At 72.6% G+C, this 113,158-nt stretch carries 107 protein-coding genes (2 of these 107 only partly in view); 72 read left to right on the top strand and 35 right to left on the bottom strand.

Annotation, left to right across the window (positions count from 1 at the left end):
- Positions 1-157: the 3' portion of a thiolase family protein gene (locus tag RB608_RS10080; RefSeq protein ID WP_308087718.1), read on the top strand. The gene continues 986 nt to the left of window position 1, outside the view; the window shows 157 of its 1,143 coding nt (coding positions 987-1,143); the start codon falls outside the window, past its left edge; the stop codon is at positions 155-157.
- Positions 158-212: 55 nt separating this feature from the next.
- Here RB608_RS10080 and RB608_RS10075 read toward each other — a convergent pair whose 3' ends face one another.
- The 4 genes from RB608_RS10075 to RB608_RS10060 are packed head-to-tail and all read right to left on the bottom strand — an operon-like array spanning position 213 to position 3,927.
- Positions 213-899 carry a hypothetical protein gene (locus tag RB608_RS10075; RefSeq protein WP_308087717.1) on the bottom strand — a complete coding sequence of 229 codons (687 nt, stop codon included), beginning with the start codon at positions 897-899 and terminating at the stop codon, positions 213-215.
- A 19-nt stretch (positions 900-918) separates the two neighbouring features.
- A complete protein-coding gene (locus RB608_RS10070; RefSeq protein ID WP_308087716.1) occupies positions 919-1,623 on the bottom strand; it encodes an SDR family oxidoreductase in 705 nt (234 codons plus the stop codon).
- The gene (locus tag RB608_RS10065; RefSeq protein WP_308087715.1) at positions 1,620-3,170 is read right to left on the bottom strand and encodes an AMP-binding protein; all 1,551 of its coding nucleotides are present in this window, start codon (positions 3,168-3,170) and stop codon (positions 1,620-1,622) included. Before RB608_RS10065 ends, RB608_RS10070 begins: the two co-directional genes overlap by 4 nt.
- On the bottom strand, positions 3,163-3,927 hold the full coding sequence (locus RB608_RS10060; RefSeq protein ID WP_308087714.1) for an enoyl-CoA hydratase-related protein: 765 nt from the start codon (positions 3,925-3,927) through the stop codon (positions 3,163-3,165). The genes RB608_RS10065 and RB608_RS10060 overlap by 8 nt, the downstream gene beginning before the upstream one ends.
- Before the next feature lie 239 nt (positions 3,928-4,166).
- Here RB608_RS10060 and RB608_RS10055 point away from each other — a divergent pair, with 239 nt between their 5' ends.
- Positions 4,167-4,778: a TetR/AcrR family transcriptional regulator gene (locus RB608_RS10055; protein WP_308087713.1), complete on the top strand. Its 612-nt coding sequence runs from the start codon at positions 4,167-4,169 to the stop codon at positions 4,776-4,778.
- A 38-nt stretch (positions 4,779-4,816) separates the two neighbouring features.
- Here RB608_RS10055 and RB608_RS10050 read toward each other — a convergent pair whose 3' ends face one another.
- Positions 4,817-5,656 carry an SDR family NAD(P)-dependent oxidoreductase gene (locus tag RB608_RS10050; RefSeq protein ID WP_308087712.1) on the bottom strand — a complete coding sequence of 280 codons (840 nt, stop codon included), beginning with the start codon at positions 5,654-5,656 and terminating at the stop codon, positions 4,817-4,819.
- Between the two features lie 133 nt (positions 5,657-5,789).
- On the opposite strand from RB608_RS10050, the gene RB608_RS10045 reads away from it, so the two are divergent.
- From RB608_RS10045 to lipA, 19 genes are all read left to right on the top strand, one after another.
- Positions 5,790-6,926, top strand: a complete 1,137-nt coding sequence (locus RB608_RS10045) for an ABC transporter substrate-binding protein (RefSeq protein ID WP_308087711.1) — start codon at positions 5,790-5,792, stop codon at positions 6,924-6,926.
- A gap of 83 nt (positions 6,927-7,009) precedes the next feature.
- Positions 7,010-7,966, top strand: coding sequence for a branched-chain amino acid ABC transporter permease (locus RB608_RS10040; protein ID WP_308087710.1), 957 nt, complete (start codon positions 7,010-7,012; stop codon positions 7,964-7,966).
- Positions 7,963-8,733 carry an ABC transporter ATP-binding protein gene (locus RB608_RS10035; RefSeq protein ID WP_308087709.1) on the top strand — a complete coding sequence of 257 codons (771 nt, stop codon included), beginning with the start codon at positions 7,963-7,965 and terminating at the stop codon, positions 8,731-8,733. The genes RB608_RS10040 and RB608_RS10035 overlap by 4 nt, the downstream gene beginning before the upstream one ends.
- Complete coding sequence (locus RB608_RS10030; RefSeq protein ID WP_308087708.1) at positions 8,726-9,442, top strand: ABC transporter ATP-binding protein; 717 nt, start codon at positions 8,726-8,728, stop codon at positions 9,440-9,442. The genes RB608_RS10035 and RB608_RS10030 overlap by 8 nt, the downstream gene beginning before the upstream one ends.
- 3 nt (positions 9,443-9,445) lie before the next feature.
- On the top strand, positions 9,446-10,312 hold the full coding sequence (locus RB608_RS10025) for a branched-chain amino acid ABC transporter permease (RefSeq protein WP_308087707.1): 867 nt from the start codon (positions 9,446-9,448) through the stop codon (positions 10,310-10,312).
- A 1-nt stretch (position 10,313) separates the two neighbouring features.
- Positions 10,314-11,648 (top strand): MmgE/PrpD family protein, encoded by a 1,335-nt coding sequence (locus tag RB608_RS10020; protein ID WP_308087705.1) that lies wholly within the window; start codon positions 10,314-10,316, stop codon positions 11,646-11,648.
- Between the two features lie 75 nt (positions 11,649-11,723).
- On the top strand, positions 11,724-12,884 hold the full coding sequence (locus RB608_RS10015; RefSeq protein WP_308087704.1) for an acyl-CoA dehydrogenase family protein: 1,161 nt from the start codon (positions 11,724-11,726) through the stop codon (positions 12,882-12,884).
- Positions 12,885-14,486 carry an AMP-binding protein gene (locus tag RB608_RS10010; RefSeq protein WP_308087703.1) on the top strand — a complete coding sequence of 534 codons (1,602 nt, stop codon included), beginning with the start codon at positions 12,885-12,887 and terminating at the stop codon, positions 14,484-14,486.
- Positions 14,479-15,501 carry a zinc-binding dehydrogenase gene (locus RB608_RS10005; RefSeq protein WP_308087702.1) on the top strand — a complete coding sequence of 341 codons (1,023 nt, stop codon included), beginning with the start codon at positions 14,479-14,481 and terminating at the stop codon, positions 15,499-15,501. The genes RB608_RS10010 and RB608_RS10005 overlap by 8 nt, the downstream gene beginning before the upstream one ends.
- An 81-nt stretch (positions 15,502-15,582) precedes the next feature.
- Positions 15,583-16,374, top strand: a complete 792-nt coding sequence (locus RB608_RS10000) for an enoyl-CoA hydratase/isomerase family protein (RefSeq protein ID WP_308087700.1) — start codon at positions 15,583-15,585, stop codon at positions 16,372-16,374.
- Positions 16,371-17,495, top strand: coding sequence for an alcohol dehydrogenase catalytic domain-containing protein (locus RB608_RS09995; protein ID WP_308087699.1), 1,125 nt, complete (start codon positions 16,371-16,373; stop codon positions 17,493-17,495). Before RB608_RS10000 ends, RB608_RS09995 begins: the two co-directional genes overlap by 4 nt.
- Complete coding sequence (locus tag RB608_RS09990; RefSeq protein WP_308087698.1) at positions 17,492-17,977, top strand: MaoC family dehydratase N-terminal domain-containing protein; 486 nt, start codon at positions 17,492-17,494, stop codon at positions 17,975-17,977. Before RB608_RS09995 ends, RB608_RS09990 begins: the two co-directional genes overlap by 4 nt.
- A complete protein-coding gene (locus RB608_RS09985; protein ID WP_308087697.1) occupies positions 17,974-18,384 on the top strand; it encodes an acyl dehydratase in 411 nt (136 codons plus the stop codon). The genes RB608_RS09990 and RB608_RS09985 overlap by 4 nt, the downstream gene beginning before the upstream one ends.
- On the top strand, positions 18,381-19,376 hold the full coding sequence (locus RB608_RS09980; protein WP_308087696.1) for a thiamine pyrophosphate-dependent dehydrogenase E1 component subunit alpha: 996 nt from the start codon (positions 18,381-18,383) through the stop codon (positions 19,374-19,376). The genes RB608_RS09985 and RB608_RS09980 overlap by 4 nt, the downstream gene beginning before the upstream one ends.
- A complete protein-coding gene (locus RB608_RS09975; RefSeq protein ID WP_308087695.1) occupies positions 19,373-20,359 on the top strand; it encodes a pyruvate dehydrogenase complex E1 component subunit beta in 987 nt (328 codons plus the stop codon). The genes RB608_RS09980 and RB608_RS09975 overlap by 4 nt, the downstream gene beginning before the upstream one ends.
- Positions 20,356-20,592, top strand: coding sequence for a lipoyl domain-containing protein (locus tag RB608_RS09970; RefSeq protein ID WP_308087694.1), 237 nt, complete (start codon positions 20,356-20,358; stop codon positions 20,590-20,592). Before RB608_RS09975 ends, RB608_RS09970 begins: the two co-directional genes overlap by 4 nt.
- Positions 20,585-21,301: a 2-oxo acid dehydrogenase subunit E2 gene (locus tag RB608_RS09965; RefSeq protein WP_308087693.1), complete on the top strand. Its 717-nt coding sequence runs from the start codon at positions 20,585-20,587 to the stop codon at positions 21,299-21,301. The genes RB608_RS09970 and RB608_RS09965 overlap by 8 nt, the downstream gene beginning before the upstream one ends.
- Before the next feature lie 64 nt (positions 21,302-21,365).
- Complete coding sequence (locus RB608_RS09960; protein ID WP_308087692.1) at positions 21,366-22,922, top strand: AMP-binding protein; 1,557 nt, start codon at positions 21,366-21,368, stop codon at positions 22,920-22,922.
- 22 nt (positions 22,923-22,944) lie between these two features.
- Positions 22,945-23,880, top strand: coding sequence for a lipoyl synthase (lipA, locus tag RB608_RS09955; RefSeq protein ID WP_308087691.1), 936 nt, complete (start codon positions 22,945-22,947; stop codon positions 23,878-23,880).
- Here the strand turns inward: lipA and RB608_RS09950 are convergent.
- Positions 23,874-26,045, bottom strand: a complete 2,172-nt coding sequence (locus RB608_RS09950; protein WP_308087689.1) for an MMPL family transporter — start codon at positions 26,043-26,045, stop codon at positions 23,874-23,876. The genes lipA and RB608_RS09950 overlap by 7 nt on opposite strands.
- Positions 26,046-26,182: 137 nt before the next feature.
- Here RB608_RS09950 and RB608_RS09945 point away from each other — a divergent pair, with 137 nt between their 5' ends.
- Together RB608_RS09945 and RB608_RS09940 are read left to right on the top strand one after the other, a co-directional pair.
- On the top strand, positions 26,183-27,394 hold the full coding sequence (locus RB608_RS09945; protein WP_308087687.1) for a sensor domain-containing protein: 1,212 nt from the start codon (positions 26,183-26,185) through the stop codon (positions 27,392-27,394).
- A complete protein-coding gene (locus RB608_RS09940; protein ID WP_308087686.1) occupies positions 27,349-27,999 on the top strand; it encodes a response regulator transcription factor in 651 nt (216 codons plus the stop codon). Before RB608_RS09945 ends, RB608_RS09940 begins: the two co-directional genes overlap by 46 nt.
- Here RB608_RS09940 and RB608_RS09935 read toward each other — a convergent pair.
- From RB608_RS09935 to RB608_RS09910, 6 genes are read right to left on the bottom strand one after another with little or no spacing between them, the layout of a single operon-like run.
- A complete protein-coding gene (locus RB608_RS09935) occupies positions 27,996-28,946 on the bottom strand; it encodes a 3-hydroxyacyl-CoA dehydrogenase (RefSeq protein WP_308087685.1) in 951 nt (316 codons plus the stop codon). The genes RB608_RS09940 and RB608_RS09935 overlap by 4 nt on opposite strands.
- Positions 28,943-30,193, bottom strand: coding sequence for an iron-containing alcohol dehydrogenase (locus tag RB608_RS09930; RefSeq protein ID WP_308087684.1), 1,251 nt, complete (start codon positions 30,191-30,193; stop codon positions 28,943-28,945). The genes RB608_RS09935 and RB608_RS09930 overlap by 4 nt, the downstream gene beginning before the upstream one ends.
- Positions 30,190-31,686, bottom strand: a complete 1,497-nt coding sequence (locus RB608_RS09925) for an NAD-dependent succinate-semialdehyde dehydrogenase (RefSeq protein WP_308087682.1) — start codon at positions 31,684-31,686, stop codon at positions 30,190-30,192. Before RB608_RS09925 ends, RB608_RS09930 begins: the two co-directional genes overlap by 4 nt.
- A gap of 57 nt (positions 31,687-31,743) precedes the next feature.
- Entirely contained in the window at positions 31,744-32,511 is a 768-nt protein-coding gene (locus RB608_RS09920; protein ID WP_308087681.1) for an SDR family oxidoreductase, read from the bottom strand.
- On the bottom strand, positions 32,508-34,160 hold the full coding sequence (locus tag RB608_RS09915) for an NAD(P)/FAD-dependent oxidoreductase (RefSeq protein ID WP_308087680.1): 1,653 nt from the start codon (positions 34,158-34,160) through the stop codon (positions 32,508-32,510). Before RB608_RS09915 ends, RB608_RS09920 begins: the two co-directional genes overlap by 4 nt.
- A 31-nt stretch (positions 34,161-34,191) precedes the next feature.
- The gene (locus RB608_RS09910; protein WP_308087679.1) at positions 34,192-35,103 is read right to left on the bottom strand and encodes an alpha/beta hydrolase; all 912 of its coding nucleotides are present in this window, start codon (positions 35,101-35,103) and stop codon (positions 34,192-34,194) included.
- Between the two features lie 247 nt (positions 35,104-35,350).
- On the opposite strand from RB608_RS09910, the gene RB608_RS09905 reads away from it, so the two are divergent.
- From RB608_RS09905 to RB608_RS09890, 4 genes are all read left to right on the top strand, one after another.
- Positions 35,351-36,484: a substrate-binding domain-containing protein gene (locus RB608_RS09905; protein WP_308087678.1), complete on the top strand. Its 1,134-nt coding sequence runs from the start codon at positions 35,351-35,353 to the stop codon at positions 36,482-36,484.
- Positions 36,485-36,573: 89 nt separating this feature from the next.
- Positions 36,574-37,302: a glucose 1-dehydrogenase gene (locus RB608_RS09900; RefSeq protein ID WP_308087677.1), complete on the top strand. Its 729-nt coding sequence runs from the start codon at positions 36,574-36,576 to the stop codon at positions 37,300-37,302.
- The gene (locus tag RB608_RS09895) at positions 37,299-39,854 is read left to right on the top strand and encodes an ATP-binding cassette domain-containing protein (RefSeq protein ID WP_308087676.1); all 2,556 of its coding nucleotides are present in this window, start codon (positions 37,299-37,301) and stop codon (positions 39,852-39,854) included. The genes RB608_RS09900 and RB608_RS09895 overlap by 4 nt, the downstream gene beginning before the upstream one ends.
- Before the next feature lie 2 nt (positions 39,855-39,856).
- On the top strand, positions 39,857-40,870 hold the full coding sequence (locus RB608_RS09890) for an ABC transporter permease (RefSeq protein WP_308087675.1): 1,014 nt from the start codon (positions 39,857-39,859) through the stop codon (positions 40,868-40,870).
- 2 nt (positions 40,871-40,872) lie between these two features.
- On the opposite strand, the gene RB608_RS09885 is transcribed toward RB608_RS09890, so the two are convergent.
- Positions 40,873-42,630 carry a helix-turn-helix domain-containing protein gene (locus tag RB608_RS09885; RefSeq protein ID WP_308087674.1) on the bottom strand — a complete coding sequence of 586 codons (1,758 nt, stop codon included), beginning with the start codon at positions 42,628-42,630 and terminating at the stop codon, positions 40,873-40,875.
- Positions 42,631-42,789: 159 nt separating this feature from the next.
- On the opposite strand from RB608_RS09885, the gene RB608_RS09880 reads away from it, so the two are divergent.
- The 4 genes from RB608_RS09880 to RB608_RS09865 all read left to right on the top strand — a co-directional run bounded on the left by RB608_RS09880 (position 42,790) and on the right by RB608_RS09865 (position 45,114).
- On the top strand, positions 42,790-43,473 hold the full coding sequence (locus RB608_RS09880) for a GntR family transcriptional regulator (RefSeq protein WP_308087673.1): 684 nt from the start codon (positions 42,790-42,792) through the stop codon (positions 43,471-43,473).
- A 33-nt stretch (positions 43,474-43,506) separates the two neighbouring features.
- Positions 43,507-44,136: a nitroreductase family protein gene (locus tag RB608_RS09875; protein ID WP_308087672.1), complete on the top strand. Its 630-nt coding sequence runs from the start codon at positions 43,507-43,509 to the stop codon at positions 44,134-44,136.
- Positions 44,137-44,224: 88 nt separating this feature from the next.
- Complete coding sequence (locus RB608_RS09870) at positions 44,225-44,638, top strand: hypothetical protein (protein ID WP_308087670.1); 414 nt, start codon at positions 44,225-44,227, stop codon at positions 44,636-44,638.
- Positions 44,635-45,114 (top strand): glutathione peroxidase, encoded by a 480-nt coding sequence (locus tag RB608_RS09865; protein ID WP_308087669.1) that lies wholly within the window; start codon positions 44,635-44,637, stop codon positions 45,112-45,114. The genes RB608_RS09870 and RB608_RS09865 overlap by 4 nt, the downstream gene beginning before the upstream one ends.
- A gap of 427 nt (positions 45,115-45,541) precedes the next feature.
- On the opposite strand, the gene RB608_RS09860 is transcribed toward RB608_RS09865, so the two are convergent.
- From RB608_RS09860 to RB608_RS09850, 3 genes are all read right to left on the bottom strand, one after another.
- Entirely contained in the window at positions 45,542-47,836 is a 2,295-nt protein-coding gene (locus RB608_RS09860; RefSeq protein ID WP_308087668.1) for an MMPL family transporter, read from the bottom strand.
- 95 nt (positions 47,837-47,931) lie between these two features.
- On the bottom strand, positions 47,932-48,531 hold the full coding sequence (locus tag RB608_RS09855) for a TetR family transcriptional regulator (RefSeq protein ID WP_308087667.1): 600 nt from the start codon (positions 48,529-48,531) through the stop codon (positions 47,932-47,934).
- 42 nt (positions 48,532-48,573) lie between these two features.
- Positions 48,574-49,260: an NAD(P)H-binding protein gene (locus tag RB608_RS09850; protein ID WP_308087666.1), complete on the bottom strand. Its 687-nt coding sequence runs from the start codon at positions 49,258-49,260 to the stop codon at positions 48,574-48,576.
- A gap of 44 nt (positions 49,261-49,304) precedes the next feature.
- Between RB608_RS09850 and RB608_RS09845 the strand changes: the two genes are divergently transcribed.
- From RB608_RS09845 to RB608_RS09830, 4 genes are read left to right on the top strand one after another with little or no spacing between them, the layout of a single operon-like run.
- A complete protein-coding gene (locus RB608_RS09845; protein WP_308087665.1) occupies positions 49,305-49,970 on the top strand; it encodes a TetR/AcrR family transcriptional regulator in 666 nt (221 codons plus the stop codon).
- A gap of 54 nt (positions 49,971-50,024) precedes the next feature.
- On the top strand, positions 50,025-50,522 hold the full coding sequence (locus RB608_RS09840) for a hypothetical protein (RefSeq protein ID WP_308087664.1): 498 nt from the start codon (positions 50,025-50,027) through the stop codon (positions 50,520-50,522).
- A gap of 58 nt (positions 50,523-50,580) precedes the next feature.
- The gene (locus RB608_RS09835) at positions 50,581-52,107 is read left to right on the top strand and encodes an SPFH domain-containing protein (protein ID WP_308087663.1); all 1,527 of its coding nucleotides are present in this window, start codon (positions 50,581-50,583) and stop codon (positions 52,105-52,107) included.
- Between the two features lie 2 nt (positions 52,108-52,109).
- Positions 52,110-52,625, top strand: a complete 516-nt coding sequence (locus RB608_RS09830; RefSeq protein ID WP_308087662.1) for a hypothetical protein — start codon at positions 52,110-52,112, stop codon at positions 52,623-52,625.
- Here RB608_RS09830 and RB608_RS09825 read toward each other — a convergent pair.
- Together RB608_RS09825 and RB608_RS09820 are read right to left on the bottom strand one after the other, a co-directional pair.
- Positions 52,622-53,314 (bottom strand): response regulator transcription factor, encoded by a 693-nt coding sequence (locus tag RB608_RS09825; protein WP_308087660.1) that lies wholly within the window; start codon positions 53,312-53,314, stop codon positions 52,622-52,624. The two genes, RB608_RS09830 and RB608_RS09825, sit on opposite strands and share 4 nt — an antisense overlap.
- Positions 53,311-54,555, bottom strand: a complete 1,245-nt coding sequence (locus tag RB608_RS09820) for a histidine kinase (RefSeq protein WP_308087659.1) — start codon at positions 54,553-54,555, stop codon at positions 53,311-53,313. Before RB608_RS09820 ends, RB608_RS09825 begins: the two co-directional genes overlap by 4 nt.
- 168 nt (positions 54,556-54,723) lie before the next feature.
- Between RB608_RS09820 and RB608_RS09815 the strand changes: the two genes are divergently transcribed.
- The 9 genes from RB608_RS09815 to RB608_RS09775 all read left to right on the top strand — a co-directional run bounded on the left by RB608_RS09815 (position 54,724) and on the right by RB608_RS09775 (position 64,392).
- Positions 54,724-55,056, top strand: a complete 333-nt coding sequence (locus RB608_RS09815) for a hypothetical protein (RefSeq protein WP_308087657.1) — start codon at positions 54,724-54,726, stop codon at positions 55,054-55,056.
- Entirely contained in the window at positions 55,043-56,380 is a 1,338-nt protein-coding gene (locus RB608_RS09810; protein WP_308087656.1) for a cytochrome P450, read from the top strand. The genes RB608_RS09815 and RB608_RS09810 overlap by 14 nt, the downstream gene beginning before the upstream one ends.
- 159 nt (positions 56,381-56,539) lie before the next feature.
- Complete coding sequence (locus RB608_RS09805; RefSeq protein ID WP_308087655.1) at positions 56,540-58,039, top strand: fatty acid desaturase; 1,500 nt, start codon at positions 56,540-56,542, stop codon at positions 58,037-58,039.
- Between the two features lie 4 nt (positions 58,040-58,043).
- Positions 58,044-58,238, top strand: coding sequence for a ferredoxin (locus RB608_RS09800; RefSeq protein ID WP_308087654.1), 195 nt, complete (start codon positions 58,044-58,046; stop codon positions 58,236-58,238).
- A gap of 71 nt (positions 58,239-58,309) precedes the next feature.
- Complete coding sequence (locus RB608_RS09795) at positions 58,310-58,927, top strand: TetR family transcriptional regulator (protein ID WP_308087653.1); 618 nt, start codon at positions 58,310-58,312, stop codon at positions 58,925-58,927.
- Positions 58,928-58,989: 62 nt separating this feature from the next.
- Positions 58,990-60,231: a M15 family metallopeptidase gene (locus RB608_RS09790; protein WP_308087652.1), complete on the top strand. Its 1,242-nt coding sequence runs from the start codon at positions 58,990-58,992 to the stop codon at positions 60,229-60,231.
- Between the two features lie 185 nt (positions 60,232-60,416).
- On the top strand, positions 60,417-61,580 hold the full coding sequence (locus RB608_RS09785; RefSeq protein ID WP_308087651.1) for a CaiB/BaiF CoA-transferase family protein: 1,164 nt from the start codon (positions 60,417-60,419) through the stop codon (positions 61,578-61,580).
- A gap of 261 nt (positions 61,581-61,841) precedes the next feature.
- Positions 61,842-63,320 (top strand): DEAD/DEAH box helicase, encoded by a 1,479-nt coding sequence (locus RB608_RS09780; protein WP_308087650.1) that lies wholly within the window; start codon positions 61,842-61,844, stop codon positions 63,318-63,320.
- 61 nt (positions 63,321-63,381) lie between these two features.
- Positions 63,382-64,392, top strand: coding sequence for an alpha/beta hydrolase fold domain-containing protein (locus tag RB608_RS09775; protein WP_308087649.1), 1,011 nt, complete (start codon positions 63,382-63,384; stop codon positions 64,390-64,392).
- Between the two features lie 135 nt (positions 64,393-64,527).
- Here the strand turns inward: RB608_RS09775 and RB608_RS09770 are convergent, their stop codons facing one another.
- Positions 64,528-65,280 (bottom strand): MerR family transcriptional regulator, encoded by a 753-nt coding sequence (locus tag RB608_RS09770; protein ID WP_308087647.1) that lies wholly within the window; start codon positions 65,278-65,280, stop codon positions 64,528-64,530.
- 114 nt (positions 65,281-65,394) lie between these two features.
- On the opposite strand from RB608_RS09770, the gene RB608_RS09765 reads away from it, so the two are divergent.
- The 11 genes from RB608_RS09765 (at position 65,395) to RB608_RS09715 (ending at position 76,689) form a co-directional block, all read left to right on the top strand.
- On the top strand, positions 65,395-66,606 hold the full coding sequence (locus tag RB608_RS09765) for an acetyl-CoA C-acetyltransferase (protein ID WP_308087646.1): 1,212 nt from the start codon (positions 65,395-65,397) through the stop codon (positions 66,604-66,606).
- Between the two features lie 185 nt (positions 66,607-66,791).
- Positions 66,792-68,981 carry a 3-hydroxyacyl-CoA dehydrogenase NAD-binding domain-containing protein gene (locus RB608_RS09760; RefSeq protein ID WP_308087645.1) on the top strand — a complete coding sequence of 730 codons (2,190 nt, stop codon included), beginning with the start codon at positions 66,792-66,794 and terminating at the stop codon, positions 68,979-68,981.
- A gap of 107 nt (positions 68,982-69,088) precedes the next feature.
- Positions 69,089-70,282: an LCP family protein gene (locus RB608_RS09755; RefSeq protein ID WP_308087643.1), complete on the top strand. Its 1,194-nt coding sequence runs from the start codon at positions 69,089-69,091 to the stop codon at positions 70,280-70,282.
- Between the two features lie 52 nt (positions 70,283-70,334).
- Complete coding sequence (gene rocD, locus RB608_RS09750; protein WP_308087642.1) at positions 70,335-71,594, top strand: ornithine--oxo-acid transaminase; 1,260 nt, start codon at positions 70,335-70,337, stop codon at positions 71,592-71,594.
- Positions 71,591-72,370 carry an SDR family NAD(P)-dependent oxidoreductase gene (locus RB608_RS09745; RefSeq protein WP_308087641.1) on the top strand — a complete coding sequence of 260 codons (780 nt, stop codon included), beginning with the start codon at positions 71,591-71,593 and terminating at the stop codon, positions 72,368-72,370. Before rocD ends, RB608_RS09745 begins: the two co-directional genes overlap by 4 nt.
- Complete coding sequence (locus tag RB608_RS09740; protein ID WP_308087640.1) at positions 72,367-73,440, top strand: phosphotransferase family protein; 1,074 nt, start codon at positions 72,367-72,369, stop codon at positions 73,438-73,440. Before RB608_RS09745 ends, RB608_RS09740 begins: the two co-directional genes overlap by 4 nt.
- Positions 73,440-74,129 carry a phosphoglycerate mutase family protein gene (locus RB608_RS09735; RefSeq protein ID WP_308087639.1) on the top strand — a complete coding sequence of 230 codons (690 nt, stop codon included), beginning with the start codon at positions 73,440-73,442 and terminating at the stop codon, positions 74,127-74,129. The genes RB608_RS09740 and RB608_RS09735 overlap by 1 nt, the downstream gene beginning before the upstream one ends.
- 11 nt (positions 74,130-74,140) lie before the next feature.
- Positions 74,141-75,235 (top strand): VanZ family protein, encoded by a 1,095-nt coding sequence (locus RB608_RS09730; protein WP_308087638.1) that lies wholly within the window; start codon positions 74,141-74,143, stop codon positions 75,233-75,235.
- Between the two features lie 15 nt (positions 75,236-75,250).
- Complete coding sequence (locus RB608_RS09725; RefSeq protein WP_308087637.1) at positions 75,251-75,529, top strand: AbrB/MazE/SpoVT family DNA-binding domain-containing protein; 279 nt, start codon at positions 75,251-75,253, stop codon at positions 75,527-75,529.
- Positions 75,530-75,581: 52 nt separating this feature from the next.
- Positions 75,582-75,914, top strand: a complete 333-nt coding sequence (locus RB608_RS09720; protein WP_308087636.1) for a PIN domain-containing protein — start codon at positions 75,582-75,584, stop codon at positions 75,912-75,914.
- Positions 75,915-75,954: 40 nt separating this feature from the next.
- Complete coding sequence (locus RB608_RS09715; protein ID WP_308087635.1) at positions 75,955-76,689, top strand: calcium-binding protein; 735 nt, start codon at positions 75,955-75,957, stop codon at positions 76,687-76,689.
- 20 nt (positions 76,690-76,709) lie between these two features.
- Here the strand turns inward: RB608_RS09715 and RB608_RS09710 are convergent, their stop codons facing one another.
- Positions 76,710-77,333 carry a hypothetical protein gene (locus RB608_RS09710; RefSeq protein ID WP_308087634.1) on the bottom strand — a complete coding sequence of 208 codons (624 nt, stop codon included), beginning with the start codon at positions 77,331-77,333 and terminating at the stop codon, positions 76,710-76,712.
- Positions 77,334-77,478: 145 nt separating this feature from the next.
- Between RB608_RS09710 and RB608_RS09705 the strand changes: the two genes are divergently transcribed.
- Genes RB608_RS09705 through RB608_RS09690 form a run of 4 tightly spaced genes read left to right on the top strand, consistent with a single transcriptional unit; the run spans position 77,479 to position 81,549 of the window.
- Positions 77,479-78,093, top strand: a complete 615-nt coding sequence (locus RB608_RS09705; protein WP_308087633.1) for a PadR family transcriptional regulator — start codon at positions 77,479-77,481, stop codon at positions 78,091-78,093.
- Complete coding sequence (locus tag RB608_RS09700; protein WP_308087631.1) at positions 78,090-78,215, top strand: hypothetical protein; 126 nt, start codon at positions 78,090-78,092, stop codon at positions 78,213-78,215. Before RB608_RS09705 ends, RB608_RS09700 begins: the two co-directional genes overlap by 4 nt.
- Entirely contained in the window at positions 78,212-78,931 is a 720-nt protein-coding gene (locus RB608_RS09695) for an ABC transporter ATP-binding protein (protein ID WP_308087630.1), read from the top strand. The genes RB608_RS09700 and RB608_RS09695 overlap by 4 nt, the downstream gene beginning before the upstream one ends.
- Positions 78,928-81,549: an FtsX-like permease family protein gene (locus RB608_RS09690; protein WP_308087629.1), complete on the top strand. Its 2,622-nt coding sequence runs from the start codon at positions 78,928-78,930 to the stop codon at positions 81,547-81,549. Before RB608_RS09695 ends, RB608_RS09690 begins: the two co-directional genes overlap by 4 nt.
- Before the next feature lie 9 nt (positions 81,550-81,558).
- Here RB608_RS09690 and yidC read toward each other — a convergent pair whose 3' ends face one another.
- Both yidC and RB608_RS09680 read right to left on the bottom strand, forming a co-directional pair.
- The gene (gene yidC / locus RB608_RS09685; RefSeq protein WP_308087628.1) at positions 81,559-82,371 is read right to left on the bottom strand and encodes a membrane protein insertase YidC; all 813 of its coding nucleotides are present in this window, start codon (positions 82,369-82,371) and stop codon (positions 81,559-81,561) included.
- 53 nt (positions 82,372-82,424) lie between these two features.
- Positions 82,425-82,727 (bottom strand): hypothetical protein, encoded by a 303-nt coding sequence (locus RB608_RS09680; protein WP_308087627.1) that lies wholly within the window; start codon positions 82,725-82,727, stop codon positions 82,425-82,427.
- Between the two features lie 92 nt (positions 82,728-82,819).
- Between RB608_RS09680 and RB608_RS09675 the strand changes: the two genes are divergently transcribed.
- The 13 genes from RB608_RS09675 (at position 82,820) to RB608_RS09615 (ending at position 97,263) form a co-directional block, all read left to right on the top strand.
- Positions 82,820-83,446, top strand: a complete 627-nt coding sequence (locus RB608_RS09675) for a TetR/AcrR family transcriptional regulator (protein WP_308087626.1) — start codon at positions 82,820-82,822, stop codon at positions 83,444-83,446.
- Positions 83,443-84,261, top strand: coding sequence for a TIGR03084 family metal-binding protein (locus RB608_RS09670; protein WP_308087625.1), 819 nt, complete (start codon positions 83,443-83,445; stop codon positions 84,259-84,261). Before RB608_RS09675 ends, RB608_RS09670 begins: the two co-directional genes overlap by 4 nt.
- Entirely contained in the window at positions 84,258-85,976 is a 1,719-nt protein-coding gene (locus RB608_RS09665) for an acyclic terpene utilization AtuA family protein (RefSeq protein WP_308087624.1), read from the top strand. Before RB608_RS09670 ends, RB608_RS09665 begins: the two co-directional genes overlap by 4 nt.
- 61 nt (positions 85,977-86,037) lie before the next feature.
- On the top strand, positions 86,038-87,192 hold the full coding sequence (locus RB608_RS09660) for an acyl-CoA dehydrogenase family protein (RefSeq protein ID WP_308087623.1): 1,155 nt from the start codon (positions 86,038-86,040) through the stop codon (positions 87,190-87,192).
- Entirely contained in the window at positions 87,189-87,659 is a 471-nt protein-coding gene (locus RB608_RS09655; RefSeq protein WP_308087622.1) for an SRPBCC family protein, read from the top strand. The genes RB608_RS09660 and RB608_RS09655 overlap by 4 nt, the downstream gene beginning before the upstream one ends.
- On the top strand, positions 87,656-89,266 hold the full coding sequence (locus tag RB608_RS09650; RefSeq protein ID WP_308087621.1) for an acyl-CoA carboxylase subunit beta: 1,611 nt from the start codon (positions 87,656-87,658) through the stop codon (positions 89,264-89,266). Before RB608_RS09655 ends, RB608_RS09650 begins: the two co-directional genes overlap by 4 nt.
- A gap of 7 nt (positions 89,267-89,273) precedes the next feature.
- Complete coding sequence (locus RB608_RS09645) at positions 89,274-91,316, top strand: biotin carboxylase N-terminal domain-containing protein (protein WP_308087620.1); 2,043 nt, start codon at positions 89,274-89,276, stop codon at positions 91,314-91,316.
- Positions 91,313-92,491 carry an acyl-CoA dehydrogenase family protein gene (locus RB608_RS09640; RefSeq protein WP_308087619.1) on the top strand — a complete coding sequence of 393 codons (1,179 nt, stop codon included), beginning with the start codon at positions 91,313-91,315 and terminating at the stop codon, positions 92,489-92,491. The genes RB608_RS09645 and RB608_RS09640 overlap by 4 nt, the downstream gene beginning before the upstream one ends.
- Positions 92,492-92,636: 145 nt before the next feature.
- Complete coding sequence (locus tag RB608_RS09635) at positions 92,637-93,119, top strand: hypothetical protein (RefSeq protein WP_308087618.1); 483 nt, start codon at positions 92,637-92,639, stop codon at positions 93,117-93,119.
- 165 nt (positions 93,120-93,284) lie between these two features.
- Entirely contained in the window at positions 93,285-94,205 is a 921-nt protein-coding gene (locus RB608_RS09630) for an AEC family transporter (RefSeq protein ID WP_308087617.1), read from the top strand.
- Between the two features lie 43 nt (positions 94,206-94,248).
- Positions 94,249-95,376: a YihY/virulence factor BrkB family protein gene (locus tag RB608_RS09625; RefSeq protein WP_308087616.1), complete on the top strand. Its 1,128-nt coding sequence runs from the start codon at positions 94,249-94,251 to the stop codon at positions 95,374-95,376.
- A 133-nt stretch (positions 95,377-95,509) separates the two neighbouring features.
- Positions 95,510-96,625 carry an S-(hydroxymethyl)mycothiol dehydrogenase gene (locus RB608_RS09620; protein WP_308087615.1) on the top strand — a complete coding sequence of 372 codons (1,116 nt, stop codon included), beginning with the start codon at positions 95,510-95,512 and terminating at the stop codon, positions 96,623-96,625.
- Complete coding sequence (locus RB608_RS09615) at positions 96,622-97,263, top strand: MBL fold metallo-hydrolase (protein ID WP_308087614.1); 642 nt, start codon at positions 96,622-96,624, stop codon at positions 97,261-97,263. Before RB608_RS09620 ends, RB608_RS09615 begins: the two co-directional genes overlap by 4 nt.
- Before the next feature lie 122 nt (positions 97,264-97,385).
- On the opposite strand, the gene RB608_RS09610 is transcribed toward RB608_RS09615, so the two are convergent.
- The 13 genes from RB608_RS09610 to RB608_RS09550 all read right to left on the bottom strand — a co-directional run.
- Complete coding sequence (locus RB608_RS09610; protein ID WP_308087613.1) at positions 97,386-98,189, bottom strand: tyrosine-protein phosphatase; 804 nt, start codon at positions 98,187-98,189, stop codon at positions 97,386-97,388.
- Between the two features lie 9 nt (positions 98,190-98,198).
- The gene (locus RB608_RS09605; RefSeq protein ID WP_308087612.1) at positions 98,199-99,023 is read right to left on the bottom strand and encodes a DUF1295 domain-containing protein; all 825 of its coding nucleotides are present in this window, start codon (positions 99,021-99,023) and stop codon (positions 98,199-98,201) included.
- Positions 99,020-100,276 (bottom strand): cyclopropane-fatty-acyl-phospholipid synthase family protein, encoded by a 1,257-nt coding sequence (locus tag RB608_RS09600; RefSeq protein WP_308087611.1) that lies wholly within the window; start codon positions 100,274-100,276, stop codon positions 99,020-99,022. Before RB608_RS09600 ends, RB608_RS09605 begins: the two co-directional genes overlap by 4 nt.
- Complete coding sequence (locus RB608_RS09595; RefSeq protein WP_308087610.1) at positions 100,273-101,553, bottom strand: class I SAM-dependent methyltransferase; 1,281 nt, start codon at positions 101,551-101,553, stop codon at positions 100,273-100,275. Before RB608_RS09595 ends, RB608_RS09600 begins: the two co-directional genes overlap by 4 nt.
- Complete coding sequence (locus RB608_RS09590; protein WP_308087609.1) at positions 101,550-103,568, bottom strand: FAD-dependent oxidoreductase; 2,019 nt, start codon at positions 103,566-103,568, stop codon at positions 101,550-101,552. The genes RB608_RS09595 and RB608_RS09590 overlap by 4 nt, the downstream gene beginning before the upstream one ends.
- Positions 103,568-104,305, bottom strand: a complete 738-nt coding sequence (locus RB608_RS09585; RefSeq protein ID WP_308087608.1) for an anti-sigma factor — start codon at positions 104,303-104,305, stop codon at positions 103,568-103,570. The genes RB608_RS09590 and RB608_RS09585 overlap by 1 nt, the downstream gene beginning before the upstream one ends.
- Positions 104,302-104,910: an ECF RNA polymerase sigma factor SigK gene (sigK, locus tag RB608_RS09580; protein WP_308087607.1), complete on the bottom strand. Its 609-nt coding sequence runs from the start codon at positions 104,908-104,910 to the stop codon at positions 104,302-104,304. Before sigK ends, RB608_RS09585 begins: the two co-directional genes overlap by 4 nt.
- Positions 104,911-105,049: 139 nt before the next feature.
- Positions 105,050-105,742, bottom strand: coding sequence for a fasciclin domain-containing protein (locus tag RB608_RS09575; protein ID WP_308087606.1), 693 nt, complete (start codon positions 105,740-105,742; stop codon positions 105,050-105,052).
- Positions 105,743-105,804: 62 nt separating this feature from the next.
- On the bottom strand, positions 105,805-107,319 hold the full coding sequence (locus RB608_RS09570) for a molybdopterin-dependent oxidoreductase (RefSeq protein ID WP_308087605.1): 1,515 nt from the start codon (positions 107,317-107,319) through the stop codon (positions 105,805-105,807).
- A gap of 39 nt (positions 107,320-107,358) precedes the next feature.
- Positions 107,359-107,769, bottom strand: coding sequence for a hypothetical protein (locus RB608_RS09565; RefSeq protein WP_308087604.1), 411 nt, complete (start codon positions 107,767-107,769; stop codon positions 107,359-107,361).
- Entirely contained in the window at positions 107,766-109,739 is a 1,974-nt protein-coding gene (locus RB608_RS09560) for a hypothetical protein (RefSeq protein WP_308087603.1), read from the bottom strand. Before RB608_RS09560 ends, RB608_RS09565 begins: the two co-directional genes overlap by 4 nt.
- Entirely contained in the window at positions 109,736-111,436 is a 1,701-nt protein-coding gene (locus RB608_RS09555) for a hypothetical protein (RefSeq protein WP_308087601.1), read from the bottom strand. Before RB608_RS09555 ends, RB608_RS09560 begins: the two co-directional genes overlap by 4 nt.
- Positions 111,433-113,158 carry the 3' portion of an ELWxxDGT repeat protein gene (locus RB608_RS09550; RefSeq protein WP_308087599.1) on the bottom strand. 8 nt of this gene lie beyond the right edge of the window, so the window shows 1,726 of its 1,734 coding nt (coding positions 9-1,734); its start codon lies beyond the right edge, outside the window — the gene reads right to left on this strand; the stop codon is at positions 111,433-111,435. Before RB608_RS09550 ends, RB608_RS09555 begins: the two co-directional genes overlap by 4 nt.

The raw sequence follows: 113,158 nt of genomic DNA, 5'->3' as shown, positions 1-113,158 counted from the left end.
TGGCGCGATCGCCCTCGGTCACCCGTTGGGCGGCTCGGGAGCGCGTCTCGCGACCACGCTGGTCCACCACATGAGGGACCACGGCATCCGCTACGGGCTCCAGACCATGTGCGAGGGCGGCGGCCAGGCCAACGCCACGATCTTCGAGCGGATGTGAGTCCGTCCCCCGGGGCCCGGAACCTCAGGCGGGCGTCATGGGAGCGCCCGGCCGCTCAGGGCAGCAGCGTGCGCCCCTGCCACGTCCCGTGCTCGGCCAGCGGCCGGAACCTCATGAACGCCGACTCGTGGTGGAAGTCCCGCCGGCGCTGCTCGGCCATCGCGACGGTGTGCGACGGCGCCTCGGCGACGTCGTCCCGGCGGCCGTGGACCATCGAGGTCATCTCCCGGACGCTGGTCCAGATCGAGAAGGTCGAGAACGTGCGCGGCGGGCGCATCGCGGCGGTGGAGAACACCGCGGCGGGGTGCCCGGCGACGAGACGCTCGACCGGCCGGCCCCAGTGCAGGAAGCGGGGCAGCTCGGGCAGGCGGAGCCGGGCGAGGGTCACGGCGACGACCGGCTCGTCCTGGTCCCAGTCGCCGGCCCGCTGGGGCAGTGGGGCGAGGGCGGCCACCTCGCCGTACCGCCGGAGGTACTGGAGCCGGACGTGCCAGCCGGCGGCGAGCCGGCGGCCGAGCGGGTCGGTCCCGAGGTAGCGGTCGAGGGCGGACGCGTCGTCCCAGGCCGCGAACACGGCGAGTCGCCGGAGCTGGAGCCGCTCCGGCGACACGATCGGAGACCCGAGCCGCATCATCGCCAGGCACTCGGCGTGCCGCAGCCCCGAGACGTCGTCCGGGGGCCGCAGCAGCGCACGCGCCGTCACCGACGCAGGGAGCTCCGCGAGGTGGAAGGAGTGCAGCACCGGATCATTGAACCAGTGCTCACCGGACGTAGAGACCGCCGTTGACGTCCAGGATCGTCCCGGTGACGTAGCTGGCGCGCGGCGAGAGCAGGTAGAGCACGGCGTCGGCGACCTCGCCGGGGTCGGCGTACCGGCCGATGGGGAACATGGCGGTGTCGTAGCCACGGCCCTCGATCATCGGGGTCGCCACCGGGCCCGGCGCCACACCGTTGATCCGTACGCCGTGACCGATCTCGGTCTTGGCGAGGGTGTGCACGAGCGCATGGATCGCGCCCTTGCTGGCGGCGTAGTGCGCGCCGGCGAGGACGGACCCCATCCGGCCGGCGACGGACCCGACGCAGACGGCGGAGCCGGATGTCCTGCGGAGGTGGGGCATCGCGGCCTGCGCCACCCAGAGGGTGCCGAGGACGTTGACGCCGAGGACGTGCTCGACGTCGTCCGGCCGCAGGTCGTCGAGTCGTACGTCGCGGCCGTACACCGCGGCCGACGTCACCAGCCCGGTGAGGCCTCCCTGCTCCGCGAACTCGTCGACGACGCGCGTCACCAGGTCACGATCGCGCACGTCGCAGATCTGGCTCGCCAAGCCGACCCGGCCGGTGGCCGGGACCGGCACCACGTCCACCGCGAGCACGGTCGCGCCGAGATCGAGCAGCCCGTCGACGATCGCGGCGCCGACCCCGCTCGCCGCACCCGTCACCAGCACCCTCGCCGCCGCGCCGGTCACTGCTGCCGCCGCGGTCGCCCGCCGTCCCAGTGCTCGGCAGTGACGCCCAGAGCCTCGAGGTCGGCCTTGACCACCTTCGCCGTCGCGGTCTTCGGCAGCTCGTCGGTGAGGAGGACGAACCTGGGAACCGCGAAGTAGGGAAGGTCGCGCTCGGCGAGGGCGCGGAGGTCCGCGGGGTGCACGTCGGCGCCGGCTCGCGGCACGACGGCCACGGCGACGGACTCCTCGCCCAGGTCGCTGGGGACGGCATAGGCCGCCACCTCGAGGACGTCCGGGTGGCGGAGGAGAGCGGCCTCGACCTGGAGCGGTGCCACGTTCTCGCCGGAGACGCGGATCATCTCCTTCCGCCGTCCGCGGTAGGTGAACCAGCCGTCTGCGTCCCTGGTGACGACGTCCCCCGTGTGCAGCCAGAGGTTGCGGGTCGCGGCGACCGTCGCCTCCGGGTGCCGCCAGTACCCGGCGAAGCCGATGTGAGGGCGCCGTGGGCGGACGACGAGCTCGCCCTCGACACCGTCGCCGACCGGGTGGTCGTCCTCGTCGACCACGTCGCACTCCCACCCCGGGGTCGGTCGACCGCAGGACCCGGGCCGCGACGAGCCGAACGGGATCCCGAGGGGCAGACCCGTGTCGGTCGAGCCGTAGACCTCGGTGGTCGGGAAGCCGAACCGCTCCTCGAACGCGGCGCGGTCGGCGGGCAGCGGCAGGACCATGCCCAGTCGCAGGCGGTGCTTCCGCTCGTGCGCGCCGGGCTCGCCACGCCAGAGGATCGCCGGGATGGATCCCATCATGTTGGTGACCGTCGCGCCGGTGGCCGCGATGTCCCGCCAGTACGTCGCCGCGCTGAACCGGCGAGCGATGACGACCTCGGCGCCCGTCAGCAGGCCGGCGTAGAGAGCGCAGAACAGGCCGTTGATGTGGAACAGCGGGAGACAGGTGTAGATCACGTCGTCCTCGCGGTAGCCCATCACCCACGTGGTGTGCTCCGCGAACGCCAAGGCCATGGCATGCGGCCACACCACCCCTTTCGGCAGCCCGGTCGTGCCCGACGTCAGCATGATCGCGGCGACGTCGCTCTCGGCCCTGCCGTCGATGGGCCGGTCCCGCGGGCCGGAGCGGACCCGGGGCGCCGCGGCACCGACGGGCCAGAGCCCGGCTCCCTCGACAGCGTCCGCCGCGGCCAGACCCACCTCGACCAGAGCCGGCCCGCAGCGCAGCAGGCATGGTCCGACATCGTGCAGGACGGCTTCCAGCGAGGCGCCACGCAACGCGGTGTTGAGGGGGACCACGACGATGCCGAGGCGGAACGACGCCAGCAGGTCCAGCACGAGGTCCGGTGTGTTCTCCTGGAGGAGGCACAGCACGTCGCCGCGGTGCAGCCGCGCCGCGGCGAACTCGTCCTCGCGGTCGGCGACGGCCGACCACAGTTGCGCGTGGGTGAGGCTCGGGCCGTCGACGAACCGCAGTGCGACGCGCGCGGGGTCGGCGGCCGATCCCCACAGCCGGCCGTGCCGTACGACGACGCCCGGCCCGGTCCAGGAGTCAGTCATCCGCGACGAACCTGGCCTCCCGGCGTTCCGCGAACGCGGTGAGGCCCTCCTGGGCGTTGGTGCCTCGACGGACCTCGAGCCAGCGGCGGTGCTCGTCGGCCAGCCCGGCCGCGAGGTCGTCCGTCGACGCCGCGATCGCCAGCGACTTGGTCGCCGCCATGGCGTCGGGCGAGAGCTCGGCGATGCGGGCGGCCAGCCGCAGCGCCTCGGCCACCGGGTCCTCGCTGAGCCGGCTCACCAGGCCCCAGCCGTGCGCGGTGGCACCGGATATCGGCTCGCCGGCGAGCAGCAGGTCCCGGGCCACGCCCTGCCCGGTCGCCCGGACGAGTCGATGGATCGCGCCCCCTCCCGCCAGGATCCCCAGGGACGCCTCGGGGAGTCCGAGCCGGCTCGTCGGCGAGGCGACCCGGATGTCGGCGGCCAGCGCGATCTCGAGGCCGCCGCCGAGGCAGGCGCCGTCGATCGCCGCGATGCTCACCTGGTCGGACCGTTCGAGCAGCCCGTAGACCTCCTGGCACAGCAGGACGTAGCGACTCGAGGTCGGCTCGTCGGCCTGCGCCATGAACCTCAGGTCGCCGCCGGCGGCGAAGATCCCACCCACCTCGCTGCTGAGCACGATGACCCGCGGCCGGGGCCCGCTGGTCAGGAACGCGTCGCGGAGCTCCTCGAGCAGTGCGACGGTGAAGGCGTTGACGGGCGGATGGGCCATCCGGACGTGCAGTACGCCGTCGCGGTGGGTGACTCCCAGGTGGTCCATCGTTGTTCCCTCCGTGCCCGTCCGACCAGTCGGTCGAGTAGCAGGGACGGTAGGCCGACGTCGCGGCCGCGTCAACCGTCCGGGCTCGCTTCCGGCGCCCCACAGGGCGTTTCGTCGCCGTCCATCGATGTCCGCGGACCGCGGTCGAAGGAGTACTGTGACCGACTAGCCGGTCGGGTGGATGGTCTCGGTTGCCGGGGAGGCAGCATGCACACCCGCGGCGCGAGAGAGGTGGAGACGTGACGACTCAAGCTCCTGTCGGGGGTCGCAAGACGCAGATCACGAGCACGGCGGCCGCGCTGTTCAACGAGCGCGGGTTCCACGAGACCTCCATGGAGGACATCGCGGAGGCCGTCGGCATCAAGAAGCCGACCCTCTACCACCACGTCAAGAGCAAGGCCCAGATCGTCGCGTGGATCCACGACGAGTGCGTCCAGGCCGTGGCTCCGCCGCTGGAGGAGTACCTGACGTCGAACCTGGCTGCGTCAGAGATCCTGCGCCGCGTGGCCATCGACATCTTCAGCCTGATGGACGAGCGGCCGGGCTACCTGCGCGTCTACTTCGAGCACCACCGCGACCTCGATCCGCGGTTGCGCTCGAGGCTGCGCAAGAAGCGCGACGAGTACTGGGCCAACGTGCGCCGGGTCATCGAGCGGGGCAACGAGTCCGGCGAGCTCAACGTCACCAACCCGACGCTGGCCTCGATGGCCTTCTTCGGCATGTGCAACTGGGCCTACCAGTGGTACCGGCCGGGTGGGTCGCGCTCCGCGGCCGAGATCGGCGAGTACGTGTGGTCGATCTTCATGGCCGGCGCCCTGCAGCCGGGCACCGAGCGGCTGCCCGTCTCCTGACCACGCGCCACGCGGCGGCCGGCGTCCCGGCCCGGGCCTCAGGTCGGTTCGCCGTATCCGGTGCCGAGACTGGTCTCGCGCCAGGCCTCGAGCTCCGCGCCGAGGCTGCGCAGCTTGGCCTCGGCGCGCGCCACCGCGTCGGCGCCCAGGACCAGGTGGGTCGGCGGGTCCGGGCTCTCGGCCAGCCGGAGCACGGCCTGTGCCGCCCGGGCCGGGTCGCCTGCCTGGGTGTGGTTGGTCGCGAGATGACGTGAGGTCATGTCGTCGACGCTGGGCCCGTACTCGGGGAACCGCGGTCCGCTCGCCACGCTCATGCTGGCCGGGTCCATGAAGTCGGTGCGGAACGAGCCGGGCTCGACCACCGACACGCGCAGCGCGGTGTGCGCCAGCTCGTCCCGCATGGCCTCGGTCAAGCCGGCCACGGCGAACTTGGTGGAGGCGTACACACCCGTGCCCGCGAACGCGGCGATGCCGCCCATCGACCCGATGTTGATGATGTGCCCCCGTCCGGTCGCCCGCATCACCGGGAGCACCGCACGGCTCACGGTCAGCAGGCCGAACACGTTGACCTCGTAGAGGGCTCGGACCTCCTCGGCCGTCGTCGACTCGATGGCGCCGAGCAGCCCGCGGCCGGCATTGTTGACCAGGACGTCGATACCGCCGAACCGCTCGGTCGCCCCGGCCACCGCCTGCCGGACCTGGTCGGCATCGCGTACGTCGAGCGCGATCACCTCCGCGCCCGACGAGGCGAGGAGCTCCGGCGCAGCCGCGGCCGGGTCGCGCATGGTGGCCGCGACCTCGTGTCCCGCCTGCAACGCGGCCAGGGCGATCGCGCGCCCCAGGCCGCGCGACGCCCCCGTGATGAACCAACGAGCCATGGTGGATCCTCCTCGACCGCCTGGTCGGTAGATGGCATCTCGCGCACGTGGAAACGCTTGACGCACGTCACATTCTGCGCTTCAGTGTACCGACTCGACCGTCTGGTCGGTCGGGATAGGAGAATGGGTCAAGATGAAGCGTTCTGTGGGGATTCGGATGGCGGTGACCGCTGTCGCGGCGACGCTCGCCCTTGCGCTGGCCGGCTGTTCCGGCGACGACGGCGGCACGGACGGCGACACCTTCAAGTTCGCCGTCGTCGCCGAGAAGACGGGCGCATACGCCGACTACGGCCTGCAGCTCGAGGCGGGCGTCAAGGCGGCGGTGGAGGACATCAACGCGTCGGGCGACTACGACCTGGAGTTCGAGCCGGTCGTCTACGACTGCCAGAGCGACAAGTCGATCTGCGTCCAGTCGGCGCGCGACGCGGTCAACGCCGACGGCCTGCCGGCCGTGATCGGTCCGATCGTCAGCGTCGACATCCTGCCGACCGCCGAGGTCACCGAGCGGGCGAAGGTCCCGCACCTGGTGATGGCCGTGCTGAACCAGATCACCGACGACTACGACAACACCTTCCGGTTCAGCACCCAGAGCGACCGGAGCAACCAGACCGTCGTCGACTACGTCAAGGCGAAGCTCCAGCCCGGTGAGACCGTGGCCATCGTCAACGCGACGACGGACTTCGGCAAGGGCGGCGCGGCGCAGCAGAAGGAGCAGCTCGCGGAGGTCGACATCGAGCCGGTCGCCGAGATCGCCCACGACCCCGACCAGGCGGACTACACCCCGCTCGTCACCCAGCTCAAGCAGGCCGACCCGACCTACGTGCTGCTGAGCGACTCGAACCCGGCCGACATCGCGAAGCTGCTGCGGCAGTCGAAGGAGCTCGGCCTGCAGTCGCAGTGGATCGGCGCCGACGCCTCGGGCACCATCGACCTGGCCGGCGACGCGGCCGAGGGCTACATGACCGTCTCGCCCTGGTTCCCGAACGCCGACAACCAGGAGCTCACCGACAAGCTGATGGCCCAGGGCATCGACAACCCGGGCTGGATCTCCGCCATGGCGTACGACGCCACCCTGGCCCTCGCCCAGGCCGTCCAGGACGGCGGGACCTCCAGCGAGGAGATCACCAAGGCCCTGGAGTCGCTCTCGGGCTTCGACGGCCTGGCCCGCCAGGGCTGGACGTTCAGCTCCGACGACCGTCGTGGCCAGGAGTCCTCGCAGATCGCCAACTGGAACGGCCAGCAGTACGAGATCGTCTGGCCGGAGAGCTGAGCGGACGCATGACCGACACCCTCACCCGACCGCGGCAGCCGTCGACCACGGATCCGGCTGGGCATCGTCGAGCGGGTCTTCCGGTGATCGTCGCGGTGGTCCTCGTGGCCGCGGCCGCGATCTTCCCCGCGTTGAGCGACTACTCGACGACGTACCTGTTCGCCTACATCCTCATCATCGCGCTGCTGGGCCTCTCGCTCCACCTGCTGATGGGGCTGATGGGTGTCTTCTCCCTCGGACAGGCGGCGCTGTTCGGCACCGGCGCCTATGCGGCGGTCGTGGTGACCGAGGACCTCGGCCTCGACGGCGCGATCGGGTTCGTCCTGGTCGCAGCCGTCGGGGCGGTCCTCGGGCTCCTCATGGGTGCGGTCACCCTGCGGGTCACCGACCTGTACCTCGCGCTCACCACCCTGGCCGTCGGCTACATCTTCGAGAACGTGGTCCGCAACTCCGACTGGCTGGGTGGTCCCCAGGGGCGCTCGGGCTTCTCGATCATGTTCTTCGGCCGGTCCCTCGACGATCCGCGCCTGCTGTGCTGGATCGGGCTGGGCGCCCTCACCCTGTTCCTCGCCGTCATCGCCAGCATGCGGCGAAGCAAGATCGGCCGCGCGTTCATGGCCACTCGGGAGAGCCCGATGGCGGCGCGCAGCATCGGCGTCGACGCCCGGCGCTACAAGCTGCTGGGCTTCACGATCGCCGGTGCCTTCTCGGCCGTCGCGGGCGGCCTCTACAGCGCCTGGTCGCTCGTCGTCGACCCGTCGGTCTACAGCATCGACCTGACCCTGTCGGTGCTCGCGATCGCCATCGTCGGCGGCCTCCGGTCGGCGCCGGGGATCCTCGTGGTCGCGGCCGCCCTGACGTACTTCCGCAACTCGGCCGGCGACTTCGGCGTCTCCGACTACGTGCTCCTGGTCTACGGCTCGCTGATCGTGCTCAGCCTGCGGTTCCTGCCGCTGGGTCTCGGCGGCCTGGCGAGCTCGCCCGCGGTGGTGCGACTCGTGGGCCGCTCCGGTCGCCGCGGCAGGGGAGGTGCGGCATGACCGCGCTGCTCGAGGCCCGAGGACTCACCCGGCGCTGGGGCGGGCTCACGGCCGTGGACGAGGTCGACCTCACCGTCCACCGGGGCTCGCTGCACGGCCTGATCGGGCCCAACGGCGCCGGGAAGACGACGCTGGTCAACATGATCACCGGCGTGGACCGGATCGACGGCGGGCGCGTGGTCTTCCAGGGCGCCGACGTCACCGGGCTGGCCGCGCACCGGCTGGCGTCGCGCGGGATGGCGCGCTCCTTCCAGACCTCGCAGCTGTTCGAGGACGAGAGCGTGCTCGACAACGTGATGGCCGGTCGGCACCGGCACATCGGGTACCGCTTCCCCCACACCTTCTTCTACACGCCGAAGGTCAGCCGCGAGGAGCGACGGCATCGCACCGACGTGCATGCGATCCTCCGCGAGCTGGACCTCGCGGTGGACGCGCACCGGCAGGTCTCGGAGCTGCCCTACGGCCGGCGGCGCCTGGTCGAGCTCGCGCGTGCCATGGCGAGCGAGCCGACGTTGCTCGTGCTGGACGAGCCCGCGGCGGGCCTCCCGGGGTCGGACGTGGACGTCCTCGGCGAGGTGCTGAGGCGGCTGCGCCGCAACGGCTACACGATCCTCGTGATCGAGCACAACATCGGCCTGCTGATGACGATCTGCGACCGGATGACCGTCCTCAGCGAGGGCCGCGTCATCGCCGACGACGAGCCGGCGGTGGTGCGCGAGTCGCCGCGGGTCATCGAGGCCTATCTCGGAAGGACCGACGATGCTTGAGCTGCGGAACGCACGGATCGGCTACGGCCCGGTGACGGTGGTGGAGGACCTCAGCCTCCAGGTCGGCGACGGCGAGGCGGTGTTCCTCATCGGCCCCAACGGTGCCGGCAAGTCGACGACGCTGCGCGGCATCAGCGGCCTGAACCGGCTGGAGTCCGGCTCGCTGATCTGGGACGGCGACGACGTCACCCGGCTGCCGGCGAACCGCCGTGCCGCGCGGGGCATCGCGGTCGTGCCGGAGGGACGCCACGTGTTCCCCCAGCTGAGCGTGCAGGAGAACCTCGAGGTCGCGGCGCGTGCGGTCGACCGCACGGATGTGGCGTCGCGGACCGACGAGGTCTACGACCTGTTCCCGCGGCTGCGCGAGCGGCGACAGTCCTTCGCCGGGCTGCTCTCCGGCGGAGAGCAGCAGATGCTGGCGATCGGCCGCGCGCTGGCCCAACGTCCCCGGCTGCTCATCATCGACGAGCTGTCGCTGGGCCTCGCGCCGGTGATCTACCAGCAGGTGGGGGAGACCGTGCGACAGCTCGCGGCCACCGGGCTGAGCGTGCTGCTGGTCGAGCAGAACGCTCGCCTGGCCATGCGGATCTGCAGCCGTGGCTACCTGCTCGCGCACGGGGAGGTCGTGCTGTCGGGGACCGTCGAGGAGCTCGAGCAGACCGACCAGATGCGCGACCTGTACCTCGGCGGACTCGGAAAGGTGGGTTGAGCCGTGGAGACCTTCGTCCTCCTCCTCGCCGGCGGCCTGGTCACCGGCGCGATCTACGCGCTGGTGGCGGCAGGGTACGCCGTGCTCTACACAGCGACCGGGTTCGTGAACTTCGCCCTCGGCGCGCAGGCCATGGTCGCCGGCTACCTGACCTACGCGGCATTCGTCGACCTTCCCGTCGTCGTCCGGATCCTGATCGCCGTGGCCGGCAGCGTGCTGCTCTCGGTGCTGTCCTGGGTGCTGATCTATCGCCGGGTCGCCGAGAAGGACATGCTGGCCGGGGTCATCATGTCCTTCGGCTTCTCCATCGTGCTGGCCGAGGTGGTGCAGCTGGTGGCTGGCGGCATCCCGCGACCCGCGCGCAGCCCGGTGGGCTCGACCGCGCACTCGCTGGGGCCCCTCTCGATCTCGAACCACAGCATCGCGGTCCTGGCGGTGAGCGCGGTGCTCTTCGCGCTGTTGGGGTTGGTGCTCTCGAGCCGCGGCGGTACGGCGATCCGGGCGATGTTCCAGGACAAGGAGATGGCCGAGACCCTCGGCATCCCGACCCACCGCGTCACGCTGTGGCTCTTCGCGCTGTCCGGCGTGTTCGCCGGCGCTGCGGGGGTCCTCGCCGCGCCGATCCTGTCCCTCAGTCCGCACATGGGCACCCGGCTGGCGCTGATCGCCTTCGTCGGCGCCGTCCTCGGCGGGCTCGGGACGATCCGCAGCGCCATCGCCGGCGCGGTGCTGCTCGGCCTGCTGGAGGCGTTCTTCGCCGGCTACATCTCCTCGGACTGGCGCGCCACGCTCGTGTTCGGCGTCTTCATCGCCGTCCTGGTCGTCCGTCCGGCCGGCGTGCTCGGCCGGATCGCGACGGTGAAGGTCTGACATGACGACCACCAGGACGGAGGATCTCGGCGCGTTCGTTGCCGGCCTGGACCTCGCCACAGTGCCCGACGACGTCGTGGAGACGACCCGCCTGGCCGTCGCGCACAACCTCGCGGTCGCGGCGGCCGGGGGACGGTTGGCGGCGGTCGCCCTGCGCTGGTCGGAGAGCCGCTGGGGCGGCCACGGAGCCCGGACCTTCCTCACCGGGGCCGAGCTCGCACCCCCGGACGCGGCCTTCGTCAACGCCTGCCTCGTGCACGCCCGTGCCCAGGACGACACCTACTTCCCGGGGTTCACCCACGTCGGCGCGGCGACCATCCCGGCCGTCCTCGCCCTCGCCGAGGCAACGGACCGGAGCCTGCGCGACGTCCTCACTGCCGTCGTGGCCGGGTACGAGGTGGCCGCGGCGGTCGGCCGGGTGGCGGCGTTGCGCACGACCGCCCACGGCTTCCGGGGCAGCGGCATCTACGGCGTCTTCGGCGCCGCCGCGGGAGCGGCCCGTCTCCTGGGGCTCGATGCCGAGCAGTGCGCGCACGCCCTCGGCATCGCCGCGTCGATGGCCGCGGGCACCAACCAGACGTGGGTCGACGGGTCGAGCGAATGGCAGCTCCAGCTCGGGGCGGCGTCGCGGTCGGGCCTGGAGGCCGCGCGCCTCGCCGCGTGCGGCGCGACCGGCTCCGCCGCGGCGCTCGAGGGTGACAGCGGGTTCTTCGCCGCGTTCGTGCGCGACCTCGCTCCTGCGGACGGGGTCGGCCGGGAGCTCGGGACCGTGTGGGCGACGCGTGAGGTGACCTTCAAGGCCCATCCGGTCTGCGCGATCCTCCAGGAGCCGGTCACCGCCGCCGCCTCGCTGGTCCGGACCGCCCGGACCGCCCGGGCGCCGTTCGCCGGCGCCACGCTCACGCTCTCGCCGGCCGAGGCGCACTACCCGGGCACCGACGGCATGCCGGTCTTCGAGGACGCCGGCGCGGCCCTGATGAGCGCCCGCTACTGCCTCGCCACGGCCCTGACCCGAGGATCGGTCACGGTCGACGACCTGTTCGCCTCCGGCGAGCCGGAGCGCGTCGCCGGTGCCCAGCGGGTCGAGGTCGTCGCCGACCCGCGGCTGGGCCCGCGCGAGTTCGTCCTCGAGGTGACCTGGACCGACGGACGCACCGACCGGGCGACCGGCGCCGGCGTCCTCCGTGCCTGGGCACGGCCTGACCTCGAGGCCAACCTCCACCGTCTCCAGGGCGAGGTCCCCGAGGGCATCGACCTGGCCGTGCTGGCCGGCCGGGCGCTGGGCGGCCTCGACCTCCCCGCCGCCGAGCTCGTGGACGCCGTCGTGGCGCACTGACCCGGGCGGCGCCCGCGCCGCCCGCGAAGCACCTGTCCCCGAACGACCCTTCCGAACCACCAAAGGACCTATCTGATGGACTTCTCCCTGTCGCCCGAGCTCGCCGACTTCCAGCGTCACCTGCACTCCTGGGTCGACAACAAGCTGCCGAAGCAGGCAGCCCGCGAGTGGGAGGCGCGTGAGCACGAGTACCCCCACGACCTCTGGGACCTGATGACCGAGCAGGGGCTGCACGCCGTCGGTCTGCCCGAGGAGTACGGCGGGTCCGGGTCGGACGTGCTCTCCCAGGTGGTCATCGGGCGCGAGCTCTCCCGCACCCTGGGCGGCCTGGTCTGGATCTGGGGCCTCTCCTCGTTCTGTGCCCGGTCGATCGCGGAGTCGGGGTCGGAGGCCCTCAAGGCCGACCTGCTGCCGCGTCTGGCGGCGGGCGAGATCAAGATCGCCATCGCGGTCACCGAGCCGTCGGGCGGCACCGACCTGCTGGGCAGCATGCGCACGACGGCGCGCAAGGTCGAGGGCGGCTGGCAGGTCCGCGGCCAGAAGATCTGGTCCACGGCGGCGCACGCGTCGGACTACCTGCTGCTGCTCGCCAAGTCCGACCCGGATGCCGAGCGCCCCAGTCGCGGGACGACCCTGTTCCTCATCCCCAACCCGTCGCAGGGGCTGGAGATCCGGCAGATCCCGAAGCTCGGGATGCGCGCGGTCGGCTCGTGCGAGGTCTTCCTCGACGACGTCTTCGTGTCGGACGACCACGTGGTCGGCGAGGTGAACCAGGGCTGGCCGAGCCTGCTGACCAGTCTCAACAACGAGCGGATCATCGTGTCCTCGCTGTGTCTCGGTGTCCTCGACGGGGTGCTCGAGGACGCGGTGACCTACATGAAGGAGCGCCGCGCGTTCGGCCGGCCGATCGGACAGTTCCAGGCCCTCCAGCACTACGTCGCGGACATGGCGATGTGGCAGACGCAGAGCGAGCTGGCCATCTACCGCGCGGCCTGGCTGCAGCAGACCGGTCAGGACGTCGGCACGGCCGCGACGATGGCGAAGGTGATCTCCTCGGAGTACGCCACCAAGGCGGCGGACCTCGGCATCCAGATCCTCGGCGGCATGGGATACGCGCAGGAGACCGACATGCAGCGGTACTGGCGCGACGTCCGCCTGTACCGCATCGGTCCGATCACCAACGAGATGGGCAGGAACGTCATCGCCGAGTCCTTCGGCCTCGGCCGGTCCTTCTGAATGAGCTGCAACGCCGCGGTGCCGGGAGCCCGGGAGCCGGGTTCGCTGCTCGCGGCCCTCGCCCGGGTCGCGGCTCCGGATCCCGCGCGGACGGCGCTGAGCCTGGGTGGGCGACGCCAGTCGTACGGCGACCTGGTGGCCCGCTCGGCGAGCATGGCGGCAGGGCTCGCGGCGACCGCGGGGATCGCGCCGGGGGAGCGGGTGGCCCTGCTGACGCGCAACCGCCCGGAGTACTTCGAGGTCGAGATCGCGACCAGCCAGCTGGCCGCGGTCCTCGTGGCGCTGAGCTGGCGCTACGCCCCGGCCGAGGCCGTCCGCCTCCTGGCGGACAGCCGGGCGGCGGTCCTGATCGCGGACGCCGAGCTCGTCGAGGCCGTCGCGGCCGCCCGCCGGGACGGCGGGCTCCCGCACCTGCGCAGCGTGGTCACCTTCGGGCCGTCGCCCGTCGCGGAGCTGGAGTACGAGGAGCTCGTCGCGGCCGGACGGGCCGCGCCGGAGGCCGGCGCGGGCGCCGTGGTCGAGCGCGACACTGCTCACGAGATCATCTACACCTCGGGCACCACGGGACGGCCCAAGGGGGCGGTCTGGACGGCCGGAGGTGTGGTGGCCAATGCCGTCCAGCAGATCGCCGACTTCGGGATCGGCCGCGACAGCGCCACCTTCGTCGCCTTCGACCTCAACTACATCGGCGGTCGGCACCAGTTCGTCTGGGCCGTGCTGCTGCAGGGCGGGCAGGTGCATCTCAAGGCGTCGGGGGGCTTCGACGCCGACGAGGTGGTGCGCGAGGTGGGCCGCTGCGGCGTGACCCATCTGCTCCTGGTGCCGACGATGCTCGCCGACGTGCTCGACGCACTCGAGCGCTCCGGCGCGGCCTGGCCGGCACTGCGGATGATCATGTGCGGGGGCGCTCCGGTCCGCGAGCGGCTCCTGGCCCGGACCTCCGCGCTGCTGCCGCACGTGTGGGTGTCCCACGTCTACGGGCTCACCGAAGGTGGCGGGACGGTGACCCATTGTCCGCCCCATGCGCCGCCCGCCGCGCGGGTCAGCGCCGGCCTGCCGTCCTTCGGCGTCCGGGTGCGGGTCCGGACCGATGCCGGCGTCGCGGAGCCGTGGGAGGTCGGCGAGGTCCAGGTGGCCGGGCCCACGCTGTGCGCCGGCTACTGGGACGATCCGCAGGCCACGGCGGCGCTCTTCGACGACGGCTGGCTGCGCACCGGTGACCTGGGCCTGATCGACGATGCGGGCTATCTGCACCTGACCGGTCGCAGCAAGGAGCTGATCATCTCGGGGGGCATGAACATCTTCCCGGCCGAGGTCGAGGACGTGCTCGAGCTCCATCCCGCGGTGCGCGCCGCGGCCGTGTTCGGGGTGCCGGACGAGCGCTGGGGCGAGGCGGTCGCCGCCGCGGTCGAGACCGTCGCGGGCGTGGCCGTGACCGCCGACGACCTCGTACGGCACTGCCGGGCGCACCTCGCCGGCCACAAGCGACCGCGGCAGGTCCTGTTCGTGTCCGACCTGCCGAGGACGGCCTCGGGCAAGGTCCGCAGGGCCGGGTTGGCCGGGTTGGCCGGCCTGACGGAGAGGAGACCGAGCGATGGCTGACGCGCTTCCCGACCGGATGCGGGCGTGGACCTTCGACCGCCGCGGCGAGCCGGACGAGGTGCTCGCCCTGGCGGACGTCGCGGTGCCCCGGCCCGGGCCGGGGCAGCTGCTCGTGCGGGTGCGGGCGGCGTCGGTCAACTTCTCCGACGCGCTGATCGTTCGCGGGACCTATCAGTCCACCCCGCCGCTCCCCGCGATCGCCGGGATGGAGGTGTCCGGTGAGCTCGTCGGCGGCGATCTCGACGACCTCCTGCCCGCGGGCGGCACCGTCGCCGGCCTGACCGCCGGCCTGGTCGGTGCGTTCGCGCCGTACGCCGTCCTGGACCGCGGCAGCGCCTTCGTCCCGCCGGCGCACTACTCGCCCGTGGAGGCGGCGTGCTTCCCGGTCGCGTTCCAGACGGCGTGGTTCGCCGTCCACGTGCGCGGGCGGGTCGAGGCGGGCGACGCCGTCCTCGTGCACGCGGCGGCGGGCGGCGTCGGGCTGGCCGCGGTCCAGCTCGCCCGGGCGCTCGGCGCGCGCACCGTGATCGGCGTCGTGGGCGACCCGGTCAAGCGGGAGGCGGCTCTCGCCGCGGGCTGTTCGGCGGTCCTGCTGAGAGGCTCGGCGGACCTGGTCGGGCAGGTGCGGGAGGCCGCGGGAGGCGCGGTCGACGTCGTCATCGACCCGGTCGGCGGAACGGCGCACGCGCTGTCCGAGCGAGTGGTCGGGTTCGACGGACGCATCGTGCTGGTCGGCTTCGCCAGCGGTCAGGTGCCGCCGGTGCGCGCCGACCTGGCGATGGTCAAGAACTACGCGGTCGTGGGCCTGCACTGGGGCCTGTACCGCGACCGGGCCCCGGCCGTCGTCCGGGAGCAGTACGAGCGCCTGGTCGCCGTCGTGGACGCGGCGGCGATCCACCCGGTGGTCTCGCGACTCCTCCCTTTCGACCGGGCTCCCGCGGCGCTGGCCGCGGTGGAGTCCGGCTCCTCCGTCGGCCGGGTCGCGGTCGACGTCGACGGCTCCGCGGGTGCTTGACGCCGATCCTGCGCGCGACTAGCCTGCCACTCGACCGACTGGTCGGTCGAGTGGCGAGAAGCACGAAGAAGGAGACAGACGATGGGCGAGCGCAGGATCGAGCTGGACCTCCGGCCGGGGGCCGCGCTGCTGACCCTCGACCGGCCCGAACGCCTCAACGCCCTCGACCCGCAGATGCTCGAGGAGCTCCTCGACGCCGTCCGGGTCGTGGCGCGGAGCGATGCGCGGGCCCTGGTGATCACGGGGCGTGGGCGGCTGTTCTCCGCGGGCGTCGACCTCGACACGCCGTTCTTCATGGAGCACGTCGACGACCCGTCGATCTACTCGGGCAAGCGGCTGCTCGACGGGCAGCACGAGATCATTGAGGCGATCCACGGCCTGCCGATCCCGACCCTGGCCGCGCTCAACGGGCACGCCTGCGGGGGCGGGGGCCTGGGCATCGCGATGGCCTGCGACCTGCGCTTCGCGGTGTCCGGCGCGCGACTGTGGATGGTCCCCGGCGCGCTCGACGTCGTGCAGGACTTCGGCCTGTCCTGGCTCGTCCAGCGACAGGTCGGCGCGTCGCGAGCGCTGCACATGGCGCTGACCGGCTACCGCGTGAGCGCGGAGGAGGCGCTGACCTGGGGCCTGGTCAACGAGGTCCTCCCCGATGCCGAGGCGCTCGGCGCCGCCGTCGAGGGGTTCCTCGCCCGGGTCGCCGGCCAGGGCGCCGACGCCGTCCGGATGCTCAAGACCGTCGTCCGCCTCGGTGAGTCCTCGAGCCTGCGCGAGCAGCTCCAGGTCGAGGCGATCGCGAACGGCCTGGCCTTCCAGTCCGAGGAGTTCGCCGCCAAGAAGAAGGCCTACCTCGACGAGCTGGGAGCCGCGAAGTGACGACGAGCGCGCCCGCGGCGACCGAGACCGTCCCCACGACCATGCGCGCCGCTCGGCTGCACGACGACGGCGGGCGGATCGTCGTGCGGGTCGACACCGACGTCGCCGTACCCGACTGCGGTCGGGACGAGGTCCTGATCAAGGTGCGCCGGTGCGGCCTCAACCAGGTGGACCTGCTCACCCGCAGTGGCCAGACGCCGCAGGCCGTGCCCCTGCCCCACATCTCCGGCACCGAGGTCGCGGGCGACGTCGTCGCGGTCGGCACGGAGGTGGACCCCGGCCTGCTCGGCGCACGTGTGGTCGTGGACCCTGTCGTCGCCTGCGGCCGGTGTCGCCCCTGCTTCCGCGGCCAGACCAACATGTGCCGCGACAGCCTGATCTACGGCGTCCAGACCCAGGGCGGCTATGCGGAGTACGCCGTGGCGCCGGCCCGCCAGGTCCTGCCCATCCCGACCGGTCTGTCGTACGACGTCGCGACGGCGATCGCCGTGACCGGGCCCACCACGTGGCACATGCTCCACACGCGGGCACGGCTGCGCGCCGGCGAGACGGTGCTCGTGATCGCCGCGGGCTCGGGCATCGGCACCCTCGCCGCCCAGGTCGCGCGCTTCAGTGGCGCGCGGGTCGTCGTCACGGTCGGCGGCGAGGAGAAGGTTCGCAAGGCTCGCGAGCTGCTGCCGGCCGATCTCGTCGTGGACCACCACGACCCGACCTGGCCCCGGCAGGTCCGGGCCTTCAACGGCGGCCACGGCGCGGACCTGGTCTTCGAGCACGTCGGCGCCAGCACCTGGCAGGGCAGCCTGGCCGCGATGGCGCGGGGTGGCCGCCTGGTGACGTCCGGCGGCCACTCGGGCTTCGAGGTCGACATCAACCTGTGGCACCTGTTCATCAAGGAGCACACCGTGATCGGCTCCTACGCCGGGTCGCGCGACGACTTCTGCACGATCCTGGACCTGGTCGAGCGCGGCATCGTGCGGCCGATCGTCCAGCAGGTCTTCGCGCTGGAGGAGATCGCCCACGCCCAGCGGCTGCTCGAGAAGCGCCGGGTCTTCGGCAAGCTCCTCCTCGACCCCTCGGCGACACCGGCCGCGCCGGCCGGCGGGGTGGGGTCCCAGGGGTGAGCGACCAGGCACGCATCCACGAGGTCTGGACCGCGGCTCGGTCCCGGCTCGGCGCGACCCGGCGGGTCGAGCTCGGCCGGATCGGGCAGCAGCAGCTCGACCGGTTCGCGGTGGCGGTCGACGGCAGCGTCGCCGACGACGTCGTCGGGCTCGCCGCGCCGCTGTTCCTGTCGTCGGTGCTGGTGTGGGACAACGGCCCCCTCGAGCGGGACCTGCTGCCCGACGGCAACGCCGCCGACCCGTTCTCCGGGTTCGACGTCGCGGGGCTGCGCCTGATGGCCGGAGGCCAGGAGCTCACCTTCCACCGCGACCTCGAGGCCGGCGCGCTGGTGAGCCTCGACATCGCTCTCGCCGGCGCCGAGCTGAAGACGACCGCGAACGGCCCGCTGCTGGTGTTGACCGTGCAGCGCACCTACTCCGACGAGGACGGCCCGCTCAGCGAGTGCCGGGAGACGTTCCTCGGCAGGGAGGCGCTGTCATGACCTTCGCCCCCGTGGGGACCGAGCTCCCGGTCCTCGAGGTCCGCCCGAGCGAGATCTCCCTGTTCCGCTTCAGTGCCGTCACCTGGAACCCGCACCGGATCCACTATGACCTGCCGTACGCCGCGACCGAGGGCTATCCCGGCGTGCTCGTCCACGGTCACCTCCATGGCTGCTGGCTGCTGGCCACCGTGCGTCGCTGGCTCGGCGGAGCCGGACGGGTGGAGCGCTTCTCGTGGCAGAACCGCCACTTCGCGGTTCCGGGCGACGTCCTGACGGTGACCGGCCGGGTCGTCGAGGCCGACCGGTGGACCCGGACCGTCGAGCTGCAGGAGACCAACCAGGACGGCGTCGTGTGCGCCCCGGGCCGGGCTGTCGTCCGGCTCACCGAGGAGGAGGGACGACCATGACGGCTGTCCGCAGTCAGGACGTCGGTGTCGACCGCGAGCTCGCGATCGACCTGTACCGGACGATGCGCAGGATCCGCCAGTTCGAGACCACGGCCGGCGAGCTCTTCGCCGCCGGCGAGCTGCCCGGGTTCATCCACCTGTCCATCGGGCAGGAGGCCGTCGCCGCCGGGGTGTGCGCCGCGTTGGACGACGCCGACTACATCACCACCACCCACCGTGGGCACGGACACTGCATCGCCAAGGGCGGTCGCCTGCGCGAGATGATGGCCGAGCTGTACGGACGCGAGGGCGGCTATGCGCTGGGACGCTCGGGGTCCATGCACATCGCCGACAACACGGTCGGCATCCTGGGCGCCAACGCGATCGTCGGTGGCGGCATCCCGATGGCGGTGGGCGGAGGCTACGCGGCCCAGCTCGCCGGTCGCGGCCAGGTCTCGGTGGCCTTCTTCGGCGACGGCGCGGTGGCCGAGGGTGTCCTGCACGAGTGCCTGAACCTCGCCGAGCTCTGGCAGCTGCCGGTCGTCTTCGTCTGCGAGCACAACGGCTACGCGGAGATGACACCGGTGAGCAAGCACCTGGCGAACGCCGAGGTCACCGACCTCGCCGCGGCGTACGGCATGCCCGCGGAGAAGGTCGACGGCAACGACGTGGCGGCGGTTCTCACGGCCGCACGGGCGGCGACCGCGCGCGCCCGGTCCGGTGCGGGACCCACCCTGATCGAGGCGCGAACCACGCGTTGGCGCGGGCACTTCGAGGGGGACCCGCAGAAGTACCGGGCCCGCGAGGAGATCACCGCGATGACCGAGCGCGACCCGCTCACCCACTGGCGGGACGTGCTGCACGCGGCGCACGGCGTACCGCCCGCCGAGCTCGACCAGGTCGACGCGGACATCGCGGACCTGGTCGGCGCGGCGGTGGAGGCGGCGCGCGCGATGCCGCTGAGCGACCCCGGCGGCCTGAGCCGTCACGTCTACCCGGAGGGCGCCCGATGACGACAGTGAAGTACTGGCAGGCGATCAACCGCGCACTCCACGAGGAGATGGCGCGCGACGACCGGGTCCTGGTCATCGGCGAGGACGTCGCCGACCCCGGTGGGCCGTTCGGGGCGACGAAGGGACTGCTCGAGGCGTTCGGCCCGGACCGGGTGCGCGACACCCCGATCAGCGAGGCGGCGATCGTCGGCGCGGCGCTCGGCGCCGCCATGGCCGGGTATCGGCCGGTCGTCGAGGTGATGTTCCTCGACTTCGTGACCGTCGCGATGGACCAGGTCGTCAACCAGGCCGCCAAGGTCTCCTACATGTCGGCGGGCAACTTCGCCGCACCGATGGTGATCCGGTCGATCTGCGCGAGCGGGCGGCGTACCGGACCTCAGCACTCGCAGAACCTCGAGGCGTGGCTCGCGCACGTCCCCGGGCTCAAGGTCGTGTGGGGCTCGACCCCCGCCGACGCCCGCGGGCTGCTCAAGGCCGCGATCCGCGACGACGGCCCGGTCTACGTCATCGAGAGCCTCGTCGAGTGGTCGACCCGCGGCGAGGTCGCCGACGAGGACGAGATCGTGCCGATCGGGGTGGCCGCCGTGCGTCGCGAGGGCACGGACCTGACGCTGGTCACCTGGGGTGGCGCGGCGCCGCGGGCCGCCCGGGCCGTGGCGCAGCTCGAGGACGTCAGCGTCGAGCTCATCGACCTGCGCACCATCTCGCCCTGGGACCGGGAGACGGTGCTGGCCTCGGTCCGCCGGACCGGTCGGCTGCTCGTGGTCCACGACGCCGTCGTCGACTTCGGTGTGGGCGCGGAGATCGCGGCGACGGTCGCGACGGAGTGCTTCGACGAGCTCGTCGCACCCGTGCGCCGGCTCGGCGCGCCGTACGCCCCCGCTCCCTTCGCCCCCCATCTGGAGGCGGCGTACCTCCCCCAGCCGGAGGACATCGTGTCCGCCGTGCTGGAGACCATCAGGACCGTCAGGAAGGCATCATGAGCGACATCGTTGTCCCGCAGTGGGGACTGACCATGGAGGACGCCACCCTCGTCACGTGGCTGAAGGCCGTCGGCGACCACGTCGACGAGGGCGAGCCGATCGCCGAGCTCGAGACCGACAAGACGGCGGCGGAGCTGGAGTCGCCCTTCGCGGGGACCGTCACCGAGCTCCTGGTCGAGGAGGGGGCGGACGTCGTACCCGGTCAGGTCGTCGCGAGACTCGGCGATGGCTGAGACCGCCATCACGCAGGTCCGGTACGACCGGTTCCGGCGGACCACGGCGAAGCGGCTGACCGAGTCCGTCATCACGAAGCCGCAGGTCACGTTGCACCGTCGTGCCGAGCTGACGGCCCTGGAGAGTGCCCTCGGCCCAGCGAGGTCGGCCGACCCCGACAGCGGCGTCGGACTGACGGCCGCGCTCCTCGCCGCCGTCGCGCGGGCGGTGCGGGCCAGTCGGATCAACGGCACGGTGACGGACCGGACCATCGACCTCCACACCGGCGTGCACCTGGGCGTCGCCGTCGACGTGGCCGGAGCGCTGGTCGTCCCGGTGATCCGGGACGCGGACCGCCTCTCGGTCGCGGGGATCGGATCCGAGCTGCGACGGCTCTCCGAGCTCGCCCGGGCCGGGCGGCTGCGGATGGAGGACATCGCCGACGCCACGTTCACGGTGTCGAGCCTGGGCGCTCTGGGCGTGGAGTTCTTCTCCCCGATCGTGAACCCGCCGCAACTGGCGATCCTCGGCGTCGGCGCCGTGCGCAGCGAGCTCGCCCTGGTCGACGACCAGGTCGTCGCGGTACGCCGGATCGGGCTGAGCCTCAGCTTCGACCACGCCGCCACCGACGGTGCCGACGCGGCTCGGGTGCTCGACCGGATCTGCCGGGGCGTCGAGGCGGCGGACGACCTGCTCCGGGCGGGCAATACCGGGAATTCGACGGACTGAGCGACCTGCTCGCGCCTTCGAGGGCAGGCTGGGCTCGACGGACTGGGAAACTGGAGGACTTGGGATGGACATCGTCGGCAACCGGACCATGCGCGACCTGCTCGACGAACGGGCCGAGCGCTACGGCGACAAGCCGTTCATCGTGTTCGAGGACAAGGACGGGGCCGTCCGCGAGACCTCGTACGCCGGGTTCCGGGTGCGGGTCGACCAGGTCGCGGCGGGCCTGACCGACCTCGGCGTCGAGCAGGGCGACCGGGTCGCGGTCCACCTCGCCAACTGCCCCGAGATCCTCGAGGTGTGGTTCGCTCTCGGCACGCTCGGCGCGGTGATGGTCCCGTCGAACACGGCGAACACGCCGGCGGAGCTGGAGTACGTGCTCGACTTCTCCGGTGCGGTCGCCGTGGTGACCCAGCCGTCCTTCCTGGACACCGTCGCCGAGGCGGCGGACCGGGTGCCGTCCGTCCGGTGGCGGATCCTCGCCCGGACCGACGAGCCGGCGGCCGGCACCGTCATGCTGGAGGAGCTGGTGACGACGTCCACCGTCGCGCCGCGACCCGCGGTGGACAGCGAGGACGTCGTGCAGATGCTGTTCACGTCGGGGACCACCGCGCGGCCCAAGGGTGTCCTGCTGACCCATGCCAACGCCCTGCACGGCGGTGAGCGCGAGTCGCGCGGCCTGCTGCTCGACGACACCGACCGCTGCCTGACGTCGCTGCCGGTCTTCCACGTCAATGCGCAGGTCATCACGGTGCTCTCGAGCCTGACGGTGGGCGGGACCTGCATCCTGCTGGAGGAGTTCCGGGCGACGAAGTACTGGGACCAGGTTCGTCGGCACCGGGCCACCCAGACCAGCCTGGTCTCGATGCAGGTGCGCACGCTGCTCGCCCAGCCGGAGCGGCACACCGACCGGGACCACACCCTCCGCCGTACCTTCTACGCGCTCAACATCTCCGCGGAGGAGAAGGACGCCTTCCAGGACCGCTACGGCGTCGAGCTGATCAACGCCTACGGGCTGTCGGAGGCGATGACGCTGGCCACGCTCGCTCCCGTGTTCGGTCCGAAGAAGTGGCCGTCCATCGGCAAGCCGTTGGTGGGGCGCACGGTCCGCCTCGTCGACCCCGACGGCAGGGACGTCCCGGTGGGCTCCGTGGGCGAGATCGTGATCCAGGGGGTGCCCGGGCGCACCCTGATGAAGGGCTACTACAACAACCCCGAGGCCACCGCGCGGGCATTGCGCGACGGTGAGCTCTGGACCGGCGACAACGCCTACGCCGACGCCGACGGGTACCTCTACTGGTTCGACCGACGCGCGGACATGATCAAGCGCGGTGGCGAGAACATCTCGACCGCCGAGGTCGAGGCGGTCCTCGTCGAGCACCCGTCGATCGCCGAGGTCGCCGTGATCGGCGTACCCGACCCACTGCGCGACGAGGCCGTGAAGGCAGTGGTGGTGCCCGTGGCCGGTGCCGCGCTCAGCGCGGAGGACGTGCGTGAGCACTGCGTCGGCCGGCTCGCCTCCTTCAAGGTCCCGACGATCGTCGAGATCCGCGACGCCCTGCCCAAGACCTCCATCGGGAAGGTCGCCAAGGGAGAGCTGCGAAAGGAGGTGTCGGGTCGGTGAGCGCAGGGCGGCGGCGGGGTTGATGGAGCCGGCCGGACGCCGGCTCCTGCGTCTGGAGATCCGCAACGCGCAGACTCCGGTCGAGGAGAAGCCGGAGTGGATCAGGGCGCGGGTGCGGATCGGGCCCGAGTCCCGGCAGCTCCTCGACCTGGTCGAGGAGGAGGGTCTGCACACGGTCTGCCAGGCGGCCGGGTGCCCCAACCTCTTCGAGTGCTGGGAGGACCGGGAGGCGACCTTCCTCATCGGCGGCGACCAGTGCACCCGCCGGTGCGACTTCTGCCAGATCGACACCGGCCGGCCGTCGGCGCTGGACCGCGACGAGCCGCGCCGGGTCGCCGAGAGCGTGCGGACCATGCGGTTGCGGTACTCCACGATCACGGGCGTCGCCCGAGACGACCTGGCCGACGGCGGCGCCTGGTTGTACGCCGAGACCGTCCGCCGGATCCACGCCCTGAACCCCGACACCCGCGTCGAGAACCTGATCCCCGACTTCGGCGGCCGCCTCGACCTGCTGACCGAGGTCTTCGACTCCCGCCCCGAGGTGCTGGCGCACAACCTCGAGACGGTGCCGCGCGTCTTCCGCAGGATTCGTCCGGGGTTCCGTTACGACCGCTCGCTCGAGGTGCTGGCGCGGGCGCACTCCGCCGGGCTGGTGACCAAGAGCAACCTGATCCTCGGCCTGGGGGAGACACCCGACGAGATCACCTCGGCACTGCGGGACCTCCGCTCCGTGCACTGCGACCTCCTGACCATCACCCAGTACCTGCGCCCGTCGAGCCGACACCACCCCGTCGAGCGGTGGGTCCGGCCGGAGGAGTTCGTCGAGCTGGCCGACGAGGCCCGTCGTCTCGGCTTCGCGGGGGTGCTGGCCGGTCCGCTCGTGCGCTCGTCGTACCGGGCCGGCCGTCTCTACGAGCAGGCCCTCCGGAAGCGGAGGCCGACCCCGGCCGATCAGTGACCGGTGGTCACCAGCCCCTCCTCGGGCAGCGCCGCCGAGACCATCGGCTCCGACGGACCCCTGCGCCGCGGCCAGGCGCGTTCGCCGAGCAGGATCAGCACGGCGGGCAGCACGACCAGCCGGATCACCGTGGCGTCGATGAGGATCGCGGCGGCGAGGCCGACGCCCATCATCTTCATCTCCATCATCGACAGGGTCGCGAAGATGGCGAACACGGAGACCATGACCGCGGCGGCGCTGGTGATGACGCCGGCCGTGTCGGCGATGCCTCGGTGGACGGCCTCGCGGGCGGGCAGCCCGCGGTCGATCAGCTCGCGGATCCGGCTGAGCACGAACACGTGATAGTCCATCGACAGGCCGACCAGGACGACGAGGACGAAGATCGGGATCCACTCGATCACGAAGCCGGGGCTGGTGAAGTCGAGCAGGCTCTCGCCGACGCCGTGCTGGAAGACGACCGACAGCAGGCCGAAGGCGACGCCCACCGAGGCCAGGTTGAGCACCGTCGAGACGATGCCCAGCAGGACGCTGCGGAACGCGAGCATCATCATCACCATGGTCAGCAGCAGCACGAACCCCAGCAGCAGCGGCATCCGCTCGGTGCGCAGGTCCAGGCGGTCGAGCGACTCGGCGGCGCCGCCGCCGACGGCCCACGAGCTGCCGGCGCCGAGGCCGTCGAGGGCGGCGGGCGCGAGGTCGGCGCGGAGCCGTTTGATCGCCTTGGTGGCGCGGTCGTCGGCTTCCTCGTAGGGCAGCGGGAGGTCCACGACCGACGTACCGCCGTCCTCGGAGGTGCGCACCTCGGCCCCCTCGGTCGCGAAGTCGTCGCCGGCACCTGCTGCGGCGGCGAGCTCCTCGAGAGCGGATCGGGCCGCGGCGGGCTCGGCGCCGGCGACGACGACCTGCGCGGCGGTGCCCTCGGCTGGGAACGCCTTCGTGATCGAGCGGAGCGTCTGCACGGCCGGGATGTCGGCGGGCAGCGTCTCGATGCTGGCCTGGTGCGTCTTCATCCCGAACGCGGGTACGGCGAGCGCGATGATGCCGATCGACGAGACGACCAGGGCGACGACGGGGTGCCGGACCACGGGCCCGAGGATGCGACCGCTGACGGTGCCCGTCGGCACCCGTCGCGTGAGCCGCCACAGCAGCGGCAGCCGGGGACGGTCGACCCAGCGGCCCAGCTTGACCAGGAGCGCCGGCAGCACGGTGATCGAGCCCAGCACGGCGACCGCGACGACGAGGATCGCGCCGGTGGCCAGCGAGTTGAAGGTGACGTCGGAGAGCACGAACAGGCCCGCGAGCGCGGCGATCACGGCACCGCCGGACACCAGGATCGCGTGCCCCGAGGTCTCCGCGGCGATCGCGACGGCGTCGAGCGTCGAGCGCCCGGCGGCCCGCTCCTGGCGCTCCCGCTTGAGGTAGAACAGCGAGTAGTCGACGCCGACGGCCATGCCGATCAGCACGATCATGCTGAGCACGGTCGACTCGGCCGGCACCAGCCACGAGATCGGTGCGCTGATGCCGATCGTCGCCGCCACGCTCGTGGCGGCGAGCAGCACCGGCAGGCCGGCCGCGATCAGCGCGCCGAACGCCAGCAGCATCAGGACGAGCGTGATGGGGAGGCTGATGAACTCGGCGGCCCGCAGGTCCTCACCGACCCGCTCGTTGATCGCCTCGTCGATGGTGACGTCGCCGGCCTGGGCGATCACCAGGTCGGGGTGGGCGTCCTGGACGGCGGCGGTGACGTCGAGCAGCGGAGCCGCGTCGACATCGTCCGCGGTCAGCTCGACGGGGACGAGCAGCGCCGTACCGTCGGCGCTCGGCACGGCGTCGCCGACCCCGGCGACGCCTGGGGCCGTCCGCATCCGCTCGGCGACCTCGGCCGCGGCGGCGCTGCCCATCGCGCCGTCGAGCTCGCCGGACCGGGCACGCACCAGCACGCTCTCCGACGGGGGGTCGTCGAGGCCGGCCTCCTCGATGAGTGCGCCGGCCCGGCCGGACTCGCCGATGCGGTAGTCGGCGTCCTCGACCTCGTTGGTGGGGATGGTCGCGGCGAGGCCGACGGCGATCACCACGAACGCCAGCCAGGCGCCGATCGCGCGCCACGGATGGGTGGCGCTCCAACGGGCGGCCCGCGTGGGCAGCGCGCTCAGGGACAGGGACATGAGGGCTCCTGGGAGATGAGAAGGGGAGATGGGTCCAGCGTCCCGGCGCGCGCGACCCCGGTCAGGGGTGGAACGTCCCGTCCGGTCGTGGTGCCTGCACCACTGTCCGGACGGGAGGCGTCGGGGAGACTGGTCCGGTGAGCAGCAGTCCCGACGTCCGGCCCGACGACGTCCGTCCCGACGTCCGTCCCGACGACGTCCGGCCCGGTGCGGCGCGCTCCGGTCGCTGGGCGGTGACCGGGTACGCCCTTGTCCAGGTGCTGCTCTTCGTCCCCATCGTGGTGACCTTCGTGCTGGTCGCGGTCAGCTCGGTGCTGGTCGTGGTGTGGGTCGGGATCCTGCTGCTGGCGGGTCTGCTGCCGGCGATGCGTGGGCTGGCCGGGCTGCACCGGTCGATGGCCGGCCGGATCCTCGGCACCTCCCTGCCGGCGCCCTACCTGCCCCTCACCGGTGGCCCCCTCGCCGACCTCCGCACCCGGGCGGCCGACCCGATGACGTGGCGCGACCTGCTCTGGATGCTGTGGGCGATGACCTTCGGCTTCGTGGTCTCGCTGCTCGCGGTCGTGCTCTTCCTGGGCGTGGTGACCCTGCCGATCTGGTGGTACGGCGTCCTGCCGCTGCTCCGCGGACGCGCGACCGTCGACCGCGCGATCCTGACGACCGGCCGCACCGAGCGGCTCGAGCAGCGGGTCGAGGCGCTGACCGCGTCGCGGGCCGTCGTCGTCGACCACTCCGCCGCCGAGCTGCGGCGGATCGAGCGCGACCTCCACGACGGACCCCAGGCCCGGCTGGCCGCGGTCTCCCTCAGCCTGGGTCTGGCCGACGACCTCTTCGAGACCGACCCGGAGGCCGCGCGGCGGCTGATCAACGAGGCCCGCGGCACGTCGTCCACGGCGCTCGGCGAGCTGCGCGACGTGGTGCGGGGCATCCATCCCCCGGTGCTCGCCGACCGCGGCCTGGCCGGCGCGGTGTCGGCGCTGGCCCTCGACATGGTGGTGCCGGTCGAGCTCGCCCTCGACGTACCCGGGCGGCTGCCGGCGCCCGTCGAGTCCGCGGTCTACTTCACCGTCGCCGAGTGCCTCGCCAACACCGCCAAGCACTCCGGCGCGGCCAACTCGTGGGTGAGCCTCCAGCACGACGGGGCGGTCCTGCGCGGCCGGATCGGGGACGACGGCCGCGGCGGCGCCGACCTGCGGAAGGGGACCGGGCTCCCCGGCATCGCCGCCCGTCTGGCAGCCTTCGACGGAACCCTGTCGGTGTCGAGCCCGCCCGGCGGGCCCACCGTCGTCACCTGGGAGGTCCCGTGCAGCCCCTCCGCGTCGTCCTCGCCGAGGACCATGCGCTCCTGAGAGCGGGGCTCACCCAGCTCCTCGAGGCGAAGGGCTTCACGGTCGTCGCCGCGGTCGACAACCTGACCGAGCTCGAGCGGGCACTCGACGACCCGACGGCCGAGGCGGCCGTGGTCGACGTACGGATGCCGCCGACCTTCACCGACGAGGGGCTGCGGGCCGCGATCTCGGTCCGGGCGCGCCGGCCGGGGTTCCCGGTCCTGGTCCTGTCGCAGTACGTCGAGCAGCTCTACGCACGCGAGCTGCTGGCCAGCGGCGAGGGCGCGGTCGGCTACCTCCTCAAGGACCGGGTGTCCGACGTCGCCGAGTTCGTCGACGCGCTGCGCCGGGTGGCCGACGGCGGCACGGTGCTCGACCCGTCGGTGGTGGCGGCGGTGCTCGACCGCCGGCGCGACACCCCGGTCGACCGGCTGACCGAGCGGGAGCGCGAGGTGCTCGCGCTGATGGCGGAGGGGCGGGCGAACGCCGGCATCGCCCAGGCGCTCGTCGTGACCGAGAAGGCCGTCGCCAAGCACATCAACAGCATCTTCGCGAAGCTCGACCTGCCCACCGACACCGACGACCATCGCCGGGTCCGGGCGGTGCTGGAGTGGCTCCGGATCTAGGGCGCGGTCCTAGAGTGGACCGCCGCCGTGACCGCGTCGGCCCGGGCCCGTTCGATGAGCCGCTCGTCACGCCAGGCCACCCGCCGGTCCCAGTCCTCGAGCGGCAGCTCGGCGCGGCGCTGCGCGGCGACCGTGGCGACGAGGTCGGGCGTCCACGGGTCGTGCTGGCCGCGCTCGCGTCCCATCCGCTCGTAGGCGGGCCCCATCTTCTCCGCATGCGCCTCGATGCCGCCCCGCGTGTTCAGGTCGACGGTCTCGAACGGCCCGATCACGCTCCAGCGCCGGCCCAGCCCGAGGGTGACCACCGCATCGAGGTCGGCGACGTCGACCACGCCGTCGCGGACCAGGCAGTAGGCCTCGCGCAGAACCGCGCCCTGCAGCCGGTTGAAGACGAAGCCCTCGACCTCGCGGTGCAGCGCGATCGGGTGCAGCCCGGCAGCGGCGTACAGCTCGGCCGCCGTCCGGGTGACCGACGGATCGGTCACCGTGCTCGGAACCAGCTCGATGACCGGCAGCAGGTACGGCGGGTTGGCCGGGTGGGCCACCAGGATCCGCTCCGCGGCCGGGCTGCCGTCGGCGAGCAGGCCGGCCCGCAGCGCCGAGCTGGAGCTCGCCAGCGGGACGCCCGGGCCGGTGAGCTCGGCCAGCCGGGCGTACAGCGACTGCTTGACGTCGAGGCGCTCGGGAGCGCACTCCTGGACCAGCCGGGCGTCCACGACGGCGGACTCGAGCTCACCCACGAACGAGACCCGGCCGGAGACGGCGCCGGGCTCCTCGTCGAGCAGCCCGCCGTCGTGCAGCCGGGCCAGCCGGTCGTCGAGGTCGGTGGCCGCCCGGCGGCGGGCGTCCGGGTACGGGTCCCAGCACCGGACGGCGTGACCGGCGCGGGCGAACACCACGGCCATGGCGACCCCGATGGAGCCCGCGCCGGCGATGCCGATGGTCATGCCCACCAGCTCCGGTCGCCCGCGATCCCGCGCTCCAGGATCCGTACGACGTCCGCCCGGTCGAGCTCGCGCGGGTTGTTCGCGGTCAGCCTGGTCGCGAGCATCGCCTGGTCGGCGACCTGGGCCACGTGCTCGGGGCGCAGGCCGAGGGCCGCCAGGTCGAGGGGACAGCCGATCGTCGCCAGCAGCGACTCGATGCCCTCGACAGCGGCGTGGGCCGCGGCCTCGGTCGAGCCGCCGGCCGGGGTCACGCCGAGCAGGTCCGCGACCTCCGCGAGCTCCTCGGTCCGGGTCGGCAGGTTGAAGCGCAGCACGTAGGGCAGCAGCGCACCGACTCCCAGGCCGTGGGCGCTGTGGGTGAGGGCGCCGATCGGGGACTGGATCGCGTGCGCGGCCGCAGTCCCTGCGGTGTTGATGGCCAGCCCGGCCGAGAACGCGGCGAGCATGGTGTCCGACCGGGCGCCGAGGTCGGCTGGGTCCGCCGCCAGCCGCGGGAAGGCGTCGCGCACGAGGCGCAGGCCCTGCCGGGCCCAGGTGTCGGCCAGCAGGTTCTTGCCGGCATACAGGTGTGCCTCGAGGTCCGCACTGGTCGGGTTCTTCGCCCGTGCGGTGAAGGCCTCGACCAGGTGGGTGAGCGCGTCGGCCGCCGTCGCGGTGGTGAGCGACGGGGGACAGGTCAGCGTGAACTCGGGGTCGATGACCGTGGCCGACGCCTCGAGCCACGCGCTCGCGATGCCGACCTTCATCCCCCGCCCGTCGTCGTAGACCACCGAGATGCAGGTCGCCTCGGCGCCGGTCCCACCCGTCGTGGGCAGGGTGACGAGGGGCAGGCCCGCGGCAGGCACGACGTTCTCGCCGTAGAGTGCGGCGACATCGCCGCCCTGCGCCAGCAGGATCGCCGCGACCTTCGCGAAGTCGAGGACGCTGCCCCCACCGACGGCCACGACGACGTCGAACTGGTCGCCGTCGTGGGCCCGGGCCACCGCCTCGAGGTTCTGCCGGGGCAGGTCCGGCTCGACCTTCGCGTAGGTCGTCACCTTGGTGCCGGCGTCCTCGACGCCTGCCACCAGCTCCCGGTAGACCGGGTCCGCGGCCATCCGCTCGTCGGTGCAGAACAGGGCGCGGCCGCCGTACGCCGGCAGCAGGCGGGCCAGGTGGTGCCGCTGGCCGGGCCCGAACAGCACGGTGCCCGGCTGCCGGAGCAGGCCCAGCCGCAGGTCGTTGGTGGTCCGGACCGGTGCGCTCATCGCAGACCGTCCCGGGACTCGTCGACCGTGATGGCGAGGTACTTGGGCTCCAGGAACTCGTGGATCCCGTCGGGCCCGCCCTCGCGGCCGAGACCGGAGGCCTTGACGCCGCCGAACGAGGCGACCGGGTCGGCCATGATGCCGCGGTTGATGCCGACCATCCCGAACTCCAGCCGCTCGGCGAGGGAGACCGCACGGTCCAGGTCGCGGGTGAAGAGGTACGCCGCGAGCCCGTAGGTGGTGTCGTTCGCGAAGTCCAGCGCCTCCCGGACGCTGCCCACACGGTAGAGGGCGGCCAGGGGGGCGAAGAGCTCCTCGGTGCACAGCTCGTGGTCGCGGCTGGCGAGCGCCATCACTGTCGGCTCGTAGAAGTAGCCGTCGCCGGGAGCGGGCCGGCCGCCGGTCAGCACGTCGGCGCCGATCCCACGGAACCTGTCGACGAGGTCGACCACCCGGTCCCGCTGGCGGCCGCTGATGATCGGCCCGACCTCGGTGTCCTCGGCGAACCCGTTGCCGACCCGCAGGTCGCGGGCTCCGGTGACGAACTTGTCGGTGAACTCGTCGGCGATCGCCTCGTGCAGGATGATCCGGTTCGCCGCGACACAGGCCTGGCCCGCGTTGCGGAACTTGCAGATCAACGCGTGCTCGACGGCGAGGTCGACGTCGGCGTCGTCCAGCACTAGGAACGGCCCGTCGCCGCCGAGCTCCATCGAGGCGTTCACGATGTGGGGAGCGGCCTGCTGGAGCAGCAGGCTGCCTACCCCGGTGGACCCGGTGAAGCTGATCTTGCGCAGTCGCCGGTCGGCGAGCGCCGTCTCCGACACCGTCGCCGAGCTCGTCGTGTGCAGCAGGTTGACCACACCGGCCGGGAAGCCGGCGTCGACCAGGGTCTGGGTGAACAGCGCGCCGGTGAGCGGGGTCTCCTGCGCCGTCTTCATCACCACGGTGCAGCCGGCGGCGAGGGCGGCGCCGGCCTTGCGGGCCGACATGAGCAACGGGAAGTTCCACGGGGTGATGAGGAGGCAGGGCCCGACCGGCTGGTGGGTGGTGACCACGCGGTAGCCGCCGTGCGAGCCGTGCGCCCAGGTGCCATGGAGGTGGGTGATCTGCTCGGCGTACCAGAGGAAGAAGCTGGCCGACAGGTCGAACTCGGCACGCGACTCGCTCAGCGGCTTTCCGCTCTCGGCCGTCATCACCCGGGCGAACTGCTCCCGGCGCTCCCGCAGCAGGCCGTGGGCGTGGTGGAAGAGGTCCGCCCGGGCGCGGGGGGCCCAGTGCGCCCAGGCCTCCTGGGCGCGCACGGCCGCGTCCATCGCGGCGCACGTCTCGTCGGCGCCGGCGTCGGCCATCCGGGCGATGGTGAGTCCGGTGGCGGGGTCGGTCACCTCGAACGAGGGGCCCGGGTCACTCCAGGCACCGTCGATGTGGAGGCCGGTCGGCACGCCGGCGGCCGCCGTCAGTCCGTGGGGTGCCACGGTCTCGGCAGTGGTCATGAGGATCTGTCCTTCCTGGTGCGGGTCGGCCCGCGGGGTGCGATGGGGTGGAGCGGTTCAGCGGGCGGTGTAGCCGCCGTCGATGGGGAGCGCGACGCCGGTGACCCAGGACGCCTCGTCGGAGGCGAGGTAGAGGACGCCGTACGCCACCTCCTCGGGGCGACCCAGCCGGCGCAGCGACTGGTGGGTCGTGTTGACCTCCTCGTAGGCCGCGATGCCGCCGGGGAAGTCGGCCGCGATGCCCTCGACGAGCGGCGTCAGCACGGTGCTGGGGTGCACGCTGTTCACGCGGATGCCGTAGCGGCCGTACGTCGCCGCGTCCTGCCGGGTCTGCATGGTGACCGCGCCCTTGGCGACGTGGTAGGCGGTGAACTCGTCGTTGCCGCGCAGCCCGTAGATCGAGGAGAAGTTGACGATGCTGCCGCCGCCCTGCTCGATCATGTAGGGCACGGCGTGCTTGGTGCCCCACAGCACGCCCTTGACGTCGATCGCGAACAGCGCGTCCCACTCGGCCTCGGTGAGCTCGTGCGTGGGCTTGTCGGGGCCGATGACGCCGGCGCAGTTGACCAGGATGTCGATCCGGCCGTGCTCGCCGACCACGTCGGCCCAGGTCCGGGCGACCGCCGCCTCGTCACTCACGTCGAGCGGCCGGAACCTCGCCCGGCTTCCCTCGGCGCGGATCGCCGCGGCCACGGCCTCGCCCTCCCGGGCGTCGATGTCGGTCAGCGTCACCGCCGCGCCCTCCCGGGCGAACAGCTCCGCGGTCGCCCGGCCCATGCCCATGGCGGCGCCGGTGACGACGGCGACCTTGTCGGCGACCCTCACGCCGGGACCACCTCAGCGTCCTCGGCGACCACCCTGTCGTTGAGGAAGGACGCGTAGCCCTCCGCCTCCGCCTGGCCGCAGTAGTCCTGGTAGACCTGACCGCCGCCCATGTAGACCTGGAACGCCCGGCCCTTGCCCGGCACGTTGTGGCCGAGGAACCAGGCACCGGCCTTCTCGCCCTCCGAGCACATCACGGTCGCCTCGCCGGCCCGGTTGGTCTCGTCGAGCCACCACTGCTCGGAGGCGGCGGTCGCCTCGATCCGCGGGATGTCGTTCTCCCGGGCCCAGGTCAGCAGCCGCTGCAGCCACTGCGCGCCGAGCTGGATCGGGACCGGCAGGTTGGAGTACGGCGTCTGCGGGCCGAGCGACATGAAGAAGTTCGGGAAGCCGTGGACCGAGATGCCCAGGTTGCTGCGCAGGCCCTCGCGGTCCCACTTGTCTCGCAGGACCAGGCCGTCGCGGCCCACGATGTCGATCGTGGTCAGGGTTCCCGTCATCGCGTCGAAGCCGGTCGCGAACACCAGGACGTCGAGCTCGTACTCGGTGTCGCCGACGACCAGCCCACGCTCGGTGATCGCCGAGATGGGCGTGGACTTCACGTCGACGAGGTGGACATTCTCGCGGTTGAAGGTGTCGTAGTAGTGGTGGCCGGTCGGGACCCGCTTGCCGTTGAAGGAGTAGTCCTTCGGGCACAACAGCTCGGCGTCGGCGGGGTCCTTGACGATCTCGCGGATCTTGGAGCGGATGAACTCCGAGGCGAGCTCGCTCGCCTCGTGGCTGGTGGCCAGGTCGTTGAAGCACTCGTTGGCGAAGTGGAAGCCGCCCTCCTGCCACTTGCTCTCGAACACGGCGAGGCGCTCCTCGGGCGTGGCCTCGAGGGCGCTCTTCTCGGCGTAGTCCATCGCGACGCCGAAGGGGTGGGCGGCAGCCTGCGCGAAGATCTCGTCGTAGTGGTCGCGCACGTGCTGCATCCACTCCGCGCCGACCCTCTCGTTGTTGGTCTCGACCACGTAGTTCGGCGTGCGCTGGAAGACGTAGAACTCCTCGGCCTGCTCCGCGATCACCGGGACCGCCTGGATGCCGGAGGCGCCGAGGCCGATGATGCCGACCCGCTTGCCGCGCAGGTCGACGCCCTCCCGGGGCCAGGCAGCGGTGTGGTGCTTCTCGCCGGCGAAGCTGTCGATGCCCGGGATCGCGGGGTGGATCGGCTGGGAGAGCACGCCCATCCCGCTCACCAGATAGCGCGCGGTCTGCTGGGTCCCGTCCTCGAAGTCGACGACCCAGCGGTTGCCGGCCTCGTCGTAGGCCGCCCGGGAGACGCGCTTGCCGAGTTCGATGTCCTTGCGCAGGTCGAGGCGGTCGGCGATGAAGTTGAGGTAGCCCAGCACCTCCTTGCCACTGGGGTAGCGCTCGGTCCAGGTCCACTCCTCGCGGACCTCCTTGGAGAAGGAGAACGAGTAGTAGTGGAACTCGCTGTCGGTGCGGACGCCCGGGTAGTTGTTGATCCACCAGGTGCCGCCGATGCCGTCGGTCGCCTCGACCACGTGGGTGGCCAGGCCCGCCTCGCGGAGGTGGTGGAGCAGGGCGAGGCCGGAGAAGCCGGCGCCGATGACGAGGGCGTCGTGGTCGACGGTGGGGTCGGTGCTCATTGCTGTGGTCCTTCGGGTTCGGGGTGATGGGTCAGGCGGGGAGGCCGGCGCGGTACCACGCGGCGATCGCGGCGATCTCCTGGTCGGCGCGCTCGGTGCGGCCCGCCAGGAAGGGGAAGACGTGCTGCTGGCCCTCGCCGACGGAGAAGGTCACGTCCACGTCGTGCTTGCGGGCCAGCTCGTCCAGCCGCACGCTGTCGTCGAGCAGGGACTCCAGGGATCCCGCGCAGACGTAGAGGCGCGGGAAGCCGGTGAGATCGGCGTACAGCGGGTTGGCGAGTGGCTCGGTCGGACGACAGGCACCCCCGATGTAGCGGTCGATGTTGGCCTGCAGCCCCTCACGGGTGATGAGGAAGTCGGTGGCGTCGTTGGTGTCGAGGGTGGCGCCGGTGTTCTCCATGTCCAGCCACGGCGACATGGTGATCACCTGGCGGGGCAGCGGCTGGCCGTCCTGGCGAAGCCGGAGCGTGGTGGCGATCGCCAGGTTGGCCCCGGCCGAGTCGCCCACGATGGTCGTCCGCTCCGGGGCGCGGCCCTCGGCCCGCCAGGTCGCCAGGACGGCGAGCGCGTCCTCGATCGCCGCGGGGTGCGGGTGCTCGGGCGCCAGCCGGAAGTCGGCGATGAAGACCGGCGCCGCACAGGCGCGGGCCAGATGACCGCCGAGCTTGCGGTGCGAGGCCGAGGAGCCGAGCGCGAAGCCGCCACCGTGCAGGAGCAGCAGCACCTCGTCGGAGGGCACACCGACCGGCTCGGCCCAGATCCCCGGGACGCCGCCGACGGTGGTGTGCCGGTAGGTGACCCCCTCCGGCTCGGCGGTCGCCCGCTGCCAGTCGTCGAACATGATCCGCAGCAGCTGCAGCGACATGTCGGGGTGGGCCTGCATCTCGTCGGCCCACTGGGCGTAGATCTCGCCGAGGAGGTCCTGCGGCACCGGTTGCGTCATCGCTGACGTCTCCTTCCGAGGGATGGGTGTCCCCTCGACCGGCGGCGCTGAGCGGGGCCGGGAGGGGTGTGGCGGTCGGCCACGTCCTCACCTTGAACGGCCGGATCGGGCGATGCGAGGGCTGTCGCAGATTGCGACAGTCCGGTCGCAGAGTGACGCGGCTCACTGCCCTCCGGACGCCCAAGACTCCCGGTTCAAGGAGGTGCTGTGACCGACGGCACCCACAGACAGGGCGGACTGATCACAGATGCAGGTGAGCAAGAAGGGCGTTCTCGCGCTGGCGGCGACCGCGGCGCTCGCGACCGCGTGCTCGAGCGGCGCGCCGTCGGGGAGCAAGGGCGCGAAGGACGCGGTCGAGGGCCAGGAGGTCGGCATGGTCGGCACCCAGGACCAGATCCAGGACATCGGCCAGTTCTGCGGCGACGACGACATCACCGTCGCCCTCGCCGACGGCTTCGGCGGCAACTCGTGGCGCAAGATCACCCGAGCCGTGTTCGAGGCCGAGGCGGCCAAGTGCGACAACATCACCAAGGTCCTCTACACCGACGCGCAGGGCGATACCCAGAAGGCCATCGCCGACATCAACTCGCTCGTCGCGCAGGACGCGGACGTCATCGTCACGTTCGTCGACGGTGGTGAGGCACTGCTGCCGACGATCAAGAAGGCGACCGCCGCCGGCGTCAAGGTGGTGCCGTACGTCGGGTCGCCCGGCGGCGAGCCGGGCGAGGACTACGTCGACTTCGTGTCCGAGGACATCGCGACGTACGGCGAGAACCTGGCGGCATGGACCATCGAGAAGATGGGCGGCAAGGGCAACCTGGTCATGCTCGGCGGCCTCCCGGGCAACTCCTACTCCCAGGGTGTCTACGACGGCGTCGTCCGGGCGGTCGAGGACCACCCCGACGTCACGCTGCTCAACAGCGACGGCCCGGTGAGCACCGACTGGGAGCCCGGCAAGACCCAGCAGGTCGTCGCCGGCCTGTTGACCAAGTACGACTCGATCGACGGGATCGTGGCCGACTACGGCGGCGGCTCGGTCGGCGGCATCCGGGCCTTCCTCGCGGCGAACCAGCCGCTGCCGGTCTGGTCGGCCAACGACTCCAACGAGTTCGCCTGCCTCTGGTACGAGCACGCCAAGGCCCAGCCGACCTTCCAGGTCGCGACCGAGTCCTCCCGCAACTGGGTGGTCAAGGTCGCGCTGCACAAGGGCCTGGCCGCCCTCAACGGGATCCGCAACGAGGAGCCGTCGACGTACGACCTCGAGATCATCGAGGACTCGACCGACCCCGCCAAGGCGCCGAAGTGCGAGGACTCCCTCCCGCCCGACGCCATCCTCTCCTCCGGCCTGACGGTCGAGGAGCTCCAGGCGCTCTTCGACTAGAGCGACCGACCGACCATCCATCGATCGCCGGTCCGGGCGGCACCTCTGCCATCCGGGCCGGCGGATCCAGTACATCCCAGGAGCACACCATGTCCCGACTCACGGGCAAGGTCGCCATCGTCACCGGCGCGGGACGCGGCATCGGCCGGTCCATCGCCGAGGTCTTCGCCCGCGAGGGCGCGACGGTCATCGCGACCAGCCGCGGCAGCGACGCCGACCAGCTCGGCGGCCGTCCCGGTCTCGAGTACCAGCAGCTCGACGTCGCGAAGGACGACGACTGGCAGCGCGTCGTCGGCGACGTCCTCGACCGCCACGGACGCATCGACGTCCTCGCCAACAACGCCGGCATCATCACCTACCAGCCGGTGCACGAGCTCACGGTCGAGGACTGGGAGCGGGTCGTCGCCATCAACCAGACCGGCACCTGGCTCGGCATGCGCGCGGTTCTCCCGACCATGCTCGGCCAGGGCAGCGGCTCGATCATCAACGTCTCCTCGATCTGGGGATCCGCTGCCGTCGCGGGCGGGCACGCCTACCACGCGACCAAGGGCGCGGTGCGCAACATGTCGAAGAACGCCGCCATCACCTACGCCCAGGACGGCATCCGGGTGAACTCGCTGCACCCCGGCTTCATCAGCACGCCGCTCACCGACGCCCAGGATCCCGAGGTCAACGACTACGTGGTCGGCCAGACGCCGATGGGCCGTGCCGGCAAGCCCGAGGAGATCGCCCAGGGCGCGGTGTTCCTGGCCAGCGACGACTCCAGCTTCATGACGGGCGCGGAGCTCGTCATCGACGGCGGGTACCTGGCCCAGTGAGCACCGCCGGCACGGAGGGGGGCACCGCCCTGACGGTGCAGCAGGAGCCGACCCCGACCCGCCCCGGTACGACGGCAGCCCCGGCCGGGCACGCCCTCGAGCTGCGCGGGATCGGCAAGCGCTTCGGCGCGGTCCGCGCGCTGGCCGACGTCGACCTCGTGGTCGACCGCGGCGAGGTGCACGCGCTGGTGGGCGAGAACGGCGCCGGGAAGTCGACGCTGATGGCGATCGCCTCCGGGGCACTCGCCGCCGACGAGGGGCAGGTCGTCATCCTCTGCGACGAGCTGGGCCACGCCTCGCCGGACCGGGCCCGCGAGCTCGGCCTGGCCATCGTGCGCCAGCACCCGGCGCTGCTCCCGGACCTCACCGTCGCCGAGAACATGGCGGTGGGCGTGGGCTTCCGGGCCGGTGGCGTGCGTGGTGCCGTCGCCTGGAGCCGGGACCAGCTGGCGCCCTGGGGAATGGACATCGATCCCCGGGCGCGCGTCCGGGACCTGCCGATCGAGCAGTGGTTCGTCATCGAGATCGCCAAGGCGCTCGCGCTGCGGCCCAAGGTGCTGGTGCTCGACGAGCCGACCGAGCACCTCAGCCTGGATGAGGTGCGGCTGCTGTTCCGACGGCTGCGCGAGGTGGTCGCCGACGGCACCGCCGTCGTCTACATCTCGCACCGGATCCCCGAGGTCAAGGAGATCGCAGACCGGATCACGGTGCTGCGTGACGGGCGGACACGGGGCGTCCACGACGCTGCGACGGTGTCGGAGGACCAGATCGTCGAGCTGGTCGTGGGCCGCGCCCTGGAGACCGTCTTCCCGCCGAAGGGGTCGGTCGTCGGGTCCGTCGGCACCCGTGAGCAGCTGGTCGTGGACGGGCTGTCCGGGGACCGGTTCCACGACGTCTCGTTCACCGTGCGGGCCGGCGAGGTGGTCGGTCTGGCCGGCGTCCAGGGCAACGGCCAGGCCGAGGTGCTGCGGGCCGTCGCCGGTCTCGAGCCCAGCCGCGGCACGGTGCTCGTCGACGGCCGGGCCGTACGACGTGGCAGCACGGCCTCGGCGCGGCGGGCCGGCGTGGTCCACGTGCCGGCCGACCGGCACGAGGAGGGCGTGTTCCTGTCGCTCTCGGTCGCCGAGAACACGGTCGCCGCGACCCTCGATCAGGTCAGCACGGCCGGCGTCGTACGCACCCGTGCCGTCGCGGCGCGGGCCGAGGAGCAGCGCGCGGCGCTGGGGATCAAGACCCCGTCGGTCGACGCGCCGGTCTCCTCGCTCTCGGGCGGCAACCAGCAGAAGGTGGTGATGGCACGTACCGTGGTCGCCGGCCCGGACGTGCTGCTCGCCGAGGAGCCGACCCAGGGCGTCGACGCCGGGGCGCGCGTCGACATCTACACGATCCTGCGCTCGGTGGCCGACGCCGGCGCCGCGGTCGTGGTGCTGTCGTCGGACGGCGTGGAGCTCGAGGGCCTGTGCGACCGGGTCCTCATCGTCTCGCGGGGCAGCGTGGTCAAGGAGCTCACCGGAGCCGAGGTCACCGAGGAGGCGATCGCGCACGCCGCGCTGACGGCCACCACCGTGCGGGAGCGCGCGGAGGCCGCCGCGCCCCGGCGCTCGGGACGGAGCCGGCTGCTGGCGAGCGACCACGCTCCCGCGGCGGTGCTGGTCGGCGTGATGGTCGTGCTGGGGCTGGTCGTGGGCGCGCAGAACTCGTCGTACTTGTCCTCGTTCAACATCTACAACCTGCTCTTCATGGCTGCCCCGCTGGTGCTGGTCGGAGCCGCGCAGCACCTCGTGGTCCTCACCGGCGGCATCGACCTGTCGGTCGGCCCGCTGATGGGACTGCTCGTCGTGGTCGGGTCGTTCTGGGTCGTCGACGGCGGCAACCCCCTCGTCGGGCTGCTGCTCATGGCGCTGACCGGCCTGGGCATCGGGCTGATCAACGGCTTCCTGGTGGCGGTCCTGGGCGTCGACGCGGTGGTCGCGACCCTCGCGGTGTTCATGGCCCTCCAAGGTCTCTACCTCACCTTGCGCGAGGTGCCCGACGGCATCGTGGCCGAGGGCTTCTCCACCCAGGTGATGGCGCGGTTCGGGCCGCTGCCCGTCGCCATCCTCGGGGCCGCGCTGGTCGCGGTCGGTCTCGAGGTGGCGCTGCGGCGTACCCGGTGGGGCGTCGCGCTGCGCGCGACCGGCTCGCGCCGGGAGGCCGCCGAGAGCATCGGGGTGCGAACGGTCCGGGTCCAGCTCGGTGCATACGTTCTCGCCGGCGCCCTGACCTGTGCCGCCGCGGTGCTGCTGATGGCGCAGATCGGCATCGGCGACGGCCGGCCCGGGGTGGGCTACACGCTGTCGTCGGTCACCGTCGTCGTCCTGGCCGGCGCCAGCGTCTTCGGCGGTCGCGGGTCCTTCCTCGGCGTGCTGGCGGCGGGCCTGCTGGTGCAGCAGCTCCTCTCCGCCTCGCCGTTCCTGCAGCTCCCCCAGGCCTGGAGCTATCTGCTCCCGGGCCTGGTGATCCTCGCCGCGGCCGTCCTCTTCGGTCGCCTCCAGCACGTACGGAAGGCCTGAGCATGGACATCACCTCCCCATCGGTCCGCGATCTGGGTCGTCGCCTCCTCACGGCCGGCCCGAGCACGATCGTCGTCGCCACGGCCCTGCTGTTCCTCGTCTCGCCGTTGGTCGCCTCGGGCAGCCTCGGCTCCGCGCCGCTGCTCAGCATGCTGCCGTTCGCCGCGGTACTGGCGATCGCCGCGGCGGGTCAGACGCTCGTCGTCCAGCAGCGCGGCCTGGACCTGTCCGTGCCCGGGATGATCGCGCTGGGCGCGGTGCTCTGCACCGCCCTTCCGCAGCAGCACGGCTGGCCGCTGGCCTCCGCCGTCGTCGCGGGCGCGCTCGGCCCGGCCGCCGCCGGCCTGGTGACCGGAGTCCTGGTCACCAGGTTCGGGGTGATCCCGCTGATCGCGACCCTCGGCCTGAACGCGGTGCTCCTCGGTGTCGTGTTCGCCGTGGCCGACGGTACGCCGGCCGGTGCGGCGCCGGCGCTCAACCAGTTCGCGCTCGACCGCACCCTCGGCGTACCGAACACGGTGCTGGTCGCGGTGCTGGTCGTCGGCGTCGTCGGCCTGGTGATCGGTCGCTCGACCAGTGGGCGCCGGCTGACCGCGGTGGGCGTGAGCCCCCGCGCTGCCGAGGTGATCGGGGTCCGGGTCGGGCGCTACCGGCTCCTCGCCTATGCGAGCGCCGGCGCCTGCTACGGGGTCGCCGGCGTGCTGCTCGCCGGGTACACCAAGACGCCGCCGCTCTTCCTAGGTGACTCCTACCTGCTGCCGACCGTCGCCGCGGTGGTCCTCGGCGGCACCGCCCTCACCGGCGGGGTGGCCAGCGTCGTGGCGTCCGGCGTCGCCGCCCTGTTCCTCACCCAGCTGGGACAGCTGCTGCGGGCGGTGGGCTGGTCGGACTCGCGCCAGCTGATGGCGCAGGCGGCGGTGCTGCTGCTCGTCGTCCTCGGCCGGGTGCTGGTGCCGATGGCCGTGACGGCCTGGCGCCGGCGCCTCGCCGACCGGGCCGTGGCGCTCGCGACCTGAGGTCAGCCGATGAGGCGGTAGGACTTCATCTTGCGGTAGACCGTGGCCCGGGAGACGCCGAGGATCTCGGCGGCCCGGGCCCGGTTCCCGCCGGCCTCCTGGAGGGCCTGTCGGATGGCGCGGACCTCGACCTGCTCGATGAGGGTCAGGCCGGGGGCGCTCTCGCGCAGTGCAGCCGGCAGGTCTGCGATGCCGACCGGCCCGGTCTTGCCGGACTGGGCGAGGCGGGACACCAACAGCCGCAGCTCGGTGAGGTTCCCGGTCCATTCGTGGCCGCGGAGCAGGTTGAGCGTGTCGGGGCGCAGCACCATGCCGGCGCCGGGCGCGTGCACCCGCGCGAACGAGTTCCACAGCTCGGGCAGGTCGGCGGCGCGTTCGCGCAGGGCCGGGACCCAGACCACCCGCCCCCCGCCGAGACGTACGGCGAGCTCCTCCGCCTCGGCCGGCTCGCTCGCGGACATCGTGACGGCGACCGACGGCGCGGTCTCGGCGTGGGTGAGCAGCGAGCGGAGCCCGGCCAGCGCAGCGCGGTCGAGCGTCTCGGCGCCGTGCACGACCAGGTGGCGCGTCCCGGTGAGGTGCTGGGCGAGACCCGCGAGCCAGGCCTGGGTGCCGACGACATGGCTCTCGGCCGCGTCGACGACGACGTCCGACGGAGCGGCGGGCGTGGCGCTGGTCGAGCTCCACGGCCGTCCGGTGGCTATCGACATCTTGCCGGTGCCGGGCTCGCCGGCGATGACGAGCGGACCGTCCTCGTCGCGGGCCCGGGCGACCTGCTGCAGCACCGCGAGCCACTCCGGGGTGCGGCCGACGAGACCGAGGCTCGGCAGCCCCGCCGGCGCCGTGCGTCCGGCGGTCGAGCGGCCGCTGCGGTGGGGCGTCTCGAGCACCACGGCCACGTGATTGTCGTCGGCGAGGGTGGTCAGCTGCAGCTGCAGGCTCTCCGTGGTCACCCGGGTCGGGAGTCCCTGCGGCGCGCCGGCCTCGCGGCAGGCCTCCTGGATCTCCTGCAGTTGGGCGGGGCTCAGCTTGCTGGCCAGGGCGTTCTGGATCACCAGGCCGTTCTGTCCGACGGCCACGACAGGTTCGGAATAGCGGCGTACGGCCTGGATGAAGCCTTCGAGCACCTGGCGCGACGCGGGGGTCTCCACGTCGAGGATGTGCTGGCGTAGCCGCTCCACGATGGTCTGGAGGAGCGGGCGGATCAGCTCGGTGCCGGGACTGATGTCGGACGACAGGGTCACCGACCCGAGCAACGACCCGGTGATCGGGTGCAACAGCGGCGCGCCGGTGCACACCGCGCGCTGGTAGAAGTCGGCGAAGTGCTCCGCGCCGCGGACCTGGACCAGGCTGCGGGTCGCGAGGGCGGTGCCGACGCCGTTGGTGCCGACCGAGTCCTCGGAGAGCACCGAGCCGCGGAAGGTGCCGACCTTGTCGAAGTGGGCGCTGGCGGTGCGGTCGCCCACCCAGCGCTCCAGGATCCGGCCGTTGGCGTCGGAGAGCAGCAGGCCGAGGCCGGTGCCGTCGAGGGTATCGGCGAACCGCTGCAGCGGACTGCGCATCATCTCGAGCAGGTGGGCGTCGAGGAGCTCCTCGCCGACATGGGGGACGTCGCGCACGTTGGCCGGCACGCCGAGGGCGTCGCGCGAGCGGCGCCACGAGTCGATCAGCGCCGGCGCGGGGACGGCGGACTCGGCGGGCTCGTTCAGCACCGCGTCCTTGGCCGCCGCCAGCGCGTCGGGTGCGGGCAGGTCCGGCACGACCGCCTCCTATCTCGCTGCGTCCAGGCGTCCGGCCTCCGCTTTCGGAGCGGGTGGCGCGGTCCGAGATGGACAGCCGTGACGACAGTCACGATAATCGTCATACCGTCATACGATCAAGACCCGCGCGTGCAGGTCGTCACATTCGGGAGGACAGCGATGATCACGGTCCCGGCCGCACCCGTACGCCAGGAGGTCGTCCGGGCCGTCCGCCAGGACATCGTCCAGCTCGAGCTGCGGCCCGGGCAGCGGTTGGCCGAGCCGATGCTGTGCGAGCGTTACGGCGTGTCCCGCACGGTGGTGCGCGAGGCGCTGCGGCAGCTCGAGTCCGAGGGGCTGATCACCCTGCTGCCCAACCGGGGCGCGATCGTCACGCTGCTCACGCGCTGCGACATCATCGCCCTGTACGAGGTACGCGCCTGCCTCGAGGGCCTGATGGGGGAGTGCTTCGCCGCCCGGGCCACCGCCGAGCAGGCCGGCGGACTGGCCGCCCACCTCCAGCGGATGGACCGCGAGTTCCTGCCCGGCGACCTCGCGGCCCGCGTGGCGCTCAAGGACGAGTTCTACGAGCGGATGCTGACCGGGGCCGAGAACGCTGTGCTCCGCGAGAACCTGGAGCGGCTCCACCTGCGCATCGGCATGTTCCGCCACTTCGCCTTCACCGACGACGAGCGGGTCCGGCTCTCGCTCGACGAGCTGCGCCGCATCGTCGACGCCGCCGCGGTCCGCCGGCACCCGGCTGACGCGCGCGAGGCGTGTGCCGCCCACATCAAGCGCGCCGGCGAGCTGGCGGTGGCTGAGTACGAGACGCGGACTCCCCCGCTCCTCGCCGCGGGCGGCTGAGAGGCGCGGCCACGGGATCGCGATACTCGACCCATGAACCCGGTCGACATCGCCGAGCCGCTGCACTCCCGCTGGAGCCCGAGCGTCTTCGACGACCACCACGTGCTCGACGACCAGCAGGTCACCCGGCTGCTCGAGGCGGCGCAGTGGGCGCCGAGCGCCGGCAATCGGCAGCCCTGGCGCTATCTCGTCGCGGTCCGGGGCAGCGCCACGCACGACGTGCTGGTGCGGCACCTGTCGCGGGGCAACTCCGGCTGGGTCCCGCGAGCCTCGGCGGTGCTCATCTCCGTCGCCGTCCTCGCCGAGGAGGGCGAGGAGCCGGGCGACCCGACCATCCCGGCCCACGATGTCGGGCAGGCGTCCGCGCACCTCACCCTGCAGGCCCGCGCGATGGGCCTGCACGCCCACCAGTTCGCGGGCTTCGACCATGACGGGGTCGCGGCTGCGCTCGGCGTACCTCCGCACGCGCGGGTCGTCGCGGCGATCGCCGTCGGCCGGCGGGGCGACCCGGTCGACGTACCCGAGCGGGACGCGGAGCGCGACCACCGGGTCCGCCGCCGCCGGCCGCTGGAAGAGACCGCGTTCACCCGCTGGGGCGAGGCCTGGCCCGGGCTGGCGCCGTCGGGCCCGACGGTCGCGCCGCAGCCCGGCCGGGAGGACTGACCGCCGGGCATGACCTTGGAGGTCATGGTCCGCCGACCCCCCGTGGGGCGAGGGTTCGGGTAAGTCGAACCCATCGAGGAGGACCACCATGACCACCACCGTCACCCAGCCCGTCGCCCGCCCCGCCCTCGCGTCCCGCCGTCTCTGGTTCGGGGCCGATGCCGTCGTGACCGGCGCCAACGGGCTCGTCTACCTCGCGGCCGCCGGCCTGCTGGTCGACCTGCTGGGCGGTGACGCCGCCACCTGGCGCGCCGTCGGCGTCTTCCTGCTCGCCTACGCCGCGGGAGTCGCCCTGTACGCGCGCTCGCCGCGCTCGGCCCGCGCCGGCTGGGTGATCGTCGTCGCCAATGCCCTGTGGGTGATCGCCTCTCTGGACGTGGCGGTCACCGGAGCGCTGGACCTCGACCCCGCGGGACGCGCCTGGGTCGTCGCCCAGGCCGTCGTCGTGGGCTCCTTCGTCCTCCTGCAGGCCCGGGTGCTGCGTGCCAGACTGCAGGCATGACGTCCCTCCACGACTTCAAGGCCACCGCGATCGACGGCCAGGAGATCGACCTGTCGTCGTACGACGGCTCGGTCGTCCTGGTCGTCAACACGGCCTCCAAGTGCGGCTTCACGCCGCAGTACCAGGGCCTGCAGGAGCTGTACGACACCTACGGCGAGCGCGGCTTCACCGTCCTCGGCTTCCCCTGCGACCAGTTCGCCCACCAGGAGCCCGGCTCCGAGGACGAGATCGCCGCCTTCTGCGAGCGCAACTACGGGGTCTCGTTCCCGATGTTCGCCAAGGTCGATGTCAACGGCAAGGAGGCGCACCCGCTCTACCAGTGGCTCAAGAAGGAGCAGGGCGGGCTGATCGGCGGGGCCATCAAGTGGAACTTCACGAAGTTCCTGCTCGGCCGTGACGGCCAGGTGCTCGACCGCTACGCCCCCACCACCGAGCCGGCCAAGATGTCCGGCGACATCGAGAAGGCCCTCGGCTGATCGTTTGGGCCGAGCGTGTCGCCCGATCGAGGGCACCGCACGGTCGCTCGCTCCGCTCGGACCGCGGGCTCCCTCGATGCGCTGCGCGCGGGACGCCACGCTGCCGGCTGATCGTTTGGGCCGAGCGTGTCGCCCGATCGAGGGCACCGCACGGTCGCTCGCTCCGCTCGGACCGCGGGCTCCCTCGATGCGCTGCGCGCGGGACGCCACGCTGCCGGCTGATCGTTTGGGCCGAGCGTGTCGCCCGATCGAGGGCACCGCACGGTCGCTCGCTCCGCTCGGACCGCGGGCTCCCTCGATGCGCTGCGCGCGGGACGCAACGCTGCCGGCCGATCGCTCCGAGCGTGTCGCTCCGAAAAGCCACCGACCCGGCGCGTTCAAACGCGCCGGGTCGGTGGCTCTGCGGTGTTCAGGTGCGACGGGTCGATCAGACCCCGGCCAGCTGCTTGTCCTCGTCCAGGTCGCCGCCGACGTGCACCGGGGCGGAGTCACGCTCGAGCGACTCACCCTCGACGTCGACGTTCGGCAGGATCCGGTCCAGCCAGGCGGGCAGCCACCAGGCCTTGTCGCCGAGCAGGTAGAGCACCGAGGGGATGAGCACCATCCGGACGATGAAGGCGTCGAAGATGATCGACGCCGCCAGCGCGAAGCCCATCGACTTGACCACCGCGTCGTCCTCGAGGATGAAGCCCGAGAACACCGCGATCATGATCGAGGCGGCCGCGGTGACGACCCGGGCGCTGTTGCGGAAGCCGTCGACGACGGCCTCGTGCATGGGCAGCCCGTGGACGTGGGCCTCCCGCATCCGGGTGACCAGGAAGACCTGGTAGTCCATCGCGAGGCCGAAGACCACGCCGATCAGGAAGATCGGCATGAAGCTCACGATCGGCTGGCCCTCGAAGATCCCGAACGCGCCCTCCTGGAAGATCGCGACCGTCGCGCCCAGCGTCGCGAGCACCGAGAGCAGGAAGCCCAGGGTGGCGGTCAGCGGGACCAGGATCGAGCGGAACACCAGCACCAGCAGTACGAACGCCAGGCCGATCACCACGGCGAGATAGATCGGCAGCGCGCCGTTTAGCCGGTCGGAGACGTCGGTCGTGATCGCGGTCAGGCCGGTGACGCCGACGACCGTGTCGGTGCGGTCCTCGATCGTGCCCTGTCCGTCGCGCAGTGCCTCGAGCAGGTCGAGGGTCTCCGGCTCGTCCGGTCCGGACGACGGGACGATCTGGATCATCGCGCCGGTACCGGTGCCGGTGGGCGCGCCGTCCGCGTCGAGCGGGGCGTTGGTGGCGACCAGGTCGGCGCTCTCGACGTCGTCCTGACCCGCGGCCCAGGCGACGACCTGGTCGAAGGCGGCCTGCCGGCTGTCGTCGCTCGCGATGGCACGACCGTCGACGACCACAAGCAGCGGACCCTCACGGCCGGGGCCGAACGCCTCGGTCATCAGGTCCGACGCCTGGCGCTGGGTGGTGTCGGTCGGGGCGGTGCTGTCGGTCGGGAAGGCGAGGTACATCTGCGTGATCGGCGCGGCCAGCGCACCCAGCAGGACGACGACGCCGAGCACCCAGGCGACCGGCGCCTTGGCGAGCATCCGCGCCCAGCGGACGCCGTTGTTGTGGATCCGGCCGTGCTCGTCGCGCTTCGGGTCGTACTTGCGCACCCGCCCGGCGAAGGCCTTCGACTTGGTCAGGCCGAGCAGCGCGGGCAGCAGGGTCAGCGCGACCAGCACCGCGATCAGCACGGTGGCGGCGGCCGCGAGGCCCATCGCCGTCAGGAACGGGATCTGCACGACGGCCAGGGCGGAGAGCGCGATGAGCACGGTGAGCCCGGCGAAGACGACCGCGGAGCCCGCCGTACCGACGGCGATGCCGGCGGCGTGGGCACGGTCGTCGGTGTGGTGCAGCTCGGTGCGGTAGCGGGCCAGGATGAACAGGGTGTAGTCGATGCCGACGGCGAGGCCGATCATCGTGGCCAGCATGGGCGTGCTGGAGCCGATGTCCATCACCGCGGTCATCGCGGTGATGCCGACCATGCCGAGGCCGACGCCGAAGACCGCGTTGAGCAGCGGCATGCCGGCCGCCATCAGCGAGCCGAAGGTGAGCACGAGGACGATCAGCGCGATGCCGAGTCCGATCAGCTCGGCGGTGCCGCCGGGCGGTGCCATGACGGCCATGCCGGGACCGTTGGCCTGCGCGACCAGGCCGGTCTCGTCGGTGGTGTCCTTCAGCAGCTCCTCGAGCTCGTCGACCGACGTCGTCTTCAGATCGGCGGGGGAGTCGACGTCCCATTCGAACGTCAGGGTGCCGATCCGGCCGTCGTCGGAGAGCGTCGAGAACGCCGCGGGCGTGCCCTCGGGCGCCGCCGCCGGGACGACCAGGCCGGGGTTCTCGGTGCCGGCCTGGGGCAGCGTCGGCACCTGCTCGATGAGCTGCTGGATCGCGGTCTGGTAGCGCGGCTCGGACAGGGTGTGCCCCTCCGGCGCCGCGACCACGATGTTGACCGAGGCGTCGTCGAAGGCGTCGCCGGACTCGGGGAACAGCTCCTGCTGGATGTCCGCCGCCTTCTCCGACGGGATGCCCGGGATGGAGAAGGAGTCGGTCATCGGCTTGGAGAAGGCAGCGGCGAGGCTGCCGACGATGACGGCGAGCAGCAGCCATCCGGCGATGAAGAACGGCCACCGCCGGTAGGCGGTCGAGCCGATGCGGTAGAGCAGGCGGGCCATGTCAGGTCTCCTGGTGGGATGGACTGCGACCGGGGTCTCCGGCACAGGTCAGGGGTGAGGGACGGGTGCTGCGGGTGGAGCGGTGGTGCGGCAGGTCAGGCGAGAGCGCTGCGGGCGTCGGCGACCGTCGCGTCGAAGTGCTCGGTGAAGGTCCGGCCGGGATCCGCCGCCGTCCGGTCCAGGGCGTTGTCGAAGAAGGTGAGCAGCAGCTTCAGCAGCAGCCGGGACTGCTGGGGCGGGAAGTCGTCGCCCTCGCGCTGGCACACGCACTCGGCGAATCCGGCAGCAGCCTCCTCGAGGCGGGTGTGGACGAGGGCCAGCAGCCGGGTGTCGGTGACCACGGCCTCACGGAGCAGGGTGATCATGTGTCCGTCGGCCCGCTCCCGGACCGCTTCGTGGGCCAGGGCGATCAGGTCCTCGAAGAGCCGGCCGGTCGGCCCGCCCGCGATGAAGGCGTCGATACTCGCCTGGTCCACCTCGATGCCGGGACCGAGGATGACGTCGGCCTTGCCGTCGAAGTAGTTGAACACGGTCCGGCGCGATACGTCGGCCGCGACGGCGAGGTCGTCGATCGTCCAGCCGTCGAAGCCCTTCTCGAGGGTCAGCTGCAGCCCGCACTGCTGGAGCCGGAGCGCGGTCTGGACGCGCTTCGCCTCGCGACGGGTGGGACTGCACAACTCGGGCATGGAGTGCATCTTTGCACTCTCTCCCAAGGTGGTGCAACTTTGTGACGGCCGTCACGCCGCCGGGTGACGGCGCGCGGACGCCGTCCCGCGACCGACGATCGCCGGTGCCTCCCGGAGCAGCCGCTCGTCGTCGAGGGCCGCGACCATGAACAGCGCGAAGTCGGTACGTCGGGTCAGGTTGCTCTCCAGCAGGGGGTCGCCCACGTGGCGCGCCCACACCGGGAGACCCTCGGGCGGGCCCTCCTCCAGGTCGCTGCCCCGGACCACGGTCCAAGCTGTGTCGCTGGCGAAGACCCGGTCGCAGGCGCGGACCTGGTCGTCGATGTCGGCGAACCGGATCGCCCGGGCCGCGACGGTCACGGCGCGCACCATGAGCCGGAACCGGCGGGTGTAGCGGTCGCCGTCGCCGCGGGTGATGTGCCATCCGCAGGAGAACACCAGGCGCGCGCCGGGTTCGGCGTGGTCGAGCACCGCCTGCGCGGTGCCGCTCGCATAGCCGCGCAGGCCGAACGGCACCAGGACCGTGAGCACGCCGTCGCAGCCGGCGACCGCACGGGCGATCACGGCCGGGTCGTCGGTCGGACCGGGCACGATCGTGATCCGGTCGGCCAGATCGGCGAGCTTGCCGACGCTCTTCTCGCGGCAGACCGCGACGACGTCGTACCCGCGGTCGAGGCAGTGGCCGATCAGGTAGCGGCCGAGCTTGCCGGAGCCGCCGACCACACAAACCTTACGCATGTAAGGAAGCTAGCACGCGGACTTACAGGTGTAAAGTGCCGGGGGTGCCCCGCCTCCGGACTCCGCTCTCGCCCGACCGGATCGTCGCCGCGGCGGTCGAGGTCGCCGACCGCAGCGGCCTGGGTGCCGTGAGCATGCGCAACGTCGGCAAGGCGCTCGGCGTCGAGGCCATGTCGCTCTACCACCACGTCGCCGGCAAGGAGGCGCTGCTCGACGCCCTCGTCGAGTGGGTCTTCGCGGGCATCGACCTGCCCGAGCCCGGCGAGCCGTGGCGCACGGCGATGTACCGGCGAGCCGCGTCGGCCCGGGACCGGCTGGCCGGCCACTCCTGGGCGGTCGGCCTCATCGAGTCGCGCAGCGCCCCGGGCCCGGCGCTGCTGCGCCACCACGACGCCGTCCTCGGCAGCCTGCGCGCGGGCGGCTTCTCGGTGGCCGATGCGGCGCACGCCTTCTCCGTGATCGACGCCTACGTCTACGGCTTCGTGGTGACCGAGGTGAATCTCCCGTTCGACTCGCCGGCCGAGGTCGAGGACATCGCCGCCGCGATGATGGAGACGATGCCCGAGGGCGACTACCCGCACCTAGCCGAGCTGATCGTCAGCCACGCCCTGCAGCCGGGCTACGACCACACCAGCGAGTTCGGTTTCGGCCTCGACCTGATCCTCGACGGCCTGGCCCGGCTGGTCGGGGGCGACGGCTCGGCGGTTTGACGGAAGGCTCGCCGGATACGATCCAGAGCCAGTCCCTGCGTCTCCGGAGCCCACGTGACCGTCTTCCTCGTCCTCGGCATCGCCGGGCTCGTCCTGCTCGCGGTGTCCCTGCTCGCCGGGGACCTCCTCGACGGCGCGTTCGGCGCACTCGAGGCCGACTGGATCTCCTCGGCCGTGATCGGCGGATTCGTGTCCGCCTTCGGGTTCGGCGGCGCGGCCTCCGACGGCGCCGGCCTGCCCCTCCCCGCCTCCCTCGCCATCGGCGCGGGCTGCGGCCTGGTGGTCGGCTGGTTCGCGTGGTGGCTGACCCGGACGCTCAAGGACAGCCCCAGCGACGGCACGGTGTCGATCAGTGACAGTGTGGGCCTGGTCGCGACGGTCGTCACCGACATCCCCGGCGAGGGGTACGGCGTCGTGCGGGTCGTCGTCGGCGGACACCCGCTGCGCCTCAACGCCACCGCCCACCAGCCGATCGAGGCCGGCACCGAGGTCAACGTGACCGGTGTGCTCTCGCCGACCGCCGTGAGCGTCACCGAGATCTGGCAGCCGTGAGGCGCGGGTCCCTCCTTCTCCCCACCCCATTCCCCAAGGAAGAACGGAAGTCATCGCTGTGAACACCGACGTCCTGGTGCCGGTCGCCGGCATCGTGGTCCTGCTGGTCCTCCTCGTGCTGCTGGTCACCAGTCGCTACAAGGTGGCCGGTCCCAACCAGGCCTTCATCGTCACCGGCCGCAAGGGCAAGGCGGTGATCAACCCCGAGACCGGCGAGCTGACCACCGATCTGTCCGGCCAGAAGGTCGTGCTCGGTGGTGGCGTCTTCGTCATCCCGTTCGTCCAGAAGCTCGCCACGATGGACCTGTCGAGCCGCCGGATCTCGGTGCAGATCCGCGGCGCCGTGTCCGGGCAGGGCATCAAGCTCAACCTCGACGGCGTCGCGATCGTCAAGGTCGGCGGCAACGCCGACCAGATCAGGCTCGGTGCCCAGCGCTTCCTCAGCCAGCAGGGTGACATCGAGACCTTCACCCAGGAGGTGCTCGCCGGAGCTCTGCGCTCGATCGTCGGTGGCCTGACCGTCGAGCAGATCATCCGCGACCGCGCCGCCTTCGCGCAGCGCGTGGCCGACGAGTCGGAGTCCTCGCTGACCGGCCAGGGCCTGATCCTCGACGCCTTCCAGATCCAGGACGTCACCGACGACGGCACCTACCTCGCCGACCTCGGCCGGCCCGAGGCCGCCCGCATCCAGCAGGCCGCCGCGATCGCCGAGGCCAACGCCCGGCAGGCCGCCGAGCAGGCCCAGATCGCCGCGGAGCAGGAGATCGCCATCGCCCAGCGCACGCTCGCGCTCAAGCAGGCCGAGATCAAGGCCGAGACCGACGCGGCCTCGGCGCAGGCAGCCGCGTCGGGCCCGCTGGCCCAGGCCGAGCGCGACCAGGCGATCTTCGCCGAGCAGGAGAAGGTCGCCGTTCAGCAGGCGGCGCTGACCGAGCGCCAGCTCGAGACCCAGGTCCGCAAGCCGGCCGACGCCGAGCGTTACCGCGTCGAGCAGGAGGCCGAGGCCCGGCGTACGTCGGAGATCGCGGCGGCTGACGCCCGCAAGGCCGCCACCATCGCGGCCGCGCAGGCCAAGGCGGAGGAGACCAAGCTCAGCGGTGAGGCCGAGAAGGCGCGGCGTGCGGCGCTCGCCGAGGCCGAGGCGATCGAGGGTCTCAAGCGTGGTGAGGCCGAGAAGGGCCGTCGTCTGGCCGAGGCCGACGCCACCCGGGCCGAGGGTGAGGCGCAGGCCGCCGCGACCCTCGCGATCGGCCAGGCCGAGGCGGAGGCGATGGACAAGCGCGCCGAGGCGTTCGCCCACTACAACGACGCCGCCGTGCTCCAGATGCTGATCGAGGTGCTCCCGCAGATCGCGAAGGAGGTCGCCGCCCCGATCGCCGCGATCGACCAGCTCACGGTGCTCTCCACCGACGGAGCCGGCGCGCTGCCCAAGCAGGTCACCGACAACGTCACCCAGACCCTGCAGATGCTGAAGACCTCCACCGGCCTCGATCTCGAGGCGCTGATCAAGAAGTCGGTCGGCGGGGCCGCCGGTGTCGTCGCACAGGACCCGCCGGCGCTCGACGGCACCAGCGCGGGAGCCTGAGCATGGGCTTCCTCGACAAGGTCAAGGCCGCCTTCACCGGCCCCGACATCGACATCGCGGAGGAGATCGCGAAGATCGAGCCGGGTCACCAGGTGATCGGTCATGCCCGCGTCGTCGCCAGCGCCTTCGAGCGCGGCGGCGGCGTGGCCTCGGGACCCAACAAGCTGCTCGGCAAGGCGGTCGAGGCCGCCTCGACCGCGGTGTCCGGGGCGCGCCACGTCGGCGGCGACGACGGCACCGTCGCCCGCGACCTGCCGCGGGCCGCCGACCTGCACGTGCTGGTGCTCTCCGACCGCGGCCTGTCGCTGTGGGACTTCGGCATGACCGGTACGTCGACCCCGCCCGACCACGTCGCGAGTGTGCCGCGGGCGTCGGTCGCGTCGATCGCCGACACCGGCAAGAAGGCCCAGGGCGGGGTGACCGTCGCCCGGATCTCCTTCACCGACGGGTCGTTCTTCGACTACCGGATCATGGAGAAGCCCGACACCGCCTTCTGGGAGGCGGTCGGCCGCTTCTAGGCCCGGCCGGGAGCGACCAGGCCGTGGTCATAGGCGTACACGATCGCGGCCGGGCGGTCGCGCAGCCCGAGCTTGGTGAAGATCCGCCCGACATGGCTCTTCACCGTCAGCTCGGAGATCACCAGCTCGGCGGCGATCTCGCCGTTGCTGCGGCCCAGGGCCATCGCCCGGAGCACCTCGAGCTCGCGGGCGGTGAGCGGATCGACGGCGCCGGGGGCGGCCGCGACCGGGACGGGGGCGAAGGTCCGGAACCGGTCGAGGACCCGGCCGGTGACGGCCGGGTCGAGCCAGCTGCCGCCCTGGGCGACGGTGCGGACCGCACGGATCAGGTCGTCGGCCGAGGAGTCCTTGAGCAGGAACCCCGCCGCGCCCGCCCGCAGCGCGCCCGACAGCATCTCGTCGTCGTCGAACGTGGTGAGCACGAGCACCGGCGGGCCGCTGGCATCGACGACGGCCCGGGTGGCGGTGATCCCGTCGACGCGCCGCATCCGCAGGTCCATGACGATCACGTCGACGCCCGCCGGCCCGAGGCCGGCGAGGGTCGCGGGCACCTCGCCGCCGTCGGCACACTCGGCGACGATCTCGAAGCCGTCGCGCCGGCGCAGGATCCGGCGCAGCCCGGAGCGGACCAGCTCCTGGTCGTCGACGAGGACCACCTTCAGCACGGGGTCGGTCTGGGGGATGGTCACGCGGTCTCCGCCTTCCACAGGGTGTGCCCGCAGGGCAGCTCGAGGCCGGACCGCACCGGCCCGCCCAGTCGTACGTCGACCACCCAGTCGCCGTCCGCCGGGCCGGTGTCGAGCCGGGCGCCGAGCTGGGCCGCCCGCGCCTGCATGCCGGCGAGTCCGGAGCCGAGTCCGTCGGGACGGGGCCGCCCGGTGGGCAGGGGGTTGGTGATCCGCAGCCGGGCGCGGGCCCCGGTCACCGAGAACCGCACCCGCACGCGCGCGTCGGGGCCGGCGTGCTTGACCACGTTGGCCAGCGACTCCTGCGCGATCCGGTAGAGGCCGAGCCCGGCGGCGGCCGGCAGCGCGGCGGGATCGCCCTGCTCGTCGTACTCCACGGCGAGGCCGGCGTCGGCCATCTCCCGCACCAGGGCGGCGATGTCGGCGCCGCTCGGCAGGGCGTGGCGATCGGAGGTGCCGTCGGCCAGGGCGCTCACGGCCCGCCGGATGTCGCCCATGGCGCGGCGGCCGACCTGCTCGGCGTCGGCGAGTGCGGCGTCGACCTCGGCGACCGCCTCCGCGGTCTCCTCCGGCCCGGTCGCCTCGCGTACGTCGCGCAGGGCGTGCCGGGCGCCGGTGATCTGGAGCAGCGAGACACTGAGGGAGTGCGCGACGAGGTCGTGGATGTCGCGGGCGATCCGCTCCCGCTCGGCCGTCGTCGCCCGCTCCCACGCCTGCTCCCGGGCCCGCCGTTCGGCGATCAGGGCGCGCATCTGCCACAGCAGCATCGCGCCGATGACGAAGCCCAGCAGCAGCTCGGCGGTGTAGAGCGGGGCGCCGGTCAGGCCTGGGCCGAGCGCGGCGCCGATGAGCACGACCTGCCCGATGCCGGCCACGGCGAGCCCCTCGCGCAGCCCGTCGCGGGCGGTGATCTCGGCCGTGGCGAGGGCGAGTAGGACCGGCGCCAGGTCGAGGGCGCCGTCCACCGGGCGGGACAGCAGCAGCGCGGCCGCGGTCACGCTGCCCGCGACGTCCATCCACCACGGCAGCCAGCGGTTGGTGGTGAACTGGACGAGCGGAGACGCGATCAGCAGCGGCAGGCAGAGCACCAGCGGGTCGAGCGGCCACAGGGCGTCGCGCAGGGCGAGGGCGACCAGCAGCGACGCCACCTGCCCGAGGTGGGAGGCCAGCGGCACCCACCACGGGTAGAGGATCTGGTGCCGGTCGAGGTTCGCCTCGATCCCGGCGCGCAGCCAGCGCAGCATGACCCCAGCGTAGGGAGCCCGGCGCGCCGGGTCATCCCGCGACGGGAGGCCGTCGTCTCCTCCCCTGGTAGGACACCCGGGTCCTGCCGTCGGCCGATGCCGGACACCGGCCCGGCCGCCTACCGTCGAACCATCCCTCGCACCACGACAGAGAGATCGGTGAGGACGATGACCTGGACCGAGACCCACCGCCGTTGGCAGGCGCTGCGGGCCGTCGAGCAGGAGCTGTGGGGGGCCGAGCGGCCCGAGCTGCCCTGGACCGGCGAGCTCGCCGAGATCTTCGGCGACCGCGACGGTCTGCGGGCCGCGCTCCGTTACCGCTGGCGGCTGGCCGTGAGCGCCCAGCTCGACACCCATCTGCCGGAGCGGGTGCTGGAGGAGCAGCGCCGCCTGCTGGCCGAGCGTGCCCGCGGGGTGCTGCGGGTGCTGGACGAGCCGGCCGGCGGATCACTGGACACGGGCTCCGCCGACGGGTTGGGTACGTCGCATGCGGTCGCCTGATCTCGCACGCGCCGTCGACCTGCCGCGCTCCTTCGCCTCCTGGGTGCTGGCGCACGGGCTCCAGCGCGCGCTGATCCAGCGCGGTGCCCGCAAGGGCGACCTGATCAGCCGGATGGTGATGGACCCCGCCCTGCGGGTGGACCCCTTCCCGGCGTACGAGCAGCTGCGTGCCCGGGGCCCGATCGCCGCCAACGACCTGATCTCGGCGAGCGTCGACCACGCGGTGTGCAACGAGGTGCTGCGCAGTGAGGCGTTCGGCACCGCCGGTGGGCAGGGCGAGCTGCCCAAGCCCCTGCAGTGGCTGCACCACAAGGTGATTGACCCCGACACCCTGGGCCCGGTCGACCCGCCGTCGATGCTGGCGGTTGATCCGCCGCTGCACACCCGCTACCGCAAGCAGGTCGCCCGCGCCTTCACCGCCCGCAAGGTGGGTCGGATGGGCGACCGGGTCGCCGACGTCGCCGAAGACCTGCTCGCCGACCTCGCCGGGGCCGAGGACTTCGACCTCATCGACCGTTACGCCTCCCAGCTGCCCGTCACGGTGATCGCCGACCTCCTCGGCGTACCCGAGGACGACCGGGGCCGGCTCCTCGAGCTCGGCAACGCGGCCGCGGTGACCCTCGACCCCGGCCTCCCCTGGCGCGAGTTCCGCCGCGCGGAGCGGGCGCTGCGCGAGATGCACACCTGGTTCCGGGGCCACGTGGAGCGGATCTCCGCCGACCCCGGCGACGACCTGATCAGCCAGCTGACCCTGCTCAAGGGCGAGGACCGCCTCGACCCGGTCGAGCTGCACCAGGTCGGCCTGCTCGTCCTGGCCGCCGGCTTCGAGACGACCGTGAACCTGATCGGCAACGCGGTCGCGATGCTCGACGGGCATCCCGACCAGCTGCGCTGGCTGCAGGAGAACCCGGACGGCTGGGGCAATGCGGTCGACGAGGTGCTGCGGCACCAGTCGCCGGTGCAGCTGACCCTGCGGATCGCGCTGCGCGAGACCGAGGTGGCGGGCAAGAGGTTCGAGCCCGGCCACGGCATCCTGCTCTACCTCGGTGGTGCCAACCGCGACCCGGCGGTCTTCGCCGACCCGGGTGCGTTCGACGTGACCCGGCCGAACGCCGACCAGCACGTCGCCTTCTCGGCCGGCGTGCACTTCTGCCTGGGCGCCAGCCTGGCCCGGCTGGAGACCGCGGTCGCGCTGCGGGCGCTCTACGAGCGCTATCCCGACCTCCACGTCGCCGGCCGGCCCGAGCGCCGGGGGACCCGGGTGCTGCGGGGGTTCGAGCGACTGCCGGTGCGGACGAAGCAGGGATCGCCGCTGAAGCGGTGATTCCCTCGCTTCCTGGCCTGAGCAACGGTCAGGAAGCGAGGGAAGCGGTCCAGAAGTGTGGCCGCGGCCACTTTACAAGCCGACTGCTCTTGTCAAACGGCTTTACAAGTCCTACCTTCTTGTCAAGCGGCAGTGCTGCCGAGCGCAAGGAGGCAAGAGATGACCGGATCGACGGTCGGTGCGACCGTTCCCGAGGGATCCACCGAGCAGTGGAGGGACAAGAAGCGGTACCTGTGGCTGCTCGGCCTGATGGTGCCCGGTCTCGGCATCACGGCGGTGGTCGCCTGGCTCTACACCGACTGGGTGTGGCTGCTGCTGGCCGGGCCGATCCTCGTCAACGTCCTCATCCCGCTGCTCGACCTCGCCTTCGGCCTGGACCCGTCGAACCCGCCGGACGACGTGATGGAGCAGCTCGAGAACGACAGGTACTACCGCTGGGTCGTCTACCTGTACATCCCGCTGCAGTTCCTCATCCTCTTCGCGGGTTTCGCGCTGATCGCCGGCACCAACCCGATCGCCTGGTTCACCGACCTGGTCGGGGCGGCCAGCTGGGTCAGCGACAACCTCGGCGCCGCGCTCGTGCGTGAGGTCTCGATGACCTGGTACGAGAAGGTCTTCCTCGCCGTGTCCATCGCCGGCGTCCAGGGCATCGCGATCAACACCGCCCATGAGCTCGGCCACAAGAAGGAGGAGGTCGAGCGCTGGCTGTCGAAGATCGCGCTCGCGCCGACGTTCTACGGCCACTTCTACATCGAGCACAACCGTGGCCACCACGTCCGCGTCGCCACGCCCGAGGACCCCGCGTCCAGCCGTCTCGGCGAGTCCTTCTGGGAGTTCTGGCCGCGCACGGTCAGCGGCTCGCTGAAGTCCGGTTGGGAGGTCGAGGCCAAGCGCTACCGCCGCAAGGGGACGCACCCCTTCCGCATCGGCAACGACGTGCTCAACGCCTGGCTGATGTCCGCGGTCCTCTACGGCGCGATGTTCGCGCTCTACGGCTGGAGCATCGCGCCGTACGCCCTCATCACGATCGTGTTCGGCTTCTCGCTGCTGGAGATCATCAACTACCTCGAGCACTACGGCATGAAGCGCCAGAAGGTCGGTGAGAAGCAGCGCTACGAGCGGGTCCTGCCGATGCACAGCTGGAACAGCAACAATATCGTCACCAACATCTTCCTCTACCACCTGCAGCGCCACAGCGACCACCACGCCAACCCCACGCGGCGCTACCAGACGCTGCGCGACTTCAAGGAGTCCCCGGCCCTGCCGACCGGGTACGCCGGCATGCTGACGATCGCGCTCTTCCCGCCACTGTGGCGCAGGGTGATGGACCACCGGGTGGTCGAGCACCTCGACGGCGACGTCACCCTGGCGAACATCAAGCCGGGCAAGGAGGCGAAGTACCTGCGCAGGTTCCCGCCGCCGGCCGTGCACGACGTGCACAAGGAGGACCTGTTCGCGCAGAGGTTCGTCGGCGAGGTGCTCGCCGCGAAGTGCCCCGGCTGCTCCTATGTCTACGAGGTCGCCGCGGGGGACGAGCACGAGGGCTTCGCCGCCGGCACCCCCTGGGCCGACATCCCCGACGAGTGGTGCTGCCCCGACTGCGGTGTCCGCGAGAAGATCGACTTCGTCCCCTTCGACCCCGAGAAGATCGGAGCCTAGCGTCGTGAAGATCTCCGTCGACATCGACAGGTGCGAGGGCCTCGGCATGTGCGAGGCCATGGCCAACGACTACTTCGAGGTGGACGAGGACGAGGACAAGGTCACCGTCCTGGACGACACCCCGCCGGAGAGCGACCGGGCGCACGTGTACGCCGCCGTGCAGGCGTGCCCGGTGCTCGCGCTCACGCTCGAGGGGTGAGTCGGGCCGCGATGTCCCTCCTCGCCGATCGATCGCGGGCGCTGGTGGAGCGGATGGCTACGCTGACCGGCGTGGCCACCCCGACCCTGCGCGATCGCCTGATCGAGGCGGCCGTGGAGCTCACCACCGCCGCGGGGTGGGCGAAGGTGACGATGGCGCGGCTGGCCGACAACGTCGGCGTCAGCCGGCAGACGGTCTACAACGAGATCGGCACCAAGGGCGACCTCGCCGAGGCGATGGTGCTGCGCGAGCTGGACCGCTTCCTGGCCGGTGTGACCCGTTCGTTCGACGAGAATCCCGACGACCTGATCGCGGCGATCCGCGACTCGGCGCGCCGGGTGCTCAAGTACGCCGAGGACAACGCGCTGCTGCATGCTGTCGTGTCCGCCACCCACGGCGCCGACACCGAGCTGCTGCCGCTGCTGACCACCCATGCCGACCACCTCCTGGAGGGCGCCAAGCTCGTGGTCGCCGACCGCGTCGCGGCGTACGACGTCAAGCTGGCTCCCGACCGGCTCGACGCGAGCATCGACATGGTGGTGCGGCTGGTGCTGAGCCATGTCATGCAGCCCTCGGCCGCCCCGGCGCGCACCGCCGACGACATCGCCTGGATCGCCGAACACGTCCTGCGGTCGGATCCGACCGGTGGCGCGCGGCAGGCCGGATCCGTCGGATCCGACCGCAGCTGAACGGCGACGTATTACCCTCGCCTCGGGAGGACTGCCGGTCGGACCGGCGGAGGGAAGGGACCATGGGGTTGGTGCGACGCGCCCTGACGGCCCGGCCGACGGTCGGGCTCGCGGCTGCCGCTGCCCTCCTCGCCCTCACCGCCTGCGGCTCCCCCGAGGAGGGTGCCGAGAAGGACGCCACGGCCGATCCCAGCGAGGCTGCGGCCAGCACGACCGACGCCCCGACCGCCGCCGTCGCCGACCCCGCGCACGCGGTCGATCCGCCGGGCGCGTTCGACGGCAAGCAGTACGGCGACGACCTCCTCCTCGTCGCGGAGGACACGATCTCGCCCGAGGACCTCGCCACTATCACCGGCGTCACGGTGCGCGGTCGGCCGGGCGTGGCGGCGTACACCCGACTCTCCTACGGCCAGTTCACGGTGGAGAGCAAGGTGTTCAACATCGCCGCCGTCGACCCGGGCGAGTACCGCCGGTTCACCGGCCCCGAAGCAGCCTCCTTCCAGCCGCAGTGGGACCGCGTGGCCGGCGGCGAGATCGCGGTCGCCGACCGGTTGCAGCAGGACCTGCCGATCGACGGCAACGGCTACCTCGACGTCGAGGAGCAGAAGATCCACGTCGGCTCGTGGTCACCCGGTGGCGTCGACGGCATCGACGCGGTGGTCAACGAGAGCTGGGGTGAGGAGCTCCGGCTGCCCGAGCGCAATGCGGTGCTGATCAACACCGGCATCTCGTCCCCCAAGGTGGTGCGGGAGAAGATCGAGAAGACCTTCGGCGAGACCCGCTTCTCCATCAGCGCCCTCGACATCGTCGCGCAGGAGGGACTCGACCTGGACACCTACCAGCAGGCGATCCCGGTCGGTGCGTTCAGCGACGCCGTGGGCGTCTTCCGCTACACGCCCATCGGCGGCGGCCGGATCGCGCCGGACCCGGCCTGGGTCAGCGCCCACATCGTGACCGAGGCGGTGCCGATCCTCGGCACGGTCACCTGCAACAAGTTCATGATGCCGCAGCTCAAGGCGGCCCTCGGCGAGATCCAGACGAGCGGCCTGGGCGACAAGATCGACCCCGGGCAGTACGCCGGCTGCTACTACCCGCGCTTCATCGCCGGCTCCACCCAGCTCTCCAACCACTCCTTCGGCCTGGCGCTCGACCTCAACGTGCCCGGCAACCAGCGCGGCACGGTCGGCCAGATGGATCGGGTCGTCGTCGCGATCTTCAAGAAGTGGGGCTTCGCCTGGGGCGGCGACTGGGCCTACACCGACCCCATGCACTTCGAGCTGGCCAAGATCGTCAATCCTGGTTAGGCGCGAGCGCGTCGCTCGTTCCTCGCGCCACGCTGCCGCGCGCGCAGTTGACTTCCGTCGGTGGTGCGTTCGCGTGGCGGCAATACGTCGGCGCGGCGGAAAGGGCCGCAGCCTCGGCAGCGCTCCTACTGGACGGTAGCCAACCGTGACACCACTGCTGTCACGATCCGTGCCATGATGCGCGCATGACGTTCGCGCTGGGTCAGGGAACCGGTCCGCTCCAGGGCCTCAAGGTCGTCGAGATCGCGGGCATCGGGCCGAGCCCGCACGCCTGCATGATCCTCGCCGACCTGGGTGCGGACGTGATCCGGGTCGAGCGGCCCGGCGGGCAGATGCTGACGGGTGGCTCGCACGACCTGCTCAACCGCGGACGCCCGAGCGTCGCGCTCAACCTCAAGGACCCCGAGGCCGTCGCCACGGTGCTCGACCTGGTCGAGCAGGCCGACGTCCTGGTCGAGGGCATGCGGCCCGGCGTCGCGGAGCGGCTCGGGTTCGGTCCCGACGAGTGTCACGCCCGCAATCCGCGGCTGGTCTACGGCCGGATGACCGGCTGGGGCCAGGACGGCCCCTGGGCACAGGCCGCCGGCCACGACATGAACTACATCGCCATCACCGGCACCCTCCACGGGCTGGGGCAGGTCAAGGACAAGCCCCAGTTCCCGGCCAACCTGGTGGGTGACTTCGGCGGCGGCTCGACGTACCTCGTCATCGGCATCCTGGCCGCGGTCGTCGAGGCGAAGGCGTCGGGCAGGGGGCAGGTGGTCGACGCCGCGATCGTCGACGGCACTGCCAGCCTCAACGCGATGACGTCGGCCTTCCTCGCCGGTGGCGGGTTCAAGGAGGAGCGGTCCGCCAACCTGCTCGACGGCGGCGCGCCGTACTACGACATCTACGAGACCGCCGACGGCGAGCACATGTCGGTGGGTGCGCTGGAGCCGCAGTTCTACGAGCTGTTCGTCGACCTGCTCGGCATCAAGGACACCGCGCCGGACCGGTTCGACCTCGCCAAGACCGACGAGCTGCGTGACCTGCTCACCGCGACCTTCAAGACCAAGACCCGCGCCGAGTGGTGCGCGATCTTCGACGGCACCGACGCCTGTGTCGCGCCGGTGCTGCGGATGAGCGAGGCCCCGGACCACCCGCACATCAAGGCCCGCGAGGTCTTCGTCGAGCACGAGGGGATCGTGCAGCCCCAGCCCGCGCCGCGCTTCTCCCGTACGAAGGCCACGCTCTCGCACCCGCCGGCCGCCGGCGCCGGCGCTCACACCCGCGAGGCGCTCGCGGCCTGGGGCGTCGAGGACGTCGACGGCCTGATCGAGCGTGGCGCCGCGGTGCAGCTCGACGGGTGAGCACCTCCGGCCGGCGTGGCGCATCCCACGCCGCCGACCGGCCCGTCGATTCACCTCGGGCCGGCCGTTGCCCCTAGGCTGACACCACAGGTCCGGCCAGTCTTGCCCCGGATCCCGGCGCACCGCACTGCTCCATCTCGTGGTCGCGCCCCTCACCCGAGGCACCGCTCCACCGCTCGTCACCCGACGGGCAGCACGGCGAGACGCCCACCTGAGGGGATCGCGCCGCCCTGCGCGCAGCGGTCTCCGGAGAGAAACACCGTGACTTCCGACTTCGCCGATCTCGGCGTGCCCACTGTCCTGCTCGACGTGCTGGCGGCCGACCAGATCACCGTCCCCACGCCGATCCAGGCGGCCACCCTGCCGGACTCGCTGAAGGGCCGCGACGTGCTCGGCCGCGGCCGCACCGGCTCCGGCAAGACCTACGCCTTCGGCCTGCCCCTGGTGGCGCGGCTGATCGCCGACGGTACGCCGCGCCGGCCGGCCCCCAAGCGCCCGCGCGCCCTCGTCCTGGCGCCGACCCGCGAGCTCGCCTCCCAGATCGCGGCCACGGTCGCCCCGCTCGCCAAGGCGGCCGGACTGCGCACGACCACCGTCTTCGGCGGTGTCGGCCAGGGCCCGCAGGTCAACGCGCTGCGCGACGGCGTCGACATCCTGATCGCCTGCCCCGGCCGGCTCGAGGACCTCATCGGCCAGCGCCACTGCAGTCTCGCCGACGTCCAGATCACCGTGCTCGACGAGGCCGACCACATGGCCGACCTCGGCTTCCTGCCCGCCGTGCGCCGCCTCCTCGACCAGACGCCGAAGGGCGGCCAGCGGATGCTCTTCTCCGCGACGCTCGACAACGCGATCGACGTCCTGGTCAAGCGCTACCTGCGCGCCCCGGCCGTGCACGAGGCCGACTCGGCCCAGTCGCCGGTCGCGAAGATGGACCACCACGTGCTCCACGTCGAGCGCGAGCAGCGGCTGCCCGTCCTGCTGGACCTGGTCAGCGCCCCCGGCCGCACCGTCGTCTTCACCCGCACCAAGCACGGCGCCAAGGCGCTGGCCCGGCAGCTCAACAAGAACGGCGTCCCCGCCGTCGACCTGCACGGCAACCTCAGCCAGGGCGCGCGCACCCGCAACATGGAGGCCTTCCACAGCGGTACGGCGACCACGCTGGTCGCGACCGACATCGCCGCCCGCGGCATCCACGTCGACGACGTGTCCCTCGTCGTGCACGCCGATCCGCCGGCCGAGCACAAGGCCTACCTGCACCGCTCCGGCCGTACGGCGCGGGCCGGTGCCGCCGGCACGGTGATCACCCTGATGACCAGCGAGCAGCGCGGTGACGTCCGCGCCCTGACCCGTGCGGCCGGCATCACGCCGACCACCACGCGCATCGCCGGCTCGGACCACCCGATGCTCCAGGAGCTCGCCCCGGGCGAGCGCACCCGACCGGGTGGCATCGACCTGACCCCCGCGTCCAACGGTGGCGGCAACGGTGGCGGCGGGGCGGCCGGCAACGGCGGCGGCCGGCGTCGCTCCGGTGGCAAGAAGCCCGCGGCCAGGAACTCGGCCGCCGCGAAGCCGGCCGGCCAGGGTTCCGGCCGTCGGGGCGGCGCGCCGTCCGGCGGCGCGAAGCCCGCGGGCGCGAAGTCCGGCGGCAACCGCAACCGGTCGCGCTCCCGCGGCGCCGGTGCCGGCGCGGCCTCGGGCGGCGGGCACAGCGCGGCGAGCTTCAGCTCCGGCCGTCGCTGACCCCGGCCCGCGCCGATCTCGGGCACAATGCCCCGGGGGCGCGACGGGTCGAGGAGTCGGGATGCGGCGATGGCTGGCCGGGAGTGCGGCCTGCGGCGTGGCGGTGATGACGGCCCGGCGGTGCCGGTCCATCCTCGCGGCGGCGCCGGGGACGCGCCCGTGGAACGCGTTCGTGCCGTTCACCATCGGCAGCGCTCGCGAGCTGGCGCTGCTGCGCCGGCTCTACCCGGACACGGGCGAGCCGGCGCCCGGCGTCGATGTCGAGGCACACCACCCCGACGGCGTACCCGTCTTCGTCCACCGCCCGTCCGGGCCGGCGGCCGGCCCCCGCGCCGCCCTGCTGTGGCTCCACGGCGGCGGCCTGGTGGCGGGTACGGCGATCGCCGACCACGCCCTGTGCGGGCGGCTGGCCGTGGAGCTGGACATCGTGGTGGTCAGCGTCGACTACCGGCTGGCGCCGGAGCACCCGTTCCCGGCGGCGCTCGACGACTGCGCGGCCGCCCTCGCCTTCCTGCGCGACGCGGCTGACGAGCTGGGGGTCGACCCGGCCCGGATCGCCGTCGGCGGCGCGAGCGCGGGCGGCGGCCTGGCGGCGACGCTGGCGCAGCGCGACCTCGACCTCGACCGCGGCGCGGCGCCCCTCGCCTTCCAGCTCCTCATCTACCCCATGCTCGACGACCGCACGACCCTGCGCCGCCCGGCGGCCGGCGTCGGCCGCCTGGGCTGGACGCCGCGGTCCAACGGGTTCGCCTGGCGGGCCTACCTCGGCTCGCGGCCACGGCCGGGCGTCGCGCCGCCCTACGCTGCCGCCGCCCGGCGAGACGACCTCGCGGCTCTGCCTCCGGCCTGGCTGGGCGTGGGCGCGCTGGACCTCTTCCACGACGAGGTCGTCGCCTACGGTCGGCGGCTCGCGGAGGCCGGCGTGCCGGTCGAGGTCCACGTGGAGCCGCGGATGTTCCACGGTGCCGACCTGGCCTTCCCGGACCAGCCGGGCATGCGGCGCTTCCGGGAGCGGCTGGTCGCCGCGCTGGCGGAGGCGCTGGCTGCCGGTCCGGTCGCGCCCGAGCTGTAACACGCCGTCCACGTCGCGACACGCCGTGCGCGCCGAGAACATGCCGACACCCGGCGGGTAGTCGGGTGGACAGCGTGTTACAGCGTGTTACAGCGGGGCAGGGGGCGGGCGGCCGGCCGGCCGGTCGGCGTCAGCTCAGGACGAGCGGCGCGGCGAGCGGGCGGCCCGGGCGACCGCGGCTTCGTACGCCGTCACCAGGCCGCCGACCGAGAGCGGCTTGAGGCGCTCCATGATCTCGCGGAAGTGCCCGGACGTGGCCGCGTCGTCGTACAGCGGCGCGAGCTTGTCGTTGATGACCTCGTAGAGCTCCTTGGCCATCTGCTCGCCGTGCTCCTGATAGACGGCGGCGGCGGCGACCGCGACCTCACGGGGGAAGCCGAGCTCCAGGAGCCGCACGCCGATCGCGAGCTGGTTGCTCGCGACGAGGTACGACGCCCCGCGCACGCGCAGCACGCCGAGGGCCTGCAGGGTGGCGACGTCCTCGGCCGACAGGGTGCGGCCGGCCTTCTTCTCCAGCTGGGCGCGGTCCATCTCGACGGGGAGGTCGGACTGCCAGGGCGCGAGCATGGTGCGGGCCAGCGCGATGTCCTCGGGGCTGGCGTCCTCGGGGATGCCCGCGACGTAGCGCTCGATCGCGGAGAGCGTGAACCCGTGGCTCTGCAGCTCGAGCACGAGCTCGATCCGGGCGATGTGGACCGCCGCGTAGTAGCCGGACCTGCCGCGCCGGATCGGCGGGGGGACCAGTCCGCGCGAGGTGTAGAAGCGCACCGTGCGCACCGTCAGTCCGACCCGCGCGGTGAGCTGCTCCAGGGTGAGGAGATCGGACACCGGGTCCTCGGCGGATGCGTCGTGGGTCACACCGTCCGCCCGCCCCTCGCTCTTGACCATGACAGTAATAGTGTCACAATCGATCCCAGAACACCCTCCCGGTGCGGCGCGCCCGTCGATCGCCGTACTTCACCGCCGAACCAGGCACGAAACCTCATATGGACTAGGACGGTCATGGCAGAAGCATTCGTGTACGACCACCTCCGCACGCCGCGCGGCCGGGGCAAGGCCAACGGCTCACTCCACGAGGTGAAGCCCGTCGACCTCGCCGTCGGACTGCTCGACGCCGTGCAGGAGCGCAACCCCGGGCTCGACACCCACCGCATCGACGACGTGATCCTCGGTGTCGTCTCGCCGATCGGCGACCAGGGTGGCGACATCGCCAAGACCGCGGCCATCGCCGCCGGCCTGCCGGACACCGTCGCCGGCGTCCAGCTCAACCGCTTCTGCGCGTCCGGCCTGGAGGCCGTCAACCAGGCCGCCGGCCGGGTCCGCGGCGGGTTCGAGGACCTGATCGTCGCCGGTGGCGTCGAGTCGATGAGCCGGGTGCCGATGGGCTCCGACGGCGGTGCCTGGGCGTCCGACCCAGCCACCGCCTTCAAGGCCGGCTTCGTGCCGCAGGGCATCGGCGCCGACCTGATCGCCACCCTCGAGGGCTGGAACCGCGAGGACGTCGACGCGTACGCCGCCGAGTCGCACCACCGCGCCGCCAAGGCCCAGGCCAACGGCTACTTCGACGGCGCGATCGTGCCGGTCAAGGACATCAGCGGCCTGACCATCCTCGACCGCGACGAGACGGTCCGCCCCGACACCTCCGTCGAGGGCCTCGCCGGCCTCAAGGCCTCCTTCGCCCAGCTCGGCGCCGACGCCGGCTTCGACGACGTGGCGCTCGAGAAGTACCACTGGGTCGAGAAGATCAACCACGTCCACCACGCCGGCAACTCGTCGGGCATCGTCGACGGCGCCGCGCTGACCCTGATCGGCAACGAGCAGGTCGGCCAGGACCTCGGCCTCACCCCACGCGCCCGGATCCTGGCGACCGCGGTCTCCGGCGCGGATCCGATCATCATGCTGACCGGCCCGGCCCCCGCCGCCCGCAAGGCACTGGCCAAGGCCGGCCTCGAGGTCGGCGACATCGACCTGTTCGAGATCAACGAGGCGTTCGCCGCGGTCGCGATGAGGTTCATGCGCGACATGGGCATCGGCCACGACATCACCAACGTCAACGGCGGCGCGATCGCCATGGGCCACCCGCTCGGTGCGACCGGCGCGATGATCCTCGGCACCCTGATCGACGAGCTCGAGCGGCGCGACCTGCGCCGCGGCCTGGCCACGCTGTGCGTCGGCGGCGGCATGGGCATCGCGACCATCGTCGAGCGCGTCTGATCGATGGGCCGAGCGTGTCGCAGACGGCGTTCGCCGCCCGGGGCCTCGCAAGCTCGGCCCCACGGGCTTCACGCCGTGCGGCTTCGCCGCCGTGCGCCACGCTGCCGGCCTGACGCCGCGAGCGACATGCTGCCGGCCGAGCTTCACCACAACTCTCGAACCTCTCGAACTCTCAAGGAACGACATTGAGCACCGACACCCAGACCGCGGTCCGCTACGACCGCGACGCCGACGGCATCGTCACCCTCACCCTCGACGACCCCAACCAGAGCGCGAACACGATGAACGAGCTCTACCGTGAGTCCATGGCGGCCGCGGTCGAGCGGCTGTACGCCGAGCAGGACGACGTCACCGGCGTGGTCATCGCCTCGGCCAAGAAGACCTTCTTCGCCGGCGGCGACCTCAAGCTGATGGTCCAGACCACCAGGGAGAACGCCGGCGAGGTCTTCGCCCAGTGCGAGAGCATCAAGGCGTCGCTGCGCCGCCTCGAGCTCTTCCCGAAGCCGGTCGTGGCCGCCATCAACGGCGCCGCCCTCGGCGGCGGCTACGAGATCACCCTCGCCGCCCAGCACCGGATCCTGGTCGACGACCCGAAGGTCAAGGTCGGCCTGCCCGAGGCGACCCTCGGCCTGCTCCCCGGCGGCGGCGGCGTCACCCGCGCCGTGCGCAAGTGGGGCCTGCAGACCGCGCTGATGGACGTGCTGCTCCAGGGCACCCAGTTCAACCCGCAGACCGCGCTCGCGAAGGGCGTCGTCGACGAGCTGGTCGCGACCCGGGAGGAGCTGGTCCCGGCCGCCAAGGCGTGGATCAAGGCCAACCCCGACTCCGCGCTGTCGCCGTGGGACGCCCCGGGCTACAAGATGCCCGGCGGTACGCCGAAGTCGCCGGCCCTCGCCGGCTTCCTCCCCGCCTTCCCGGCACTGCTGCGCAAACAGCTCAAGGGCGCCGACTACCCCGCACCGCGCGCGATCCTGTCCGCCGCGGTCGAGGGTGCGCAGGTCGACTTCGACACCGCCTCGCGGATCGAGTCGCGCTACCTGGCGAACCTGGTCGTCAACCAGGGCTCGAAGAACATGATCCAGGCGTTCTTCTTCGACCTCCAGGCGATCAACTCCGGCTCGCTCCGCCCGCAGGGCATCGAGCCCTACAAGGCGCGCAAGGCCGTCGTGCTGGGTGCCGGCATGATGGGTGCGGGCATCGCGTACGTGCTCGCCAAGGCCGGTGCCGAGGTCGTCCTCAAGGACGTCTCCGAGGAGGCCGCCGCGAAGGGCAAGGCCTACTCCGAGGGCCTGCTCGACAAGGCGATCAGCCGCGGCAGGTCGACCGAGGAGAAGAAGGCCGAGCTGCTCGGCCGCATCACCGCCACCGCCGACCCGGCCGCCGCTGCCGGCGCCGACATCGTGATCGAGGCGGTCTTCGAGGACCCGGCCCTCAAGGCCAAGGTCTTCGCGGAGATCCTGCCGCACCTCGCCCCTGACGCCCTGCTGTGCTCGAACACCTCGACGCTGCCGATCACCGACCTCGCCGCGGGCCTCGAGAACGAGGCCGACCGACCGCGGTTCATCGGCCTGCACTTCTTCTCGCCCGTCGACAAGATGCCCCTGGTCGAGATCATCGCCGGCAAGGAGACCTCCGACGAGGCGCTCGCCAAGGCCTACGACGTCGTCCTGCAGATCCGCAAGACGCCGATCGTCGTCAACGACAGCCGCGGCTTCTACACCTCGCGGGTCATCGGCTACATGGTCAACGAGGGCATGGCGATGCTCGCCGAGGGCGTGGCGCCGTACTCCATCGAGCGGGCCACCACCTCCGCCGGCTACCCGGCCCCGGTGCTGCAGCTCTCCGACGAGCTCAACCTGGAGCTGATGGCCAAGATCGCCAAGGCGACCATCGACGCCAACCCCGGCATGCCGGTCCACCCGGGCCAGGCCGTCGTCGGCAAGATGCTCGAGGCGGGGCGGGCGGGTCGCCTGCGCGGCGCCGGCTTCTACGACTACGTCGACGGCAAGCGCGGCTCCATCTGGGCCGGTCTCGCCGACCTCTTCCCCGTCGCCGAGGAGCAGCCGCCGATCGAGGACATCCGCGACCGGATGCTCTTCGCCGAGGCGCTCGAGACCGCGAAGACCTTCGAGGAGGGCGTCATCACCTCGGCGGCGGCCGCGAACATCGGCTCGATCATGGGCATCGGCTTCCCGCCCAACACCGGTGGCGCCGCCCAGTTCATGACCGGCTACGAGAACAAGGCCACCGGCGAGGTGGGCCTGGACGCCTTCCTCGCGCGTGCCGACGAGCTGGCCGCGAAGTACGGCGACCGTTTCCGGGCCACCCCGTGGCTGCGGGAGCTGGCCGCCTCGGGCGGGAGCTTCCCCGCCTGATCCCCGCCTGATCGCGCCGACCCGGCGCATCTGGACGTCCTGAGCACGCCGACCCGTCGCGTTCGAACGCGACGGGTCGGCGTGCGTGTGCCTGTAGGTTTCCGGTCATGGGAGGGCGGCGACGGGTGGCGCGGCCGGGGCGGACGGTGCTCCGGGTCATCGTGGCGAGCCTCGCGGCACTAGGCCTGCTGACCGGTCTGGGTGTCGTGCTCGTCTACCAGAACTGGAACGACAACCTCGAGCACCCGACGGTCGTCGGCAAGAACCGGCCCGACAAGAAGACCGAGGCGCTCAACATCCTGGTCATGGGCACCGACAGCCGTGGCTGCGAGGGGTGCAAGATCGACGGCGAGGCCGGGGGCGGCCTGTCCGACACCACGATCCTGTTCCACCTCTCGGCCGACCGGGAGTTCGCCTACGGCATCTCGATCCCGCGCGACACGGCGGTGATGCGACCGACCTGCTATCGAGCCGACAACAGCGAGATCCCCGCCGCGACGGCGTACGACAAGTGGAACGTCGCCTTCCAGGTCGGCGGGCCCGGCTGCACCCGCCAGCAGCTCGAGCAGCTGACCGGGATCCGCGTCGACAAGTTCGTCGTCGTCGACTTCAACCAGTTCAAGGACATGGTCGACGCCCTCGACGGTGTCGAGATCTGCGTCCCCGAGGAGATCGACGACACCACCGGCAACATCCATCTCGACGCCGGCACCCGCGAGGCCGACGGCGAGGAGGCGCTGGACTACGCGCGGGTGCGCTACGGCGTCAGCCAGGGCATCGACCCCTACCGGACCCGGCGCCAGCAGGCCCTCATCGGTGCGATGATCGACAAGGCCCTCACCCGCGGCATGCTCGCCCGCCCGGACCGGCTCGCGCGTTTCATCAGCGCCGCGACCACCGAGCTCGCGACCAACTTCGAGACGGTCGCGGAGATGGCCAAGGTCGCCGCCAGTGCCCAGGGCATCGACGCCGCCGACATCAAGTTCATCACCACGCCGTGGACCCTCGACACCGACAAGGTCAGCGGCGGCGTGGAGTGGCTGCCGTCGGTCGAGAAGCTGTGGCAGCTGGTGATCGCCGACCAGCCGCTCACCAAGGAGTTCCTCGACCAGGCGATCAGCGCCGACGACAGCCCGGACGGCAGCGGCGGCGCCGCGGGCTCCCCGTCGGGATCCCCGGCCGGCTCTCCGTCGGGCTCTCCGTCGGGATCCCCGTCCGCGACCCCCGGCGGTACGCCGACCCCGGCCCCCTCCGGCGGCCTGTCCCCCGACGACCGCGACGCGGCGGGCCTCTGCAGCTGACCCGCGAGAGGCGCATCCTGGAGTCCTCGGGACCGGACCGGAAGGGAGCACCATGACGACCACCACGCGGGCCACGCAGGACCCGGGGGCCACCGGCCCCACGCGCCGCCACATCGACCTGACCGAGACGTACGCCGCGCACAACTATCACCCGCTTCCGGTGGTCCTCGCCTCCGGGGAGGGCGCCTGGGTGACCGACGTCGACGGCCGGCGCTACCTGGACTGCCTCGCCGGCTACTCCGCCCTCAACTTCGGCCACGCCAACCCGCGCCTGGTCGCGCGCGCGGCTGCCCAGCTGGAGAGGCTGACCCTCACCAGCCGGGCGTTCTACAACGACCAGCTCGGACCGTTCGCGCAGGCGCTGGCCGAGCTGACCGGCAAGGACCTGATCCTGCCGATGAACTCCGGCGCCGAGGCGGTCGAGACCGCGATCAAGGTCAGCCGGAAGTGGGGCTACCGGGTCAAGGGCGTCGCGCCGGGCACGGCGAAGATCATCACGATGCAGGGCAACTTCCACGGCCGCACGACGACCATCGTCAGCTTCTCCGACGACGACGAGGCGACCGCGGACTACGGGCCGTTCACCCCGGGCTTCGTCGGCGTCCCGTACGGCGACCTGGATGCCGTCGCCGCCGCGATCGACGACGCGACGGTCGCCGTGCTCGTCGAGCCGATCCAGGGCGAGGGCGGGGTGGTCCTGCCGCCGGAGGGCTTCCTGCGGGCGCTGCGCGCGCTGTGCACCGAGCGCGACGTCCTCCTGGTGGCCGACGAGATCCAGTCCGGCCTGGCCCGCAGCGGCCGCACGTTCGCGTGCGACCACGAGGACGTCGTCCCCGACGTCTACGTGCTCGGCAAGGCGCTGGGCGGTGGGATCCTCCCGGTCTCGGCCGTCGCGGCGGACCGCGCGGTGCTCGAGGTGGTCCGGCCGGGCACCCACGGCTCGACCTTCGGCGGCAATCCGCTGGCCGCCGCGATCGGGCACGAGGTCGTGCAGATGCTCGCGACCGGCGAGTTCCAGGAGCGGGCGCGGGTGCTGGGGGCACGGCTCGAGGAGGGCCTGCGTGGGCTGGTCGGCCGTGGGCTGGTCGCGGTCCGGGCGCGCGGCCTGTGGGCCGGTGTCGACGTCGACCCGGCTCTGCTGACCGGCCGCGAGGTCGGCGAGGCCCTGATCCGGCACGGCGTCCTCGCCAAGGACACCCACGGCTCGACCGTGCGGTTCGCGCCGCCGCTGGTCTGCACGGAGGACGACATCGACCTGCTCGTGAGCGCCCTGCGGACCGTGCTCGCCGATGCCCTAGGGTCGGCCGGGTGACCGACCAGCCCCACCAGAACCTGCGTGTCCTCATCACCGGCGCGGCCTCCGGGCTCGGCGCCGCCCTGGCCCGGGCGTGGGAGGAGCGAGGCGCCGACGTGCTCCGCACCGACCGTGCGGAGGCCGAGGGGATCCTGCCGCTCGACATCACCAGCGACGGCGACTGGGTCGCGGCCCGCGACCACGTCGAGCGCACGTGGGGCGGGCTGGACGTGCTCGTCAACAACGCCGGCATCGCCGGCGGCGGGCGGCTCGACGTCGCGGGGATCGACGAGTGGCAGCGGCTGGTCGACATCAACCTGCTCGGCGCGGTCCGCGGCACGGCGACGTTCACCCCCGTGTTCAAGCGGCAGGGGAGCGGCCGGATTGTCAACATCGCCTCGCTCGCCGGGCTCGTGCACCCGGCCGGCATGGCCGGCTACAACGCCACCAAGGCAGCGGTCGTCGCGCTGACCGAGACCACCGGCCACGAGCTGGCCGCGCACGGGGTGAGCGCCCACGCCGTGTGCCCGTCGTACTTCCGCACCAACCTGATGGCCGCGGTCGAGGGTCGCGACGCGGCCCTGCAGACCGTGATGACCAAGCTGGTCGAGGACAGCCCCACCAGCGCCGACGACATCGCGGCCGCGGTGCTGGCCGGGATCGACGCCGGCACCGAGCTGATCGTGCCCGACGACGCCGCGCGTGCGGCGTACCAGCTGAAGCTGGGCGACCGGGCGGCGTACGACGCGGTCATGCGGGCCCAGGCGCGCAAGCTGGACGCGGTGGCCGAGTGAGCGGGGTGGGCGACGAGTCGCGTCCGGTCCGCGCGGAGGACGCCTTCGACGTCCCGGCCGTCGAGGCCTGGCTGGGCCGCGGCCCGATCGCCGAGGTGCGGCAGTTCCCGGGCGGGGCCTCCAACCTCACCTACCTGTTGCGGATGCAGACCGGCCCCGACCTGATCCTGCGCCGCCCGCCCGTCGGCACCAAGGCCAAGGGCGCGCACGACATGGGCCGCGAGTACCGGATCCAGGACGCGCTCAAGCCGGTCTTCGGCCAGGTGCCGGCGATGGTGGCGTACGGCACGGCCGAGGAGAGCCCGATCGGCAGCGAGCTCTACGTCATGGAGCGGCTCGACGGGCTGATCCCGCGCCGCGACTTCGGCTTCCCGGTCACCCCCGAGCAGGCGTCGGCGCTGTGCGACGCGGCGGTCGACATGCTGGTCGCGCTGCACACGGTCGACGTCAGCTCCGTGCTCGGCCTGGTCGCGCTCAACAAGGGCGACGGGTACGTCGCGCGGCAGCTCGGCGGCTGGATCGCGCGGCTGGACAACGCCCGCACAGACGACACCGGTGACTGGTCCGACATCACCGGCTGGCTCGACGCGCACCAGCCCGCCGACCTCGGACAGCGGATGATCCACAACGACTACCGCCTCGACAACATGGTGCTCGCCCCGGACGATCCGAGCCGGATCATCGGGCTCCTCGACTGGGAGCTCGCCACCGTCGGCGACCCGCTGATGGACCTCGGCTGCGCGCTGGCGTACTGGGTCGAGGCCGACGACGACGAGTTCTTCCTGCTGTTCCGGCGTCAGCCCACGACCGCGCCCGGCATGTGGACGCGTCGCCAGGTCGTCGAGGCCTACTGCGCCCGCACCGGCCTCTCGCTGACGCCCGCGCAGTGGACCTTCTACGAGGTCTTCGGCCTGTTCCGGCTCGCGGTCATCGCCCAGCAGATCTGGTACCGCTACTTCCACGGCCAGACCACCAACGAGACGTACGCCGCCTTCGGGCCCGCCGTCGGCTATCTCGAGGGGCGCTGCCGGCAGGTCATCGGCGTCCTGACCCAGGGGCAGGGCGCCTGATGGGCGTGCTGCTGCTCGTCCGCCACGGCCAGGCGTCGTTCGGTGCCGACGACTACGACGTGCTCTCCGAGAACGGCTGGGAGCAGGGTCGCGTGCTCGGCCGCTGGCTCGCCAAGGAGGGCCCCGAGCCCCTGTCCGTCGTGCACGGCGGCATGCGCCGGCACCGCGAGACGTGGGAGGCGATCGCCGAGGGCACCGGCTGGACCGGGCTCCCGGGCTCCCCGCAGGCCGAGGTCGACGAGGACTGGGCCGAGTTCGACCATCTCGCCGTGCTCGCGCGCTTCGCCGAGGCGACGGGGGCCGTCGGCTCGCGGGGCGACCACACCACCGACCGGCGCGCCTTCCAGGAGCAGTTCGAGGTCTCCACCGCGCACTGGGCCGCCGCCGGCCCGGACGGCGGCTACCCGGAGCCGTACGACGCCTTCGTCGGCCGGGCCCGCACCGCGCTCGACGCCGCGGCCGCTCGTCCCGGCCCGACCCTGGTGGTCACGTCGGGTGGCGTGATCGCCGCCCTGGCCGCGCTGCTCGTCGTACCGGAGCCCGGGGCGGTGGGCCCGGTCTGGGCGCGGTTCAACACGGTCATCGCCAACACCTCGGTCACCCGGGTGATCGTCGGCGCCACCGGGGCCCGGCTGCTGACGTTCAACGAGCACCCGCACCTGCCGCGGCCGCTGGTGACCTACCGCTAGGTCCGCATCCGATGTCCGACCAGGTGCTGAACGCCGTCATCGCGACGGGCCTCGGCAGCGTGGTCGCGGTGGTGCTGCTGCTGCCGGTGGCCGCGGTCGAGTACCGCCGCGACGGTCGGCTCGGCCCGCACGACCTGCTGGTGCTGCTCTCCGGCGCGGTCTACGCGCTGGCCCTGTGGACCTACACCCTGCTGCCGATGCCGGCGGGTGACGACTTCGTCTGTGTCGGGCGGCAGACGGTCCCGTTCGACACGATGCGCGGGATCGACTGGGGTGACCTCGGGTCGCGGGCCGGGCTGTCGGCGCTGGCGCACGACGCGGCGTTCCTGCAGGTGGCGCTCAACGTGCTGCTGTTCGTGCCGCTCGGCTGGTTCGTGCGGCGCATCGCGCGCCGCGGGGTCGTGGTGGCCACACTCCTCGGCTTCGGGGTCTCGCTGCTCATCGAGACCACCCAGGCCACCGGCGTGTGGCATCTCTACGACTGCGCCTACCGGCTCTTCGACGTCGACGACCTGATGCTCAACACGCTCGGCGCGGCCCTCGGCTCGCTGGTGTCGGCGATCTTCATCCGCCGGCGGCGACCGGAGGTGGTGTGGCCGACGACGATCACCCTCGGCCGGCGACTGGTCGGGATGGTCTGCGACGTCCTCTTCGTGGTGCTGCTCGGCTCGGCGCTGTCCGTGGCCTGGCGGGCCGTGCAGCTGTACGTCGTCGAGGTCCCCTTCGAGGACCTGCCCACCACGCCGGAACGCCTGCTGCAGTGGGGTGTCCCGGGCCTGATCGAGGCGGTCGCCGTCCTCCTCGGCGGGCGGACGGTCGGCGAGTGGGTGGTGTCCGTGCGGACGGTCGGCCGCCGCGGCCCGGTCCCGTTGGCCCGGCTGGTCAAGCTCGCCACCGGCGTGGGCCCGCTGATCGTGCTGCTCGCGCTCCCGGGCGCGTGGACCGGAGCGGTGCTGCTGATCTTCGTGATGCTCACGGTCGCCGCGGCGATCCCGCGGGCGGGCGGGCACCGCGGGCTGTCCCACACGGCAGCCGGCCTCGACCTGGAGATAGTGCTGCCGCGCTCGGTGCGTCAGTCCGCCACCCCGGCCCGATGGCATCCTTGATGGTATTCTCCTACCATGACGGCTGCCATCCAGACCACCATCGACAGTGCCGGGCGCATCGTCGTACCCAAGGCGATCCGCGACGCCATGGGGCTGACCGGTGGCACCCGGGTCGACCTGTTCTTCGACAACGGGCGACTGCAGATCGAGCTGCCGCGGGCCGAGGTCGAGATCGAGTTCCCCGAGGGTGAGTTCCCGCGCATCGTCTACAAGAACCTCCCCCCCGACGCGCCGCCGCTCACCGACGAGATGATCCGCGAGACCCTGGAGGCCGTGCGTGAGCGCCGCCTGTGACACCAGCCTCCTGGTCCCCGCGTTGAACCCACGCCATCCCGACCATGGTGCGGTGCGCGGAGTCAGGTCGCAGGTGAGCGCGGTGCCGGCTCATGTGTTGCTGGAGACCTACAGCGTGCTGACCCGCGTCCAGGACCCCTACTACATGTCGGGCAAGGATGTGGCGCGTGCGCTCGACGGCCTCGGGCTCGAGGTGATCGGCCTGCCCGAGTCGCGCCAGGTCGAGTTGGTGGCCACCTTGGCCGCCGCGGACGTCGATGGCGGCGCGGTCTACGACGGGCTGGTCGGATCGACCGCCCTGCATCACGACGTGGAGCTGATCACCCGCGACCGCCGGGCCCGGTCGACGTACGACGCGCTGGGGGTCCGCTACCGGCTGATCTGAGCGTCGGTGACATCCTGCCCTGGTGCGACAGGGTGCGGGGATGCGGAGAGCTCGGGTCGCGGCGACAGCGGCGCTGCTGGCGGCCGGCGGCGGTCTGGCCGGAGCGGCGCCCTCGCCGGCGCAGGCGCCGGTGCCGACCTGCGCCGGCAAGCGGGCGACGATCGTCGACCCGTCGAAGGGCGACGACCGGATCGTCGGCACCCGGGGGCGCGACGTGATCGTGGCCGGGCGGGGCAAGGGCCGTGACGTGGTCCTCGGGCTCGACGGCAACGACCTGATCTGCGGCGACGCGCGGACCCGGGTGCTCGGCGGCAGGGGCGACGACACGATCCACGGAGCGGGGAGCGCCGACGGAGGCAAGGGCGCGGACCGGTTCTACGGCGTCGGCACCGCTCGCGGCGGCAAGGGCGCCGATCGGTACTGGGCACCGCTGGGAACCGGGTCGTTCGACGGCGGGCCGGGCTACGACCGGGTGACCTTCTACGACGGCTACGTGCCCGGCCTGACCTCCGGCGTCTACGTCAACCTCGCCACCGGCTCGGCCAGCGCCGAGACCGAGGTCGGCGGACTGCGCTTGCGGACCGCGCTCGCCGGCGTCGAGGAGGTCCGGGGCACCCCCGACGACGACCTCATCCTCGGCGACGCCTTCGACAACGTGCTGCGCGGTGGGGCCGGCAACGACGTGCTCAACGGCCGGGGCGGCTACGACACCGTGATCGGCGGCCGGGGCAGGGACTCCTGCACCGGAGAGGTCCGCCAGAGCTGCGAGCGGTAGCGCTGCGCCCCGGGTCGCGCTCAGCCCATCTTCCGCGCGGCGACCCGGGCCAGCCGGACGAAGGCGGTCTTGCGGACCTGGCTCGGCTGCTCCACGCTGAGCAGCAGGAGGCGCTTGCCCTGGCGGACCGCCACGGTGAGGTAGTGGCGGCTCGGCAGGTTCTTCTCGGGCGCGAAGATCTCGGTGGTGCGGAAGCCGATCCGCTGGTCGCCGAACTTCGGCATCCGCACCGGCTGGACCGTGGTGTCGACCCCGGCCCAGTGCTGGCCGCAGTCGCGCACATAGGTGCGGAAGGTCGTGAGGAGTCGACGGGCGGTCGCCTTGTTGCGGAACTGGATCACGTCGGCCCGCATCGAGCGGCTGGCGTACGCGTCCTGGCCCCCGAACTGCCTGCCCGAGGTGCCGTCGACCCGCTCCCAGGTCGAGCACACGCCGTCGTAGTAGCTGAGGGTCCGGTAGGGGACCCGGCCGAGGTCGAGGCGCTTGAGACCCGGGAACGCCCGGACGACGTCGGCGCGGGTCACCACGTCGTCGCCGTCCACCCGGGGTGCGGCCGCTCGGCCGCCCGGTGCGGAGACGAGCAGCAGGCTGGTCACGATCAGCGCCAGCAGGGTGGTCAGGGCGGCGAGGCGGGTGCGGTGCATGGGGTTCCTTCCGGAGGCCGGCATCCCCTGCCCGCTACCCCTGCGGCGGTCGGGGCAAACGAGTGGTGGCGCCGCGGTTCGTCGGCTCACCATATACCGGGTATATACTTCCTATACCCGGTATGTACCCACCCAAGGAGCCCTCATGTCCGTGAAGCACGCGCTGCTCGCGCTGCTCGAGCAGGAGCCGATGTACGGCTACCAGCTGCGCGCCGAGTTCGAGCGGCGCACCGGCACCGCCTGGCCGCTCAACGTCGGGCAGGTCTACACGACCCTGACCCGGCTGGAGCGCGACGGACTCGCCGTCGCCGGCGGCGAGGACGGTGAGGGCCACCTGGTCTACCGGATCACCGACGACGGCCGGGCGGAGGTCGCGAGCTGGTTCACCACGCCGGTCGCCCGCACCCAGCCGCCGCGCGACGAGCTCGCCATCAAGCTCGCGCTCGCGGTCACCGTCCCCGGCGTCGACGTCGACACCGTCATCCAGCAGCAGCGCAGCGCCACCATGGCCGCGCTCCAGGACTACACCCGGCTCAAGCGCCGGGCGGCCGAGGCGGCCGACGGTGCCGAGCGGGCGGACCTCGCGTGGAGCCTGGTCCTCGACTCGCTGGTGTTCGGTGCCGAGGCCGAGATCCGCTGGCTCGACCACTGCGAGGCCCGACTGCGGCGAGCCGCGGTCGAGCAGGGCCGCGCCGCCGCCCGCCCGCCCGCCGCCGCGCCCCGGCCGGTCGGCGAGGCGCCCGCGCGAGGTGCCCGATGAACGCCCGCGACGAGGACCAGGTTCGCCGGCTCGACCGCGCCGAGCGGCGCTGGCTCGCCGATGCGCGGGCCCGCCTGGAGCGCATCCGCGACGACCGACTCTCTGTGAAGGAACACCGATGAACGCCGTCCTGCAGCTCACCGACGTCACCCGGGTCCACGGGACCGGAGCGGGGGAGGTCCACGCGCTGCGCGGGATCTCCTTCGCCGCCCACGCGGGCGAACTGGTCGCGGTGATGGGCCCCTCCGGGTCCGGCAAGTCCACGCTGCTGACCATCGCGGGCGGTCTCGACCAGCCGACCTCCGGTGCGGTCCGGGTGGAGGGCACCGACCTGGTGGGCCTCGGCCAGCAGGAGCGCGCCCGGATGCGGCGTACGTCGATCGGCTACGTCTTCCAGGGCCTCAACCTGATCCCGGCGCTCACCGCGGCCGAGAACGTCGCCCTGCCGCGTGAGCTCGACGGGATGTCGGTCCGGACCGCCCGTGAGGAGGCGCTGCAGGCGCTGGAGGAGGTCGGCATCGCCGATCTGGCCGAGCGCTTCCCCGACGACATGTCGGGCGGCCAGCAGCAGCGCGTGGCGATCGCCCGCGCGGTCGTCGGCGAGCGGCGGCTGATCCTGGCCGACGAGCCGACCGGTGCCCTCGACACCGAGACCGGTGAGGGGATCCTCGGGCTGCTGCGCGCCCGGTGCGACGCGGGTGCCGCCGGGGTGCTGGTCACCCACGAGGCGCGGCACGCGGCGTGGGCGGACCGGGTCGTCTTCCTCCGCGACGGGGTCGTGGTCGACGAGACCGGCACCGACCGGGTCGAGGTCCTGACCGAGCGGGCCGACGCATGAGCGGTCCCACCCGCAGCGGTGTGCGCCTCGCCGGCTGGCGGATCGCGCTGCGTCTGGCCCGCCGCGAGGCGCTGCGCCGCCGCGCGCAGACCGCCCTGATGCTGGTCCTGGTCTGCCTGCCCGTGCTGGCCGTCGCCGCGGCCGCGGTCGTGTGGCGGACCGCGAACGTCTCCGGCGCCGAGGGTGTCGAGCGCCGGATGGGTACGGCGGCCGCGCTGGTCTACGGCAGCGGCACGACCGAGGTGCTGCAGTCGTTCGACCCCGACGGCACCACCTCCTGGGTCGGCGAGGAGGAGCACGTCTCGACCGCCGCGGAGGTCCAGCAGGTGCTGGGCGCCGACCGGCCGCTCCTCCCGATCGACCGGGAGTACCTCTCCTACGCCACCGACCGCGGCGTCGGCGACGTCGTCGTCACCCAGACCGACCTCGCCGATCCCCTGGCCCGTGGCCTGTTCCGGCTCGAGGACGGCCGACTGCCGCGCACCACCGGCGAGGTCGTCGTCAACCCCGCCCTGGTCCGCCGCGGCCCCGGACTCGGCGAGACCCTCACCGCGCTGCGTCGCAGCGCCGACGGCGAGACCCGCACGGAGCTGCGGATCGTGGGGATCGTCGAGAGCGCCACGACCCGCGACGACGCCGTCGCGGCGGTGCTCCCGGGTGCGATCGGCATGCCCGACGCCCCGCCGCAGTGGCTGGTCGGCGGCGCCCCGGTGAGCTGGGACGACGTCCGCGCGCTCAACGCCGTCGGCCTCCTCGCGGCCTCCCGGGAGGTGCTCTCCGACCCGCCGCCCGCCACGGCACTGCCACCGGAGGTGGTGAGCGACGAGCCGGCCGACGAGACCGCGCTGACCGCGCTGGTGCTGGTCGCGACCATGGTGCTGCTCGAGGTGGTGCTGCTCGCCGGCCCGGCTTTCGCCGTCCGGGCGCGGGCCCAGGCCCGCACCCTGGCCCTCGTCGCGGCCGCCGGCGGCACACCGGCCCAGGCCCGGCGTACCGTGCTCGCCTCGGGCGTCGTGGTGGGCCTGCTGGGCGGCGCTCTCGGTGCCGTGCTCGGCGTCGGGGCGGGGGCGTTGCTGGTCCCGGTGGCCCAGCGCTTCCAGGGCACCTGGTTCGGGCCGTTCGAGGTGCCGTGGCCGTTGCTGCTCGCGGTCGCCGCCTTCGGCCTCGCCGCGGCCGTGCTCGCCGCCGTGGTCCCGGCGTACTCCGCCTCCCGCAACGACGTCGTCGCCGTGCTCGCCGGCCGGCGCGGGGAGGGCCGGGCGTCCCGGCGCTCGCCGGTGCTGGGGCTCGTCCTCATCGCCGTGGGCGTGCTCGCGGGCCTGGTCGGCTCCCGGGCGAGCGGTGCATCGCCGGCGCTGGTCGGCGCGTCCGCCCTGCTGTCCGTCGTCGGCATGATCCTGCTCGTCGCGACCGCCGTGGCCGCCGTGGGCCGGGTCGCTCGCCGGTTCCCGCTGGCCCTGCGCTTCGCCGCCCGCGACGCGGCCCGGCACCGCACCCGGACCGTCCCCGCCGTGGCCGCCGTCGGTGCGACCGTCGCCGGGGTGATCGCCCTCGGCGTCGCCCTCAGCAGCCAGCAGGCGGCCGACGAGCGGGACTACGACCCACAGCTCGCCCACGGGTACGCCGCCCTGCCGATCGTCGGCGATGCCGATCCCGCGACCGTCCGTGGGGTGCTCGCCCAGCGGCTCCCGGGCGCCGAGATCGCCGAGATCGCCGGAGTCCGCCTCGCCGGGGAGGGGACCTGGACGGACCTGTCGCTCGACCTGGACGGCGAGCCGTTCGTGCTGCCGACCTTCGGCAGCCTCGGCTCCTCGTTCCTCGTCGGCACCACCGTGCCGGCGGCCGTCGGCCTCGCGCCGGCCGAGCGGACGGCGGCCGAGGAGGCGCTCGCCGCGGGCCGCCTCGTCGTGCTGGGCCGGTCCGAGGCATCCCCCGACCGGCTGCGCGCCGTCGTCCGGGTGACCGAGGACGTCACGGAGGAGGTCGTCGACGAGCGGTCCCGCGACGTGGACGTCACGCTGGTGCACTCGCCCGCCGCGCTCCCGGCCGCGGCCGGCATCCTGCCCCCGGCGCTCGCCGACGAGCTGGGCCTGACGACCGCCACGACCGCACTGGTGGTCGCGCCGACCATCAGCGAGGCCGCCCGGGAGGACCTCTCCGAGGCACTCGCGACCGTGGCCGGCACGGGCGAGCTCTACGTGGAGCGCGGCTTCGAGCCCGACCCCGCGGTGCGGATCCTGCAGTGGGTGCTCGCCGTCCTCGGTGGCGTGATGATGCTCGGCGGCACCCTGACCGCCACCTTCCTCGCGCTGTCCGACGCCCGCCCCGACCTCGCCACGATGGCCGCGGTCGGCGCCCGGCCGCGGACCCGCCGCCGGGTCGCGGCGGCCTACGCCCTCGTCGTGGGACTGGTCGGTGCCCTGCTGGGCGCCCCGATCGGCTTCGTCCCGGGCGTCGCCGTGAGCCGGCCGCTCTCCCGCGACGACGACGGCGCGACCCTGCTCGCCGTACCGTGGCCGCTGCTCGCGGTCGTGGTGGTCGGGCTGCCGCTGCTTACCGCCGCCGCGGTCGGGCTGTGCGCGCGGGGCCGGCTGCCGCTGGTGGCGCGGATCGACTAGGGCGACGGCCTAGCCCCCGACGGCTCCGCGGGCCGCGGCCCGGGCCGCCGCGGGCGAGCCCGGCGTCGGGAACCACCGGTGGATCACCGCGGCCTGTCCACAGGTCCACAGCGAGCTGCAGACCCAGTAGGCGAGCAGCGCGACCGGGACGGCGCTGCCGGCGACGAGCATCGCGCCCGCGGACAGCAGCGGCGCGAGCTGCTGGGCGCTGACCATCGCGTCCGGCAGGTCCGCGGTGACGGTGGTCGGCGCCACCAGGTAGCGCTGGGTGACGAAGCCGACCACCGCCGCGGTGCCGGCCAGTCCGGCGACCACGGCGAGATGGGTGGCTCCGCCGCCGACGTACCCGTGCGCCGCGAGGGGGACGCCGGCGATGGTGGCCGCCCCGAACGACGCGACCAGCGTGGGCGTCAGGGCGCCCACCGCCGTCCCGGCGGTGACCTGGCGCAGCAGGTGGTAGAGCGCCATCCAGACCGGGATCTGCGCCAGCGTCGGCAGGCAGCCGAGCCGGGAGACGCCGTGCTCGGCGCCGAGTCGCCGCCGCTCCTCGAGGAAGGCCCGCATGCTCTCGGGATCGCGGCGGTCGGCGTACTTCTCGGACAGGCGTTTGAGGTGCGGCCGGGCGCGGGCGCCGGCGTGGGCCTGGCGGACGCCACGGACGACCAGCGGCAGCAGGGCGAGGCGGACGATGACGACCACGCCGGCGATGCTCAGCAGCCAGGTGCCGCCGCCGTCCGGGTCGGCGCCCAGGGCGGTGACGAGGGTGTGGGCTCCCGCGACGACGGTCGCAAGGGCATGGGACAACGGGTCGAGCAGGGACATGCGAGAGCTCCTGGAGGGAAGGGGAACGGGGCCATGGCGCGCGTCGGCGCGCGTCAGGCCCGTCCAGGAGCGCGGGGTCGCACCGGGTGCCGGACCGGGTCGGCCACCCGGGCCGCCAGCGTCGGCACCGGCTGCCGGGCACCAGGCCAGGCCGCGGGCCGCAGCACCAGCACCCCGCCGGCGGCGGTGCGGACCAGGCCCGCCGCGGCCACCGCGAGCATCGCGACCGCGGTCGCGAGCGGGGCATCGGCGCTGAGCGCGATCAGCGACGAGGTCAGCGCCGCGACCAGCGCCGCGGCGAGGCCGGCCACCAGCACGGAGACCCGTGCGGTGCGCTGGTCCTGCTCGCCGTCCACGGTCCCGATCGTACGGCGGGGCCGGGAACGACCGCCCGGGGACACTTAAAGTCAGGCTTGACTGTTTGTTTGTCCGACGGCATGCTGGCGCCATGAGCTCGCCGGCCGCCACGCGCGTCCCCCAGGAGGAGCGCACCCGGGCGATGCGGCAGCGGCTGATGGCCGCGACCGTCGAGCTGCTGGTCGAGAAGGGCTTCGGGGGCACGACGACCACGCTGGTCTCCGAGCGCGCGGGCGTGAGCCGGGGCGCGCAGCTGCACCACTTCCCGACCAAGAACGACCTCGTCGTCGCGGCGGTCGCGCACCTCACCGCGATCCGCGGCTCCGACCTCGAGGCGGCGGTGGCGAAGCTGCCCCGGGCCGAGGGGCGGACCGAGGCGGTCGTGCAGATGCTGGGCGACCACTTCGCCTCCGACGTGTTCACCGCGGCCCTCGAGCTCTGGGTCGCCGCGCGCACCGACGACACGCTGCACCAGGCGGTCGCGCCGCTGGAGCAGCACCTCGGTCGCGAGACGCACCGGCTCACGGTCGAGCTGCTCGGCATCGACGAGTCACGGCCCGGCGCGCGCGAGCTGGTGCAGGCCACTCTCGACCTGGTGCGTGGACTCGGCCTCGCCAACACGATCGGCGACGACGCCCGACGTCGCCGCCGGATCCTCACCGAGTGGGCGCGCACGCTCGACGCCGCGCTCCGCAACCCGCAAGGAGACCCCGCATGAGCGTCCTCGACGACGTGCTCGCCGACCTGGCCGCCGAGGGCGACCAGCTCCGTACGACGGTCGCCGCCCTCGCCGCCGACGGCTGGCGCACGACGACGCCGGCCGAGGGCTGGGACGTCGCGACGACGATCGCCCACCTGCTCTGGACCGACGAGGTCGCCGTCCTGGCCGCCGGGGCGCTCGCCGGCGACGCGGGCAAGCAGGCCTGGGACGCCGTCGTCCTGACCGCGATCGAGGACCCGACCGGCTTCGTCGACAAGGAGGCGCTGCGGATCGGCGCCGCCGCCCCCGACGAGCTCCTCGCCCGCTGGGACGCCGCCCGCCCGGCCCTCGTCGCGGCGCTCCGCGCTCACCCCGACGGGCAGAAGCTCCCCTGGTTCGGCCCGCCGATGTCCCCGACGTCGATGGCGACCGCGCGGTTCATGGAGACCTGGGCCCACTCCCTCGACGTCTACGACGCGCTGATCTCGGCCGGCTCGATCACCACCAGGCCCGAGGTGACCGACCGGATCAGGCACGTCGCCCACATCGGCGTCCGCACCCGCGACTTCGCCTACGCCAACAACGGCCTCGATGCCCCCGCCGAGGAGTTCCGGGTCGAGCTCACCGCGCCCAGCGGCGCGGTGTGGACCTGGGGTCCCGAGGACGCCGAGCAGCGCGTCACCGGCGAGGCCTACGAGTTCTGCCAGCTCGTCACCCAGCGCATCCACCGCGACGACACCCACCTGAAGGCTGTCGGCGACGACGCCGAGAAGTGGCTGGCCATCGCCCAGGCCTTCGCCGGTCCGGCCGGCGGCGGGAGGGATCCCCGATGACCGCCGGCGCGCTCAAGGTCGCCAACTGCAGCGGCTTCTACGGCGACCGCCTCTCGGCCCTGCGCGAGCAGCTCGAAGGGGGAGAGGTCGACGTCATCACCGGCGACTACCTCGCCGAGCTGACCATGCTGATCCTCGGCATGGACACCCTGCGCGACGCCGACCTCGGCTACGCCCGTACCTTCCTCAAGCAGCTCGAGGACACGCTCGGCCTCGCGCTCGACCAGGGCGTGAAGATCGTCAGCAACGCGGGCGGGCTCAACCCCGCCGCGCTCGCCGCCAAGATCCAGGCGCTCGGCACCGGCGCCAAGGTGGCGTACGTCGAGGGCGACGACCTGCGCTCGGCGAACCTGTTCGAGGGCGCGCTCACCGCCAACGCCTACCTGGGCGCCTTCGGCATCGCGTCCGCGCTGAGCAACGGCGCCGACGTCGTCGTCACCGGCCGGGTCACCGACGCGAGCGTCGTCGTCGGCCCGGCGATCGCCCACCACGGCTGGAGCGCCACCGACTACGACGCCCTGGCCGGCGCGGTCGTCGCGGGCCACGTCATCGAGTGCGGGACGCAGGCCACCGGCGGCAACTTCTCGGGCTTCACCGACCTGTTCCGCGCCGGTGCGCCGATGACGACGCCGCTCGGCTTCCCGATCGCCGAGGTCGCGGCCGACGGCAGCAGCGTGATCACCAAGCACGACGGCACCGGTGGCGCGGTCACGGTCGACACGGTCACCGCGCAGCTGCTCTACGAGATCCAGACGACGCGCTACCTCAACCCCGACGTCACCACGCACCTCGACTCGATCCGGCTCCACCAGCAGGGTCCCGACCGGGTCGAGATCAGCGGCGTCATCGGCAGCGCGCCGCCCGCGCAGCTCAAGGTCGCGGTCAACACCCTCGGCGGCTACCGCAACCAGGTCGAGTTCGTGCTCACCGGTCTCGACATCGACGCCAAGGCCGACTGGCTGCGCAGCCAGCTCGACCCGCAGCTCACCGCGGCCGACGTCACCTGGACCCAGACCCCCGCACGTACGGGCGATGCGGACACCGAAGAGGGTGCCTCGGTCATCCTGCGCTGCATCGGCAAGGACCCCGAGGCAGGCCCGCTCGGCAAGCCGTTCACCGGCCCGGCGGTCGAGCTCGCGCTCGCCAGCTACCCGGGCTTCACGATGACCACGCCGCCCCAGAAGCCCAGTCCGTTCGGCATCTACCGCCCCGAGTACGTCGACCGCGGCGCCGTCGAGCACACCGTCGTCCACCACGACGGGACCCGCGAGGTGATCGCCGACCCGACCACCTTCGCCGACCCCGCGGAGCTCGACCCGGCGCTCGGCACGCGCCCGTCGCCGTACCCGGCGCCGGCCGACACGATCACCCGCCGGATGCCGCTCGGCACGTTCGTGCACGCCCGCTCCGGCGACAAGGGGGGCAACGCCAACCTCGGCCTGTGGGTCAAGAACGACGGCTCGGAGCGCTACGAGGCCCGTGTGCAGTGGCTCGCCAAGATCGTCAAGGACCGCAAGATCCGCGAGCTGGTTCCTGAGGCGAAGGATCTCGACGTCGACGTCTACGTGCTCCCCAACCTGGGTGCGGTCAATGTCGTGATCCATGGCCTGCTCGGCGACGGCGTCGCCGCGTCCACCCGGTTCGACCCCCAGGCCAAGGGCCTCGGCGAGTGGGTCCGCAGCCGGATCGTCCACATCCAGGAGGACTTGGTATGAATCACCCCACGAACTTCTTCTCCCCCACTTCGCTTCTCCGAACAAGTTCGCGGGGACCCCGATGACGACCTTCGACCACGGCTGGACCACGGAGCAGCGCGCCCTCAAGCAGTCCGCCATCGCGTTCACGAAGCGTGAGGTGACCCCCCACCTGGACCAGTGGGAGAAGGACGGCGAGCTGCCCCGCGAGCTGCAGAAGAAGCTCGCCCACGCGGGCCTTCTCGGCGTCGGCGTCGCTGAGGAGGTCGGCGGCGACGGCGGCACGCTGATGGACATCTGCGCGGCCCAGGAGGGCTTCATGGAGGCCGGCTGGTCCGGCGGTGCGATGGCGTCGGCGTTCACGCACGGCATCGCGATCCCGCACATCATCCAGAACGGCAGCCAGGAGCTGATCGACGCGTGGGTCCGCCCGACGCTGTCCGGAGACCTGATCGGCTCGATGGCGGTCACCGAGCCCGGCACCGGCTCCGACGTCGCGAGCATCACCACCCGCGCCGTCCGCGACGGCGACCACTGGGTGATCAACGGCGCCAAGACGTTCATCACCTCCAGCGTCCGCGGCGACTTCGTGACGACGGCCGTCCGCACGGGTGAGGCAGGCGCGCACGGCATCTCGATGATCGTCGTACCCAAGGGGACGCCGGGCTTCACGGTCTCCCGCAAGCTCGACAAGATGGGCTGGCTCGCGTCCGACACCGGCGAGCTGTCGTACGTCGACGTGCGGGTCCCGGTCGGCAACCTGGTCGGCCAGGAGAACCACGGCTTCTACTACATCGCCGAGAACTTCGTCACCGAGCGGATCTTCCTCGCGCTGATGGGCTACGGCCACGCGCTGCGCTGCCTCAACCTCAGCGTCGACTACTGCAAGACCCGCGAGACCTTCGGCAACCCGCTGGTCAAGAACCAGGTGGTGCGCGCCAAGCTCGTCGAGATGCACCGCCAGGTCGCGGTCGCCCGCGGCTACACGCTCGAGGTGGCCCAGCGCTACGTCGCCGGCGAGAACGTCATCGCCGAGGCCTGCCTGGCCAAGCAGACCGCCGTCGACACGGCGGTGTGGGTGGCCGACCAGGCGGTCCAGCTGCACGGCGGCATGGGCTACATGCGCGAGTCCGAGGTCGAGCGGCACTACCGCGACGTTCGCCTGCTGCCGATCGGCGGCGGTGCGACCGAGGTCCTCACCGACCTCGCGGCCAAGCTCCTGGGGTATGCCGGATGAGCCTGGTGAAGCCGCTCGGCGGCGAGGTCACCGTGCACATGAAGGCACCGGTCGAGGACGTCTGGGCGCTGGTCAGCGATGTCACCCGGATCGGCGAGTTCTCGCCCGAGACGCTCGAGGCGGAATGGACCCACGGCGCCACCGGTCCGGTGGTCGGCGCGCGCTTCAAGGGCCACGTGAAGCGCAACGGCGTCGGCCCCGTCTACTGGACGCCGTGCACGGTCACGAAGGCCGTCGAGAACGAGGTGTTCGAGTTCGCCGTCGGCCTCGACGGCAACGCCCTCAACACCTGGGGCTACCGGATGCAGGCCGAGAACGGCGGCACCAGCGTCACCGAGTACTTCCGGCTCACGCCGGCCTGGTTCATGCGCGGCTACTGGCTGGTCCTGGGCCGGCTCCGCGGCAAGACCAACGAGCGCGGCATGCGCACGACCCTGGAGAGGATGAAGGCGGTGGTGGAGGCATGACCACGACGGAGACCGAGGCGCCGGAGCAGGCACCCGAGCAGGCCCGTCGCACGGCGATGGAGGCCAAGCTGGCCGACCTGCACGCCGAGCAGGCCAAGGCGGTCGAGGCCGGCGGCAAGTACATCGCCCGGCACAAGGACCGCGGCAAGCTCACCGCCCGCGAGCGGATCGACCTTCTCGTCGACGAGGGCTCCGCCTTCCTCGAGCTGATGCCGCTGGCCGGCTGGGGCAGCGACTTCGCGGTCGGCGCCTCGCTGGTGACCGGGATCGGCGTCGTCGAGGGCGTCGAGTGCCTGATCGTCGCCAACGACCCCACGGTCAAGGGCGGCGCCCTCAACCCGTGGTCGCTGAAGAAGTCCTTCCGGGCGGCCGAGATCGCCGAGAAGAACTTCCTCCCCACGATCAACCTGACCGAGTCCGGCGGCGCGGATCTCCCCACCCAGAAGGAGATCTTCATCCCCGGGGGCCGCGGCTTCCGCGATCTCACGCGGTCCAGCGCCCGCAAGCAGCCCACCATCTCGGTGGTCTTCGGCAACTCCACCGCCGGCGGTGCCTACGTGCCCGGCATGAGCGACTACGTGATCATGGTCAAGGAGCAGGCCAAGGTGTTCCTGGCCGGCCCGCCGCTGGTCAAGATGGCGACCGGCGAGGAGTCCGACGACGAGACGCTCGGCGGTGCCGAGATGCACTCGCGGATCTCCGGCTCCTCCGACTTCCTCGCGGTCGACGAGTACGACGCGATCCGGCTCGCCCGGCGTACCGTCGCCCGGCTCAACTGGCGCAAGCAGGGCGACGTCCCGACCGCGCCCTTCGCCGAGCCGGACCTCGACCCCGAGGACCTGCTCGACCTGATCCCGACCGACCTCAAGGAGCCCTTCGACCCGCGCGAGGCGATCCTGCGGATCGTCGACGGCACCGGACCGGGCAACGAGGTCGCCTTCGACGAGTTCAAGCCGCTCTACGGCTCGGCGCTCTGCGTCGGCTGGGCCCAGCTCCACGGCCACCCGATCGGCATCCTCGCCAACGCGCGCGGCGTGCTGATGAGCGAGGAGGCCCAGAAGGCCGCGCAGTTCATCCAGCTGGCCAACCAGAAGGACACGCCGCTGCTCTTCCTGCACAACACCACCGGCTACATGGTCGGCGCGGACTACGAGCAGGGCGGCATCATCAAGCACGGCGCGATGATGATCAACGCGGTCTCCAACTCGAAGGTGCCGCACCTGACGGTGATCATGGGGGCGTCCTACGGCGCCGGCAACTACGGCATGAACGGCCGCGCCTACGACCCGCGCTTCCTGTTCACCTGGCCCTCGGCCAAGTCGTCGGTGATGGGCCCCGCCCAGCTCGCCGGCGTGCTCGAGATCGTCGCGCGCGAGTCGGCGGAGAAGAAGGGCCAGCCCTTCGACGCCGAGGGATTCGTCGCGATCAAGGAGATGGTCGAGCAGCAGATCGAGGAGCAGTCGCTGCCCTACGTCCTGTCGGGGATGGTCTACGACGACGGCGTGATCGACCCGCGCGACACCCGGACGGTGCTGGGCATCTGCCTCTCCGTCATCGACAACCAGCCGATCGAGGGCGCCATGAACTTCGGCGTCTTCCGGATGTGAGGGCCTGATGGTTCCGACAAGCTCCACCACCGTGCGCCGCCTGCTCGTCGCCAACCGCGGCGAGATCGCCCGCCGCGTCTTCCGCACCTGCCGCGACCTCGGCATCGAGACCGTCGCCGTCCACTCGGACGCCGACGCGGGGATGCCGTTCGTGAGCGACGCCGACGCCGCCGTCCGGCTGCCGGGGAACACCCCCGCCGAGACCTATCTGCGCGGCGACCTCGTCATCGCCGCCGCGCTCAGGGCCGGCGCCGACGCCGTCCACCCCGGCTACGGCTTCCTCTCCGAGAACGCCGACTTCGCCCAGCAGGTGATCGACGCCGGCCTGACCTGGGTCGGTCCGGCACCCGCGTCGATCACGGCGATGGGCGACAAGGTCCGCTCCAAGGAGTTGATGCACGCCGCCGGCGTACCGGTACTCGGCCAGCTGGAGCCGGCGGCCGTCACGTCCTTCGAGCTGCCGGTCATCGTCAAGGCGTCCGCCGGCGGCGGTGGTCGCGGCATGCGGATCGTGCGCGACGTCGCGCAGGTCGAGGCGGAGGTCGCCATCGCGTCGGCCGAGGCGGCGTCCGCGTTCGGCGACGGCACCGTCTTCGTGGAGACCTATGTCGAGGACGGCCGCCACATCGAGGTCCAGGTGCTCGGTACGCCGGACGGCACGATCGTGCTCGGGGAGCGCGACTGCTCGGTGCAGCGCCGGCACCAGAAGGTGATCGAGGAGGCGCCGGCGCCCGGCCTGCCGGACGCGACCCGCAAGGCCCTGCACGAGGCGGCGCGGGCGGCGGCGGAGGCGATCGACTACCGCGGCGCGGGCACGGTCGAGTTCCTCTACTCCCCGACGTCGGACCGCTTCTACTTCCTGGAGATGAACACCCGCCTCCAGGTCGAGCACCCCGTCACCGAGGCGGTGTACGGCGTCGACCTGGTCGCCCTGCAGATCGCCGTCGCCGAGGGCCACTCCCCGGCGGTGGCCGTTGGGGAGCCGGACGGCCACGCCGTCGAGGTCCGGCTCTACGCCGAGGACCCGGCCGCCGGCTACCAGCCGCAGAGCGGACGGATCGCCCGGTTCGAGATCCCCGGCGTCGTGAGTGCCTTCGAGGGGCCCGCGTCGTACGGCATCCGGCTCGACTCGGGCGTCGGTTCCGGCGACGAGATCGGCACCTTCTACGACGCGATGATCGCCAAGGTGATCGTGCACGCGCCGACCCGCGAGCAGGCCCTGCGCCAGCTGGCCGGCGCGCTCGCCAAGGCCGAGCTGCACGGGCTGGTCACCAACCGGGACCTGCTGGTCAACCTGCTGCGCGACCCGGTGTTCACCGCCGGCGACATGCACACGACCTGGCTCGACGCCGCCGACCTGGCCACCCTCGCGGCCGCACCCGGTGGCGAGGGCACGATCGAGATCTCGGCGTTCGCCGCGGCGGTCGCGCTGGCCGAGGCCGCGCGGGTCGCGCGCCCCGTGCAGTCGCGGATCCCCGCCGGGTGGCGCAACGTCCTCGCGGGTCCCCAGGTGACCACCTTCCTGCAGGGGGATGAGGAGCACCTGGTCCGCTGGTACGGCGGGCGCACCTTCCGCTCCGCCGACCTGGCTGGCGAAGCCGGCGGGGAGCGAAGCGACCGACGCCCGTGCGTGGTGGTCACCGCGGCCGGCCCGGAGACGGTGACGATCGAGGTGGACGGGGTGGCCCGGACCTTCACGGTCTTCGCCGACCCTGCCGGCGACCGGGTCGACGTCGAGTCGTCCCTGGGGCACGTCGCGCTGCGCCGCAAGCCCCGCTTCGTCGACCCGTCGACCCAGGTGGCCGCCGGATCGCTGCTGGCGCCGATGCCGGGCAGCGTGATCGCGGTCCGGGCGGCGCTCGGGGACGTCGTACAGGAAGGGCAGCCCATCCTCGTGATGGAGGCCATGAAGATGCAGCACACCATCGCGGCGCCCTATGCGGGCACCGTCACCGAGCTGTCGGCGTCGGCCGGTCAGCAGGTCGAGGCGGGCGCCGTGCTCGCCGTCGTCGAGCCGGCCGAGGCCGCTCCGGAGGAGGAGAACGCATGACTGTGACAACGGGGACGATGTTCACCGAGCCGGAGGAGCGCGTCGCGCTGCGCGAGGCGGTCAAGAAGCTCGCGAGCAAGTACGGCCGCGAGTACGTCGAGAAGCAGGCCCGCGAGGGCGGCAAGATGACCGACATGTGGCTCGAGATGGGCCGCAACGGCTTCCTCGGCGTCAACATCCCCGAGGAGTACGGCGGCGGGGGCGGCGGCATGGCCGACCTGGCCGCCGTCCTCGAGGAGTCGGCCGCGGCCGGCGCCCCGCTGCTGATGATGGTCGTCTCGCCCGCCATCTGCGGCTCGATCATCAGCCGCTGCGGCACCGACGAGCAGAAGCAGCGCTGGCTGCCCTCCATCGCCGACGGCACCCATCTGATGGCCTTCGGCATCACCGAGGCCGACGCGGGCTCGAACTCGCACCAGATCACCACGACCGCCACCCGCGACGGCGACCACTGGGTGCTCAATGGGCAGAAGACGTTCATCTCCGGCGTCGACGAGGCCCAGTCGGTGCTCATCGTCTCGCGTACCGAGGACGCCAAGACCGGCAAGCTGAAGCCCGCGCTGTTCGTCGTCCCGACGGACGCGGAGGGGTTCACCAAGCAGCCCATCCCGATGTCGTGGCAGGCGCCGGAGAAGCAGTTCACCCTCTTCCTCGACGACGTCCGGGTTCCCGCCGACAGCCTGGTCGGCGACGAGGACGGCGGCCTGTGGCAGCTCTTCGCCGGGCTCAACCCCGAGCGGATCATGGGCGGCGCGTTCTCCTGCGGCATCGCGCGCTACGCGCTGGAGAAGGCGACGGCGTACGCCAAGGAGCGCTCGGTCTGGAAGGACCAGCCCATCGGGGCCCACCAGGGCATCGCGCACCCGCTGGCCAAGGTGAAGATCGAGCTCGAGCAGGCCCGCCTGCTCTGGCAGAAGGCCGCCGCGCTCTACGACGCCGGCGACGACTTCACCGCCGGTGAGTACGCCAACATGGCCAAGTACGCCGGCGGCGAGGTCGCCTGCAACGCCACCGACGTCGCCGTCCACACCCACGGCGGCAACGGCCTCACCCAGGAGTACGGCCTCGGCAACATGCTCGTCGCCGCCCGCCTGGGCCGGATCGCCCCGGTCAGCCGGGAGATGATCCTCAACTTCGTGGCCATGCACTCGCTGGGGCTGCCCAAGTCGTACTGAGGTCCGTGGGGTGCGCGGTTCAACTACCGAATTCGTCGTCCGCCGGCGTCGGCGACGACAATTCCGGTAGTTGAACAGCGCACCGCGCATCCACCTGCCGCCGGAGCCGGCGTCTGCCGCCGGGCGGAACGGGTACGCCGGAAGGATGGACGACGAGGTACTCCACGGCTACCTGCAGCACCACTGGGCCGGATCGACGGCGGGGGTGTCGCTCTTCCGGCGCGTGGCCCGGACCCACGGCATCGCCGAGGTCGCCGCGGCCCTCGACGGGCTCGCCGAGGAGGTGGCGGAGGAGCGCGCGACCCTGGGCCGCGTCATGCGCGACGTCGGCACGAGCCCGAGCACGATCGGGACCGTCGCGGCGAAGGTCGGCGCCGAGCTCGGTCGCCTCAAGCCCAACGGCCGGATCCTCACCCGCGCGCCGCTGACCGACCTGGTCGAGATCGAGGCGCTGCGGATCGCGGTGTTCGGCAAGCGCAGCGGGTGGGAGGTGCTGCGCGCGGTCGCTGACGACGACCCACGGCTCGACGCCGCGCTCCTCGATGACCTGATCGGCCGCTCGGACCGGCAGCTCGAGACCCTGGCGCGGCTGCACCTGGTCACCGCGCGTCGGCGGATCGCGTCCTGAGGCGCGGGCCCGCGGCTCACCTACCGAATTCGTCGCCCGGCGGGCCGGTCGTCGACAATTCTGGTAGGTGAACCGCGCACGACCAGGCCGCGTCCGGCCGGCTCCCGGCTGCCCCCGCCGTACCCCTGACGGACCGGTCCGGCGGGCGGGTGATGGGATCGACCCGTGACCGGGGTGCTGGAGGGGTTCGCGACGATCGCGATCGTGATCGCCCTCGGCGCACTCCTGGCCGACCGGGGCATCGTCGACGCCCACGGCCAGCGCAGCCTGTCGCTGGCCTCCTTCTACCTCGCCAGCCCGGCCCTGCTGGTCACCGTGCTCGAGGACTCCGAGCCGTCGCGGGTGCTGTCCGGGCCACTGGTCGCGACGGCCGCGGGCGTGATCGTCAGCGCCGGGATCATGGTCGTGGTCGCGCGGATCCGCCGGCTCGACGCCGGTACGTCGGTGGTGGCCACGCTGTGCTCGGCGTACGTCAACGCGGGCAACCTCGGCATCCCGATCGCGGCGTACGCGCTGGGTGACGCGGCGCTCGTCGTCCCGGCGCTGCTGATGCAGCTCCTCGTGCTCCAGCCGCTGGCGCTGACGGTGCTCGACGTGGTGACCAGCCCGGAGCGGCCGTCGGTCCTCAAGATCGTGTCCCGGCCGGTCACCAACCCACTCACGATCGCCTCCTTCGCGGGCCTCCTCCTCGCCGCGACCGACACCGAGCTGCCGCGGACGGTGCACGCGCCGCTGGAGCTCGTCGGCGGGATGGCGGTGCCCGCGATGCTCATCGCGTACGGCGTCGCGCTCCGCCTCGGCCCGCTGCCCGGACGCGGGGTGACGCCGCGGGCGCTGGCCACCGTGACCTCGCTGAAGATGGTGATCCAGCCGGTGGCGGCGTACCTCGTCGGGCGGTTCGCCGTCGGCCTGGAGGACACGGAGCTGTTCGCGGTCACGCTGCTGTCGGCGCTGCCGACGGCGCAGAACGTGTTCGTCGTCGCGATGCGCTACGAGCGCGGCATCCTGCTGGCCCGCGACGCCATCTTCGTCTCCACGATGGCCTCGGCCCCGGTGGCGGTGCTGATCTCGGCGCTGCTCGCCTGACCACCTCCCAGGAGCGCACGGGGCGATGCCGTAGGTTCTGGCCGTGGGTGTCGTCGGCAACATCGATCGCGGGCAGCGGAAGAGATCAGTCTTCGGCTTCCCGCTCGCTGTCGTCTACAAGTTCTTCGACGACCAGGGCAACTACCTCGCGGCGATCCTGACGTTCTACGCCTTCCTCTCGATCTTCCCGCTCCTGCTGCTCGCGACCTCGATCCTCGGCTTCTTCCTCGACGGCAACCCACGGCTGCAGGAGCAGGTCCTCGACTCGGCGCTCGGCCAGTTCCCGATCATCGGCGACCAGCTCGGCCGGCCGGCCGGCATCAAGGGCTCGACCGGCGGCATCATCGTCGGCTCCCTGACCGCGCTGTACGGCGCGCTCGGGCTCGGCCTGGCGCTGCAGAACGTGCAGTCCGCGGCTTGGGCGGTGCCACGCAACAGCCGCCCGCACCCGGTGATGACCCGGGTCAACAGCCTGTTCCTGCTCTTCGTCGCGGGCACCTTCATCTTCACGATCTCGATCGGCTCGGCGGTCCTCACGGAGACCGATCTGGTCGGCTCCCTCTCGCGGCACGGCTGGTTCCACTGGATGGTGCGGCTGCTGACCGTGGCGATCCTCGGCTCGGCGATGACGGTGCTGCTGCGGGTCGCTGCCGCCCGCGCGATCCGGGACCGGGGGATCCGGGCGGCGCCGGGCGGGTTCACGGTCGCGGTGCTGTGGCAGTTCCTGCAGTACATCGGCACGGCGTACGTCACCAACGTCATCGCCAGCGCCGACCGCAACGGCATGGCCACCTTCGGCGTCGTCCTCGGCCTGATGGGCCTGCTCTACATCGGGGCGATCATGGGTGTCCTCGGCATCGAGGTCAACGTCGTCCTCGCCCGCAAGCTGTGGCCGCGTGCCCTGCTGACGCCGTTCACCGACTCCGTCGACCTCACCGAGGCGGACCGCCGCGCGTACGCCATGTATGCCCAGATGCAGCGGCACAAGGGCTTCGAGACCGTGGCCGTCCGCTTCGACGGCCGCGACGGCGACACCCACGAGATCGTGCTCGACCCGCGGACCGAGAAGGTCCACAAGCAGCACATCCCCGGCCGTCCCCCGCGGCCGGAGGCGGCCGACGAGCCGACGCAGCCGTTCAACCTCCGCGACTCCCTGCCGCCCTCGATCTGAGGATCCCGGATCGCTTCCGATCGGATCAGGTGGGTTGATCGGATCGGCACCAATCCGAACCCAACCATCGAACCGACATGATGTCCCCGACGGGGTGCACGACCCCGGCAGTCGAGAGCAGGGAGCAGTGCGGATGACGCAGCAGGTCAAGGCCGTGGTGGCGCGGGTCAAGGGTGCGCCGGTGGAGGTCGTGACGATCAATGTGCCGGACCCGGGACCGGGCGAGGCAGTGGTGAGGGTGCTCTCGTGCGGGGTCTGCCACACCGACCTGCACTACCGCGAGGGTGGGATCAACGACGAGTTCCCGTTCCTGCTGGGCCATGAGGCCTCGGGCATCGTGGAGGCCGTCGGGCCGGACGTCACGTCGGTCGCCGTCGGTGATTCGGTGGTGCTGAACTGGCGTGCGGTGTGCGGCGAGTGCCGCGCCTGCAAGCGGGGCGATCTGCAGTACTGCTTCAACACCCACAACGCGAAGCAGCGGATGACCCTCGCCGAGGGACCCGACGCCGGCACGGAGCTGTCCCCCGCGCTGGGCATCGGCGCGTTCGCGGAGAAGACCCTGGTCGCGGCCGGGCAGTGCACCAAGGTCGACCCGAAGGCCCGTCCCGCCGCGGTGGGGCTGCTGGGCTGTGGCGTGATGGCCGGCATCGGCGCCGCGATCAACACCGGCCAGATCACTCGCGGGAAGTCGATCGCGGTCATCGGCTGCGGCGGCGTCGGCGTGGCCGCGATCGCGGGCGCCGCGCTGGCGGGCGCCAGCCCGATCATCGCGGTCGACATCGACGCGAAGAAGCTGGAGAAGGCCAAGGAGATGGGCGCGACCCACACCGTCGACTCCTCCGCCGTGGATCCGGTGGAGGAGATCAAGCGGATCTGCGGTGAGGTCTACGAGGGTGCCGACGGCGCCGACGTGGTGGTCGAGGCGGTGGGCCGTCCCGAGACGTGGAAGCAGGCGTTCTACGCCCGCGACCTGGCCGGCACGGTGGTCCTGGTCGGTGTCCCGACCCCGGACATGAAGGTCCCCGAGCTGCCGTTGATCGACGTGTTCGGTCGCGGTGGGGCGTTGAAGTCGTCGTGGTACGGCGACTGTCTGCCCAGCCGGGACTTCCCGATGCTGGTCGACCTGTACCAGCAGGGTCGGCTCGACCTGGACGCGTTCGTCACCGAGGAGATCGGCATCGGCGACATCGAGGCCGCGTTCGCCAAGATGCACCACGGCGACGTACTCCGCTCGGTCGTGATCCTGTGACGGCACGGGTCGACCATGCCGTCACGTCCGGCACCTTCTCCCTCGACGGGGAGACCTTCGAGGTCGACAACAACGTCTGGGTGGTGGGCGACGACACCGAGTGCGTCGTGATCGACGCACCGCACAGCGTCGAGGACATCCTCGCCGTCGTCGGGGGCCGCCGGATCAAGGCCATCGTGTGCACCCACGCCCACGACGACCACGTCCGGGTGGCTCCCGCCCTGCGCGAGGCCGCCAACGACGGCCAGGGCGCGCCGATCCTGCTGCACCCCGACGACAGGCCGCTGTGGGAGCTCACCCACGGTGACGACCAGAGCCCTGACGGCTACCTGTGGGACGCCGACCTCGCCGACGGCCAGAGCATCGAGGTCGCCGGTACGACGCTGCGGGTGATCCACACCCCGGGCCACGCCCCGGGCGCGGTGTGTCTCCACGCCCCCGACCTCGGGTGCGTGTTCACCGGGGACACCCTCTTCCACGGCGGTCCCGGCGCGACCGGTCGCTCCTACAGCGACCGGCCCACCCTGGAGGCCTCCATCCGGGCGAAGCTGTTCGCGTTGCCCGGGGAGACGGTGGTCCACACCGGCCACGGTGAGGACACCACCATCGCCGCGGAGCGGGAGCTGCTCGGCGCCTGATCGGCGCAGCCATGCTGTAACACGCCGTCCACGTGACGACACGCCGTACGACACGCCGTACGACACGCCGTTGTCGCGCTGACGATCGCCTGGTGGTCGGGTGGACGGCGTGTTACATCGTCCTACGGAGTGCCCCGCAACATGGCCCGCAGCTCGCCCAGCAGGTCGTCGTCCAGGCCCAGCCCGTCGCGCAGGTACGACGGCCGGTCCCCGAAGTGCCGGTCGACCGCCGTCCACGCGGCGTCGAGGTACTCGGTCGTGACGACCAGGGTCGGCTCGTAGACGGCGACCGCGTCCGGGCCCAGGTGGCCGGCGATCTCCGCCTCGACCCGGGCGCGGCTGGCGGCGCTGCGGGCGTTGGTGAGCAGGTAGTCGCTCTCGATCGTCGGGTCGTCGACGCCGGCGATGTGCAGCAGGAGCGCGGAGACCCAGCCGGTGCGGTCCTTGCCGGCCGAGCAGTGGAAGAGCTGGGGCCCGCCGGTGGCGAGCTGGCGCAGGACGCCCCCGAACGCCGTGCGGGAGCGGTCCTCGGTGACGAAGGTGCGGTAGACGTCGTCCATCAGGGCGACGGCGTCCTCGCGGCGCCGCAGCCCGGACATCCGCTCCAGCGGGATGCCGATGGCGTCGAAGTGCAGGGCCTCGGCACCGGGGACGTCGGGGTCGGGATGGAGCGCGACCTCGGCGGGCGAGCGGAGATCGATCACGGCACGCAGTCCGAGCGAGCCCAGCCGGCTGTGGTCGTCCTCGGTCAGCCGGAGGTCGTTGGAGCGGTAGAAGACGCCGGTGCGCAGCCGGCCGCCGTCAGCGGTGGCGTAGCCGCCGCCGGCGATGTCGCGGAAGTTGTCGGCCGAGGCCAGGCGGAGGTACTCCTCCGCGGTGCCGTCGGTGCCGTCGGTGGCGTGGCTGCCCTGCTGCGCGTCCGTCACGCTCAAACCCTAGGACCCGGCAGTTCGGCCCCGGCGAGGCGGTCGCGGCAGGAACCGGGACGTGCGGGCGGCGTACGCCGGATAGCCCGGCCGCCGCATCATCGTCTGCTCGATCAGCTTCGCGCCGGTCGCCTCGCTGAGGAACCAGGTCATCGCGAGCGGCGCGACGACCGTGGCCAGGCCCGCGACCCAGCCGGAGGCCAGGCCGCCGGCCAGCCACAGGCCCCACCACACGCAGGCGTCGCCGAAGTAGTTCGGGTGCCGCGTCCAGGCCCACAGCCCCGTGTCGAGGACGGGCGGGCGCTGCTCGCGTGGCCGGGAGCGGTATGCCGCCAGCTGGGCGTCGCCGACCGCCTCGAAGAAGAGCCCGACCGCCCACACCACCACGCCCACCACCACGGCCGGCCACCAGCGCACCTCGAGCACCACGCCGACGGAGACGGGCAGCGCGATGACCGGGACGAGCGCGCCCTGCAGGGCGAACACCTTGCGCACCGCCCGCGCCATCCCGACCTCGCGCAGCGGTCCGCCGAGCAGCTTCTCGTAGCGCGGGTCCTCCCCGGTGTGCTGGGCCGTACGGCGCCCGATGTGCCACGCGAGCCGACCACCCCAGGCCACGACGAGAGCGACCAGCAGCCAGGTCCGCGGGCCCGAGCCCGCGTCCCCGACCGCCGCTCCCGCCCCACACGCGAGCGCCGCCACGCCGAACGCCGCCCCCCAGGCGACGTCGACGACGGCCACGCGGCCCTGCTGCCGCGCCACCAGCGCGGTCGCCGTCATCACCGCGGCGGCGGCTACGACGGACAGGCCGATGCTGACCAGGACGGGAGTCACCGTCCGGCCCTCCGCGTCAGCAGCAGCTGGTCGACGCCCATCCGGCCGTCCCGGAAGGCCATCGACCCCCCGACGAGGTAGAGGCGCCAGACCCGGACCAGCTCCTCGCCGACGAGTGCGGTGATCGCGTCGAGGTTCTCCTCGAACCGCCGCAGCCAGCCCGCGACCGTCAGCACGTAGTGCTCGCGCAGCGCCTCCACGCCGCGCAGCTCCAGGCCGGCCCCCTCGAGCAGGCCGATCGTTGCGCCGACCGGGCGCATGTGCATGTCCGGCGCGATGAAGGACTCGATGAACGGGCCGCCGCCGGGGTGGCTGGCGCCGCGCGACATCTGCTGGACCAGCACCCGGCCACCCGGCCGGACGGAGTCGCGCAGCACCCGGGCGTACGCCGGGTAGTTGCGCTCGCCGACGTGCTCGCCCATCTCCAGCGACGCGACCGCGTCGTACTCCGCGCCCTGGAGCGGCACCGCGTCGCGGTAGTCGCAGAGCCGGATCTCCACCCGGTCGGCCACGCCACGCCGGCGGGCCGCCGCCTGCGCGAAGCGCCGCTGCTCCGCCGAGATCGTGACCCCCACGACGTGCGCGCCGAAGTGCTCGGCGGCATGCAGGGAGAGCGATCCCCAGCCGCAGCCGACGTCGAGTACCCGCATCCCCGGCTCGAGGCCGAGCTTGCGGCAGACCAGGTCCAGCTTGGCCTCCTGGGCGTCGGCCAGCGGCTGCTCGGGGGAGGAGTGGTAGCCGCACGAGTACGCCATCGTCCGCTCGTCGAGGATCAGCGCGTAGAACTCGGCGGTGGTGTCGTAGTGGTGGCTGATCGCCCGCCGGTCGCGGTCCTTGCTGTGCAGCCGGCCGCGGACCCGGGCCTGCGTGGCCGGCGGCGCGGGTGGCCGGCCGAGGAGGTCCAGCCCCATCGCCGACCGCAGGGCTCCGGCCACCGCGCGCAGCGGCGGCCGGCGACGGGGCAGCCCGCGGTCGGCGGCGACCGCGAAGGCGTGGGTCAGCGCCGCGTCGAGGTCGCCGGGTACGTCGAGCTCGCCGGTCACGTAGGCCTGCGCGGCCCCCAGCTCGCCGGGATGCCAGAGCAGCCGGCGCAGGGCGTCGGGTGAGCGGAGCTCCACCACGGGTGCGTCGACCGGCCCCGCCGTCGTACCGTCCCAGGCGACGAGGCGCACGGGCAGGTCGCCGCCGACGAACGGGCGCAGCGTGTCCGCCAGATCCGTCGCGACGGTGGCGCTCCTCGCCGGGCGACTCACCGCTCCGCCTCCTCCCGGTCGAGGAGCAACTGGTGCACGTCGATGTAGTCGGCGGCGAACCCGGCGCGGCAGTACTCCAGGTAGAAGTGCCACATCCGCCGGAAGGTGGCGTCGAAGCCGAGCTCCGCCACCCGCTCCTGGGAGCCGAGGAAGGAGCGGTCCCAGCGCAGCAGGGTCTGCGCGTAGTGACGGCCCAGGGTGAGGTCGTCGACGATCCGCAGGGTCGTGTGGTCGCGGGTCACCCGGTCGATCGCGCGGACCGACGGCAGCGCCCCGCCGGGGAAGATGTACTTGGTGATGAAGGTGTGCGTCGACCGGGTGGCGAGCATCCGGTCGTGCGGCATCGTGATCGCCTGCAGCGCGACCTTCCCGCCGGGTGCGAGGACGTGGTCGAGGGTCGCGAAGTACGTCGGCCAGAAGTCGTGACCGACCGCCTCGATCATCTCCACCGACACGACCGCGTCGTAGGTGCCCGGAGGCTCGTCGAGCAGCGCGCGGTAGTCGCACAGGTCCACCCGGACCCGCTCGGCGTGCCCGGCGGCGGCGACCCGCTCGCGGGCCAGGGCCTGCTGCTCGACCGACAGCGTGATCGACCGGACGGTCGCGCCCCGGGCCGCGGCGCGGATCGCCAGCTCGCCCCAGCCGGTGCCGATCTCCAGCAGGCGCGTGCCCGGGCCGACTCCGGCGCGGTCCAGCAGCCGGTCGATCTTGCGGTGCTGGGCGGTGCCGAGGTCCTCGGTCGCCGCGGTGTCGAGGTCGGCGAACAGCGCGCTCGAGTAGGACAGGGTCGGGTCGAGGAAGGCCGTGAAGAGCTCGTTGGAGAGGTCGTAGTGGTGGGCCACGTTCGCTCGGGTGTTCTCCCGGGTGCCGCGGTGGCTGCGCGGGAGCCGTGGGGAGACGACCGAGCGCAGGCGCTGCAGGCCCCGGGGGACGAGCTGGGCCATGTCCGCGGCGAGGACCGTCAGGAAGTCCCCGAGGACCCCGTCCCCGGGGACGCCGTCCTCGGCCCAGGCGCCCGTCAGGTAGGCCTCGCCGAAGCCGATCAGCTTGTCCCTGCCGATGCGGGCGAAGAACTCCGCCGGACGGTGGACGACGACCGCCGGGCCGCCCCGGCCCAGGTCCTCGACCGTGCCGTCCGCGTGGTGCAGGCGCACGGTGACCTGCCGCCGCGCGATCGCGGACCGGAACAGCCGTTCGGCGACCCGGGCGGACAGGCCCCGCTCGGCGATCGGCGCCAGGTCGGGCCACGCGTTGACGGGTGAGGCGGTGAGTGTCATCGCTGGGTTCCTTCCGGGGCGTGGGAGCGGGGCCGGGGCCGGACGGGCAGTCGCCGCGCCCACAGCGCCAGGCCGTGGGCGCGGATCAGCGCGGCTCCGCGCAGGCCGGCGAGGGGCAGCCGCGGCGGGTCGCACGGCTCGCCGGTCAGGGCCGCGTCGAACCGGGCCCCGTCGTCGGTGACCAGCCGGACCGCGATTCGGAGCCGTCCGGTATCCGGGTCGGGCGGTGGGGCCAGCACCTCGTAGTGCCCGTCGGTGCCGTGGAAGGGGGAGACGTACATCGCCTTGTCGACCACGCTGCGCCCGTCGGCGGTGCCCCGACCGGGGGCGAGCAGGTAGGCGTGCCGGTCGCCGTAGGTGTTGTGGACCTCGACGACGGTGGCTGCGGGACGGCCGTCCTCCTCACCCGGGGCCCAGCACCAGTGGACCGAGATCGGGTTGAAGCAGTGCCCGAAGGCCCGTGGTTGGGCGGCCATCAGGGCCCGGCCGCCCCGCAGGTCGATGTCGTGCGCCGCCAGGAACCGGTCGAGGCCGGCGCGCACGGAGCGGGTGTCGCCGTCGAAGTGGTCGCGTCCCTCGAACCGGCCGTTCGCGCCGGCCACGGTGCCGTCGGTCGCGACCCGGTCGAGGTCGACGACGCTGAGGTGGGAGCGGTGGGTGAAGACGTTGCGGAGCGGCTCGCGGCGGCGATGGGTGAGGGTCGTGGCGTAGGTGGTCGCGGCCGCGGGCTCCGCGGTGAGGAGTCCGAGTCGCTCGACCGCCCGCCGGCCGGAGCGTGCCCCGTCCTCGTGGAACCCCCAGCCGTGGTAGGCGCCGGCGAACACGACCCGGTCGGTGTCGATCTCGGGCAGTCGCGCCTGCGCGGCCACGGATGCCGGCGTGTAGAGCGGGTGGGCGTAGGTGCGGCGCACCAGCACCGTCGCCGGGTCCACGACCTCCTCGCCGCCGAGGGTCACCAGGTAGCGGGTGGCGGTGGGCAGCCGCTGGAGCCGGGTCAGGTCGTAGGTCACCCGCACCGGCTCGCCACCGGCGCGGGGCCGGTGGAAGTTCCACGACGCCCAGGCGTCGCGGGCGCGCGGCAGCAGCCGGGTGTCGGTGTGCAGCAGCGCGGTGTTGACGGTGTACGGGATCGCGTCGAGCACCTCCTTCTGCGTGGCGGTCGGCGCGGCCAGCATGCCGAGCGCCTGGTCCGGGTGGGTCGCGATCACCACGGCGTCGTACGCCTCCCGGCCGGTGGGCGTGGTCACGTCCACGCCGTCCTCGGTCTCCTCGATCGCGAGGACCGGCGTCCCGGTGCGGATCCGCCCGCCGGCGGCCTCCACGGCCGCGGCGATCGCGGCCACATAGGTGGCGGAGCCGCCGGTCACCGTGCGCCACGGCGGCGAGCCGAGGACGGCCAGCATGCCGTGATGGCGGAGGAAGGCGAACAGGTACGCCGCCGGGTAGTCCAGCGCGGTGTCGGGGTCGCACGACCACACGGCCGCGACGAGCGGCTCCATGAAGTGCCGCCGGAAGTACGGCGAGAAGCCGTGCCGGTCGAGGAAGGCCGCCAGGGTCGTCGGGCTGTCGTCCCCGGAGTCCAGCAGCCGGCGGGCCGCCCGGTGGAAGCGCGGGATCTCGCCCAGCATCCGCAGGTACGCCGGGTTGCGGTGGTTGCCCGTGCCGGCGGGGAACAGCCCGCGCCGACCGAGCGCGCCCGCCCACTCCAGGCCGGTGACCTCGTCGCTGGTCGACATCGACATCTCCGACTCCTGGGTCGGCACGCCGAGCTCGTCGAGGATCCCGACGAGCACCGGGTAGGTGCGCCGGTTGTGGACGATGAAGCCGCTGTCGATGCGCAGCTCCCGGCCGGCCGGGTCGGTCACGGTGTGCGTGTCGGCATGCCCGCCGAGGCGGTCGTCGGCCTCGAGCAGGGTGACCAGGGCGTCGCCGGAGCGCGCGGCGAGGTAGGCCGCGGTGAGCCCGGCGACGCCGGAGCCCACCACGGCGAGGCGCCGTGGGGGAGGAGTGGTCATCACGAGTCCAGGGCGAAGAGCGCGATCGGGTCGCTGGTCGGCTGGGGCGAGCCGCCGTCGGGCTCGACGGTGATGCCGACACCGGTCGCCTCGGACGCGTCGCCGTCGAGCACGTACGTCGTGTCCGCCTCGTCGGGCATCAGCCCGGCCGGGACCATCTCGCCCGCGGGCGACTGGAGCCACAGCTCGTAGGCCTTGCCGTCGGGTGCGAGCGCCATGTCGGTGGTGCGGATCAGCGCCTTGCCCTCGCTGCGCGAGATGACGATGGTGGCGCTCGACCCGTCGGGGAAGGACTTCTCCACGGTGCTGGCGTCCGCGGCGTTGAGGATCCGCTCGGCGGCGGTCAGCTCCTGGGGGCCGTCGTCGCCGTCCCACGGCTGGAGCGAGGCGACGCCGACGCCGAGCAGGAGCACGACGGCGGCGGCCACGGCGATCAGCAGCGGGGTACGACGGCGCAGGGTCGCCCTGGTCCCGCCGGCCGACTGCGGCGGCAGCGGGCGGATCCGGCCGATCCCGGCCAGCACCTGGTCGCGGACCGCCGCCGGCGGCGCGACGAGGTCGGCGGTGCCGAGCGCCGTGGCGGCCTCGCGGAGGCTGTCGACCTCCTCGCGGCACTCGGCGCACTGTGCGAGATGGGCCTCGAACCGGGCCCGCTCGAGGTCGTCGAGCGCGTCGACGGCGTACGCGCCGGACAGCGCGTGCACGTCCCAGTCGTGGGTCTGGTCGTGATCGGTCATCGTCCTACTCCGATCGTGTCGCGCAGCCGGATGAGGCCGTCGCGGATCCTGGTCTTCGCGGTCCCGACCGGGAGGTCGAGGAGGGCGGCCACCTCGGTGTGGGTGTAGCCGCCGAAGTACGCGAGCTCGATCGCCTCGCGCTGCACGTCGGTGAGCTGGGTCAGCGCCGCCCGGACCCGGTGGGCCTCGAGGGAGGCGTGGGCCGCCTCGACGGTGGTGTCGTGCTCCACTGCCCGGTTGCTCTGCTCGTAGGTCACGTCGCGCCGGGTCGCCGCCTCGGCGCTGCGGACCCGGTCCACCGCCTTGCGATGGGTGATCGTCATCAGCCACGCGAGCGCGCTGCCGCGGGCGACGTCGTACCTGCTCGCCTGGCGCCAGATCTCGAGGAACACCTCCTGGGTGACCTCCTCGGCCTGGGCCGGGTCGCGCACCACCCTCAGCACCAGGCCGTGGACCCGGGCCGCCGTGGCGTCGTACAGGGTGGCGAAGGCGGCGCTGTCGCCGCGCGCGGCCTGCTGGAGCAGGGGGCCGAGGTCGGGGCCGTGACCGCCGGCCGGCGCCCCCGTGCGGGGGGCGCCGGCCGGGTCGCCGGGGACCGGATCCATGTGGGTGATCCTTCCGTGTTCGTTGGCCGAGCGCGTCGCCGGCGCGATGGTGAGGGGCAGCAAGCTGCCGTCGCGCGCCTCCCGCCGCGCTGCCGGCTGGACCCGAGGTCAGGAGTGCTCCTGGAGTGCCCGAACGGGGTCACTTCACCCCGGTGAGGACCTTGTCGATGACGTAGACGGTCGCGTTGGCGGTCGGGATGTTGCCGCAGAGGACCTGGGCGGTGACGGTGCCGTCGGTGACGGTCATGCCGCTCTCGGCGTCGCCCTCGATCGTCAGCTGGTCGCCCGCGAGGGTCTCCTGGTCGCCGACGACCGCCGTCGGGTCGTCGTTGGCGCCGAGCACGTGGTGGGCGAGCACCTTGTAGAGCGCGCTGTCCTGGCCCTTCTCCTTGCCCTCCATGACCAGGCCGTTGAGGTCCTTCTCCGGGATCGCGGCGAAGGCGTCGTTGTACGGCGCGAACACGGTCAGCGCGGCCGCACCGTTGAGGGTGTCGGCGAGGCCGTCGATGCTGGTGACGGCGGTGACCAGGGTGCTGAGCAGCGGGTTGTTGCTCGCCGCGGTGGCCACCGGGTCCTTGACCATGCCGTCGAAGGAGCCGGCGCCCGAGGTCGGGATGGCGGAGCAGCCGGGGCCGAAGGTCTGCGCGGCCGCGTCCTCCGCGCCCTCGTCGGTGCTCGGCGCGTCGCTGGTCATCCCGCTGTCGGAGCTCGGGGCGCCGCCGGAGTCGGTGTCCTTCGCGTCGCCGTCGTCGCCGCAGGCGGCGAGGGAGACGGACAGGGCGAGGACGGCGGCGGTGGCGCCGGCGGTGCGGGTGAGTCGCTGGAGCTTCATGGTGGTGCCTTCCGTAGGAGGTCGTGTGCAGGTGATTCGGAGCCGTGGCCGGACCGGATGGGTCAGGAGACGCGGACCAGGAGTTCGTGCAGTCCGCTCGCGCCGTTCGGGAACGGCTCCGCCCGGACGGCGGTCTGCGGCTCGCCGTTGCCCGCGACCGCCCGGACGGCGATCCGGTGTGAGCCGGGCTCGGCGGACCAGCGGTGGAACCACTGGCGCCAGTAGTCGTCGCCGCCGTCCGGACCGAGCTGCGCATCGACCCACGGACCGCCGTCCAGACGGACCTGCACGCCGGCGATGCCCCCGCGCTCCTGCGCCCACGCGACGCCCCCGACCACGACGTCGCCGGCGTCGAGCTCGGCCAGCGCCTTCGGGGTGTCGATCCGGGCGGAGATCTTGATGGGGGCATCGGTCGCCCAGTCGCGCTCGGTCCAGTACGCCTGCTTCTTGTCGTAGGTCGTCAAGGTGAGCCGGGTCAGCCACTTGGTGGCGCTGATGAAGCCGTACAGGCCGGGAATGACCAGGCGGACGGGGAAGCCGTGCTCGCGGGGGAGTGCCTTGCCGTTCATGCCCACGGCGACGAGTGCGTCGCGGCCGTCGGTGGCGAGGGCCAGCGGGGTGCTGATCGTCATCCCGGCGAAGTCGGTGGAGAGGATCTGGTCGGCCCTGGTGCTCCCGATGCCCGCCAGGTCGAGCACATCGGTGAGAGGGACGCCGAGCCAGCGCGCGCCGCCGACGTACGGGCCGCCGACGCTGTTGGAGACGCAGGTCAGCGTGATGTCGCGCTCGACCATCGGCATCGCGAGCAGCTCGTCGAAGGTGAGGGTGACCTTCCGGCCCACGTCGCCGTCGATGGTCAGCGTCCAGTCGTCGGCGCTCAGGACCGGCACGTCGAGCCGGGTGTCGACCCGGTAGAAGTCGGTGTTCGGGGTGCGGAACCGGGTGATGCCCGGGACCTGGTCGTCGAGCCCGCGCGGCAGCGGCGGCGCGGGGTCGGCCGGTGCGGGCAGGGCCACGTCCTCGGGCCGGGCGCGCAGCCGGGACACCACGCGGCCGGCGATGCCCCCGAGCGCCGCGGTGGCGGCGACGGCGGTGATCGTCAGCAGGACGGTACGCCGGCCGTCGTCACGCCGGGCCGCCTCCTCGTGGGTGCGTGCCAGCAGGCGAAGTGCGGCGGGCGCGGTCACCGCCGCCACCACGCACGGCAGCAGGTCGAGCGGTCCGGCCTCCGGGCGGGTGAGCACCGCGACCGCCGCGACCCCCACCAGGGCGACCAGGACGGCCGCGCCGAGCGCGAACCGGCGCCGCGCGAGCACGCCGGCCAGCGCCGCCAGGACCAGCACGCCCGCCAGCACCGAGCCGACCAGGATCGTCTTGTCGGCGCTCCCGAAGGTCCGGATCGCCCACTCCTTCATGGGCGTCGGCGTCAGGTCGATCACGGTCGAGCCGACCGCCAGCACCGGCGAGGCGGCGGGGTCGGTCAGCGCGGCCGCGAGATGTGCGAGCCCGATCCCCACCAGGGTCGCGAGCACGCCGTACCAGGCCCAGAGCAGTGTCCGGAGCAGTCGGATCCTCATGGGAGGAGTTCGGCGCGGACCCCTCCTCCGGATGGTGCGCTACGTCCGCGCGCGAAGCCGGCGGCGCCGGCGAAGGGCGGCGAGCACCCCGAGGAGGATCCCGACGCCCGCGGATGTGGCGGCCGCGCCGCCGAGCGCGTAGCCGCCGCCACGGAGGAAGGCGGCGTCGTTGCCCACGTGGCGCACCTCGTCGCCGTAGTGACAGGTCAGGTCGGTGGTTGTCGCGCCGGTGTCGCGGTAGCCACCGGCCGTCGTCCGGCGCTGCGTGCTGTGCGTGTCCTGGCGGTCGATCCGGTCCGCACCCCGACACACGGCGAAGTCCTGGACGGCCTCACGGGCGGGCGTGATCGTCGTGTAGCCGAGCACGGTGAGGAAGCCGAGGACCAGCAGGGCGAGGAAGGAGGTCAGTACGGCGGTCAGCACGCCGACGGACCACGGACGCACGGTCACCACTTCCGTGCGTACAGGCCGTCGACGTTGACCTGCTTGCCCTTGCTCTTGACCACGATCATCACGTTGACCGTCCGGATGCTGCCCATGTCTCCCAAGGCGATGGTGCCGATCCCGCGCTGCTTGCTCTTCAGGCTGAAGGTCTGCGGCCCCCATCCCGACACCTTGACCTTGATCTTCCCGTACTTCTTGCCTAGCTTCACCCGGAGCACGAGCTGTCGGGCGGTGACGCCGTTGATACGCAGCCAGGCGCCCTTGGTGGTGCTGCGGGTCAGGGTGCGGGAGAACGCGTTGCCCGCCTTCACCTTCTTCCACTTCCCCTTGCGCTTGAGCTGGCGATCGTCGAGCGGCACGGTGAGGCATCCCCAACCCTCGCCGGACCAAGGACCTTCGAGGCCGTCGACGTCTCGGGCGCGGACCGAGAGGCAGTAGCTGGCGCCGAGCTGCAGGGGGCCGAAGGGCGCTCCGGTGGCGGTGGTCGCGGTGCGGAAGGTCTGCGGAGGACCGAAGGTGCCGTTCCACGGGGCCTCGCGCCAGCGCAGGTCGTACGACGCGACGGGTGCGCCGCGCTCCCCGGCGGTCCAGCTGAGCCCGTAGGGCGCGGTCGAGGGGTACAGCGCGAGCGTGGGCGCCACCATCCGCGCGAGCGGGCCCTTGCGGGTCGCCGTGTCGATCTGGACCCGGGAGTGCAGCGGGTTGGCTGGGTCGAGCCGGCGCCACAGCGTGGTCACGGTGCCGACGGCGTCGAGGCCGATGCTGGGCGCGAGCACCTGCTCCCCGGCCGGCGACCGGCGCCCGGCCAGGTTCGGGAGCGGGTTCGGAACCGAGTGCAGCATCGACCACACCTCCGGCCCGGAGGCGCCGAGCTGGGTCCAGGCGAAGTGCCGGTTGCCGTCCGCGTCGTACCTGACGGTGGGATTGACTGCCTCGCCGTCGATGGGCGACTCGTCGTCGGGGTTGTCGGCGTCGTTCCAGCCGCCGATGTCCTGCGGCCACTCCTGGAACCGTTGGATCCACGAGTGCTCGCCGTCGCCGACCGCCCAGACGACGACCGCGTTGCCGCCGGTGGACACGTCCAGGTCGACGTCCTTCGCATCGAGGCCGAGCGGACTCAGCACGTACGCCTCCTCGGTCCAATCGTCGCCGCCGAGGTGCTCGGTGGCGTGGACCCGGTCGCCGACGACGGCGCTGTGGACCACCCAGGCCAGGGTGAAGTGGCCGGTGCCACCGGCGCCGGCCCGCACCTGGCTTGCGTTGACGCCCGTCCACACCTGGTCGGGCGTGGTCCACCCGGTCGGCAGGAGCCGGCTCGCCTCGACGCCGGTACTGGTGGTCCAGGCGACCACCACGTCTCCCTCGTCGTCGATGGCGAGGGACGGTCCGTCGGCGTTGGTGCCGGGCGTCGAGAGGGTGAGGGGAGCCGACCATGTCCCGTCCGGCGTACGACGGCGAGCCTGGACGATCGTGTTCACACCGTCGTGGGTCGACCAGGCGATCGTGATGGTGCCATCAGGCCCGACTGTGAGCTGCGGGCTGCCGGAGTTCTGTCCGGGCGCCGACACGATCGACGGCGGACTCCAGGCGCCGCCCGCATCGATCGTCCGGGCGAGGATCACGGCGAAGCCGGTATCGGTGGAGGTGTAGGCGAGGATAGCCGAACCGTTCGGGCCGGTCGCCACGGCCGGCGCCAGGGACCCCGGCGCGCCCACGGTGGCGGCAACCCCCCAGGCGCCGGCGCTGCCGGTGCGTCGAGCCGCCCGGACCTGGTACGAAGAGCCGTCGGGGCTCTCGATCCACACAGCCGTAGCATTGCCGGCCGGGTCGACGGCCACCGAGGCGGCGCCTGTGATCAAGGACGGTCCGGACAGGTCGGTCGCCGCCAGGGCCGGCGTCGCCGTGACGGTGGCAAGCACAGCGAGCAGCGGAAGAACCAGCCCCAGCAGGGCGAACCTCACGACGTGGCGCCTCATCGCTTCACCTTGACCTTGATCGTGCGCATGCTCGAGGTCGACGCCTGCGCGTGGAGCGAGGCGGCGTACTGCGCGTACACCTGGTAACTGCCTCGCTTGAGCTTCTTGGTCAGCCTGATCGTGACCATCCCGTTGACCAGGACGCCGGTGCCGACCTGGCGCAACCTCTTCTGCTTCTTCGACAGGTGTTTGCCCCTGCCCTTGGCCCACAGCGTGACGGAGCCCTCGGAGGCGGTGGCGTGCACCTGCACCCGGATCTTCTTCTTGCGTGCCCTCTTTGCCGACCACTTCTTCCTCGCTGTCACCGTGACGCTCGACGTACGCCAGGTGTGGGCCCACAGCTCATCGCCGAGCGTGGGATGCTTCGCGGCGAAGAAAACGGTGCCGGACACGTTCCCCAGCGTCCGTACGGCGACATCGGGGCCGACCAGGCCGAGCAGCGGCCGGGTCCCACCCGCAGTCCCGTCGCTGAGCCAGAGGGTGTCGGTGAGGCCGATCTGGACGGAGAACGCCAGCCCACCGCCGACCGACTGCACGTCGTGGGTGCTGGCGAAGACGGTGCCGGCGGGCAGGGTCCGGATCAGGCGCGTGGGCGTGGTGGGCCCAGTGACGGCCCGCAGGCCCCATCCCTCGGGGCCTTCGGCCACGAGGTGGAGGATGCCGCCGACGATCGTGAGGTGCCGCGGGCCGCTCGCCGCCACGCCGGGGTTGATGTCGTGGACCAGGTGCGTCCCCGCGGAGGTGCCGTCGCTGACCCAGAGCTCCACGCTGAGGCCGGGGAGCACGCCGGCCGCGAAGTAGACCTGTCCGCCCAGGGCGGTCAGCCAGTTCGGGGAGCTCCCGTTGGGGCCGGGCCAGATGTCCTTGACCAGGGTCGAGACCGGACCGGTCCCGGGCCATCGGTAGAGCTCGGCGTTGCCGGGGGTCGCCTCGGCGGAGAACAGGACGGCGTCGCCGAGGAGGGTGAAGCCGTGGGTACCGGAGCCGCCCGCGGGGTTGATGTTCCCCATCCGCACGGTGCCGGCGGGGGTGCCGTCGGAGATCCAGGGCTCCGAGCCACTGGTGTTGTCCGTGGCGTGGAAGGCGACCCGGGAGCCCACCGCGCGCAGCTCGCCCGGTGCCGAGCCGGTGACGCCGGGGTAGATGTCGTCGACCTGGACGGTGCCGGCCGCCGTCCCGTCGCTGACCCACACCTCCTCCCCGGCCGTGTTCGTCTCCGCGACGAAGAACACCTGATTGCCGGCGGCGACCAGTCCGGTGGGGTTGCTGCTCGCCGGGCCGGGCTCGATGTCCTTGACCAGCCGGGTGCCGGCGGGGGTGCCGTCGGTTGCCCACAGCTCGCCGCCCCGGCCGGGGAGCCATGCGTAGAAGAAGACCTGGTTTCCCGCACGGGCGAAGTAGCGTGGCGCGGAACCAGTGGCGCCGGGGTTCAGGTCCATCACGACGGTGCCGGCCGGCGTGCCGTCGCTGACCCAGAGCTCGAATCCGGTGCTCGGGGTTCGCTGCGAGTAGACGACGCGCCCACCGAGGGCGACCCCGCCCTCCACCGTGCTCAGGCCTGCGCCGGGCACCGCCTCCCGGACCAGCCACGGATCGGGACCGTAGGGATCGGCGGCGGCCGACGCGGGCAGCGCGCACACCCCGCCGGCCGCGACCAGCAGCGCCACCAGCAGCGGTACGACGCGGCCCCGCCTCATCGGCGTACCTTGATCGTGCGCGGGGCCGAGGTCGACGCCCCGGCTTCGAGCGAGCCGGCGTAGGTGGCCGTGATCTTGTACTTCCCCGCCTTGAGCCGCTTCTTGATCCGCACCCTGACGATGCCGTCCACGACCACGGCGGTGCCGACAGCCCGCAGCCGCTTCTGCTTCGTCTTCAGGCCCTTGCCCTTGCGCTTGGTCCAGATCGTCACGGCGCCGTCCGGCGTCACGCCGGCGGCGCTCACCTCGATGGTGAGCTTGATCTTCCTCTTGCGTGCCTTCTTGGCTGACCACTTCCTCTTGGCCGTCACGACCGTCTCGGAGGAGCGCCAGGTGTAGGCCCACAGCCGTTCGCCGACACCGGGTGCGGTGGCGACGACGAAGGCCGTGTTCGCGACCGTGGCGAGGGTCGTGGCCACGGGGCTGGCCGGGTCCTCGGCCGCGAGGAGCGGGCGGGAGCCGGCGGTGGTGCCGTCGGTGATCCAGACCGCCTCGGTGTCCGGGCTCGTCGTGGAGCGGCTGAACAGCAGCAGATCGCCGGCGGGATGCAGCCCGTGGACCGACGCGGCGCCGCCCGGCGTCGTCAGCCGCAGTACCAGTCGGGTCGAGGCCGCCGTGCCGGTCGAGGAGAACAGTCCGGTGGTCTCGGGGCCGTCCCGGCCCTCGAAGTACAGCCGGTCGCCGTGGACGGTGAGGTCGCCGATCGCACCCGGCCCGACGGGGTTGATCTGCTGGGCGAGGTAGGTGCCGTCGGTGGTGCCGTCGGTGGACCAGAGCTCGTCGCCGCCGGTGGCGGGGTGTTGCGCGCTGAAGTAGACGCGCCCCTGATAGACGGTCAGCCCCTCGGGGTAGCTGCTCGCGACGCCCGGGCTGATGTCGCGGACCAGGGTGGACTGGACGCCTGTGCCGCTCCAGCGGTACAGCTCCACACCGTCGGTGTCGGACCTGGCGGGGAAGAGGACCGCGGCGCCGAGCACGGTGAACCGGCGGGGATCGGAGTCGCCGGCGAGGCTGATGTTCCCGATCTGATGTGTGCCGGTCGGTGTGCCGTCGCTGACGAACGGCTCCCGGCCGATGGTGGCGTTGGTCGCGTGGAAGACCACTCGGTTGCCCACCGCGGTGAGGTTGCCCGGGGAGGAGTCGGCCACGCCCGGGTTGAGGTCCTCGACCAGGTGGGTCCCGGCCGCCGTCCCGTCGCTGACCCACAGCTCTCGGCCCACGCCCGGCGTGTCGGCGTTGAAGAACAGCCGCCGACCGGCCGCCGCCTGGTTGTCCGGGCTGCTGCTCGCGGCGCCGGGCCACAGATCCTTGACCAGCCGGGTCCCGTCGGTGGTGCCGTCGGTCGCCCACAGCTCGTCGCCCAGCCCGGGGGCCTCGGCGTGGAACAGCAGCAGGCTCCCCACCTGGACGAACTCGTCCGCGCCCGAGCCGCCCGGTCCCGGGGTGATGTCGACGAGCAGGTGGGTGCCCGCGACGGTGCCGTCGCTCACCCACGGCTCGGCGCCGTACGCCGGGGTCTCGTAGGAGTAGACGAGCCGGTCGCCCAGGCCGGCACCGTCCCAGATCTTCGCCGGCCCGGCGCCGGGTGCGCCGACCACCCACGGCGTGGGGCCGAAGGGCTCGGCCGCGCCGGCCGGCGCGGCCGACGTCAGGACTCCGGCCGTGGCCACGGCGAGGGTCACGGCGCCGATCGTCGCCGTGCTGATCGACGTGATGAGGTGG

This window comes from Nocardioides sp. LHD-245 (assembly GCF_030929495.1).
In the GTDB taxonomy this organism is placed as follows: Bacteria; Actinomycetota; Actinomycetes; order Propionibacteriales; family Nocardioidaceae; genus Nocardioides.
This window is presented reverse-complemented; position numbering and strand designations above follow the sequence as displayed.

Excerpts from the sequence above, each read along its gene's own strand:
- RB608_RS10065 (WP_308087715.1), bottom strand. The coding sequence starts at position 3,170 with ATGACTGACTCCTGGACCGGGCCGGGCGTCGTCGTACGGCACGGCCGG.
- RB608_RS10060 (WP_308087714.1), bottom strand. The coding sequence starts at position 3,927 with ATGGACCACCTGGGAGTCACCCACCGCGACGGCGTACTGCACGTCCGG.
- RB608_RS10050 (WP_308087712.1), bottom strand. The coding sequence starts at position 5,656 with ATGGCTCGTTGGTTCATCACGGGGGCGTCGCGCGGCCTGGGGCGCGCG.
- RB608_RS10045 (WP_308087711.1), top strand. The coding sequence starts at position 5,790 with ATGAAGCGTTCTGTGGGGATTCGGATGGCGGTGACCGCTGTCGCGGCG.
- RB608_RS10035 (WP_308087709.1), top strand. The coding sequence starts at position 7,963 with ATGACCGCGCTGCTCGAGGCCCGAGGACTCACCCGGCGCTGGGGCGGG.
- RB608_RS10030 (WP_308087708.1), top strand. The coding sequence starts at position 8,726 with ATGCTTGAGCTGCGGAACGCACGGATCGGCTACGGCCCGGTGACGGTG.
- RB608_RS10020 (WP_308087705.1), top strand. The coding sequence starts at position 10,314 with ATGACGACCACCAGGACGGAGGATCTCGGCGCGTTCGTTGCCGGCCTG.
- RB608_RS10015 (WP_308087704.1), top strand. The coding sequence starts at position 11,724 with ATGGACTTCTCCCTGTCGCCCGAGCTCGCCGACTTCCAGCGTCACCTG.
- RB608_RS10010 (WP_308087703.1), top strand. The coding sequence starts at position 12,885 with ATGAGCTGCAACGCCGCGGTGCCGGGAGCCCGGGAGCCGGGTTCGCTG.
- RB608_RS10005 (WP_308087702.1), top strand. The coding sequence starts at position 14,479 with ATGGCTGACGCGCTTCCCGACCGGATGCGGGCGTGGACCTTCGACCGC.
- RB608_RS10000 (WP_308087700.1), top strand. The coding sequence starts at position 15,583 with ATGGGCGAGCGCAGGATCGAGCTGGACCTCCGGCCGGGGGCCGCGCTG.
- RB608_RS09985 (WP_308087697.1), top strand. The coding sequence starts at position 17,974 with ATGACCTTCGCCCCCGTGGGGACCGAGCTCCCGGTCCTCGAGGTCCGC.
- RB608_RS09980 (WP_308087696.1), top strand. The coding sequence starts at position 18,381 with ATGACGGCTGTCCGCAGTCAGGACGTCGGTGTCGACCGCGAGCTCGCG.
- RB608_RS09975 (WP_308087695.1), top strand. The coding sequence starts at position 19,373 with ATGACGACAGTGAAGTACTGGCAGGCGATCAACCGCGCACTCCACGAG.
- RB608_RS09970 (WP_308087694.1), top strand. The coding sequence starts at position 20,356 with ATGAGCGACATCGTTGTCCCGCAGTGGGGACTGACCATGGAGGACGCC.
- RB608_RS09965 (WP_308087693.1), top strand. The coding sequence starts at position 20,585 with ATGGCTGAGACCGCCATCACGCAGGTCCGGTACGACCGGTTCCGGCGG.
- RB608_RS09960 (WP_308087692.1), top strand. The coding sequence starts at position 21,366 with ATGGACATCGTCGGCAACCGGACCATGCGCGACCTGCTCGACGAACGG.
- lipA (WP_308087691.1), top strand. The coding sequence starts at position 22,945 with ATGGAGCCGGCCGGACGCCGGCTCCTGCGTCTGGAGATCCGCAACGCG.
- RB608_RS09950 (WP_308087689.1), bottom strand. The coding sequence starts at position 26,045 with ATGTCCCTGTCCCTGAGCGCGCTGCCCACGCGGGCCGCCCGTTGGAGC.
- RB608_RS09935 (WP_308087685.1), bottom strand. The coding sequence starts at position 28,946 with ATGACCATCGGCATCGCCGGCGCGGGCTCCATCGGGGTCGCCATGGCC.
- RB608_RS09930 (WP_308087684.1), bottom strand. The coding sequence starts at position 30,193 with ATGAGCGCACCGGTCCGGACCACCAACGACCTGCGGCTGGGCCTGCTC.
- RB608_RS09925 (WP_308087682.1), bottom strand. The coding sequence starts at position 31,686 with ATGACCACTGCCGAGACCGTGGCACCCCACGGACTGACGGCGGCCGCC.
- RB608_RS09915 (WP_308087680.1), bottom strand. The coding sequence starts at position 34,160 with ATGAGCACCGACCCCACCGTCGACCACGACGCCCTCGTCATCGGCGCC.
- RB608_RS09910 (WP_308087679.1), bottom strand. The coding sequence starts at position 35,103 with ATGACGCAACCGGTGCCGCAGGACCTCCTCGGCGAGATCTACGCCCAG.
- RB608_RS09905 (WP_308087678.1), top strand. The coding sequence starts at position 35,351 with ATGCAGGTGAGCAAGAAGGGCGTTCTCGCGCTGGCGGCGACCGCGGCG.
- RB608_RS09900 (WP_308087677.1), top strand. The coding sequence starts at position 36,574 with ATGTCCCGACTCACGGGCAAGGTCGCCATCGTCACCGGCGCGGGACGC.
- RB608_RS09890 (WP_308087675.1), top strand. The coding sequence starts at position 39,857 with ATGGACATCACCTCCCCATCGGTCCGCGATCTGGGTCGTCGCCTCCTC.
- RB608_RS09880 (WP_308087673.1), top strand. The coding sequence starts at position 42,790 with ATGATCACGGTCCCGGCCGCACCCGTACGCCAGGAGGTCGTCCGGGCC.
- RB608_RS09875 (WP_308087672.1), top strand. The coding sequence starts at position 43,507 with ATGAACCCGGTCGACATCGCCGAGCCGCTGCACTCCCGCTGGAGCCCG.
- RB608_RS09870 (WP_308087670.1), top strand. The coding sequence starts at position 44,225 with ATGACCACCACCGTCACCCAGCCCGTCGCCCGCCCCGCCCTCGCGTCC.
- RB608_RS09865 (WP_308087669.1), top strand. The coding sequence starts at position 44,635 with ATGACGTCCCTCCACGACTTCAAGGCCACCGCGATCGACGGCCAGGAG.
- RB608_RS09860 (WP_308087668.1), bottom strand. The coding sequence starts at position 47,836 with ATGGCCCGCCTGCTCTACCGCATCGGCTCGACCGCCTACCGGCGGTGG.
- RB608_RS09855 (WP_308087667.1), bottom strand. The coding sequence starts at position 48,531 with ATGCACTCCATGCCCGAGTTGTGCAGTCCCACCCGTCGCGAGGCGAAG.
- RB608_RS09850 (WP_308087666.1), bottom strand. The coding sequence starts at position 49,260 with ATGCGTAAGGTTTGTGTGGTCGGCGGCTCCGGCAAGCTCGGCCGCTAC.
- RB608_RS09830 (WP_308087662.1), top strand. The coding sequence starts at position 52,110 with ATGGGCTTCCTCGACAAGGTCAAGGCCGCCTTCACCGGCCCCGACATC.
- RB608_RS09820 (WP_308087659.1), bottom strand. The coding sequence starts at position 54,555 with ATGCTGCGCTGGCTGCGCGCCGGGATCGAGGCGAACCTCGACCGGCAC.
- RB608_RS09815 (WP_308087657.1), top strand. The coding sequence starts at position 54,724 with ATGACCTGGACCGAGACCCACCGCCGTTGGCAGGCGCTGCGGGCCGTC.
- RB608_RS09810 (WP_308087656.1), top strand. The coding sequence starts at position 55,043 with ATGCGGTCGCCTGATCTCGCACGCGCCGTCGACCTGCCGCGCTCCTTC.
- RB608_RS09805 (WP_308087655.1), top strand. The coding sequence starts at position 56,540 with ATGACCGGATCGACGGTCGGTGCGACCGTTCCCGAGGGATCCACCGAG.
- RB608_RS09790 (WP_308087652.1), top strand. The coding sequence starts at position 58,990 with ATGGGGTTGGTGCGACGCGCCCTGACGGCCCGGCCGACGGTCGGGCTC.
- RB608_RS09785 (WP_308087651.1), top strand. The coding sequence starts at position 60,417 with ATGACGTTCGCGCTGGGTCAGGGAACCGGTCCGCTCCAGGGCCTCAAG.
- RB608_RS09775 (WP_308087649.1), top strand. The coding sequence starts at position 63,382 with ATGCGGCGATGGCTGGCCGGGAGTGCGGCCTGCGGCGTGGCGGTGATG.
- RB608_RS09770 (WP_308087647.1), bottom strand. The coding sequence starts at position 65,280 with ATGGTCAAGAGCGAGGGGCGGGCGGACGGTGTGACCCACGACGCATCC.
- RB608_RS09765 (WP_308087646.1), top strand. The coding sequence starts at position 65,395 with ATGGCAGAAGCATTCGTGTACGACCACCTCCGCACGCCGCGCGGCCGG.
- RB608_RS09755 (WP_308087643.1), top strand. The coding sequence starts at position 69,089 with ATGGGAGGGCGGCGACGGGTGGCGCGGCCGGGGCGGACGGTGCTCCGG.
- rocD (WP_308087642.1), top strand. The coding sequence starts at position 70,335 with ATGACGACCACCACGCGGGCCACGCAGGACCCGGGGGCCACCGGCCCC.
- RB608_RS09735 (WP_308087639.1), top strand. The coding sequence starts at position 73,440 with ATGGGCGTGCTGCTGCTCGTCCGCCACGGCCAGGCGTCGTTCGGTGCC.
- RB608_RS09730 (WP_308087638.1), top strand. The coding sequence starts at position 74,141 with ATGTCCGACCAGGTGCTGAACGCCGTCATCGCGACGGGCCTCGGCAGC.
- RB608_RS09725 (WP_308087637.1), top strand. The coding sequence starts at position 75,251 with ATGACGGCTGCCATCCAGACCACCATCGACAGTGCCGGGCGCATCGTC.
- RB608_RS09715 (WP_308087635.1), top strand. The coding sequence starts at position 75,955 with ATGCGGAGAGCTCGGGTCGCGGCGACAGCGGCGCTGCTGGCGGCCGGC.
- RB608_RS09710 (WP_308087634.1), bottom strand. The coding sequence starts at position 77,333 with ATGCACCGCACCCGCCTCGCCGCCCTGACCACCCTGCTGGCGCTGATC.
- RB608_RS09705 (WP_308087633.1), top strand. The coding sequence starts at position 77,479 with ATGTCCGTGAAGCACGCGCTGCTCGCGCTGCTCGAGCAGGAGCCGATG.
- RB608_RS09700 (WP_308087631.1), top strand. The coding sequence starts at position 78,090 with ATGAACGCCCGCGACGAGGACCAGGTTCGCCGGCTCGACCGCGCCGAG.
- RB608_RS09695 (WP_308087630.1), top strand. The coding sequence starts at position 78,212 with ATGAACGCCGTCCTGCAGCTCACCGACGTCACCCGGGTCCACGGGACC.
- RB608_RS09690 (WP_308087629.1), top strand. The coding sequence starts at position 78,928 with ATGAGCGGTCCCACCCGCAGCGGTGTGCGCCTCGCCGGCTGGCGGATC.
- yidC (WP_308087628.1), bottom strand. The coding sequence starts at position 82,371 with ATGTCCCTGCTCGACCCGTTGTCCCATGCCCTTGCGACCGTCGTCGCG.
- RB608_RS09675 (WP_308087626.1), top strand. The coding sequence starts at position 82,820 with ATGAGCTCGCCGGCCGCCACGCGCGTCCCCCAGGAGGAGCGCACCCGG.
- RB608_RS09670 (WP_308087625.1), top strand. The coding sequence starts at position 83,443 with ATGAGCGTCCTCGACGACGTGCTCGCCGACCTGGCCGCCGAGGGCGAC.
- RB608_RS09665 (WP_308087624.1), top strand. The coding sequence starts at position 84,258 with ATGACCGCCGGCGCGCTCAAGGTCGCCAACTGCAGCGGCTTCTACGGC.
- RB608_RS09660 (WP_308087623.1), top strand. The coding sequence starts at position 86,038 with ATGACGACCTTCGACCACGGCTGGACCACGGAGCAGCGCGCCCTCAAG.
- RB608_RS09655 (WP_308087622.1), top strand. The coding sequence starts at position 87,189 with ATGAGCCTGGTGAAGCCGCTCGGCGGCGAGGTCACCGTGCACATGAAG.
- RB608_RS09650 (WP_308087621.1), top strand. The coding sequence starts at position 87,656 with ATGACCACGACGGAGACCGAGGCGCCGGAGCAGGCACCCGAGCAGGCC.
- RB608_RS09645 (WP_308087620.1), top strand. The coding sequence starts at position 89,274 with ATGGTTCCGACAAGCTCCACCACCGTGCGCCGCCTGCTCGTCGCCAAC.
- RB608_RS09640 (WP_308087619.1), top strand. The coding sequence starts at position 91,313 with ATGACTGTGACAACGGGGACGATGTTCACCGAGCCGGAGGAGCGCGTC.
- RB608_RS09635 (WP_308087618.1), top strand. The coding sequence starts at position 92,637 with ATGGACGACGAGGTACTCCACGGCTACCTGCAGCACCACTGGGCCGGA.
- RB608_RS09620 (WP_308087615.1), top strand. The coding sequence starts at position 95,510 with ATGACGCAGCAGGTCAAGGCCGTGGTGGCGCGGGTCAAGGGTGCGCCG.
- RB608_RS09595 (WP_308087610.1), bottom strand. The coding sequence starts at position 101,553 with ATGACACTCACCGCCTCACCCGTCAACGCGTGGCCCGACCTGGCGCCG.
- RB608_RS09590 (WP_308087609.1), bottom strand. The coding sequence starts at position 103,568 with ATGACCACTCCTCCCCCACGGCGCCTCGCCGTGGTGGGCTCCGGCGTC.
- RB608_RS09585 (WP_308087608.1), bottom strand. The coding sequence starts at position 104,305 with ATGACCGATCACGACCAGACCCACGACTGGGACGTGCACGCGCTGTCC.
- sigK (WP_308087607.1), bottom strand. The coding sequence starts at position 104,910 with ATGGATCCGGTCCCCGGCGACCCGGCCGGCGCCCCCCGCACGGGGGCG.
- RB608_RS09575 (WP_308087606.1), bottom strand. The coding sequence starts at position 105,742 with ATGAAGCTCCAGCGACTCACCCGCACCGCCGGCGCCACCGCCGCCGTC.
- RB608_RS09570 (WP_308087605.1), bottom strand. The coding sequence starts at position 107,319 with ATGAGGATCCGACTGCTCCGGACACTGCTCTGGGCCTGGTACGGCGTG.
- RB608_RS09560 (WP_308087603.1), bottom strand. The coding sequence starts at position 109,739 with ATGAGGCGCCACGTCGTGAGGTTCGCCCTGCTGGGGCTGGTTCTTCCG.
- RB608_RS09555 (WP_308087601.1), bottom strand. The coding sequence starts at position 111,436 with ATGAGGCGGGGCCGCGTCGTACCGCTGCTGGTGGCGCTGCTGGTCGCG.